Annotated in this window: 123 protein-coding genes and 4 tRNA genes (2 of these 127 running past the window's edge); 63 read left to right on the top strand and 64 right to left on the bottom strand. The window is 58.4% G+C overall.

The annotated features are described in order from the left end of the window. From BW974_RS14220 to BW974_RS14200, 5 genes are all read left to right on the top strand, one after another. On the top strand, positions 1–663 hold the 3' portion of the coding sequence (locus tag BW974_RS14220) for an ABC transporter permease (RefSeq protein ID WP_076430906.1). The gene continues 543 nt to the left of window position 1, outside the view; 663 of the gene's 1,206 nt are visible here — the last part of the coding sequence; its start codon lies off the left edge, out of view; it ends in the stop codon at positions 661–663. Continuing rightward, positions 660–1,721, top strand: a complete 1,062-nt coding sequence (locus BW974_RS14215; RefSeq protein ID WP_076430905.1) for an ABC transporter ATP-binding protein — start codon at positions 660–662, stop codon at positions 1,719–1,721. The genes BW974_RS14220 and BW974_RS14215 overlap by 4 nt, the downstream gene beginning before the upstream one ends. Then, positions 1,718–3,079, top strand: a complete 1,362-nt coding sequence (locus BW974_RS14210) for an ABC transporter ATP-binding protein (RefSeq protein ID WP_084186281.1) — start codon at positions 1,718–1,720, stop codon at positions 3,077–3,079. Before BW974_RS14215 ends, BW974_RS14210 begins: the two co-directional genes overlap by 4 nt. A gap of 80 nt (positions 3,080–3,159) precedes the next feature. Continuing rightward, on the top strand, positions 3,160–3,390 hold the full coding sequence (locus BW974_RS14205; RefSeq protein WP_076430904.1) for an Lrp/AsnC family transcriptional regulator: 231 nt from the start codon (positions 3,160–3,162) through the stop codon (positions 3,388–3,390). A 95-nt stretch (positions 3,391–3,485) separates the two neighbouring features. Then, positions 3,486–3,689, top strand: coding sequence for a hypothetical protein (locus BW974_RS14200; protein ID WP_076430903.1), 204 nt, complete (start codon positions 3,486–3,488; stop codon positions 3,687–3,689). Between the two features lie 70 nt (positions 3,690–3,759). Here the strand turns inward: BW974_RS14200 and BW974_RS14195 are convergent. The 5 genes from BW974_RS14195 to leuS all read right to left on the bottom strand — a co-directional run bounded on the left by BW974_RS14195 (position 3,760) and on the right by leuS (position 8,771). Next, a tRNA-Ser gene (locus BW974_RS14195) sits at positions 3,760–3,841 on the bottom strand. A gap of 42 nt (positions 3,842–3,883) precedes the next feature. Further along, positions 3,884–4,072, bottom strand: coding sequence for a DUF7981 family protein (locus BW974_RS14190; RefSeq protein ID WP_076430902.1), 189 nt, complete (start codon positions 4,070–4,072; stop codon positions 3,884–3,886). Positions 4,073–4,075: 3 nt separating this feature from the next. Then, positions 4,076–4,456, bottom strand: coding sequence for a Rid family detoxifying hydrolase (locus tag BW974_RS14185; RefSeq protein WP_076430901.1), 381 nt, complete (start codon positions 4,454–4,456; stop codon positions 4,076–4,078). Between the two features lie 120 nt (positions 4,457–4,576). After that, a complete protein-coding gene (gene ilvA, locus BW974_RS14180; RefSeq protein WP_076430900.1) occupies positions 4,577–5,788 on the bottom strand; it encodes a threonine ammonia-lyase in 1,212 nt (403 codons plus the stop codon). 133 nt (positions 5,789–5,921) lie between these two features. Further along, a complete protein-coding gene (leuS, locus tag BW974_RS14175; RefSeq protein WP_076430899.1) occupies positions 5,922–8,771 on the bottom strand; it encodes a leucine--tRNA ligase in 2,850 nt (949 codons plus the stop codon). 118 nt (positions 8,772–8,889) lie between these two features. Here leuS and BW974_RS26495 point away from each other — a divergent pair, with 118 nt between their 5' ends. Both BW974_RS26495 and BW974_RS14170 read left to right on the top strand, forming a co-directional pair. Continuing rightward, on the top strand, positions 8,890–9,051 hold the full coding sequence (locus BW974_RS26495; protein WP_245800084.1) for a hypothetical protein: 162 nt from the start codon (positions 8,890–8,892) through the stop codon (positions 9,049–9,051). Beyond that, positions 9,008–9,370: a hypothetical protein gene (locus BW974_RS14170; protein ID WP_245800083.1), complete on the top strand. Its 363-nt coding sequence runs from the start codon at positions 9,008–9,010 to the stop codon at positions 9,368–9,370. The genes BW974_RS26495 and BW974_RS14170 overlap by 44 nt, the downstream gene beginning before the upstream one ends. 143 nt (positions 9,371–9,513) lie before the next feature. On the opposite strand, the gene BW974_RS24690 is transcribed toward BW974_RS14170, so the two are convergent. The 6 genes from BW974_RS24690 to BW974_RS14145 form a co-directional block, all read right to left on the bottom strand. After that, a complete protein-coding gene (locus BW974_RS24690; RefSeq protein ID WP_139328880.1) occupies positions 9,514–9,762 on the bottom strand; it encodes a hypothetical protein in 249 nt (82 codons plus the stop codon). Between the two features lie 2 nt (positions 9,763–9,764). Continuing rightward, on the bottom strand, positions 9,765–10,034 hold the full coding sequence (locus BW974_RS14165; protein WP_139328879.1) for a hypothetical protein: 270 nt from the start codon (positions 10,032–10,034) through the stop codon (positions 9,765–9,767). Positions 10,035–10,257: 223 nt separating this feature from the next. Continuing rightward, the gene (locus BW974_RS14160) at positions 10,258–10,710 is read right to left on the bottom strand and encodes a peroxiredoxin (RefSeq protein ID WP_076430897.1); all 453 of its coding nucleotides are present in this window, start codon (positions 10,708–10,710) and stop codon (positions 10,258–10,260) included. Between the two features lie 51 nt (positions 10,711–10,761). Beyond that, complete coding sequence (locus BW974_RS14155; protein WP_076430896.1) at positions 10,762–11,196, bottom strand: Hsp20/alpha crystallin family protein; 435 nt, start codon at positions 11,194–11,196, stop codon at positions 10,762–10,764. A 77-nt stretch (positions 11,197–11,273) separates the two neighbouring features. Further along, positions 11,274–12,086 carry a prephenate dehydratase gene (pheA, locus tag BW974_RS14150; RefSeq protein WP_076430895.1) on the bottom strand — a complete coding sequence of 271 codons (813 nt, stop codon included), beginning with the start codon at positions 12,084–12,086 and terminating at the stop codon, positions 11,274–11,276. Between the two features lie 48 nt (positions 12,087–12,134). Continuing rightward, positions 12,135–12,479: a hypothetical protein gene (locus BW974_RS14145; RefSeq protein ID WP_076430894.1), complete on the bottom strand. Its 345-nt coding sequence runs from the start codon at positions 12,477–12,479 to the stop codon at positions 12,135–12,137. A 225-nt stretch (positions 12,480–12,704) separates the two neighbouring features. Between BW974_RS14145 and BW974_RS14140 the strand changes: the two genes are divergently transcribed. Then, positions 12,705–13,028, top strand: coding sequence for a TFIIB-type zinc ribbon-containing protein (locus BW974_RS14140; RefSeq protein ID WP_076430893.1), 324 nt, complete (start codon positions 12,705–12,707; stop codon positions 13,026–13,028). Positions 13,029–13,083: 55 nt separating this feature from the next. Then, positions 13,084–13,977 carry a ketopantoate reductase family protein gene (locus BW974_RS14135; RefSeq protein WP_076430892.1) on the top strand — a complete coding sequence of 298 codons (894 nt, stop codon included), beginning with the start codon at positions 13,084–13,086 and terminating at the stop codon, positions 13,975–13,977. 18 nt (positions 13,978–13,995) lie between these two features. On the opposite strand, the gene BW974_RS14130 is transcribed toward BW974_RS14135, so the two are convergent. The 5 genes from BW974_RS14130 to BW974_RS14110 form a co-directional block, all read right to left on the bottom strand. Beyond that, positions 13,996–15,042 (bottom strand): lysylphosphatidylglycerol synthase transmembrane domain-containing protein, encoded by a 1,047-nt coding sequence (locus tag BW974_RS14130; protein ID WP_076430891.1) that lies wholly within the window; start codon positions 15,040–15,042, stop codon positions 13,996–13,998. A gap of 1 nt (position 15,043) precedes the next feature. Continuing rightward, entirely contained in the window at positions 15,044–16,546 is a 1,503-nt protein-coding gene (locus tag BW974_RS14125) for a sulfatase (RefSeq protein WP_076430890.1), read from the bottom strand. 81 nt (positions 16,547–16,627) lie between these two features. Further along, entirely contained in the window at positions 16,628–16,978 is a 351-nt protein-coding gene (locus BW974_RS14120; RefSeq protein ID WP_076430889.1) for a NifU family protein, read from the bottom strand. A 108-nt stretch (positions 16,979–17,086) separates the two neighbouring features. Continuing rightward, on the bottom strand, positions 17,087–17,413 hold the full coding sequence (locus BW974_RS14115) for a DUF5783 family protein (protein ID WP_076430888.1): 327 nt from the start codon (positions 17,411–17,413) through the stop codon (positions 17,087–17,089). A gap of 48 nt (positions 17,414–17,461) precedes the next feature. After that, positions 17,462–17,818, bottom strand: a complete 357-nt coding sequence (locus BW974_RS14110; protein WP_076430887.1) for a hypothetical protein — start codon at positions 17,816–17,818, stop codon at positions 17,462–17,464. Positions 17,819–17,953: 135 nt separating this feature from the next. On the opposite strand from BW974_RS14110, the gene BW974_RS26980 reads away from it, so the two are divergent. Both BW974_RS26980 and BW974_RS14105 read left to right on the top strand, forming a co-directional pair. Beyond that, on the top strand, positions 17,954–18,076 hold the full coding sequence (locus tag BW974_RS26980; protein WP_281247695.1) for a hypothetical protein: 123 nt from the start codon (positions 17,954–17,956) through the stop codon (positions 18,074–18,076). 4 nt (positions 18,077–18,080) lie between these two features. Next, complete coding sequence (locus BW974_RS14105) at positions 18,081–19,076, top strand: YeiH family protein (protein WP_076430886.1); 996 nt, start codon at positions 18,081–18,083, stop codon at positions 19,074–19,076. 27 nt (positions 19,077–19,103) lie between these two features. Here the strand turns inward: BW974_RS14105 and BW974_RS14100 are convergent, their stop codons facing one another. The 7 genes from BW974_RS14100 to hemL all read right to left on the bottom strand — a co-directional run bounded on the left by BW974_RS14100 (position 19,104) and on the right by hemL (position 25,735). Beyond that, a complete protein-coding gene (locus BW974_RS14100; protein ID WP_076430885.1) occupies positions 19,104–20,525 on the bottom strand; it encodes a RecJ family nuclease in 1,422 nt (473 codons plus the stop codon). Between the two features lie 27 nt (positions 20,526–20,552). Next, a complete protein-coding gene (locus tag BW974_RS14095) occupies positions 20,553–21,293 on the bottom strand; it encodes a uroporphyrinogen-III synthase (RefSeq protein ID WP_076430884.1) in 741 nt (246 codons plus the stop codon). Continuing rightward, positions 21,290–22,402, bottom strand: coding sequence for a hydroxymethylbilane synthase (gene hemC, locus BW974_RS14090; protein WP_076430883.1), 1,113 nt, complete (start codon positions 22,400–22,402; stop codon positions 21,290–21,292). Before hemC ends, BW974_RS14095 begins: the two co-directional genes overlap by 4 nt. A gap of 251 nt (positions 22,403–22,653) precedes the next feature. Then, complete coding sequence (locus tag BW974_RS24685) at positions 22,654–22,863, bottom strand: hypothetical protein (RefSeq protein WP_217694330.1); 210 nt, start codon at positions 22,861–22,863, stop codon at positions 22,654–22,656. Between the two features lie 120 nt (positions 22,864–22,983). After that, the gene (locus BW974_RS14085) at positions 22,984–23,439 is read right to left on the bottom strand and encodes a hypothetical protein (protein WP_076430882.1); all 456 of its coding nucleotides are present in this window, start codon (positions 23,437–23,439) and stop codon (positions 22,984–22,986) included. 54 nt (positions 23,440–23,493) lie between these two features. Further along, positions 23,494–24,306 carry a DUF7847 domain-containing protein gene (locus tag BW974_RS14080; protein ID WP_076430881.1) on the bottom strand — a complete coding sequence of 271 codons (813 nt, stop codon included), beginning with the start codon at positions 24,304–24,306 and terminating at the stop codon, positions 23,494–23,496. Positions 24,307–24,394: 88 nt separating this feature from the next. Further along, positions 24,395–25,735 carry a glutamate-1-semialdehyde 2,1-aminomutase gene (gene hemL / locus BW974_RS14075; RefSeq protein ID WP_076430880.1) on the bottom strand — a complete coding sequence of 447 codons (1,341 nt, stop codon included), beginning with the start codon at positions 25,733–25,735 and terminating at the stop codon, positions 24,395–24,397. A 111-nt stretch (positions 25,736–25,846) separates the two neighbouring features. Here hemL and BW974_RS14070 point away from each other — a divergent pair, with 111 nt between their 5' ends. Beyond that, positions 25,847–26,080 (top strand): hypothetical protein, encoded by a 234-nt coding sequence (locus BW974_RS14070; RefSeq protein ID WP_076430879.1) that lies wholly within the window; start codon positions 25,847–25,849, stop codon positions 26,078–26,080. A 38-nt stretch (positions 26,081–26,118) separates the two neighbouring features. Here BW974_RS14070 and BW974_RS14065 read toward each other — a convergent pair whose 3' ends face one another. Together BW974_RS14065 and BW974_RS14060 are read right to left on the bottom strand one after the other, a co-directional pair. After that, positions 26,119–27,303, bottom strand: coding sequence for an aspartate kinase (locus BW974_RS14065; RefSeq protein WP_076430968.1), 1,185 nt, complete (start codon positions 27,301–27,303; stop codon positions 26,119–26,121). 86 nt (positions 27,304–27,389) lie between these two features. Next, a complete protein-coding gene (locus tag BW974_RS14060; RefSeq protein ID WP_084186280.1) occupies positions 27,390–28,562 on the bottom strand; it encodes an ATPase domain-containing protein in 1,173 nt (390 codons plus the stop codon). A gap of 71 nt (positions 28,563–28,633) precedes the next feature. On the opposite strand from BW974_RS14060, the gene BW974_RS14055 reads away from it, so the two are divergent. Next, complete coding sequence (locus tag BW974_RS14055; protein WP_076430878.1) at positions 28,634–29,026, top strand: hypothetical protein; 393 nt, start codon at positions 28,634–28,636, stop codon at positions 29,024–29,026. Positions 29,027–29,112: 86 nt separating this feature from the next. Next, positions 29,113–29,185: transfer RNA gene (locus tag BW974_RS14050), tRNA-His, on the top strand. A gap of 109 nt (positions 29,186–29,294) precedes the next feature. On the opposite strand, the gene BW974_RS14045 is transcribed toward BW974_RS14050, so the two are convergent. The 4 genes from BW974_RS14045 to BW974_RS14030 all read right to left on the bottom strand — a co-directional run bounded on the left by BW974_RS14045 (position 29,295) and on the right by BW974_RS14030 (position 32,384). Next, positions 29,295–29,525, bottom strand: a complete 231-nt coding sequence (locus BW974_RS14045; RefSeq protein ID WP_076430877.1) for a DUF7120 family protein — start codon at positions 29,523–29,525, stop codon at positions 29,295–29,297. Between the two features lie 102 nt (positions 29,526–29,627). Beyond that, positions 29,628–30,317 (bottom strand): hypothetical protein, encoded by a 690-nt coding sequence (locus tag BW974_RS14040; RefSeq protein WP_076430876.1) that lies wholly within the window; start codon positions 30,315–30,317, stop codon positions 29,628–29,630. Positions 30,318–30,477: 160 nt separating this feature from the next. Continuing rightward, positions 30,478–31,158 (bottom strand): SOS response-associated peptidase, encoded by a 681-nt coding sequence (locus tag BW974_RS14035; RefSeq protein WP_076430875.1) that lies wholly within the window; start codon positions 31,156–31,158, stop codon positions 30,478–30,480. Between the two features lie 59 nt (positions 31,159–31,217). After that, a complete protein-coding gene (locus BW974_RS14030) occupies positions 31,218–32,384 on the bottom strand; it encodes a CBS domain-containing protein (RefSeq protein WP_076430874.1) in 1,167 nt (388 codons plus the stop codon). A 90-nt stretch (positions 32,385–32,474) separates the two neighbouring features. Between BW974_RS14030 and BW974_RS14025 the strand changes: the two genes are divergently transcribed. Then, complete coding sequence (locus BW974_RS14025; RefSeq protein WP_076430873.1) at positions 32,475–33,716, top strand: RNA-guided endonuclease InsQ/TnpB family protein; 1,242 nt, start codon at positions 32,475–32,477, stop codon at positions 33,714–33,716. 24 nt (positions 33,717–33,740) lie between these two features. After that, positions 33,741–34,103, top strand: a complete 363-nt coding sequence (locus BW974_RS14020) for a cupin domain-containing protein (RefSeq protein WP_076430872.1) — start codon at positions 33,741–33,743, stop codon at positions 34,101–34,103. Here BW974_RS14020 and BW974_RS25705 read toward each other — a convergent pair. Then, the gene (locus BW974_RS25705; protein ID WP_175609701.1) at positions 34,100–34,276 is read right to left on the bottom strand and encodes a hypothetical protein; all 177 of its coding nucleotides are present in this window, start codon (positions 34,274–34,276) and stop codon (positions 34,100–34,102) included. The genes BW974_RS14020 and BW974_RS25705 overlap by 4 nt on opposite strands. A gap of 260 nt (positions 34,277–34,536) precedes the next feature. On the opposite strand from BW974_RS25705, the gene BW974_RS14015 reads away from it, so the two are divergent. Both BW974_RS14015 and BW974_RS14010 read left to right on the top strand, forming a co-directional pair. Continuing rightward, on the top strand, positions 34,537–36,591 hold the full coding sequence (locus BW974_RS14015; RefSeq protein WP_076430871.1) for a DEAD/DEAH box helicase: 2,055 nt from the start codon (positions 34,537–34,539) through the stop codon (positions 36,589–36,591). Between the two features lie 56 nt (positions 36,592–36,647). Beyond that, positions 36,648–36,720 (top strand) — tRNA-Pro (locus BW974_RS14010). A gap of 341 nt (positions 36,721–37,061) precedes the next feature. Here the strand turns inward: BW974_RS14010 and BW974_RS14005 are convergent. Next, positions 37,062–37,271, bottom strand: coding sequence for a hypothetical protein (locus BW974_RS14005; protein WP_076430870.1), 210 nt, complete (start codon positions 37,269–37,271; stop codon positions 37,062–37,064). A gap of 205 nt (positions 37,272–37,476) precedes the next feature. Between BW974_RS14005 and BW974_RS14000 the strand changes: the two genes are divergently transcribed. From BW974_RS14000 to BW974_RS13965, 8 genes are all read left to right on the top strand, one after another. Beyond that, positions 37,477–37,917 (top strand): helix-turn-helix transcriptional regulator, encoded by a 441-nt coding sequence (locus BW974_RS14000; RefSeq protein ID WP_175609700.1) that lies wholly within the window; start codon positions 37,477–37,479, stop codon positions 37,915–37,917. 47 nt (positions 37,918–37,964) lie between these two features. After that, positions 37,965–40,061: a minichromosome maintenance protein MCM gene (locus tag BW974_RS13995; protein WP_076430868.1), complete on the top strand. Its 2,097-nt coding sequence runs from the start codon at positions 37,965–37,967 to the stop codon at positions 40,059–40,061. A 1-nt stretch (position 40,062) separates the two neighbouring features. Then, a complete protein-coding gene (locus BW974_RS13990) occupies positions 40,063–40,341 on the top strand; it encodes a DUF7854 family protein (RefSeq protein WP_076430867.1) in 279 nt (92 codons plus the stop codon). A 219-nt stretch (positions 40,342–40,560) separates the two neighbouring features. After that, positions 40,561–41,166, top strand: a complete 606-nt coding sequence (locus BW974_RS13985) for a DUF7504 family protein (RefSeq protein WP_076430866.1) — start codon at positions 40,561–40,563, stop codon at positions 41,164–41,166. A 46-nt stretch (positions 41,167–41,212) separates the two neighbouring features. Then, on the top strand, positions 41,213–41,551 hold the full coding sequence (locus tag BW974_RS13980; protein WP_076430865.1) for a DUF7855 family protein: 339 nt from the start codon (positions 41,213–41,215) through the stop codon (positions 41,549–41,551). 13 nt (positions 41,552–41,564) lie between these two features. Beyond that, positions 41,565–42,422: a DUF7856 family protein gene (locus BW974_RS13975; protein ID WP_076430864.1), complete on the top strand. Its 858-nt coding sequence runs from the start codon at positions 41,565–41,567 to the stop codon at positions 42,420–42,422. 26 nt (positions 42,423–42,448) lie between these two features. Then, a complete protein-coding gene (locus tag BW974_RS13970) occupies positions 42,449–43,066 on the top strand; it encodes a DUF7857 domain-containing protein (RefSeq protein WP_076430863.1) in 618 nt (205 codons plus the stop codon). Beyond that, a complete protein-coding gene (locus tag BW974_RS13965) occupies positions 43,063–43,725 on the top strand; it encodes a MinD/ParA family ATP-binding protein (RefSeq protein WP_076430862.1) in 663 nt (220 codons plus the stop codon). The genes BW974_RS13970 and BW974_RS13965 overlap by 4 nt, the downstream gene beginning before the upstream one ends. On the opposite strand, the gene BW974_RS13960 is transcribed toward BW974_RS13965, so the two are convergent. After that, on the bottom strand, positions 43,707–44,585 hold the full coding sequence (locus tag BW974_RS13960; protein WP_076430861.1) for a transcription initiation factor IIB: 879 nt from the start codon (positions 44,583–44,585) through the stop codon (positions 43,707–43,709). The two genes, BW974_RS13965 and BW974_RS13960, sit on opposite strands and share 19 nt — an antisense overlap. Positions 44,586–44,757: 172 nt before the next feature. Between BW974_RS13960 and BW974_RS13955 the strand changes: the two genes are divergently transcribed. Next, complete coding sequence (locus BW974_RS13955; RefSeq protein ID WP_076430860.1) at positions 44,758–45,273, top strand: DUF7858 family protein; 516 nt, start codon at positions 44,758–44,760, stop codon at positions 45,271–45,273. Between the two features lie 67 nt (positions 45,274–45,340). Here the strand turns inward: BW974_RS13955 and BW974_RS13950 are convergent, their stop codons facing one another. From BW974_RS13950 to BW974_RS13930, 5 genes are all read right to left on the bottom strand, one after another. Then, positions 45,341–46,123, bottom strand: a complete 783-nt coding sequence (locus BW974_RS13950) for a ParA family protein (protein WP_076430859.1) — start codon at positions 46,121–46,123, stop codon at positions 45,341–45,343. Positions 46,124–46,169: 46 nt separating this feature from the next. Next, the gene (locus BW974_RS13945) at positions 46,170–46,595 is read right to left on the bottom strand and encodes an HIT family protein (RefSeq protein WP_076430858.1); all 426 of its coding nucleotides are present in this window, start codon (positions 46,593–46,595) and stop codon (positions 46,170–46,172) included. Positions 46,596–46,671: 76 nt separating this feature from the next. Continuing rightward, the gene (locus BW974_RS13940) at positions 46,672–47,067 is read right to left on the bottom strand and encodes a DUF6276 family protein (protein ID WP_076430857.1); all 396 of its coding nucleotides are present in this window, start codon (positions 47,065–47,067) and stop codon (positions 46,672–46,674) included. Between the two features lie 52 nt (positions 47,068–47,119). Beyond that, on the bottom strand, positions 47,120–47,776 hold the full coding sequence (locus BW974_RS13935; protein ID WP_076430856.1) for a DUF502 domain-containing protein: 657 nt from the start codon (positions 47,774–47,776) through the stop codon (positions 47,120–47,122). Between the two features lie 50 nt (positions 47,777–47,826). Beyond that, positions 47,827–48,657 (bottom strand): proline dehydrogenase family protein, encoded by an 831-nt coding sequence (locus tag BW974_RS13930; protein WP_076430855.1) that lies wholly within the window; start codon positions 48,655–48,657, stop codon positions 47,827–47,829. Positions 48,658–48,746: 89 nt separating this feature from the next. On the opposite strand from BW974_RS13930, the gene BW974_RS13925 reads away from it, so the two are divergent. The 5 genes from BW974_RS13925 to BW974_RS13905 all read left to right on the top strand — a co-directional run bounded on the left by BW974_RS13925 (position 48,747) and on the right by BW974_RS13905 (position 54,803). Next, positions 48,747–49,313, top strand: a complete 567-nt coding sequence (locus BW974_RS13925) for a CDP-2,3-bis-(O-geranylgeranyl)-sn-glycerol synthase (protein ID WP_076430854.1) — start codon at positions 48,747–48,749, stop codon at positions 49,311–49,313. Between the two features lie 48 nt (positions 49,314–49,361). Further along, positions 49,362–49,886, top strand: coding sequence for an orotate phosphoribosyltransferase (gene pyrE / locus BW974_RS13920; protein WP_076430853.1), 525 nt, complete (start codon positions 49,362–49,364; stop codon positions 49,884–49,886). A gap of 552 nt (positions 49,887–50,438) precedes the next feature. Continuing rightward, positions 50,439–52,379, top strand: a complete 1,941-nt coding sequence (gene thrS / locus BW974_RS13915) for a threonine--tRNA ligase (protein WP_076430852.1) — start codon at positions 50,439–50,441, stop codon at positions 52,377–52,379. 106 nt (positions 52,380–52,485) lie between these two features. Beyond that, on the top strand, positions 52,486–53,199 hold the full coding sequence (locus BW974_RS13910; RefSeq protein ID WP_076430851.1) for a phosphoribosyltransferase family protein: 714 nt from the start codon (positions 52,486–52,488) through the stop codon (positions 53,197–53,199). Positions 53,200–53,399: 200 nt separating this feature from the next. After that, the gene (locus BW974_RS13905; protein WP_084186279.1) at positions 53,400–54,803 is read left to right on the top strand and encodes an NCS2 family permease; all 1,404 of its coding nucleotides are present in this window, start codon (positions 53,400–53,402) and stop codon (positions 54,801–54,803) included. A gap of 38 nt (positions 54,804–54,841) precedes the next feature. Here BW974_RS13905 and BW974_RS13900 read toward each other — a convergent pair whose 3' ends face one another. Next, positions 54,842–55,762, bottom strand: a complete 921-nt coding sequence (locus BW974_RS13900) for a thermonuclease family protein (protein ID WP_076430849.1) — start codon at positions 55,760–55,762, stop codon at positions 54,842–54,844. 336 nt (positions 55,763–56,098) lie between these two features. Between BW974_RS13900 and BW974_RS13895 the strand changes: the two genes are divergently transcribed. Next, positions 56,099–56,347: a glutathione S-transferase N-terminal domain-containing protein gene (locus BW974_RS13895; RefSeq protein WP_076430848.1), complete on the top strand. Its 249-nt coding sequence runs from the start codon at positions 56,099–56,101 to the stop codon at positions 56,345–56,347. A 215-nt stretch (positions 56,348–56,562) separates the two neighbouring features. Then, the gene (locus tag BW974_RS13890; RefSeq protein ID WP_076430847.1) at positions 56,563–56,751 is read left to right on the top strand and encodes a hypothetical protein; all 189 of its coding nucleotides are present in this window, start codon (positions 56,563–56,565) and stop codon (positions 56,749–56,751) included. Positions 56,752–56,754: 3 nt separating this feature from the next. On the opposite strand, the gene BW974_RS13885 is transcribed toward BW974_RS13890, so the two are convergent. Next, a complete protein-coding gene (locus BW974_RS13885; protein ID WP_076430846.1) occupies positions 56,755–57,702 on the bottom strand; it encodes a transcriptional regulator in 948 nt (315 codons plus the stop codon). Positions 57,703–57,848: 146 nt separating this feature from the next. Between BW974_RS13885 and BW974_RS13880 the strand changes: the two genes are divergently transcribed. Beyond that, entirely contained in the window at positions 57,849–59,144 is a 1,296-nt protein-coding gene (locus tag BW974_RS13880) for a tRNA(Ile)(2)-agmatinylcytidine synthase (protein ID WP_076430845.1), read from the top strand. Between the two features lie 26 nt (positions 59,145–59,170). Here the strand turns inward: BW974_RS13880 and BW974_RS13875 are convergent, their stop codons facing one another. Both BW974_RS13875 and BW974_RS13870 read right to left on the bottom strand, forming a co-directional pair. After that, positions 59,171–60,277, bottom strand: coding sequence for a threonine synthase (locus tag BW974_RS13875; RefSeq protein WP_076430844.1), 1,107 nt, complete (start codon positions 60,275–60,277; stop codon positions 59,171–59,173). 9 nt (positions 60,278–60,286) lie between these two features. Beyond that, positions 60,287–61,243, bottom strand: coding sequence for a succinylglutamate desuccinylase/aspartoacylase family protein (locus BW974_RS13870; protein ID WP_076430843.1), 957 nt, complete (start codon positions 61,241–61,243; stop codon positions 60,287–60,289). A 309-nt stretch (positions 61,244–61,552) separates the two neighbouring features. On the opposite strand from BW974_RS13870, the gene BW974_RS13865 reads away from it, so the two are divergent. Both BW974_RS13865 and BW974_RS13860 read left to right on the top strand, forming a co-directional pair. Then, complete coding sequence (locus tag BW974_RS13865) at positions 61,553–61,942, top strand: RidA family protein (RefSeq protein WP_076430842.1); 390 nt, start codon at positions 61,553–61,555, stop codon at positions 61,940–61,942. Positions 61,943–61,980: 38 nt separating this feature from the next. Further along, the gene (locus BW974_RS13860) at positions 61,981–62,256 is read left to right on the top strand and encodes a DUF7536 family protein (protein ID WP_076430841.1); all 276 of its coding nucleotides are present in this window, start codon (positions 61,981–61,983) and stop codon (positions 62,254–62,256) included. A 35-nt stretch (positions 62,257–62,291) separates the two neighbouring features. Here the strand turns inward: BW974_RS13860 and BW974_RS13855 are convergent, their stop codons facing one another. Next, complete coding sequence (locus tag BW974_RS13855) at positions 62,292–63,497, bottom strand: potassium channel family protein (RefSeq protein ID WP_076430840.1); 1,206 nt, start codon at positions 63,495–63,497, stop codon at positions 62,292–62,294. A 169-nt stretch (positions 63,498–63,666) separates the two neighbouring features. On the opposite strand from BW974_RS13855, the gene citZ reads away from it, so the two are divergent. Then, complete coding sequence (gene citZ, locus BW974_RS13850) at positions 63,667–64,806, top strand: citrate synthase (RefSeq protein ID WP_076430839.1); 1,140 nt, start codon at positions 63,667–63,669, stop codon at positions 64,804–64,806. 21 nt (positions 64,807–64,827) lie between these two features. Here citZ and BW974_RS13845 read toward each other — a convergent pair whose 3' ends face one another. The 3 genes from BW974_RS13845 to BW974_RS13835 form a co-directional block, all read right to left on the bottom strand. Continuing rightward, positions 64,828–65,217, bottom strand: coding sequence for a hypothetical protein (locus tag BW974_RS13845; RefSeq protein ID WP_076430838.1), 390 nt, complete (start codon positions 65,215–65,217; stop codon positions 64,828–64,830). A 124-nt stretch (positions 65,218–65,341) separates the two neighbouring features. Beyond that, complete coding sequence (locus BW974_RS13840) at positions 65,342–66,013, bottom strand: alpha/beta hydrolase (protein WP_076430837.1); 672 nt, start codon at positions 66,011–66,013, stop codon at positions 65,342–65,344. Positions 66,014–66,114: 101 nt separating this feature from the next. Further along, positions 66,115–67,425, bottom strand: a complete 1,311-nt coding sequence (locus BW974_RS13835; RefSeq protein ID WP_076430967.1) for an MATE family efflux transporter — start codon at positions 67,423–67,425, stop codon at positions 66,115–66,117. A gap of 197 nt (positions 67,426–67,622) precedes the next feature. Here BW974_RS13835 and BW974_RS13830 point away from each other — a divergent pair, with 197 nt between their 5' ends. Both BW974_RS13830 and BW974_RS13825 read left to right on the top strand, forming a co-directional pair. Beyond that, positions 67,623–68,048: a DUF6884 domain-containing protein gene (locus BW974_RS13830; RefSeq protein WP_076430836.1), complete on the top strand. Its 426-nt coding sequence runs from the start codon at positions 67,623–67,625 to the stop codon at positions 68,046–68,048. After that, on the top strand, positions 68,042–68,428 hold the full coding sequence (locus BW974_RS13825; RefSeq protein ID WP_076430835.1) for a gamma-glutamylcyclotransferase family protein: 387 nt from the start codon (positions 68,042–68,044) through the stop codon (positions 68,426–68,428). Before BW974_RS13830 ends, BW974_RS13825 begins: the two co-directional genes overlap by 7 nt. Positions 68,429–68,622: 194 nt before the next feature. On the opposite strand, the gene BW974_RS13820 is transcribed toward BW974_RS13825, so the two are convergent. Together BW974_RS13820 and BW974_RS13815 are read right to left on the bottom strand one after the other, a co-directional pair. Then, positions 68,623–70,026, bottom strand: a complete 1,404-nt coding sequence (locus BW974_RS13820; protein WP_076430834.1) for an MATE family efflux transporter — start codon at positions 70,024–70,026, stop codon at positions 68,623–68,625. Between the two features lie 114 nt (positions 70,027–70,140). Continuing rightward, positions 70,141–70,452 carry a DUF378 domain-containing protein gene (locus BW974_RS13815; RefSeq protein WP_076430833.1) on the bottom strand — a complete coding sequence of 104 codons (312 nt, stop codon included), beginning with the start codon at positions 70,450–70,452 and terminating at the stop codon, positions 70,141–70,143. Between the two features lie 176 nt (positions 70,453–70,628). On the opposite strand from BW974_RS13815, the gene lipA reads away from it, so the two are divergent. The 4 genes from lipA to BW974_RS13795 all read left to right on the top strand — a co-directional run bounded on the left by lipA (position 70,629) and on the right by BW974_RS13795 (position 75,494). Next, positions 70,629–71,567, top strand: coding sequence for a lipoyl synthase (lipA, locus tag BW974_RS13810; RefSeq protein ID WP_076430832.1), 939 nt, complete (start codon positions 70,629–70,631; stop codon positions 71,565–71,567). 308 nt (positions 71,568–71,875) lie between these two features. Then, the gene (gene pdhA / locus BW974_RS13805) at positions 71,876–72,997 is read left to right on the top strand and encodes a pyruvate dehydrogenase (acetyl-transferring) E1 component subunit alpha (RefSeq protein ID WP_394329566.1); all 1,122 of its coding nucleotides are present in this window, start codon (positions 71,876–71,878) and stop codon (positions 72,995–72,997) included. A gap of 3 nt (positions 72,998–73,000) precedes the next feature. After that, a complete protein-coding gene (locus BW974_RS13800; protein WP_076430831.1) occupies positions 73,001–73,996 on the top strand; it encodes an alpha-ketoacid dehydrogenase subunit beta in 996 nt (331 codons plus the stop codon). Position 73,997: 1 nt separating this feature from the next. Then, complete coding sequence (locus BW974_RS13795; protein ID WP_076430830.1) at positions 73,998–75,494, top strand: dihydrolipoamide acetyltransferase family protein; 1,497 nt, start codon at positions 73,998–74,000, stop codon at positions 75,492–75,494. A gap of 59 nt (positions 75,495–75,553) precedes the next feature. Here BW974_RS13795 and BW974_RS13790 read toward each other — a convergent pair whose 3' ends face one another. Both BW974_RS13790 and BW974_RS13785 read right to left on the bottom strand, forming a co-directional pair. Then, positions 75,554–76,084, bottom strand: coding sequence for a GNAT family N-acetyltransferase (locus BW974_RS13790; RefSeq protein WP_076430829.1), 531 nt, complete (start codon positions 76,082–76,084; stop codon positions 75,554–75,556). A gap of 72 nt (positions 76,085–76,156) precedes the next feature. After that, entirely contained in the window at positions 76,157–76,345 is a 189-nt protein-coding gene (locus BW974_RS13785) for a hypothetical protein (RefSeq protein WP_139328877.1), read from the bottom strand. A gap of 141 nt (positions 76,346–76,486) precedes the next feature. On the opposite strand from BW974_RS13785, the gene lpdA reads away from it, so the two are divergent. Further along, entirely contained in the window at positions 76,487–77,911 is a 1,425-nt protein-coding gene (gene lpdA, locus BW974_RS13780) for a dihydrolipoyl dehydrogenase (protein ID WP_076430827.1), read from the top strand. A 97-nt stretch (positions 77,912–78,008) separates the two neighbouring features. Here lpdA and BW974_RS13775 read toward each other — a convergent pair whose 3' ends face one another. Next, positions 78,009–79,583 (bottom strand): DNA-directed DNA polymerase II small subunit, encoded by a 1,575-nt coding sequence (locus BW974_RS13775; RefSeq protein WP_076430826.1) that lies wholly within the window; start codon positions 79,581–79,583, stop codon positions 78,009–78,011. A gap of 83 nt (positions 79,584–79,666) precedes the next feature. Between BW974_RS13775 and BW974_RS13770 the strand changes: the two genes are divergently transcribed. Both BW974_RS13770 and BW974_RS13765 read left to right on the top strand, forming a co-directional pair. Next, the gene (locus tag BW974_RS13770; RefSeq protein ID WP_076430825.1) at positions 79,667–80,428 is read left to right on the top strand and encodes a S24/S26 family peptidase; all 762 of its coding nucleotides are present in this window, start codon (positions 79,667–79,669) and stop codon (positions 80,426–80,428) included. A 61-nt stretch (positions 80,429–80,489) separates the two neighbouring features. Next, the gene (locus BW974_RS13765) at positions 80,490–80,705 is read left to right on the top strand and encodes a DUF7569 family protein (protein ID WP_076430824.1); all 216 of its coding nucleotides are present in this window, start codon (positions 80,490–80,492) and stop codon (positions 80,703–80,705) included. Positions 80,706–81,019: 314 nt separating this feature from the next. Here BW974_RS13765 and BW974_RS13760 read toward each other — a convergent pair whose 3' ends face one another. Continuing rightward, a complete protein-coding gene (locus tag BW974_RS13760; protein ID WP_076430823.1) occupies positions 81,020–83,062 on the bottom strand; it encodes a S9 family peptidase in 2,043 nt (680 codons plus the stop codon). A gap of 181 nt (positions 83,063–83,243) precedes the next feature. On the opposite strand from BW974_RS13760, the gene BW974_RS13755 reads away from it, so the two are divergent. The 3 genes from BW974_RS13755 to BW974_RS13745 are packed head-to-tail and all read left to right on the top strand — an operon-like array spanning position 83,244 to position 87,452. Beyond that, positions 83,244–84,284, top strand: a complete 1,041-nt coding sequence (locus BW974_RS13755; RefSeq protein WP_076430965.1) for a TAXI family TRAP transporter solute-binding subunit — start codon at positions 83,244–83,246, stop codon at positions 84,282–84,284. Further along, the gene (locus BW974_RS13750) at positions 84,256–84,771 is read left to right on the top strand and encodes a DUF1850 domain-containing protein (protein WP_076430822.1); all 516 of its coding nucleotides are present in this window, start codon (positions 84,256–84,258) and stop codon (positions 84,769–84,771) included. Before BW974_RS13755 ends, BW974_RS13750 begins: the two co-directional genes overlap by 29 nt. Continuing rightward, on the top strand, positions 84,768–87,452 hold the full coding sequence (locus tag BW974_RS13745; RefSeq protein ID WP_076430821.1) for a TRAP transporter permease: 2,685 nt from the start codon (positions 84,768–84,770) through the stop codon (positions 87,450–87,452). The genes BW974_RS13750 and BW974_RS13745 overlap by 4 nt, the downstream gene beginning before the upstream one ends. Before the next feature lie 366 nt (positions 87,453–87,818). Here BW974_RS13745 and BW974_RS13740 read toward each other — a convergent pair whose 3' ends face one another. Beyond that, the gene (locus tag BW974_RS13740) at positions 87,819–88,466 is read right to left on the bottom strand and encodes a DedA family protein (RefSeq protein ID WP_245800087.1); all 648 of its coding nucleotides are present in this window, start codon (positions 88,464–88,466) and stop codon (positions 87,819–87,821) included. 161 nt (positions 88,467–88,627) lie between these two features. Between BW974_RS13740 and hemB the strand changes: the two genes are divergently transcribed. Next, positions 88,628–89,611, top strand: coding sequence for a porphobilinogen synthase (gene hemB, locus BW974_RS13735; protein WP_076430819.1), 984 nt, complete (start codon positions 88,628–88,630; stop codon positions 89,609–89,611). A gap of 435 nt (positions 89,612–90,046) precedes the next feature. After that, positions 90,047–91,759, top strand: a complete 1,713-nt coding sequence (locus BW974_RS13725) for an ammonium transporter (protein WP_076430817.1) — start codon at positions 90,047–90,049, stop codon at positions 91,757–91,759. Positions 91,760–91,815: 56 nt separating this feature from the next. Here BW974_RS13725 and BW974_RS13720 read toward each other — a convergent pair whose 3' ends face one another. The 6 genes from BW974_RS13720 to BW974_RS13700 form a co-directional block, all read right to left on the bottom strand. Then, on the bottom strand, positions 91,816–92,592 hold the full coding sequence (locus tag BW974_RS13720) for a DUF7089 family protein (protein WP_076430816.1): 777 nt from the start codon (positions 92,590–92,592) through the stop codon (positions 91,816–91,818). A gap of 5 nt (positions 92,593–92,597) precedes the next feature. Beyond that, entirely contained in the window at positions 92,598–92,690 is a 93-nt protein-coding gene (locus tag BW974_RS27510; RefSeq protein WP_449267255.1) for a hypothetical protein, read from the bottom strand. Between the two features lie 88 nt (positions 92,691–92,778). Further along, positions 92,779–93,225: a hypothetical protein gene (locus BW974_RS13715; RefSeq protein WP_076430815.1), complete on the bottom strand. Its 447-nt coding sequence runs from the start codon at positions 93,223–93,225 to the stop codon at positions 92,779–92,781. 129 nt (positions 93,226–93,354) lie between these two features. Continuing rightward, entirely contained in the window at positions 93,355–94,212 is an 858-nt protein-coding gene (locus BW974_RS13710) for an OapC/ArvC family zinc-ribbon domain-containing protein (protein ID WP_076430814.1), read from the bottom strand. Further along, positions 94,212–94,598 (bottom strand): DUF2073 domain-containing protein, encoded by a 387-nt coding sequence (locus BW974_RS13705; RefSeq protein ID WP_049969192.1) that lies wholly within the window; start codon positions 94,596–94,598, stop codon positions 94,212–94,214. Before BW974_RS13705 ends, BW974_RS13710 begins: the two co-directional genes overlap by 1 nt. Positions 94,599–94,602: 4 nt before the next feature. Then, on the bottom strand, positions 94,603–95,244 hold the full coding sequence (locus BW974_RS13700) for an Era-like GTP-binding protein (RefSeq protein ID WP_049969193.1): 642 nt from the start codon (positions 95,242–95,244) through the stop codon (positions 94,603–94,605). 1,431 nt (positions 95,245–96,675) lie between these two features. Here BW974_RS13700 and BW974_RS13695 point away from each other — a divergent pair. Beyond that, positions 96,676–98,169, top strand: a complete 1,494-nt coding sequence (locus BW974_RS13695) for a Cdc6/Cdc18 family protein (protein ID WP_076430813.1) — start codon at positions 96,676–96,678, stop codon at positions 98,167–98,169. 208 nt (positions 98,170–98,377) lie between these two features. Here the strand turns inward: BW974_RS13695 and BW974_RS13690 are convergent, their stop codons facing one another. Next, entirely contained in the window at positions 98,378–98,620 is a 243-nt protein-coding gene (locus tag BW974_RS13690) for a ferredoxin (protein WP_076430812.1), read from the bottom strand. A gap of 79 nt (positions 98,621–98,699) precedes the next feature. Further along, positions 98,700–99,452, bottom strand: a complete 753-nt coding sequence (locus tag BW974_RS13685) for a nucleoside phosphorylase (protein ID WP_076430811.1) — start codon at positions 99,450–99,452, stop codon at positions 98,700–98,702. 122 nt (positions 99,453–99,574) lie between these two features. Between BW974_RS13685 and BW974_RS13680 the strand changes: the two genes are divergently transcribed. The 3 genes from BW974_RS13680 to BW974_RS13670 all read left to right on the top strand — a co-directional run bounded on the left by BW974_RS13680 (position 99,575) and on the right by BW974_RS13670 (position 102,784). Beyond that, complete coding sequence (locus BW974_RS13680; RefSeq protein WP_076430810.1) at positions 99,575–101,845, top strand: ATP-dependent DNA helicase; 2,271 nt, start codon at positions 99,575–99,577, stop codon at positions 101,843–101,845. Then, entirely contained in the window at positions 101,842–102,339 is a 498-nt protein-coding gene (gene cgi121 / locus BW974_RS13675) for a KEOPS complex subunit Cgi121 (protein WP_076430809.1), read from the top strand. The genes BW974_RS13680 and cgi121 overlap by 4 nt, the downstream gene beginning before the upstream one ends. A 64-nt stretch (positions 102,340–102,403) precedes the next feature. Further along, positions 102,404–102,784: a DUF5789 family protein gene (locus BW974_RS13670; RefSeq protein ID WP_076430808.1), complete on the top strand. Its 381-nt coding sequence runs from the start codon at positions 102,404–102,406 to the stop codon at positions 102,782–102,784. Between the two features lie 71 nt (positions 102,785–102,855). Here the strand turns inward: BW974_RS13670 and BW974_RS13665 are convergent. Continuing rightward, a tRNA-Gln gene (locus tag BW974_RS13665) sits at positions 102,856–102,928 on the bottom strand. 135 nt (positions 102,929–103,063) lie between these two features. Between BW974_RS13665 and BW974_RS13660 the strand changes: the two genes are divergently transcribed. Further along, complete coding sequence (locus BW974_RS13660; RefSeq protein WP_076430807.1) at positions 103,064–103,675, top strand: IMP cyclohydrolase; 612 nt, start codon at positions 103,064–103,066, stop codon at positions 103,673–103,675. Positions 103,676–103,700: 25 nt separating this feature from the next. After that, positions 103,701–104,360, top strand: coding sequence for a metallophosphoesterase family protein (locus BW974_RS13655; RefSeq protein WP_076430806.1), 660 nt, complete (start codon positions 103,701–103,703; stop codon positions 104,358–104,360). A gap of 682 nt (positions 104,361–105,042) precedes the next feature. On the opposite strand, the gene mdh is transcribed toward BW974_RS13655, so the two are convergent. Both mdh and BW974_RS13645 read right to left on the bottom strand, forming a co-directional pair. Further along, a complete protein-coding gene (mdh, locus tag BW974_RS13650) occupies positions 105,043–105,957 on the bottom strand; it encodes a malate dehydrogenase (RefSeq protein WP_076430805.1) in 915 nt (304 codons plus the stop codon). Positions 105,958–106,112: 155 nt separating this feature from the next. Further along, positions 106,113–106,793, bottom strand: coding sequence for a class I SAM-dependent methyltransferase (locus tag BW974_RS13645; protein ID WP_076430964.1), 681 nt, complete (start codon positions 106,791–106,793; stop codon positions 106,113–106,115). A gap of 131 nt (positions 106,794–106,924) precedes the next feature. Here BW974_RS13645 and BW974_RS13640 point away from each other — a divergent pair, with 131 nt between their 5' ends. The 4 genes from BW974_RS13640 (at position 106,925) to BW974_RS13625 (ending at position 110,186) form a co-directional block, all read left to right on the top strand. Further along, the gene (locus BW974_RS13640) at positions 106,925–107,365 is read left to right on the top strand and encodes a DUF2391 family protein (protein ID WP_076430804.1); all 441 of its coding nucleotides are present in this window, start codon (positions 106,925–106,927) and stop codon (positions 107,363–107,365) included. A 48-nt stretch (positions 107,366–107,413) separates the two neighbouring features. After that, a complete protein-coding gene (locus BW974_RS13635; protein WP_076430803.1) occupies positions 107,414–108,004 on the top strand; it encodes a DUF7090 family protein in 591 nt (196 codons plus the stop codon). 125 nt (positions 108,005–108,129) lie between these two features. Next, positions 108,130–108,987, top strand: a complete 858-nt coding sequence (locus BW974_RS13630) for a universal stress protein (protein WP_076430802.1) — start codon at positions 108,130–108,132, stop codon at positions 108,985–108,987. A gap of 50 nt (positions 108,988–109,037) precedes the next feature. Further along, the gene (locus BW974_RS13625) at positions 109,038–110,186 is read left to right on the top strand and encodes an inorganic phosphate transporter (protein WP_076430963.1); all 1,149 of its coding nucleotides are present in this window, start codon (positions 109,038–109,040) and stop codon (positions 110,184–110,186) included. 14 nt (positions 110,187–110,200) lie between these two features. On the opposite strand, the gene BW974_RS13620 is transcribed toward BW974_RS13625, so the two are convergent. Further along, complete coding sequence (locus BW974_RS13620) at positions 110,201–111,244, bottom strand: A24 family peptidase C-terminal domain-containing protein (RefSeq protein WP_139328876.1); 1,044 nt, start codon at positions 111,242–111,244, stop codon at positions 110,201–110,203. A gap of 102 nt (positions 111,245–111,346) precedes the next feature. On the opposite strand from BW974_RS13620, the gene BW974_RS13615 reads away from it, so the two are divergent. Next, positions 111,347–111,730, top strand: partial view of a DUF3238 domain-containing protein gene (locus BW974_RS13615; protein ID WP_076430801.1) — the 5' portion only. Its footprint extends 204 nt past the window's final position; 384 of the gene's 588 nt are visible here — the first part of the coding sequence; it begins with the start codon at positions 111,347–111,349; its stop codon lies beyond the right edge, outside the window.

Genomic DNA, 111,730 nt, shown 5'->3' with positions numbered 1-111,730 from the left:
TCCAGCGGAGAAGACCTCTTCCTCAAAATTCTACAAGGGATGCGAATCGCGCTTCAGGTGACGCTCATCACGGCGACGCTCATCGCACCCCTCGCAACCGGCGTCGGCATCGTGGCGGCGTACTTCGGCGGGTCGGTCGATGAAATGCTAATGCGCTACGTGGACATCCAGCAGGCGATTCCACCGCTGTTCGTCTTCCTGTTCCTCGAAGCGCTGTACGGCGGCAGTATCCTCCTCATGATAGGCGTATTTGGCTTGCTAAGTTGGGGCAGTACCGCGAGACTCGTCAGAAGTGAAGCGCTGCAAAAGCGCGAATTGGGGTACATTCGCGCCGCCCGAAACGCCGGAAGCAGTCGCCTGAAAATCATTCGACAGCACATCCTCCCGAACGTCTCAAGCACGGTTCTCGTCGCCATCACGCTCCAGATTCCGACGCTCCTACTCATCGAGGCGATGCTCGGCTACTTCCAACTGCACGGCCCGGGACAGAACTCGTGGGGGTATCTGATATACGCCGCGTTTTTGAGCGATTTCCACCCGACGCTCCTCTGGTGGGCCGAAGTCATTCCGGTCGTCTTCCTCATGCTCACTGTGGCCTCGTTCAACTTCCTCGGTGATGCGCTCCGAGAGATACTCGATCCGCGAACCCGGGAGGGGCTATGACTGGCCCACTGCTGTCCGTTTCGGGACTGCGGACGACGTTCGACACTCCCCGAGGCGTCATCACGGCAGTTGATGGCATCGATTTTGAAATCAATCGCGGCGAGACGGTCTGTCTCGTCGGCGAGTCCGGTTCTGGAAAAACCGTCGCCTGCGAATCCATCACGAGGCTAATCGCATCGCCGCCCGGCGAAATCACTGACGGGCGAGTCGTTTTCGACGGCCAGAACGTCCTCGACTGTTCGTCCCGCGAACTCCGCGAGATTCACGGCAACAAAATCGCCTACGTGTTCCAGAACCCGCAAAACGCCCTTGACCCAGTCTACACCGTCGGCGCGCAGGTCGCGGAGTCAGTGCAGTTCCATCAGGACGTGAGTGACGGGGTTGCGAAAGAACGGGCAATCGACCTTCTCGACCGCGTCGGGATTCCGAAAGCCGAGGTTCGCTCGAACGACTACCCACACGAGTTTTCGGGTGGAATGCGCCAGCGCGTCGTCATCGCCATGGCACTCGCCGGGGAACCCGACCTGCTCATCGCGGACGAACCGACGACAGCACTGGACGTGACCATCGAAGCCCAGATTTTAGACCTTCTGCGCGATTTGCAGGACGAACGCGACATGGCGATTCTGTTCGTCACGCACGACCTCGGTGTCGTCGCCGAAATCGCCGACAGAGTCGTCGTGATGTACGCTGGAAAGGTGATGGAGCGTGGCGACGTTCGGGCGATTTTCGACCAGCCTTCGCATCCCTACACGCAGGCGCTTCTCGCCTGTCTTCCGGGGCAAGGCAATGGTTTGCAACCGATCGGTGGGTCGATGGCCGACCCAATTTCGCCACCCGCTGGCTGTCGATTTCATCCGCGGTGTCCGCATGCAATCGACACGTGCGCTCGAAACGGACAACCGCCGCTACAGGGCGTCAGAAACGACCAGAAAGCATCGTGCATCTTCCATCGTTCGGACCGAGATTCGTCCGTCGTGCTGGACGAGACGGAGAGGGAATCGGGAGAGGCAGAAGAAGCGGGAGACGCGGAACGAACTCGGGGGAATGTACGATGACCGACCACAGTGAGGATTCGAAGATGAAATCGAAAGCGAGTCGCTCGGATGAAAAAGCCCTGCTCTCGGTTCGCGGACTGAAACAGCAGTATCCAGTCACGGAAGGGCCGCTCCGCCGGGAAGTCGGAACTATCCACGCGGTCGATGGCATCAACTTCGACGTGTATCGCGGTGAAACCCTCGGACTCATCGGCGAATCAGGAAGCGGCAAATCGACGGCCGCGACTGCTCTCTTACATCTCGAAGACCCAACCGCGGGAACCGTTCGCTTCGACGGCGACGAGATTGGGGAGTACGACCGAACCGAACGGAAGGCGTTCCGACGCCGGGCGCAGATGGTGTTCCAAGACCCGACGACGAGTTTCGACCCGCGAATGACCGTCGGCGAATCGGTGGCCGAACCGCTTTCGATTCACGGCATGACCGACGCCGACCGACGACGCGCGATTACGGAGGACATCCTCCCGCGGGTCGGTCTGTCCGCGGAACAGGCAGACCGCTATCCACACGAACTCTCCGGCGGGCAAAAACAACGAGCGGCGCTGGCGCGAGCGCTGATTCTCAATCCCGACCTGCTCGTGCTGGACGAACCGGTGTCGGCACTCGACGTGTCCGTACAAGCCGAAATCCTCACACTCCTGTCCGACCTGCAAGCAGAGTTCGACCTCTCGCTGCTGCTCATCACGCACGACATGGGCGTCGTGCGCGAAGTCGCCGACCGTGTGGCCGTGATGTACCTCGGCGAAATCGTCGAATGCGGGCCGACAGAAGATCTGTTCCGGAATCCACAGCATCCCTATACGCAGGCACTCGTCTCCGCGATTCCGACGCCCGACCCCGATGCGAAAAAACGTCGCGTGACGCTCCGCGGCGACGTGCCCGACGCGGCCTCGCCGCCGTCGGGCTGTCGATTCCATCCACGCTGTCCAGCCGTCATTCCACCCGAGAACTACGATTTCGAGCAAGACGAGTGGCGCTCGGTGATGGATTTGTGGGTCGCAGTTTCGGACGACGACGTAGATCTCGATTCGCTTCGAACCCTCGTGGTCGCACGGGAAGAGGCGGAAACTGCGGACGCAGTTTCCGCCGCACAGTTGCAGTCTGCGATTCGGGAAGAGTACGCGATTCCGGAGGGTTTGAGCGACGAAGACGCTGAAACGGTGCTGTCATCCGCGCTCTCGGACATCGTTTCGGGCGATGTGTCGGAGGCAGATGAGCGACTTCAGAGTGAGTTTTCGACGATTTGCGAGCGAGAGAATCCACAAGAGCAGTCTACTGATGCGGGCCATCCTGCGGCCTGTCATCTCCACGATAGTGAGGAAGCGGACGAGGAATGGAACTGGGTTTCGGTGGACTGAGTCAGCCGTAGAAACCTCCTTTCGTCCGTAGTCGCGAAGGATATGCTGGTCGCTAGCATCTAGTTACTAGGGGAAGTACGATGGTCACCGCATACGTTCTCATCAAAGCAAATGTTCCAGCAGTAGACCAGATACGCGATGCAATCACGGAACTCGACGGTGTCGTTGCCACCAACATCGTCGCCGGAGACGTCGATATTATCACAAAAATCGACGTCGAGACGCCCGCCGATGTGAGAGAAATCGTCACGTCCGGCGTTCTGACGATTACAGGTGTCGAAAACACGCACACCTACATGGCCATGGAGTAGTCCTCGTAGGCGTGAGTCGGTCAACGGCGGACGGTTGAGCGACGATTACCACTCAGGGTTCTAAGAGACAGGAAGCCGAACGTCGTCAGGGAGCAATGGCATCAGAACAAACGAAACGGGCAGTACTTTCGGAACTCGAACGGGCGTATCCGGGGGCGATGACGGGGCGCTCGCTGGTTTCGCTCGTGGAGGACGATTCGCGGGAAACGGTCGAAAATGCGCTGAGCGAGTTGGTGGTCGAACAGCGTGTGGAGCGACGGCGGGAGAAGGGAATGACGAAGTATCGCTTTAAAGAATAGCTTCGTTTCTCGTTCGCTGGTTTGGCGAGCATACGCTACGCGATGCTCACCGATTAGTTCACAGAGAATACGCCGGGACTGGGATTTGAACCCAGAATCCCATACGGGAACACGCTTTCCAGGCGTGCGCTTTGCCATTCGGCCATCCCGGCCTACCAATTTGTAACCGGGTGGAGCTTTTAAACCCTTCTGTTCTAATCGAGAACTCCGTCGGCGACGTAGGTCGAAACCGACGCGCCGACAGTGACGAGGAGCGCCATCCCGACCTTCAGTCCGATGGAGTACCGATACTCGGTGAAGAGTTCGTACCCCTGCAAAAGAACGAGAAACGAGAGGAGGCCGACGACGCCCCACAGGAGACTCGCCTTGACGCGGGGGTGCATGGCTTACTCCGTGCTGGCGATGGCTTCGATTTCGACGCCGACGCCTTTTGGCAGATTAGCGACTTCGACGGCGCTTCGTGCTGGCGGGTTGTCTTGGAAATACTCCTTGTAGGAGTCGTTCATCTCGTCGAAATCCTCGATGTCGTCCATGAAGACGGTTACCTTCAGCACGTTCTGCATCGTCAGCCCTTCCTCTTCGAGAATACCTTTGACGTTCTCCAAACTCTGTCGGGTCTGAACCGCGATGTCCTCGTCGTCGAGCAGGTCGCCGTCCGGCGTCATCGGAATCTGTCCAGCGGTGAACAGGATGTTGCCGTTCGTGGTTGCTTGACTGTACGCGCCGACCGCCTCGGGAGCGTCCTGCGTGCTAATAACGCGCTTCATGTCGGTGTGTTCGCCCCCCACAACTTAAACCTACGTCAAAAGGAGACGAAAGACAGACGAATTCACTCAGAAATCAGAGCGAACTGTAAACGAAAGAACAGAGTCAAAAAGCGATTCAGATTAGACGAGAACTTCCACGTCGAAGCCACTTTCCCGAAGCGATTCGAGCAACGCTTCGACGTGTGCCTCGCCGCGGGTTTCGAGGTCGAGTTCGACTTCGGTGGCGTTCATGGCGATGTCGCGGGAGGTGCGGTCGTGCTGGATGGCGTAGATGTTCGCCTGTGCCTCCGCGATAACGTCGAGCAGTTGGCGGAGCGACCCGGGGCGGTCTTTGAGAACGGTTTTGATTTTTAGGTAGCGCCCCGTTTCGACCAGTCCGCGCATGATGACCGTCGTGAGGACGTTCATGTCGATGTTGCCGCCGCTCAGAACTGGAACCACGACTTCGTCGTCCTCGAAGTCGAACTTCCCTTCGAGGACTGCGGCGAGGGTGACTGCACCTGCCCCTTCCACGAGCGTTTTTCCGCGTTCGAGCAAGTAGGCGAGTGCGACCGCGGTTTCAGAATCCGAGACGGTGACGACCTCGTCAACACGGGATTCAATGATGTCGAAGTTCTTGTAGCCGACGCTTCGAGTGGCGATTCCATCCGCGATGGTGTCCACGCTGTCGAGGGTCTGCACCGACCCCTTCTGGAGCGAGTCGGCGACGCTCGATGCACCTTCGGACTGCACCCCGACGATTCGTGCGTCCGGATTCTGGCCCTTGATTGCGGTTGCAATGCCGCTGATGAGGCCGCCGCCGCCGATGGGGACGACGACAGTGTCAACCTCAGGCAAATCGTCCACGATTTCCAAGCCGATGGTTCCCTGTCCGGCCATCACCATCTCGTCGTCGAAAGCGTGGACGTAGGTGCGTCCTTCTTCTTCCTCGATTTCGTGAGCGCGTTCCGCGGCCTCGTCGTAATCTTCTCCGTGGAGGACGGTTTCCGCGCCGTAGTTCTCGGTGGCCCGAACCTTCGAAATCGGGGCGTGTTCCGGCATCACGATTTTCGAATCGACGCCGCTTCGCGTGGCCGCGAGCGCGACCCCCTGTGCGTGGTTGCCCGCGCTGGCCGTGACGACGCCCGCTTCTTTCTCTTCCTGCGAGAGCGTCGTGATTCGGTTCGTCGCGCCGCGGATTTTGAACGACCCAGTTCGCTGGAACGTTTCCAGTTTCAGGTGGACTTCGGCGCCCGTCATCCGAGAGAAAGTGTGTGAGTAGTCGAGCGGTGTGTGCCGAGAGGTTTCGGCGACGCGCTCGCGCGCCTCTTGCACGTCCTCTAGTTCTAGCATGGTGGTCGGTAGTTTTCCGGTCGCTTTATCGTTTGGGAAGCACACCGGTCGAATCGGTCGTGACTGTGGGAGAGAATCCGATTTCGAGTGAATATCTTTGAAAACGAGGACTGGAGGCGGAGTCGTTGCGTGCCTACTCCAGATGAATCGCAGGCCGAAACGGAATCGCGTGCCGGGCCTTGTCGGCAGGGTAGGTGACATCCTCGCCCTCGCGATACAGTTCTATTTCTGCGTCAAATTCCCGTTCAAGGAACTCCTGAGCGTCCTCGTACACCGCCAGTTCGTCCACATCGGTCAGCACAGCGACTTCCTCGGCAGGTCGTTCGCGCACGTTTTCGACCAGTTTCTGGACGAGTCGATTTACCTCGTCACCTTTCTTGCGCAGTTCCGCGTCCTGCATGACGTTCCCCATCACGGCACCAACGTCCGGGCCGGTTTTCGTGACTTCGGCGAGTACTCTCCGTTTCCAGTCCGTGGCGACGTACACGCGAACGGTTTCCGGGTCGGTGTCCGTCACCGCGACGATGTCGCGGATGTCGTCGGTCAGGTTCTCGACCAGCGATTCCTCGATTTCGATGGTCGTACTCTCGAACTCGGGATTCGGTTCCGGCCACGACGACCCTTCGATTGAATCGCCGGTCAACTGCTCGTACAGTTCGGTCGCCATGAACGGGACGAACGGGGCCAGCAACCGCAGACGAGTGTCGAGAACCTCACGCAGGGTCCAGCGCGCTCCCGGACGTTCCACGTCGGTACGCTTGCGATACCATTTCAGATGTTCTTCGAATCCGTAGAAGACTGCCTGACTGGCGGTTCGCGTTTCGAATCCCTCCATCGCCTCGGTGGCTTCCCGTACCGTGGCTTGTAGGTTCGACAGCAACCAGCGGTCGATTCGGTGTAAGTCGGGGATGTCGTAGTCGCTGTCGTCGTCCTCGATTTCGTCAGACTCGATTACGTCCGTTGCACGGTTCCAGAACCGCCGTAGTTGATTCTGGGCACTCTCGACCTGCTCGCTCCGCCAGTCGTAATCCTGCCATGGTTCAGCGCTGTTCATCAGGAAAAAGCGCACCGTGTCCGCGCCGTACTTCTCGATTGCCTCCTCCGGCAGGACGACATGACCTTTCGAGGAGGACATCTTCTCGCCCTCCAGCAGACCCAGTCCCATCACCGTGATACCCTGCGGCCAGTTTTCCGGTTCGAACAACTCCGCGTGGTGGAACAGAAAGAACGTCAGGTGGTTGCTGACCAAATCGTTCGCCGAACAGCGATAATCGACGGGATACCAGTACTCCCATTCTTCGCGCAGGGAGCGGGCGGTTTGGTTGTCGCCGCTATTCAGGAACAGCGTGTCGAAAAACTCCTTGTCCATCTCCTCCGGCGGAACGTCCGACAGGCGATGGGCGAAGGTGTAGTACGCCATGTAGATGGTCGAATCCGACAGGGGCTCGATGACGAACCGGTCGTCCCACGGCAGTCGCGTGCCCAGTCCGTAGTTTCGGATGCAGGGCCACTCGTTCAGCCAATCGACGGTGTGGTCGTACTGCTCGCGGGTATTCGACGGAATCGCATCCAATCCGGCAACCGCGTCGTGGGCTTTCTCCTTCCATTCAGGGTCGTCATAGCGCAGGAACCACGTTTCCTGTTCCGCGACTTCGACAGCACCGCCACAGCGACAGACGACTTCCTCGGTGAACTCGTACATCGTGCCGAACGACCCCTGCTTCCGGAATTCGGCTTTCAGTTCGTCGCGGGCGTCTTCGACGAGTTCGCCAGCGAACTCGTCGTACATCTCGCGCAGCGTTCCGCTGTGAAACTCGCGGTTGTACACTTCCTGTGTCGCGTCTTCCAGCGCCGGGTCGGCGGAGCCTTCGATTCCGTGTTCTTCCACGGCATCCTTCGCGGGGAACTCGCCGTAGCCCCCCACGTCGATGATTGCCTTCGGTCCGATGGCATGGACTTCGGCGGGGTCGATGCCGTACCGTTCCATCCGAGCGTCGTCGGCCTTCGCCTCCTGCAAGGCCACCCAATCGTCGGGACTGTGCGCCGGAACGGACATCACGACGCCAGTGGCGTTGTCGGCGTCCACGAAATCCGCGGGCAAAACCAGAACCTCGTCGCCTGTAATCGGGTTCGTGACGGACTCGCCGACCAATCGCTCACCCGAAAAGTAGTCACGGATTTCCACGTCGTGGGCTTGCAGTTCCAGTTTTTCGACGGCGGATTCCGAGACGACCCAGCGGTCGCCATCCACGTCAGCCTCGACGTAATTCGCGTCCGGGTCGATGAAGGCGTTCGTCACGCCGTGAACCGTCTCCGGGCGCAGGGTCGCCATCGGAACCGTGAGTCCGTCCCAATCGAACTGCACGAGCGTGTACTCCTGAAACTCCGCATCTTCTCCTTCCAGCAAATCGTGAGTCGTGACTGGATTTTCTTCGTTCGTGCAGAATTTGACCGGGTGGAGGCCCTTCTCCAGCAGACCGCGCTCTCTCAGCGTCTCGTACTGCCACGTGATGAACTTCGAGTATCGTTCGTCGTTCGTCGTGAACTCGCGCCGCCAGTCCACGGAGAGACCCAACGACTGCATATTCTTCTTGTAGCTGTTTTCGATGAAATACCGAGCGTACCCCATCGGCGTCTCCAGTTCGGGCAACTCCTCGTCCGAGACGTTGAACGTGTCTTGCAGAACCGAGAGCTGTTTTTCCTCGCGGTTTTGCAGTCGCTCGACCGCGCCGACGATGGGCGTTCCGGTGACGTGCCATGCGATTGGAAACAACACGTTGTCGCCTTGCAGACGCCGGTAGCGCGCCCACACGTCGGGAACGGTGTAGGTTCGCGCGTGGCCGATATGCATCCCGCCGCTCGGATACGGATAGGGCACCGTGACGAAGGTAGCTTCTGAATCCGACGGTTCGGCCTCGTACTGGCCGGTTTCCGCCCATCGGGATTGCCACTTCGACTCGATTTCTCGTGGCTCGTAGTCCATACCTGTCGTTCGGGCTTGTGAAGGAAAGAGATAGCACACCTGACCGTTCTGACTGTTCTGTCTGTCAGGTTGTGGCAATTGTTACAAGTATTCGAAAGAATGATACAAGCAACACGAGTTGAGCCAGCTCGTGGGCGAGTTCTGCGAAACCGCGCGCGACCACATCCGCGACACTCTCGCCGAGCGTCTGCCGCGGTTCGTCTGGGAGACGGAACACCCGGATTCGGCGAACGCCAGTGGACGTTGTCGGACACGCCGACGAGCATTTCGTCGCAGTTGAACTGGAATGGCGCAGGGCCGACCCGGTGAACAACACCGCGAAACTACTCTACTACGTGGACGAAGGCGAACTGGACGACTACGACCGTATTTCCGTGTTTCAGGTTTTTACGGGGTACTACGATTTGGCGTCCGGCGGGATTTCCTCGAAGCGCGAAATCGCCGAATTCGTCGGCGACGTGGCCGCGGACTCTTTCTCGCAGGTTTCGTTTTCGCCAGTGACATTCGGCCTCGAACCGCCAAAGCGGGGCGGCGAGTGGCCCGAGGAGTGGGAAGCAGTTGCCGAGGAGACCGTCGAGAAGATTGTTCGGCGAGTTTGAGTTGGCGTGATGAGAGTTGTCAGTTGTTACTATCCAGATTTCCAGTGACTTGTTTTTTATGTAGCTAGCTATTTCCGACTCCAATGAGACCGCAACCGCACCACAACAGGCCACTCCCTCTCCAACCGACTCCTTCGCTTCGCTCAGTCGCCCCTCGCGCGGGCAAACCGTTGGTTCGCCTTCGCGCGCCACATGAAAACGTTGAGTTTCGGAATCCTCACAATCACTCTGGCGCGTGCGCCAGCAGACCCGAGGCGTTCACCGCCGAGGGTCTGCTCTGGGTTCGCGCGAGGGATGACCGAGTGAAATGAGGGAATCGGTTGGGGAGGCGTGTGGGCGGGTGCGGGGCGGTTCTCATTGGAGTCGTGAACTGCGGATAAAAACTCGGCCAAAGCTACTCAACAGAATCGGCTGACTTCGACAGAAAGAGGCGATAGTCGAGTCCATACACCACGCCGTAGGCGATGAGAAGCGTTGACCCATACGAAACGACAGGAATAAGCAAAAACGGGATTTCAACCATGGAAAGTCCGAAAAGGGCGAGAGTCGCATAGAATAGCATCGGCAGTACGAAACCGAGGACGAACAACCAGATGATGACCTCGATTCGCCTCCGATGTCCATCCGGATTTCGAGTCCCCCAAACGAAGCCCCCGAGTACCATGGCGATGAGGAATCCGACGGCGATTCCCGTTCCACTGAAGGAAGTGGATTTCTCGCGTTGTAGAAAGATACCAGACGAGGACAGCGAACCCGCCAAAAACGAGATGAAATCCAGTTATAAGCCCCTGAACAGCGCCGACGGCCCCTTCTCGAAAGTTCGAACGAAGTTCCATAGCCGAACTGCTCAGCCAGTGGACAAAAATATGGTAGTTCAGGCCGACCAATCAGTTCAGTGCAACTAGTTCGTCGTCAAGCATATCCGACAGCACTTCGCGGGCGTGGCCATCCGGGTCAACGCCGTCGTAAACCGCCTTCACCTCGCCATCCGCCAGTACGAACGTCGTCCTCGGGGTGTAATCGTTCTCCACTTCCACGCCGAAGGCGTCGGCAATCTCGCCGTCTGGGTCGGCCAGCAAGTCGAATCCGAGGTCAAACTTCTCGGCGAAGGCTTCGTGACTCTCCACGTCGTCGGTCGAGACGCCGTACACCGTCGCACCTGCATCGCGGTACGACTCCAGTTCCGCGTTGAACTGCTTCGCTTCGACGGTGCATCCCGGCGTGTCGTCACGGGGATAAAAGTACACGACTGTGGGGGCTTCGAACTCCGGCGAAACCGTCTCGCCGTGCTGATTGTTCGCCGTTACTGCGGGCGCGTCGTCACCTGCTTCGAGCGTCATGTCCGGCGATTACGCCTGAAGTGGCAAGCCGTTTGTGGTTGCTCTTCCGGATTAGCTGACTTCGATGTTGTGCGAATCGTCGCTTCCGTTAATTTTCGGGAGCGACACGGTCAACACGCCGTTTCGATACTCGGCGGAGACGCTCGATTCGTCTACTGGGTCGGGGAGCGAGACGGTACGGCTGACCGAGCGCTGACTTCGCTCCTGTCGGAGATACTCCTCGCCTTCCTCCTTGACTTCGGATTCGTGTTCCGCGGAGATTCGAAGGCGGTTTTCCTGAAGCGTGATGTCGAGGTCGTCCTTTTCGAATCCCGGCAAGTCGGCGGTGACGACGTACTCGTCGCCGTTATCGACTACATCGACCGAAATCCCGCCGGTCTGCCAGTCCATTCCACCGCCGAGCTGGCCGCCCATCTCGTCGAACTGCCTGCCCATGCGCTCGAACATCTCCTCTAGTTCATCGAATGGATTCTTTCGTCGTGACATGCTCTCACCTGTGAATCCGTTCAACGTGCTAACGCTTAAAAATTCATGCCGGTTTAAATACTGGGCCGAGCCAAATCTCAGTCAGAACCGAACAAAACGTGTTCCGTGTCGTAGGAGCCGAGTTTTCGAACCCAACCGTTTTCGGCGAGTGCTTCGACTTCCGCGAGCGCCTCTTCGGTTCGCTCTTCGTACAATCCGGCCTCGAAATCAACGTGGAAGACGTAATCCCCGAGGCGTTCGCCGCTCGGACGCGATTCGACCCGCGTGAGGTTGATATCACGTTGGGCAAACGGTTCGAGAAGCGAGAGTAGGAGTCCGGGATAGTTCGCACTGGGATAGACGACGAGCGACGTTTTGCCGCCAGCCCGCGAGCGTTCGTTTGCAGGTGCAACGACGAAAAACCGAGTCGCGTTCGAGGTTCGTTCCTGAATGTCTTCCGCGAGAACCGTCAGTTCCTCGGCGTTGTCGGGGTGAGCAATCGCCGCCACGGAAGAGTCTTCGCGGGCGCGTTCGACGCCGCGGGCGGTGCTTGCGACTGCCTCCCGATTCGCGTCGGGGTACTCCGATTCGAGGTAGGCCCGACACTGCGCGAGCGCCTGTGCGTGGCTGGCGACTGTCTCGAAGTCGCCGGTCTGAGAAATCAGGGCGTGGCGAATCGGCGTCACGAGTTCGCGGACGACGGCGACGTCGTTTTCCGCGAGAGCGTCGAGCGTGGTCGTAACGCTTCCTTCGATGCTGTTCTCTATTGGGACGACGCCGCGGTGATACTCGCCGTCGGCGACCGATTCCACGATGGACGTGACCGACTCGCGGAACGAAACGTCGTCCGCGACTGCACGGGCGGCACGATGCGAGTACGTTCCCGCCGGGCCGAGCGTAACTGCCTGCATGCGGAGAAATCTCTGTTCAGCGGGGAAAAACGCGTCGGGGACGGCAAATTAAGCGTGTTCTCTGGCGGTCGTTCTATCAACCAATTTGTAAAACCGCTCCGCATCGCCGTCGGCGGTTCGCTCCTGATAGGCGAACGCAAAATCACCGGCGTCGAACGCGTCGAACCACCGTTTCCACGAGATGGGAGATTTGTCGTTTTCGTCAGTTGCGTCATCGGCGGTTGTGTCGTCGTCCGAATGGTCATCCGAGAACAGAATCCGAGGGATGGTGATGCCTTTTCCACCCGCTTTTTCCACGGCAGGACTGCCACCGTTTTTTTCGACCCACTGTCTGATAGTCCGGTGGTCTGTCGTCACTCGACTGTGTTCCGTATCGAGATTGGCATCCGTCATACTCTTCTGAACAATATTCCGTTAGTGAAACGTGTGCCTGAGCCTGATGCTTGCGAATGCAGGGAGACGTGAACGAGTTCGGGCATCTGGTGTGATGTAAGCAGGTTCGGTCGAAAGAGCGTATATGTTACGTTTCGAGGACAAGAAAAACAGCGTTCCGAACACGAAGCGGCGAAATACAGCACGGCGGTCGGATTTAAGATGAAGAACGACGATTCATCTCGCATGGTGAGTGACTCTGGTGAGCGGCCGGACGAGGAAACCGACGTGGAAAAAGTCGAACTCGGACAGGAAATCTACGACGGCGACGGAACCAAACTCGGCACCATCCGCGGCTTCGACGAGTCGGGGTTTTACGTCACGATGCGGGAGGGGTACGAAGCCCTCTCCATTGGGCACGCCCGCGCAGGCCACGAGTTCGGCGAAGCGGAGTTGATGTGGCGCTGTTCGAACTGCGGCGAAATGGGTGATTTGGACGACGGCCTTCCGGATACCTGCCCGAACTGTGACAAGCCGAAAGAAGACCTCTACTACTGGACTGAAGATTAAAATCGCGTCCTGAACGGAAGACTGGGTTTTTCACCCCCCACTTCCTCGGTCGGATATGGACATCGTCGTGTTCGGTGCGGGAAGCCTCGGAAGCCTCGTCGGTGGCTTGCTCGCCCGAGAGCACAAGGTCACCCTCGTTGGCCGCGACCCCCACGCGACCGAAGTGCGCGAATCAGGTCTTCGCGTCGGTGGCGAGTTCGATTTTCGAGTCCATCCGAACGCGACCAGCGACGGGAACGAACTACGAGCAGACTGCGCCATCGTGACGGTCAAGGCGTTCCAAACGGAGGCCGCCGCCGAGCAGTTGGCGACCGGCGAGTTCGACGCCGTACTCTCGCTCCAGAACGGGATGGGAAACGAAGAGATTCTTGCAGAACACCTCGATAGTCCGATTCTCGCCGGAACCGCGAGTTACGGCGCGGTGCTGACCGACCCCGGAACGGTCGAATGCACCGGAATCGGGGAAATCGTCCTCGGGGCACGGAAGGGGGGCGGTTCCGAGGCGGCGCGCCGCCTCGGAACCGCGTTTACGAGCGCCGGAATCGAGACGGAAATCGCGGCCGACATGCCGCGACGACTGTGGGAAAAGCTCGCGGTGAACGCCGGAATCAATCCGACAACCGCGCTTTCTCGGGTGGAAAACGGTGCCGTGCTTTCCGGTGAAGCCAACGAAATCGCCGCAACTGCGGCCCGCGAAACCGCGCGAGTTGCTCGTGCGGACGGCGTCGAACTGACCGACGAGGATGCCGTTTCTGCCGTCGAGACGGTCGCAGATGCGACCGTCTCGAACGTCTCGTCAATGCGTCAAGACGTGGAATCGGAGCGGAAAACAGAAATCGACGCGATAAACGGATACGTCGTCGCTCGGGGGGGAAAGCACGGTATCGAAACGCCGGTAAACCGGACGCTGTCGGGACTCGTGAAAACGTGGGAGCGGGAAAACGAGTGAGACGGATAACAGTGGTTGTCACGACCGCATAATCACGAACAGCGCCGCCAGACCGCCGATGACGAGAACGAACCAGTAACTCGCAAATCGGTAGATGAGGGTCGCCGCAACCGCCGACCCCGTCGTAATCGGGGCGAGTCCGACGATGAGAACGACCAGCGCGGCCTCGACTCCTGCCAGTCCGCCAGGCGTCGGCGTCAATCCTGCCAGCGTGCTGGCCGGAACGATGAACAGCACGAGCAGGAGTCCCAGCGGCAGTCCGAGCGACCGTCCGGCGAAGTACAGCGGTAGGGCGAAGAAAATCCATCCGGTGTACGAAAAGACCAGCGCGAACAGCAGTTCGCGGGGTTCTGCCGCGATTCGTTCCAACGACGCATAGAACCGCTCGATTCGGGTTCGAATGCCGTCAACCGTGATTCGGTTCGTTCGACTGGTGAACGGACGAGCAAGCCCAAGGACGAGGTCTTGGACGCGTTCGCGGAATCGCCATCCTGCGTAGGCAAGTGCCGGAACACCGAACGCCAGCACGACGAGTCCCTGCGCGAGCGTCTTCGCGTTGTCCGGAAGCGACGCCTGCAACAGGAGATAGCTTAACCCGAGCGCCGCGAAGTTGAAAAACGGCAGGAGGTTGAGCAAGTCCGCCGTCACGACGCTGGCGAGGCTATCCTCGTAGCTCGCTTCCGTATCCCGCGACAGGATGTAGGCGATAAATGGCTCGCCACCCGCCTGTCCGAGCGGTGTGACGTAGTTGGCGAACGTCGCCGCGAAATACGTGACGACGAGGCGTTTGAACTCCACTTTGATGTCGAGCACCGCGAGGACGATTTGCCACGCTTTGCCCCACGCCGCCAACCCGACGATCGTGGAGGCACAGGCGATCCACACCCACGTGTAATCCGCCCCTTGCAATGCGGAAATCACGCGCCGCCACCCGGCGACGACCACGAGCAGATAGAGAAGGACGCCCGCAATCACGAACCCCAGCAGTAGCTTTCCGGTACTCAAGCGTTCCGAAAGCCCTTCGGACAGCGCTTCTCCGCCGTCCGGTGCCGACTCGTCTGTCACGTTAGTCGATGTAACCGAGGTCTTGCAATCGACCCTTTGCGTCGTCGCTCATGTCGCCCAACACATCGTCGTCGGAGATTTCCTTCCACTCGCCGCCGACGGTTTCCTCGAACTCCGAGAGTGCGGCTTCGAGTTCGACTTCCTCCTCGCTTCCTTCGCCACGGGCATTGTGGAGTTCGTCGGGGTCGTCGTCCAAGTGGTAGAACTCGTCCGGGATGCGTTCGTTGCGGATGTATTTGGCGTCCGGACGGCGAGCCGAACGCATTCGGGAGTAGAACCGCGAATCCTTGTCTAACTGAATGTTCGCGCGCTTCGCTTTCTCTTCGAGTTGTTTCAGTTCTACGACAGGGCGGTAGTACTCCACGAAGGCACACTCGCCGTCGCCTGGAACGTCGTCTGCGAAGGAGCGATAGTCTTGGTTGAGGAGTGACCGCGCTTCATCCAGCGGACGAGTCGAACGCGATGCAGAGACGCCCGCGTGGTCGAGGATGGTGTGGTAGAGGTCGATGAGTTCGACCTGTTCGTCGCTCACGTCGGCGTCTAGTTCCGGATGTTTGACCATCAGTGGAACGTTGATGAGCGGGTCGTAGATACAGAACTCGTGGCCGTACAGGTCGTGTTCGTCGTGGAGTTCGCCGTGGTCGGCGCAGATGACGACCATCGTGTCGTCCCACTCGTCGTTCGCCTGCATCCACGCGAACAGTCGCTGAAGTTGGTCGTCGATGTGACGGATTTCCGCGTCGTAGAGGCCGCGAATCGCGTCCCACTCTTTGTCGCTAATGTCGCGCGCACCGCAGTTGAACTCCTTCGAGTTCTGGCACACCTTGGTCGAATCGACGTTCGGCGCGAACTGCTGTCGGTACTCCTTCGGCGGATGATACGGCAGGTGAGCGTCCATCAGGTTGATGAACGAGAAGTACGGCCCATCCGAGTCTCTGATGAACTCGATTGTTTGGTCGATGACCTGCGGCGTCTTCGAGTCCGCACCCTCACCACTGGCGAGGTACTCGTGGGCGACGTTGCCGAGACTGACGAGTTTGTCCGCGACAGTGCGGAGGTTCTCGTTGTCGTTCATCATCTTCCACGCCTTCGCCATCGGCCCGGAGAGGAAATCGCCGGGCATCACTTCGAAGAAGTTGTCTTGGTCGTCGAAGCCATCGGTGAGATGGGTGTACGGCGTTATCCACGCATTCGAGGAGTAACAGGAGGTGTCGTATCCGGCGGCAGAGAGCGTTTCTGCGAGCGTCGTCGCACCCTCGAGATATGGGTTTTCCTGACTCGCACCGTGTTCGCTGGGATACATGCCAGTGAACAGCGAGGCGTGAACCGGCAGAGTCCAAGGGGCCGGAGCAACTGCTTGCTCGAAAACAGTTGCATCCTCTGCAAACCGTTCGAGGCCCGGCGTCGTCGGTTTGTCGTATCCGTAGACGGAGAGGTGGTCTTTACGCACCGTATCCATCACAACGAATACCACATTCTTCGCCGTGGCGTCGTCGTTCGTCATACTGTCGCCTGCTACAGCGTCCGGTGGGATAAATATCGTGATTCCGTGCGTGGAATCGGCCGAAAACTAAAAATACGGGTGTTAGAAGGGAGCTTGCGGCCCTTCGTCGTCGCCGTCGTCGTCGCTAGTTTCGCCGGGGAAGGATGGACTCATTCCGCCACCGCCGCCACCCATTCCGGTGTCGGCGTTGACTTTCTCGATTTCCGGGATCTCTTTGACCATTCGGCTCTTGATAGCCTGAATCGTCATCGGGGAGATGCCACAACCGCTGCACGCGCCACCGAGCATGATGGTTACTTCGCCGGTTTCACGGTCTAAGTGCTGGATTGCCGCACTGCCACCGTGCATCTGAATCTGCGGGAAGTTACGGCGCAGGAAGTTGCTGACCCGTTCTTCGAGGTCGTCGCCGTCTCCCTGAGTTTCGGTGCTCATATGGCCAGATATGGTTCCAGCCTCCTTAGGCCTTTCCACTGTCCACGAATCGAATTTGGCGAGCTTTGCCGATTATTTTCCTCGGATTCGCGTCGTTCGCCGAAAACGTTAGTTACTCGATTGGAGTCCAAACACACGCGCCAGTTCCGACTCGATTCGCTCGACGTAGGTATCGAGGAGTTCTTCCAATTTCTCGTCCTTGACGAGCACTCCCTGAACCCGGTCAACGGGATTCTCGGGGAGTTCGACGCGGAACTCGCCATCGCCCTCGTAGAACGGTTCGCTCTCGTTCAGCACTTGCTGGTCGATGGCGTGAATGACTTGTGAGTCGTACTCCTCGTTCATGTAGTTGAAAGCGTTCTTGTACGCTCGCTGGAGTTCGTTGAAGTAATGAACGTACTTGTCCTCGAACTTTTCGGGGTCGAACTCGGTCATGGACGAAACGTAGAGAGGGCCGGGTAAAAATGGGACTATTCGAGGCGTTCACCACACGACGACGAGACCGAGGAGGCCACCGATAACCAAACCGACGCCGACGAACAGAACTGAATCCACGACGTGAAATGCGTTGTCGGCGTTCAGATGCGCGTCTTTCGCAGTGTAGCCGATTTCGACGGCGGCGTGTGCAGTGTTACCCGGCGTGGCAGTCGTCGCCGCGAAGTAGCCGAGGAGTACGACTGCGCCGAGTCCGGTTCCGAGCAACGCGACTGGCCCGCCGAAGCCAACAGAGATGCCGAAAATGACGACACCAACTGTGAGGAGTGCTGTGATTCCGGCAGTTCCGACTGCCATACCGAGAAGCCGCCAGTCGATACCGCCAGCCGAACTGTTCGAATCCATGATACAGATACACAACCGTTCGCTATTAGTGTATGGGAGAGTGACACGACTGGTTGGCCGCCACGAAAGGGAATATATTCGTGGCGGGACGAACTGGATACACCATATCGGGCGAACCGTGAAAGTCGCAAATCCATGATTCGGGTGGTCAGGACACTACAACAGTGGGTCGGAAATCTCGACCGAGACTGGCAAGCAGTACTCGTCGGCCTCTGTCTTCTTTGTTTCGTGCTAGCAGGTGGGACGATTCCGTGGTAACACGATGAAAAACAGAAAGAATCTCCTTCTCGGTGTCCTCCTTCTCTTTGCAATCGGTCTGCTCGGGCGAGCGATTTCGCTCGCCCTGCCGTTTCTCGATTACCTCATCGCGACGATTCTCGTCGGCGTCCTCGTCGGAAACACGGTCGGAAAACCGGCGTGGGCGAAAGCAGGCGTCGAGACGCACAAACTCTGGCTGGAGGCGGGAATCGTCCTCCTCGGCGCAAGCGTCGCCTTCGACCGCATTGCCGACGCCGGGGCAACCCTCCTCCTGCTCATTCTGGGAACCGTCGTCATCGCAGTCCTCTCCGTCGAGTTACTCTCGCGCCACTGTTTTAGCATCACGGAAAAAACTGGGTCACTGCTCGCCGCCGGGTCGAGCATCTGCGGCGTGTCGGCGGTCGTCGCGGTTGCTGGCAGTATCGACGCCGACGAAAGCCAAATCGCCTACGCCGCCGGAACTGTCCTGCTGTTCGATACCCTGACGCTCATCGTCTATCCCATGTTCTGGCACGCGTTTTCCATCCCGGATAAGGTGTTCGGCATCTGGGCAGGATTGACGATGTTCAGCACTGGCCCGGCCACTGCGGTCGGCTTTTCGGTTTCGGACACGGCAGGGGAGTGGGCAGTGCTGGTCAAACTGGCCCGAAATGCGCTCATCGGCCTCACCGCCGCCGGATACGCGCTGTACTATCTCCGAAATACGAACGATTGCGAAAGGACACGAAAAACGGGTCATCTCTGGCAAACCTTTCCGAAATTCGTCTTCGGATTTCTACTCTTGATGCTTTTAGCAACCGTCGGCGTCATCGACGCGAATCACGTCACGTCGCTCGAACACGCCTCGAACTGGCTGTTCATGCTCGCCTTTGCCGGATTGGGTCTGGAACTCCAACTCGACGAACTGCGCGAAACAGGCTTCGAACCGATTGCGGTCGTACTGGTGAGTTTCGTCGTCGTGAGTGGAAGTGTGCTCGCAGTGCTCCACGTCGTTCTGTGACCTCGCATTGACGGAATTCAGACCCGTTTATTCCAACTGCTCGCCGACGATTTCGTCGGCGCGCTCGATAAATGTGGATTCCTCTCCTTTCGGCACCGTCGCTCCGGCGGCGACGTTGTGACCGCCACCGTCGCCGCCGACCGCGCGGGATGCCTCTTTCATCACCACCGAGAGGTCAAGTCCCTTGCGCGTGAGTCCGGGCGTCCCGCGCCCGGACACTTTCACCTCCTCTTCGTTTTTCTCGGCGAAGGCGAAGATTGGCGTTCCGCGGTCGATACCGTCCGCGCCGACCGCCATCCCGGCGACGATGCCGACGATGGTTTCGCGAACGCGGTCTTCGGCGTGGAACCACTGCACGTTCTCTTCTTTCGTAACTCCCTCGGTCTGCACCCAACTGATTGCCTCCGAAAGGTTGCGTCGGTGGTTCGTCAGCAGTGTTCGCGCGCGCTCCAGCGCATCGCCGCGGTCGCCGAGACAGACGGCGAGTCCGACATCCGCCCGTTCGTACCGCGCTGTTGCGTTGAGCAGGGTCGAAAATTCGCTCACGTCGCGGAGTTCAGCTCCCTCTTCCTCGGCCGCGAGAGTGTAGGATGTGCCGACGAGTCCTTCGATTTTCTTCGCAGGGACACCTTTTCGCATCGCACGTTTGACCAGCGCGCTGGCGACGGTTTGGCGTTCATCGTCGGTCAAATCGACCCAGCGCCGCCAGTCGCCGTCTTCCATCAGATCGATACCGACACCGTCGAGAAATCGGAGGACGCCGTTTTTGTTGTTCGAAATGCCGGGGATGTACACGTCGGTGGCGTATTCGAGCAGTTTCGGGAGCGGTCTGGTCTGTTTCCCGTACAGCGCGAGGTCGGTTCCGGTTTCGACGACACCAGCCTCGATTCCCTCCTCTACGATTCCGGTATTCGCACCCACGAGTTCGCCGTCCGAGATTTGCATGTCGCCGACGGCACCGACGACGGCGAGCGCGGCGAGGTCGCGGTTGTCGGACTGGTCAGCGTTCTCGGCTTCGAGCGCCCGCGCGAGGACGTAACTCGCCCCGGCACCGGAGAGTTCCGACGAGCCGTCAAGACCGAACAGTAGAGGATTGAGATGAAATTCGGTGTCTGCGTCGGCTGGCTGGTGGTGGTCGGCGATGACGGGCGTAAAATCACCAGCGGATTCGTGTTCCGCGATGATGTCGAGTTGTCCGCTTCCGAAGTCGGTGAACAGCACTGTGTCGTATTCTGTGGCCGCGATAGACGCGATTTCTTCGGCGTCGAGTTGCTTGCTGAACACCGTTTCGAACGGAATCCCAGCGCGGGAAAGTGCGGACGACGCAATCGCGGCGCTCGTCAGCCCGTCTGCGTCGATGTGCGAAGCGAGGAGAACTTCATCCGCGTCGCGTAATCTATCCGCACAGGTCATCGCACGCTCGCTCAGTTCCGGAACCGGAGCACTCATCGGTACATCCTTGATTCGTCTTCCCGTTTAAATCTCCGCCCTGTCGGTCGTATCGGTGATTCGTTCGACCGCTTCGCGTACCAGTTGGTCGAACGAGGCCGTTTGCGGGACGACATCGACGCGAATCCCGTGGTCGCGAGCGGTATCGTGAGTTGGCCCGCCAATCGCACCGACGGTCACGTCTTCGAGGTTGTCCAGCGTCTCGTCTCGAATTCCGCGCTCTTCCGCGGCCTCCAAGAAATGTTCGACCGTGAGCGGCGAGGTGAACAAAGCGGCGTCGAGGTCGCCCTCTGCGGCGAGTTCTGTGGACTCTCCCGAACCCTTCGGTCGAACGAGTTCGTAAAGCACAGTTTCGTGCACCTCCGCGCCAGCGTCTTCGAGGCCGTCGAGCAGCACGTCGCTTCCGTGGTCGCTGCGGGCGACTTCGACGCGTTTTCCGTCCACGTGGTCTGCGAGCACTGCGACGAGGCCGCGCGAGGAGAATTTGTCGGGAACGATATCGACCTCGTAGCCGTGCTCGCGGAGGCTCGCGGCGGTTCCCTCGCCGATGGCGCAAACGGTGGCCTCGCCGGGATTCCAACCCGCTTCGTATGCCAATTCGACGCCCGTCTTGCTCGTCAGGACGACGAAATCGGCGTGGTTCGGTTTCTTCCCCGTCGGATGAACCGCCAGCATCGGGTCTGGAACCGGGTCTGCGTCGAGTGATTCGAGGAGGGAGACTGCATCTTCCAGTCGCTCGTCATCCGGACGGAAGACGGCGATTTTCATTCAGCATCAGCCCCCGTTTCCTTTCGAGCCTCGGCGATGAGGTCGCGGGCACCCTTGTCCGCCAGTTCTGCCGCGACTTTCTTCGCGCCGGTAACGTGCGTTTGAATCGGAACATCGCGCTTCATCGAAACGGTTTCCGACCCGTCCTGACTGAACACTTGGACTTCGACGTGGACGTTCTCACCTTGAATGATGGCGTGGACGCCAATCGGGGCGATACAACCGCCGTTCAGTTCGCGGAGAATCGTCCGCTCGACGGTCGTTTCGACCCGCGTCCGTGGATGGTCGAGCACCGTGTTAATGTCCTGCGAAAGCTCGTTGTCGAGCGTCGTGACCGCCAGCGCACCTTGTCCGGGCGCGGGAACGAACTGGCTCTGTGGCAATCGGTCGTATTCGACTTGGTGAGCGAGTCCGCTTCGCTGGAGTCCCGCCTCGGCGAGAACGATTGCGTCGTACTCCGTCTCGACCTCGCGTTCGAGCGCTCGTCGTTTGATTTCGGAAAGGTCGTCGAACCACTCCTCGACGCGCTTGTCGTAAGGGAACTCGTAGCTGTCCTTCTTTCCAGAATGGGCCTTTCGCTCCTTTTCCTCCTCGGTGCGTTCTTCGTGTTCCGCTTGGAGTACCGGCGCGAGTAGTTTCTCGATTCGCGTATCGACGTTTCCGCGGAGCGGTTCGACCGTGAGGTCAGGTCGGTGGTTCAGCAGTTGTGCTTTCCGGCGTAGGCTGGACGTACCGACCACTGCACCCTCTCGGAGCGCGTCGATTGGCTTCCCATCCGGCGTAACGAGTACGTCGTTCGCGCTCGCGCGCTCGGGAACGCCCGCGACGATGAGTTCGCTTGGATGCTCTGTCGGCATGTCCTTCATCGAGTGAATCGCCCCATCCACTTCTTCGTCCAGCACTTTTCGATCCAAGTCCCGGACGAACGCGCCCGTCTTCCCGAGTTCCGTGATGAGTGCGTCGTCCAACTGGTCGCCCGTCGTTTCCACTTCGACCAGTTCCACCGAAAACCGGCGGTCTTCCAGCGCCGCCGTTACCTCCCCAGATTGTCGAATGGCGAGGTCTGACCCCCGCGTCGCCAATGTAATCTCCTTTCCGCGATTGCTCATATCACACTCTGCGCACCGGATGGTAAAACCATCTTCGAACACCACCTTTTGCTGTGTGAGCGCGGCAGTGCCGCGCTCACTGGCAAAATCTGGACCAAAAGCACCGGAAGACGTTCCTGCTCACTGCGTTCCGCGGGCGTGCGACTTCCGAGCCATTCGCTCGCTCCTCTCACGAAGACATTCCTCACCACCTCCGGGGGATTCGTCGGCCCGCTCGTTCGTCACTGCGTTCCTCACTCGCGGAGAAGCGGCTAGCCCGCTGCAGTCGTGTCATCGGCAATAGCGTAGCAGTTGGTTGGTCTGCTGATTTCAGGAAGCGTGGTTCGGACACCTGCGCCAGCGGTCGGCGCAGGTGTCCGAACGACCAGGAGGAAAGGAGAGTACGAGGCAAGCGTTCTGCCTCGACTGCGAGCGGGGAGGAACGACCCGCGAGCGAGGACAGTCGTGCCGACTGCTGGCACGACTGTCCGCATGCGGTTTTTTGGAGTCTGGAGTTCCTGCTGTGCTGTAAATCGGCCAGCTAGAGAGTACAGAACATCCGCAACAGGAGAAATATAGAACTCGTCATAAATCTCATATATTCACGGAACGCCGAGATTCAGGTGGCGTTCCCGAAGATAGTACAGCGCGAGGGGAACGCTCAGGGCGAATCCAGCGACGAGGGCGAGCGAGATGTCGATGGTGAGGATACCGACAACCACCGTGACGACGACTCCAAGCAGTCCTACGAGAGCGAAATTTTGACTCGATGGCTCCCACCCCGTTTCGGCGCGGTTGATGGCGACCGTATCCTGAAACACTGCCAGCGGGAGAATGACGATGAGGATAGCGAATGGAATCCCCATCGCGGCCATCGAAACGAGCAGCGCGTGTTCGAGTGGATTGTCCGGGCCGAACAGCAAATCCGGTTCCATCGAGATGGCGAACGCGACCCACGCGACGGTCACGAGCCAGAAGCCGAAGACGATGGGCACCGCCGCAATCCAGTACCACCAGCGCGACTGCACCCGGTCGCCGGAAAGCTGTGGGCGTCTCATTACCACGTTGTTGGGACGGGGGGATAAAACGAATGTCGCCTGCGGAACAGCAGACTATCCCGAAACGGGAACCCGGATTTCGCGGTAGAACGCGACCGAGTACGTCGCCATGAAGCCGCCGAAAACGCCGGAGAGGACGACGAACAGAGCTGCAATTGCGAGAAGAATCCCGAGCGAGGGGTCGGAAGCCGCAATCGGCATCTCAGCGGATTGCGACGTTGGATTCGTGAGAATGGACACAACCGCACCGAAGACGCCAAAGACGGAACCAGCGACGGTTGCGAGAATCACGTAGCCGAACGTGCCGAGGAGGTGGGAACGAACGCATCGGTAGCTGTGCTTCAATCCCGCGATGGCCCCAATGTTCTCGATGACGATGGCCTGTACGTAGAACTGAAGGAAGAAGAACGTGAGGAAGAACGCGCCGAACACGAGGATGGCGAGGAGGGCGAAGACGCCGAGCACCGCGAGACTCGGTTCTCCGTTGGTGGCGAATATCGTACCGATGCCGATGAAAGCCCCGAAGACGAACATGATACTAATCACGAATCCAACTGCGATGAGGAGCAGGTAGACGCCGAACACCGGGACGTAGTGGGATTTGCCTTCGGAAATGAACGTGCCGAAGCGTGTTTTTCCTTCGATTCCCTCGTTTGCCATGCCGATGAGTCCGTCTTGAACGAAGGGCGTGACGAATATCATCAGGAGGCTAAGAGCGAGCGACAGCAGGCCCGCGACAACGGGATTGATAGCCTGTGCGAGAAGTTGCGGGAGTTGAATCAGCCCAAAGAGGGCTGTAACGAGGATGATAACGGGGTTCCGGAGGACTGCTCCACCGGCGGTTCGGAGGGCACTAATGACGGCCATACATAATTATTCTCGAACCGAACTAATTAACCTTGTTACTTCTTTCGAAGTTTCAAAAATTTCGTATATTTGTGGCCAGTTACGGCATCTAGAGCGCTTTTTTGTACGCTTCCAGCGTTTCCTCGATGTCTTCCTCGGTGTGTGCGTAGCTGATGAACTGGGATTCGAACTGGTTCGCCGTGAGGAAGATTCCTTGGTCGAGCATGGCGGGCCAGAAGAGACGTTCCCAACGTTCGGTTTCCGCGCGATCAACGTCGGTTTTGTCCTTCGGACAGAAGTCGAATCGCGGACAGTCCGGATTCTGCTGGCATCCTGCCTCGCACTGGCCTTCCAAGTCGCGGGGGCCGTCACGCGTGAAGATGACTTTGAACATGCTGTCCTGTCCAACCACGGTGTACTCCGGCGCGCGGTCTGCGAGGATGTCGGTCAGCCCCGACCGAAGTTCGTCACCGAGGCTGTTGACGTGGTCGTACACGTCGTTTTTCGCGGCGAATCGAAGCATCTCCAATCCCGCAGTGAGCGAGAGCGGATGGCCGGAGTAAGTTCCTGCCTGAAACACGTTTCCGGTCGGTGCGAACTGTTCGATGATGTCCGCCCGCCCGCCGATTGCGCCGACCGGGAAGCCGCCGCCGATGATTTTGGCGAAGGTCGTCAGGTCTGGCGTAACACCGAACTTGCCCTGAGCGCACTGCAGGCCGCCGATTCGGAACCCGGTCATCACTTCGTCGAAGACGAGCAGTGACCCGTGCGCCTCGGTCAGTTCTCGCAACGTTTCCAGATAGCCGTCAACCGGGGGAACGCTGGCGTAGTTCCCGAGAATCGGTTCGGTCATCACGCACGCGATTTCGTCGCCGCGTTCCTCGAACAGTTCGCGCGCGGCCTCGGCGTCGTTGAACGGCAGTGTAATCGTTTCCTCCGCAAATGCCGCCGGAATGCCGCTGGAACTCGGTTCCGAGGTTCGGCCAGCCGCGCCCTGCACCAACGTCGATTCCTGCGCGCCGTGGTAGCCACCCTGCATGACCACGATTTTGTCGCGTCCGGTGTAGCCGCGGGCGAGGCGAACCGCGGACGCGGTCGCCTCCGTCCCGCTGTTGACGAACCGAATCATCTCGACGCTCGGGACGTGGCGAGTGACGAACTCCGCGAGTTCGACTTCAACCTCGGCAGGTGCACCGTACATCGGCCCGTCCGCGAGTTGGGACTGGAGCGCCGACTGAACGGACTGGGGCAAGTCGTGACCCAACAAAAGCGGCCCGTAGCCGCCCACGTAGTCGAGATAGCGGTTCCCGTCGGCGTCGATGACGTGCGCGCCGTCGCCGCGTTTCACGAAGAACGGATGCGGCCGAACTGCCCGGACTGGGGAGTTGACGCCACCCGGCGTCACGGATAGCGCGCGGTCGTACAGGTTTCGAGAGCGCTCGCGGTTCATAGTCGGCCGATTCGGACTGCCGGGTAAAGTTTGTGTCGAGAAAAGCGCGGACAGGGTGAAACAAATTGTCGGTTCGAAATAGGTATCTGTCGATTGTTTGAATTGAGATCCATGACGACGGTTTCTGCCCGCGATGCCCTCCTGTATGCGACTGGTGACGAGATGCTGAAACTCTACGGGAGTCTCATTGGGTCGTGGGTTTTGGCGTTTTTCACCCAGTTCGTGTTGCAAACATCGGTACAACCGATTATGCAGTTCGGGGCAGTCGTCGTCCTCCTCGCAAGCGGTATCGCATTCATCAGTAGTGTGGTCGCAATCGCGTACAAAGTGCTGGCAGAGAGTTGATCAAGAGAAATCGAAAGTCAGCCTCCAAACTAAATTGCTTACTGCTGAAAGTGGTCTTGCAGGATTTCAAGCGTCTTCTCGCGGTCATCCCAATCCACGAACAAAGCAACACTGGTTGCGCTGGTAATCAAGTCGTGGATGTTGATGTGAGCCTCTGCAACTGGCTGAACGAGTTCGTGGATGATACCCGGTTGGTTCGGGAGTTCGCCGCCAGTAACCCGAATCACGGCGATTGGGTCGTCCACGGTGACACTGGATAACGAAGGTTCGCCGATGACCTCCTGATGAAGGATGTTCTCGGCGCGTTCCGCGAGTTCGGTATCGACGTAGAACGTGATGCTGTCCATCCCGCTGGCTACGGCGTCGATGTTGATTTCGCTGTCACCGAGCGCGGTGGAGAGGTCGGCGAGGATACCGGGACGGTTTCGAATCGCGCGTCCGGCCAGCGTCATGCAGGCGAGAGGCGACTCTCGCATGTCGATGAGATTTTCGAACTTTCCGGTGACGCTCGTTCCGCCAGCGAGCAGGTCGCCGTGCTGGTAGTGAACGACGCGAACGTGTAGGTCGTCGTCCTTGTACGAAAGGGCCGACGGTGCGACGACTTCCGCCCCGCGGAAGGAAAGATTTCTGAGTTCGTCCACCGTGATTTCCCCGACGTTTCGCGCGCCCTCCACGACGCTCGGGTCGCCGGTCATGACGCCCTCCACGTCGGTCACGATGACGACTTCGTCGGCGTCCATGTAGGTGCCGAGCATCACGGCCGTCGTGTCGCTTCCACCGCGTCCGAGGGTGGTGACGCCGCCCTCTTCGTTTTCGGCGAGGAATCCCGTGATAACCGGAACCGTTCCGTTCAACTCGCTGGCGAGTTCGGCGGCGCGTTCTTTGGTTTTCTCGGCGTTCACTTCGCCGCGCGAGTCGGTGACGATGGGCCACTCGTCTCTGCCCGGTTCGACGAAGAGTGCATCCACTCCGCGTGCGGAGAGGGCGGCTTTGAGCATTCGAACGCTCGTTCGCTCGCCCATGCTGACGATTTCCGCGCGGTCGGGTTCGTCCGCGTCGAATTTGATTTCGTCCAGCAGTTCGTCGGTAGTGTTGCCCATCGCGCTGGCGACGACGGCGATTTCGTGTCCCGCCTCTACTGCGGCGGCAATGGAATCTGCGGCCCGGTTGATGCGGTCACCGCTTCCGAGGCTGGTGCCTCCGAATTTGGCGACTACACGCACCGAACCACCGTCCGTGGTCGGCAATTCATGCGCAGGCATAGCAACGGTGGCAAGATAACTGCTTTCATGTCCGGAATTTCTGCCAGTTAATTCTCAGCGTCCGCTTCCGACGGTTCACCCGGTGGAGACGGTTTCTCATCGGGGGATTCGGTCGGTTCGGATTCGTCGGGGTGAGAATCATCGGCTTTGTCTGTCGCGTCGGATGTTCGACCGGGCGACGATTTTTTCGAGGATGACTCGCCGAGGTGAGAGTCATCCTCGGATTTTGATGGCGAATCCAACAGCGCTTCCGATTTTTCGAGTTCTTCGAGGGGGTCGAACGAAACCAATCCATCTCCGGCCGTGTACTCGTAGGCGATCCATTCGGGAATCGTGAGGACGCCGTTCATCTTTCGGATTCGAATCCGTTTGACCAGCACGTCCTCGATGACCGAGCCGTTCAACTGCAAGTCGATGAGGCCGTCCATGACGTAGGCCATGTCGTGCGGGAAGACATCTCCTTCTCCGGCGAAGGTAGCCCCCGCAAACACCGGAACGAAGCGACCTTTGCACACGTCTGCCCGCACGTCCTTGACGAAATCGTAGGCTTGCACTGGTTGCACCAGCGTTCCGAACTCGGTCAACGAGTCGATGACGACGACGCCGGAGTCGCTCATCGACAGCGATTCGAGGCAGTTGTCGAGTTTGTTTTGGAGTTCGCTCGTATCGCTCGGGTCGCGCACGGTGGTCGTCGCGGAACTGGTGACGCGATGAAGAAATTGGTTCCAGTCGTCCATTCTGGCGAACATCCGTTTTCGGTCGCTAACTCGGTAGGTAAAGCAGTCGATGACGTGCAGTTGCCCCGTTTCGAGGTACGGCAGAACGTTCCACTCCAAGGAGAGGAACTGTTCGACCACGGAGACGGGCGGTTCGGTGAAACTGAGAACAATCGCAGGTTCGTCGCGTTCGAGTGCTCGCCAGACGAGTTCGGACTGAATCGCACTGTCCCGCGTGCCGCCTTCCCCCGACACGAGGACGAAGGAGTTGCGCGGCAACCCCTGCGGAAGATGGTCATCTAATCCAGAAACGCCTGTAGCAATCTGTCGAAATCCGTGATATTCGGTGAACACCCGGTCGTTTTCCGCCATTTCGTCCCGGCACGTCTCCGAGCAAAATTCGTAGGTGTCGGCCTCGTACTGTGACAGAACAGGCTCTTCGGGACAGGGAAGGCGACAGAAATCACACCGATTTCGCTCATTTCCGCCGGGTATGTCACTCATGAACAAACGTTGGCACGCGAACGAAATGAAGCTACTCCCACTTTTAATGCGTGAGAGTGAGAACACCACCTATGCGCGTTCGAGATGCAGTGGAAGCGGACGGGGGACGCCTCGCGGCACTCGCCGACGTTCCAACCGAAGTGATGGCCGACGTGGTACACGACCGAACCGTCTCCGTGGCCGAATCCGACGAGAAAATAGAGGGATTCGTCGGCTTCGAAGCCGACGAGGAGACGGTTCACGTCACGCACCTATTCGGCGCGAAAACGGCCTGCGAGCGCCTCATCGACGAACCGATTCGGTTCGCCGAACGTGAATCGATGCCGGTCGAAATTCTCCTCCCAGAACCGGAAGAAGACATCGCGGAGGTTGCAGAGAACGCCGGGTTCGAGGAATCCGAATCCGGCCCGTGGTTCGACGGCCAGCGAACCCGTCGGTTTCGACTGGAGAATCCGGAGAGGTGAGTCGCGTTCGCACGGTAGAGATAACCACAGTACACGCCCACTTTCGAAACGTATTTTAATCTCACCGGGTAACCACGATATGCGTGTCCGGGTTGGGGTAGTGGACTATCCTCCAGCCTTGTGGAGGCTGGGACGCGGGTTCGATTCTCGCACCTGGACCTTTCTTCCGTACACAAATCCGCGAGCACCGCGTAGCGTGTGCTCGCGTTAGCGTCTGCGCTACCGTTCTACCAAAATTCACTGATGAAACGACAGGTGTCTCGAAACGTTAGAGCGGTTCGTCGCGCTGGCTGGCAGGGTCGTGCTGGTCATCGACAGCCTGGGTGAACAGGTCATCGTCCAGTTGGTCGTCAGTGTCGTCAACCGCTCCGTAGGACGAGATGCCGAGCGAGAGCAGGTCTTCGACCGCTTTCTCGCGGTTCAGGAAATCGCCTTGGTCGACGAGACGGTCGATGTCGCTGTCGATACGGTCGGGTATCGCCACTTCGAATTTTGCCATACATCCACTCCGTACCAGAGACGGATTAAATAGCCGGATTCGATACGAGCGTCAGCGACCGGTGAAAATATGTGAGTTCGAATCCGTCAGAACGCAGACCGCCTACTCCTCGGCGGAGTATTCGACGGTTATCCTGCTGACACCGTAGATGTCGTCCCAGTCTTTGTCCTCGTCCATCAGCAGAATCAGTAGCGTAACCTCACCGTCTGCTCCCGCTTCTTCGAGGCCACCAGGGCGAACGTCGATGACGTATTCACCGTTTTCGTCTTGGGAAACCTGTTGCGTTCGCTCGATGAGAGTGCCGTCGGTGCGAGTGAAGCGCGACTCGTTGCTGAGTTCTCCGTTAGCGTAGACGAGGAAGTACGGTTCACCCTGCACAGTACCGTGTTCCGCCGGGTCGATGTCGTCCATCACCGTGTCGGCGTTGATTTGCAGGCTGAAGTCCGAGTAGCCGCCACTGCTCGCCTCAGTCGTGTCCACGAGTTCGACGTTCTGGATTCGAGGTTCGTCCCGGTCTTCCTCGTCCATGTTGTTCTGGAGCGGTGTGTTCGGCGGCGTCGGTTCCGACCACGATTCCGACTCCGATTCGGTGGTCGTCGTGGTGGTCATCGTCATAGTCGTGGTAGTTGTTGTCGTGGAAGAGCCCGCTGTCTCCGTCGTGGTCTGTTCGGTCGGGGAAGCTCCCGTCGTCGTCGTTTCGGTGGTTGTCTCTCCGGACGAGCCGAAACCGCTACAGCCAGCCAATAAAACAGTGAAAACGACTGCTATCGTGAGAAGTCCGTTGCGTTTCATCCATTCTCGTCGTAACGCCCTGGTGGGATTATTATGGACCCCGTAACCTGCGGGTTATGCGTCTCGTAAGTATCAGAGGAAAACATTTGAATCTGAGCAGTAAACGCGCAAAATCCAAGAACACAGTTACGTAGGTTTGTTCTCACTCCAGAAAAACCGCTTAGCTAAAATCTCCCAACCCTGTCTGTGCATCCTCCTCCGCCATCACTTCTGCCACCAACTCCGGCGAATCGTTTTTCGGACTGTTGACCCGCTTCGAGACGGGATAGGCTCGCATCTCGTTGCCGGGGAACGTATCCAACACCGATTCGAACTCCTCTTCGTCATCGTGAAGCCACCGTGATTCCTCGTCTTCCGCCAGAATCACGGGCATTCGATGATGAATCTCGCCGACGAGGTCGTTCGGTTCGGTCGTGACCACCGTAAACGAGGTTTTCTGTTCGCCGTTCTGCCACGGTTCCCACAGTCCGGCCATCGCAAACGGTTTTCCATCCGCTCTGGTCATCCGATATGGCTGTTTTCCGGTCGCCGTTTTCTTCCAGTCGTAGAAGCCATCCGCGAGGACGAGACAGCGGCGTTCGCGGTAAGCGTCCCGAAACGTCGGTTTCTCGGCCAGCGTCTCCGCGCGAGCGTTGATGTGGCCGCCGCCGAACTCGTCGGCCCAGTGGGGGACGAAACCCCACGTCGGAAAGTGCATTTCGTCGGGTGCGTCATTCCGGACAACTGGATGGTCTTGGCCCGGCGCGACGTTGTATCGGGGTCGGATCGGGCGGGTCGGGACTGCGTCGAATCGCTCCGTGAGGTCGGCTTCGGGAGCGAACAGTGAGAGACGACCGCACATGGAAGAACGTTCGCTCGGAACAGGGTTAAACACGACGTTAGGAGTCAACGGGAGGACAGTTAGGAAGGCTGTTCGCGGGGCGCCAGTTCTTCTTCGGAGCGACCGCTGCTTTTGATGATGTCGAACGCCGTCATCAGGTCGGTTCGGGAGATGATACCCGCAATCTCTCCCTCGGCGTCGATAACCGGCAAACGACCGATGCCGTGCTGTTGGATGGTTTCGAGGGCGTCCAAGGCATTGCTGTCGGCGGGAATCGTCTTCACGTCGGTGGACATCACTTCCCGAACTCTGTAGGCGTCGCGTTCGACAGGTCGAACGCTCCGCGCGTCGTCCAAGGTTATCATCCCGACGAGTTCGCCGTCGTCAACGACCGGATAGCCGGTGTGACGCTGTTGGAACATCATTTCCAGCAGGTCGGCGATGGAGGTGTCCGACGAGACGGTTTCTAAGTCCGTTTCGTCGGTCATCACGTCGCGGACGAGAACGCCGCTGAAAGCCGCCGAGAGGACGGTTTGCTGCGCTTCGCCGGTCGCCCCGATGTAGATGAAAAAGGCGATACCGATGAGGATGATGTTGCCAGCGAATAGGCCGAACAGGCCGAGGAGGATGGCGAACAGTTTTCCGACTTCGGCGGCGGTTTGCGTTGCTTCGGCAAACGGCCGCGTTCGTGCGAGCAGTGCGCGCAAGACTCTCCCGCCGTCCATCGGGAAACCGGGAAGGAGGTTGAACACGGCAAGCACGATGTTCATCAGCGCGAGGTAGGCGACGACGAACCGAACCGCGTCCATCTGCACCGGAATGGCGAACAGCGCGAGATAGGAACCGACGCCGAGGGCGATGCTGACGACCGGCCCTGCGATTGCGATGAGCAGTTCTTCGAGCCAGTCCTCCGGTTGGTCCGTGAGGCGGGCGATACCGCCGAAAATCCACAGTGTGATTGAGTCTATCGGGAAACCGAATCGCATTGCGACGACCGAGTGGCCGAGTTCGTGGAGGACGACGCCAACGAACAGACCGACTGCGGCGGCGGCTCCGAGAATCCACGGCATCATTCCGGTCGTCAGCGGTTCGGTTGTCAGTCCGAGTCCCAACAGCGGGTTCATTATTTCGACCCAGTCGCCGACCTGCGTCCCGATGAGCCACGCGAACACGGGCAGGATGAGCAGGAAGGTGAGGTCGAGTTTAATCGGGATGCCGAACGCACTCCCGATTTTGAAGCTACGCATGGGGGTATCTAGCGTCGGAAACGTCTTAAACTTCTTCGCGCTCAAATCGTCTCCGAAGTATTCAAGGGGGCGCTCCGGGGAGAAAATAGCGTGAGCGGTCCTGAATATTTCAAGCGGACAGCAGTAACTCGCCTCGCGGTCGATTCGACCGACCACGAGCACCTGCTGGCGATGGTGCGCGAATGGAAACGCGGGTGTCAAATAGCTGTTAACACAGCATGGGGGAACTGCCACACGCGCAGTGAGGTGCAAAAGCTCGCCTACGATGTCCTCCGCGAGCGAACCGACCTCGGCAGTCAGCACGCCGTCCTCGCAACCCATCGCGCCGCGGAAGCGATAAAAGGCGTTCTCGATAGAAACGACGGTACAACCGAAAACGCCGACAAGCCGACCTTCACCAGTCCGACGGTTGTCTACGACACGCGGACGATGACGCTGTTCGACGACAGGGCGGTCAGTTTGACGACGACCGAAGAGCGCGTTCACTGCGACCTCGTCTTTCCCGACGGGAGCTATCTGACGCAGTATTTGAACGATGACCGATGGGAAGCGGCAAAGAGTAACCTCTGCTATCGCGACGGCCAGTTCGATTTACATCTCGGCTTTCGAGCAGAGCGACCGGAAATCGGCGCGTCGGACGAAGTCGAATCGAGCGAAAACGACGCCACGGTTCTCGGGGTCGCACTCGGCGTCGAAAACGTGGCAGTAACCAGCACCGCTCGGTTCTTTTCCGGCGAGAAACTCGACCATCGTCACCGCGAATTTTCGGAACTCCGGACGGCCCTCCACGAAACAGACACCCGGAGCGCACTCCGAACCCTTCGGCAGGCAGGCGACAAAAACGACAATTTCGCGCGAGATACCCTCCACACCGTCGCGGGCGGAATTGTCGAGGAAGCCGAAAAACACGGCTGTTCAGTCATCGCGTTCGGTGAACTCGAAGCGGTACGAGAACTGCTTCCCGAAGCCGACGAGTTCCACGCGTGGGCGTTCGAGCGACTGTTCGATTTCGTCGCCTACCGGGCAGAAGAGCACGGAATCACGGTTGCACAGGTGAATCCGGAGTACACTAGCCAGCGATGTACGTCCTGCGGATTCACGCACCCGCAGAACCGCGACGCCGAACGAACTCATTTCGAATGTCTCAAATGCGGTAACGAGGCGAACGACCACTACAACGCGGCGAAAAACGTCGGGTTTCGATGCATTCGCCGCGGGCCACTCTCGTCGCGCGGCGTCGGCGCGAAATACTGTGCGCTCGGTTCGGGGCGAGTCACCCCGGACGGGGATTTCGTTCCGAACGAGGAACTCGCGGAAGTGCAAAAACCTTAGCCCCTGCCGCGTGAAAAGCGGCGTATGGCCGACCCAATCGTGCGGAACGGAGACGAGGTAGAGTACGAAGCAGTCGGAGCCGCAGAAGGAATGGCGAAAGGCGTCCTCATCGGCGACGAACAGGGCGCGCCGAACTTTGCGATTCGGCGGTTTACGCTGGAACCCGGAGCAGAAGTGCCGGAGCACACGAACGAAGTCGAACACGAACAGTACGTTTTAGAGGGCGAGTACACCGTCGGCATCGAAGGCGAAGAGTACGAAGTCAGTGCTGGCGACTCGCTGCTCATTCCTGCCGGTGCTGTTCACTGGTATCGAAACGAAAGCGACGAATCGGGTGCGTTCCTCTGTGCGGTGCCGAACGGGGACGACGAAATTAACCTCGTCTAGCGGTGCTCAGAGAGCGAAATCACGGTGTCGATGGATGCGGATACCCACGCTTTTTCTGCTCGCGTATCTCGCATTCGGATTAGCGGTCGTTCCTTATCCGAACCGTCCTCAATCTCTAAGATAATCTTGTCGTCGAACCGCCGTGGGAGTGTTTCTTCTTGCGTGCCGTCCATTACGTTCTGTCACCTGTGGAGCGCTACTGCGCGCTGACTGGCGCTAGCGGATGGACTGGCTTTGTTATGAGCCGGTTGCCAAAACGGTATTTCGGGAATAACGCCCGCGAGCGAGCGTTATTCTACCATTGACGGTTTTCAATGGCCGATTTCGATGGGAGTTGGTGCTGCCTAACACGGCGGAAAAACGGCATCGTTGAACGATGGGGCGATTCGGTCAGTCCGAATCGCTAAAATAGCTTCAGCGTGTAGCACTCGCCGTGTCGAAGCAGGCTCAGCAGGTGGAGACGCTCTTCTGCCACGAAACGGATCGCGGCTATCGAGTCGTCGCCCAGCAGGGCGGAAAGCGGCTGTTCCGAGCAATTCTCGAACTCAAGGAAACGAGCGCCGGGCCGCGTCCGGCGCGATTTATGCAGAAAGACGGGTCGAACGAAAAGCCACGCAGTCCGGGCGAGTTCATCGAACTCGCCCGGGGTGCAGACCGTATTCGGATTTCACAGCAGACCTCGCCTGATGGCCGAGCTGAGCTGAAAGAAATGTTGTCGGGGTATCAACTCGATGCAACGGCGGTTCGAACCTGCCGACTCTGTGCGAACAAAGGGGAGTATTCGCCAATCAGCAGTGAAACGGCGATCGATACGGGAGAAGAGTACATCTGTCCTGACTGCGCGACAGAGGAGTTGGAGCGCGAACTCTCCTTCAGGGGCAACCTAACTGGGTCTGCTCAAGACAGACTCGAAGACCTCCTGCTGGAGGTGCAGGATTTGCAGCGAATCACGAACCTGCTCAAGGGGCGACTCGACCCGGATTTGACGAAGTTCGACGAAATCAGCGCGAACGTGGAGGATGTAGACCTGAAACGAGTGGATTCACTGAATCTCCATCCCGGTGTTCAAAATCTACTCGAATCACGGTTCGATACCCTGCTTCCGGTGCAGAGCCTCGCGGTACAGAACGGACTACTCGATGGCGACGACCAACTCGTCGTCAGCGCGACCGCGACCGGAAAAACCCTCGTCGGAGAGATGACCGGCCTCGACCGGGTGCTGAACGGACAAGGCAAGATGCTCTTTCTGGTTCCCCTCGTCGCACTGGCGAACCAGAAACACGAGGATTTCAAGGACGAATACGGCGACCTCGCCAACGTCACCATCCGCGTCGGCGCGAGTCGCGTGCGCGATGACGGTAACAGATTCGACCCGAACGCGGACATCATCGTCGGAACCTACGAGGGAATCGACCACGCACTGCGAACCGGACGCGATTTGGGCGACATCGGAACCGTCGTCATCGACGAAGTTCACACCCTACAAGAACAGGAGCGCGGGCACCGACTCGACGGACTCATCTCGCGGTTGAAATACTACTGCGAGAAGCGCGCGAAGCAAAAACAGAACTACGGCGGCGCACAGTGGGTGTATCTCTCCGCGACAGTTGGCAATCCACGCGACCTCGCGCAGGCGCTCGAAGCGAATCTCGTGGAGTTCGAAGAACGACCGGTCGCGCTGGAGCGTCACGTCACCTTCGCCAGCGGGCAGGAAAAACCCAACATCGAGAACAAACTCGTCAAGCGCGAGTTCGACCGCGAATCCTCGAAGGGGTATCGCGGTCAGACGATCATCTTCACCAACTCGCGGCGGCGCTGTCACGAGATTTCCCGAAAGTTGGAGTACAACGCCGCGCCCTACCACGCTGGACTGGATTACGGACGGCGGAAGAAGGTCGAGCGCATGTTCGCCGAGCAGGAACTGTCGGCGGTCGTGACGACCGCGGCACTCGCGGCGGGTGTCGATTTCCCTGCTTCACAGGTCATCTTCGACTCGCTTGCGATGGGTATCGAATGGCTCACCGTACAGGAGTTCCACCAGATGCTCGGACGCGCCGGTCGCCCGGACTACCACGACCGCGGGAAAGTGTACGTCCTCGTGGAACCCGACGGGAGCTATCACAACAGCATGGAGATGTCGGAAGACGAAGTGGCGTTTAAACTGCTGAAAGGCGAGATGGAAGACGTGCGCACGCTCTACGACGAGAGCGCCGCAATCGAGGAGACGCTGGCGAACGTCACGGTCGGCGGCAAGGCCGCAAAGCGCCTGAACGACCGCATGATTGGCGACGTGCCGACGAAGCACGCACTCGGCAAACTGCTCGAATACGAGTTCATCGACGGCTTTTCGCCAACCCACCTCGGGCGCGTCATCACGAGCCACTTCCTCGCGCCCGACGAAGCCTTCCGAATCGTGGACGGCATCAGGAAGGACAGACATCCGTTCGACATCGTCGCCGACCTCGAACTGTTCGATGATGACGAGTAACACTCCCGAGCGCGAAACGAAACGCTTTACAGTGCAAGTGCGCTACTCGTGAGTACGGGATCGTGGGGTAGCTTGGTATCCTTTCGGCCTTGGGTGCCGATAACCCCGGTTCAAATCCGGGCGATCCCATACAACCTTTTCCTGCGTTCAGAAGTGCCAGAGGCACTTCTTCACTGGCAAAGCGTTGATGAAAAACACTACGCTCCTCCCGATGGTCGTCACTTGGTCTGCTCGCTTCGCTCGCAGTAGAATAACGTGAAACGTAACCGCACAGCAATGTACGAGTCGCACGCTCGCGTGGTGAGTGATACGAGTGGTGAAACCACGAGTGAACGAACGAGCAGGAATGTTTTGACGTAGTTCAAATCCGGGCGATTCCATTCTTGATTTCTTAGTCCATGAGCGACGCTGACCGTCTGATTTTGGTCGGTCGGTTGCTTGAAAAAGTAAATGCGATGAAGTTGCGTCGCTTACTGGCTCTGTTCCGCCTGCGCTTCCGACTCCGCAGCATCTTCGTCGTCCGTCGTAGTCGAATCGCCACTCATCGCCGTCTTGATTTTTCGCTTGACGACGAAGTAGCCACCAACCGCGAGCGCGCCGAATGCAACCGCCCCGACTTTGCCGAATTTTCGGTATCCGAATTTTGCGGCCTTTTTACCGACCGTCAGTGGTCCAAGCATAGCGGATAGATTGGCGTACAGCGGAGAAGGTGATGGGGTTGCAATCGCAAGGGGATTATTACGTATCCCTAATCGCTGCTGGATTTATTGGTTGAGAAGCATGAATGTCAATGGTTCACTGTAACCGCAATCCTGTCTACGAAGAGCAGTATCAAAAAAGAGAGAATAGAATAACTTATGCCCTCGTAACACATAATTGATAATGATGATTTGGGCCGTGACACGAAAACTGGTGAGTGGTGAGGCTATCGAGAAGTGGATGAAACGCGCGGGGTTGGGGAACAACGCCGAAGCGGGAGCAAACGAACAACGAGTCGAAATCATCGAATCGAAGCCCGAACGAACAGCGGAATTCAAATCGGAACCAAAGCAGGTGTCGATGACTGATTTCGCATTCGAAAGCGGGCTAACACCCGGGGAATACATCGTGCAGTTGCTCGAAGGACACGACGGCAAACGACGCCAGCAGGAACTCATCGCAGAAACCGGCTGGTCGCGTTCGACAGTCAGCAGATTGCTCGGGAAGATGGAAGCACGGGGCGAAATTGTTCGTGTTCGTCTCGGAAATGAAAACGTAGTTTATCTCCCCAATTTCGTGCCCACGTTTGCTCGCCGAATCGACCCTGTTCCAATCCCAGAACGCTGACGAATTTTGCGAAAGTTCTTACGTAATCGGCGACCAAGAGTTGATGAATGGCTCGCGCGGAAAATACGGAACTGGTTGACCGATTCGAGCAGTTCTACCGGCGATATTACGGCGACCAAGTCGGGGAACTCGCCCAGCAGTACCCGAACGAAAAGCGGTCGCTGTACATCGACTGGAACGACCTGTATCGGTTCGACGCGGACATCGCAGACGACTACCTCGCGCAACCACAGCAGTTGCAAGAGTACGCAGAGGAGGCACTTCGACTGTACGACCTCCCCGTGGACGTGAGCCTCGGACAGGCACACGTCCGCCTGCAAGACCTGCCGGAACACACGGACATCCGCGCGATTCGTGCCCGGCACGTCAACACGATGGTCAGCGTGCAGGGAATCATCCGCAAGGCGACGGGCGTCCGACCGAAGATTCAGGAGGCCGCCTTCGAATGCCAACGCTGTGGAACGCTGACGCTCATTCCGCAAGCAGGCGGCGATTTTCAGGAACCACACGAATGTCAGGGGTGTGAACGACAAGGCCCGTTCCGAATCAACTTCGACCAATCCGAGTTCATCGACTCGCAGAAACTTCGCGTGCAAGAGAGTCCGGAAGGACTCCGCGGCGGCGAGACGCCACAGAGTATCGACATCCACATCGAAGACGACATCACCGGCAACGTCTCTCCCGGCGACCACGTGACAGTAACCGGCATTCTCCACCTCGAACAGCAGGGAAGCGGACAGGAGAAGTCCGCCGTTTTCGACGTCTACATGGACGGCGTTTCGGTCGTCATCGAGGACGAAGAGTTCGAGGACATGGACATCACCGACGAGGACAAAGAGGAAATCGTCGAACTCTCGAACGAACCGGACATCTACGAGCAAATGGTCGCGTCCATTGCACCGGCCATCTACGGGTACGATGAGGAGAAGTTGGCGATGATTCTTCAACTGTTCTCCGGCGTGACCAAACATCTCCCCGACGGGTCGCGGATTCGCGGCGATTTACATATGCTCCTGATAGGTGACCCGGGTACGGGTAAATCGCAGATGCTATCATATATACAACATATTGCACCCCGTTCCGTCTATACTTCCGGTAAGGGTTCATCCTCAGCAGGGCTTACTGCCGCCGCAGTCCGCGACGACTTCGGCGACGGGCAACAGTGGACGCTGGAAGCAGGTGCGCTCGTTCTTGCAGACAAGGGAATCGCGGCGGTGGACGAACTGGACAAAATGAATCCGGACGACCGCTCCGCCATGCACGAGGGGTTGGAACAGCAGAAGATCAGCGTGAGCAAAGCCGGAATTAATGCAACGTTAAAGTCCCGCTGTTCGCTTCTCGGCGCAGCGAACCCGAAGTACGGACGATTCGACCAGTACGAACCCATCGGAGAGCAAATCGACCTCGAACCCGCGCTCATCTCGCGCTTCGACCTCATCTTCACGGTGACGGACAAACCCGACCCAGACCACGACGCACGGCTCGCAGAACACATCCTACAAACCAACTTCGCCGGGGAGTTGAACACCCAGCGGACGGAAATCAACGCTCCGAACATCAGCGAAGAACAAGTACAAAGTCAGACGGAAGAGGTCGCTCCGGCCATCGACGCGGAACTCCTCCGAAAGTACATCGCTTACGCAAAATCGAACATTTATCCGACGATGAAACCGGAGGCCCGCGAGGCGATTCGGGATTTCTACGTCGATTTGCGTTCGAAGGGTGCCGACGAGGACGCGCCGGTTCCAGTGACGGCCCGGAAACTGGAGGCACTGGTTCGACTGGCAGAGGCCAGCGCCCGAGTTCGGCTGTCGGATACGGTCGAACAACAGGACGCAAACCGCGTCATCGAAATCGTTCGGTCGTGTCTACAGGACATCGGTGTTGACCCGGAAACGGGGCAGTTCGACGCCGACGTGGTCGAAACGGGAACGTCGAAAACTCAGCGCGACCGTATCAAAAATATCAAACAGCTCATTGCGAATATCGAGGAGGAGTACGACGAAGGTGCTCCTGTCGAAGTCGTCCTCGACAGGGCGGATGAAATCGGTTTAGACCCGTCCAAGGCGGAGCATGAAATTGACAAGCTAAAGCAGAAAGGCGAGGTGTACGAACCCTCCACCGACCACCTTCGAACGACCTAACATGGACAGAATCTCCGCACTCCGTAACATCGAGGATGCACTTTCCGCGTTCGAGTCCGGCGAGAACGACCTGCAGGCCACAGAGGAGCGAGTGCTGGCGGTACTCAGAACATACGCAACCGAGTTCGAGAGTGAGGGTGATTTGTCCGCATATCGGGCACGAGGAGACGACCGGGCCGACGGTGTCGTCGTCGTTGCGGAGTCAGCGGACTCCGCGCGAACGCGGGTTTACGAACTGCTCGGCGACCGTGATGTCGATTTTAGAATAGATATTATATAGTGACTGTCAAAATTTGAAATATGGAAAAATAAATAAACATGCTCCGGGAATAGGAGAGACATAGAACTGCGTTCGCAGGTGTATCAAATGGGACAGCATCGACAAAGATTTCGGGACTTATCCAGCCCATAATAATGCAGGTGGCCAAACGATACACACTGGATGGCACGGGACGGATCACACAAAGAGCGAACGCGGTATCGCCGAGGACAGCCTAGTATGAGCAGTGTTCCGGCGAGTTTGGACGGCGAATCCAGTATTTTAGTTCTCGCACCGTCGATGAGCACGGAGGCCGACGAAACGTGCATCGATTTGCTCACGCAAGCGCCATCGGAACAGGAAAACGTTCTCTGGGTCACGTTCACTCGGTCGCCGGACGGCTGTTTGCAGGATTGGCTCTCACACGCTGGTGGACGCCCGGCAAATCTCCGGTTTCTCAGCGTGGGAGAGACGGTTCGCTCCGTTGCCGCATCCTCGTCCATGCAGGAGACGCCGAACGAAGCGGTTATCGACACCCTCTCCAATCCCGGCGATTTGACCGGGCTCGGAATCAAAGTCAGCGAGATCCTCCAGCAGTGGCACGGAAACAGCTATGAGACTGTTGCGTGTTTCCATTCGCTCACCGCGCTGCTCCAGTACTCCGACGTACAAACCGTCTACAAGTTCCTTCACGTGCTTACGGGACGCTTCGCCACCGCGGGCGTGAGCGCTCACTTCCACCTCGACCCCGAAGCCCACGATTCGCAAACAATCAACACGCTGAAAACGCTGTTCGACGCCGTTGCAGAACTCGAAGATGGCGATTGGTCGGTTAGAACGCGGTGAGATAATTTTAAATCATATTAGCGGTGAACAACCCGATACGACTGACATGTTACTCGTGGCCACGTACTCCCAGTCCGCTCGGCAGACGCTTCGAAACGTCTGCACGACATACGAGGAGTGCGTCGTCCGCCGATTCGGGCGTGCCGTTCTACTGTGCGAGACGGAATTGAGTGCGTTTCTCGCGCTCCGTCTCCGCGAAAAACACGGTACGGACGTGCAAATCGAACGTACCACGCCGCTGAACGAGTTCCGAAAAGTGCCGAAATCGGTTCGAGACGCCGCATGCGCGTACGAAAACCGCGAACATCCGAGCACGTCGTACAGCAAGTTCGCGGTCGGAACTGACCATCCGTCTCCGGATAGTATGCGCGACGAAGAACTGTGAGGATGTACCGTCGATGAAAGTTAGAATCAACGGTGAAACCCAGACCGGACGCGCTATCGACCTACGGGGATGGTCGGTGACGCCGACCGAGGTTGTCGCCGCAGTTCGAGAGGATGGAGAATCGGACGACGAATCGCTCGCAGTTGATTGTCCCGAACCTAGACCGATACACAAACACGTCGGACTCATCGAACCGGAGTTGTCGCTCACCGTTCGGCCTGCGATGGCCAGCGCCGCACGCTCCAACGGTTTGAGCGCGCCACAGGACGAAGAGATAGCGATACTCACGAAAAAGCTGAACTCGTTCGATGTGCGGGACGTTTCACTTCGGTCAGAGCGACGGCGGGTTGCGGACGCCAGCGGGTCGGAAACGGAACTTCGGGAGCAAGTTGCGGCGCTTCGAGGACGAGTACAAACGCTCCGAGAAACGGACATGAACGCGGAATCGGCCGAGTCGAGACTTCGAGAGGCGACCCAAAAACTCTCGGAGATGGAAACAGAGCGAATTGCCGCCGAACAGGCGCTCGAACAGGCACAGAAACGACTGCACTCGATACGAGACGAACGAGTAGAACACTTGCGCCTCCGCGACCGGAAGGAAAATCTCGAACGAACCGCTCGAAAGTACCTCGGGCAGCAGATTCGAGAAGAGTTCGTCGCCGGGGTTTCGGCGGTTCCGAAAGATGAAAATGGAAATGAGCAGCTGTCGGATCCGACTCTTTTGGGGCCGTTAGAAAGTGACTCCGTAACTGTGGCGTTAGCGATAGCACGAATCGCAAATCTTCGGGCACCAATCGTCCTTTCGTGTGACCGATTCGAGACTGCAAACTCAGCGAGCGACTGTCTCGATACGCCCGTGCTACAGGTTTAAGAGCGAAGACGAACCCAACCCGGGGCATGGTGACGCTACGCTGGACCACGGACGAACGGTCGGACGGACGAAAAACAATCACGTTGGTCGAACTGGTAATCGAAAATTCGACCGAGACGCCAGTTCGGATACGCGTCGGCAATCGACTCGATGGACGGGTTTGGCCGCCCCACCGGGAGGGTGTTCCGGAAACCGGATGGGACGACGGTGGATTCGAAGGCGTCGTGGCTGCTGGCGAACGACGGTCGCTCGGCTATGCGAGCCCATCGGAACTGACCGGACCGGACGACGTTCCTGCCGAAATCGTCTGGACAGAACGGGCGGCCGAACCGCGAAGCGAGGAAACGCTCAGAAGAAGCGATTTCGACGGTGGGGATTCGTCCGAAGAGATTCAACCGACGGCAGAAAGCGTCGTTCGAGCCCTCGGAGATTCCCGACCTCCCGCGGATGCCGTTGCGATACCGACCAATCCCGAACTACCGGAGGCGGTCAAATCGTGGCTGTCGCGGGTCGAAGCGCGAATCGAGCGCCGCAAACGAACGGGACGTGCCGGGGAAGAACCGCTTTCAGAAGACAAACGGGTGCTTCGTGAAGTCGCAGAGCGAATTGACAATCTTCGAGAACAAGTCGGGGCAGACGGATGATTGTCGCAGTGACGGGCGGAAAAGGTGGGGTCGGGAAATCGACCGTCGCGCTGAATCTTGGGAGTGAACTCGATGCTGTCGTCGTGGATGCAGACCTCGCAATGGCAGACCTTCCGGCGACGCGTGGCCCAGACTTGCACGACGTGCTTGCAGGGCGTGCGGAACCACTCGAAGCGATTTCGACGGTCGGAACGGTTTCCTTGTTGTCCTGTGGTCGCACCCTCGCTGGCGCGCGAGGATGCGATTTGCTTGCATTCACGGAAACAATTGAGCAGGTTGCAAAAGAGTACGAACACATCGTCATCGACTGTCCGGCGGGAATGGCCGCGGATGCGGGACTACCGCTGGTCGCCGCGGATTCGTGTTTGCTCGTCACGGTTCCTCAGCGATTCGCGCTGGCGGATGCAGTTCGGACGAGAACGCTGGCGCGACAACTCGATACGGGTCTCTTACGGGTGGTATTGAACAGAACAGGAGACAATCCGCCGGTTGAAATCGTCGAACGAACGCTCGGGGCACCGGTAACCGCGATTCCGGAGTCGAAAACACTTGCGCAGGCACAGCGACACGGTCGGCCAGTTGCAACGACTGCATCGGAAAGCACGTCAGCGGAGCGATTCGCGGAACTCGGACGGGCGGTTCACCGCTGTAGGTCGTGATACGTCGAACGAAGCGTGACAGGAGTTACGTCTGCGACTTCTGCTGCGGCGCGCTGGGTGACCTTCTCGTTGCATTTGCGGGCGGCAGCGTAGAGACAGGCCGCGGCGACACCGCTCGGATTGCGACCGCTGACTAAATGTTTCGTTTCTGCCGCTTCGATAAATTCCGTTGCACATCGCTCGACTGCCATCGAGAGGTCGAGTTGGCTGGCGAATCGAGGAAGATACTCACGAGGGTCAATCGGCCCGGTGGGAAGTCCGAGTTCGCGATTCAGTGCATCGTAGGCGACAGTCAGTTCGTCCCGTTCGGCACGCGCTTTTTCGACGACTTCGTCCAGCGTCCGCGAGACGGTTGCGGTTCGGCAAGTCGCGTAGACGGCCGCCGCAGCGAATCCTTCCAGCGAGCGACCGCGAAGTAAGTCTTCGTTCTGTGCGGATTCGAACAGTACACAGGCTTGGTCGCGCACGTTCATGGGGAGTTGGAGCGCGCCGACGAGACGGCGTATTTCGGTAAATCCGTACACCTGATTCCGCTCGGATTTCGAAGAGATTCTGGCACGGTTGTGTTGCCGACGCATTCGCGTTATCTGCCGTCGCTTGCGACCGGTCAATCGAACCGAGCTGTCACGATAGCCGATTTCGGTGGACAGACCGCGGTCGTGTCGAGAACGCGTCAGCGGCGCACCGGTTCGTTTCTTATCCGTCTCGTCGTCGCTGAACGACCGCCACTCCGGGCCGCGGTCTAAGTTGTCCTCCGCGACGACGAGGCCGCATTCGGTGCAGACGGCTTCTGCGCCGTGTTCGCGGACTCGACTTCTACATTCTGGGCACGTTTCTTCGTGTGTCTGTGTCGTACTCATCTCAGTGAAAACTTCTCCCGAGATGGTATTTAAACGAGCGGAGAAATCGGGGTAGAAGAGTGATTCGGCGAAGCAGAGCGTACCGGTAGCCGGTACGCTCTCTCCGGCAGCCAATTACCAGATTTGATACCTGTCACAAACATTCAAGTCGGTGAGAAGACAAGAAAATCATATGGCACTGTCGGATATTGCGGAGGGTCTGGAGGTGACGACGGAACAGAGAAACCGCGGTGTCGCAACCGTAGACGACACTGGCCGAAACCTCCGCGAACGACTGGAAACGTTTGCCGACGACCTTCCGTGTGCTGCTGACACGGCGGAAACGATACTGGAAACCCACGCCTCCGGAACGTCTGTCGGCGAAAGTGCGCGCCAAAGTGGAGTCGCGCCGATTACCGCGGCAAAGACACTCCACCTACTCGGCGTGCACGGCGTTTCGCCACTTCCACCGATGGGGCACGAAATCATTCGAGATTGGCTCTCGGCCGACCTCTCGCGCTCGGAAGCGCGGGCGTTGACCGGCGCGAACGAAACCGAGTTCGCACTGGCGACGTTCATCGAAACGCACGAACCGATAGCGGGGGCGGCAGAAGTAGTCGAAGGCGCACTGACGTTCGGCGGCGATGCTGCGGTGAGAAAGCGGGATGCGCTGGCGGAGACGATGAGCGGCGTCGGCGACTTATTCTAATCGAAAGCGCGAAAAATCGTTTCGTTGGCACTCATTTCGTTGGTAATCGTCGATTGGCAATCGACGGTTACGAAAGCGACTCCGGCAGATAGTCGTTCGGGTCAATATCGAGGAGACTGTCCTCAGGAAACTCGATGTCGAGCGACGTGTCGAAGACGATTTCGGCGGCGAGCGCGACGGCGGGTGAGAACGACGTATCGAGGTTGGGAGCACTCGCCGGAGCGTTTTCGGCGGAAGTCGTTTCGCTCGACGGAATCGCCAGTTCGTCGGTGAGTTGATGGTCGCCGTCTGCTCCTGCACGATTGGCGATGACAGTGTCTGCACTCGTCCCGAGGTCGGCCAATCTGCCACGCATCGCTTGCACAGCGTCCGAACCGCAACGAGACGCGGGCGCAATCAGTGCAATGGAATCGGCGGCGTTGACCGCCGCAACGGCCTGATTCGCGGCGATTGGAGGTGTATCAATCAAAATGTAGTCGAAACGATTCGACGCGGTTTCGACGAGCGTTTCGAATCGCTTCGCCGCCTCAACTGTTTTCGCGCGTGCGAGTCGTTCGAACGGTGCGTACACCGGACAGAGCGCGAGTCGCCCGGGCGTTTCGACAGGATGGTCGATGAGCGCCTCGTTCAGTTTGTCCTCGTCAGAGTCGATTTCTCCATCGAGCAAAAGCGCGGTGAGGTCGGTGTCGATACGTCCGGGAATGTGGCGGGCCAAGCCTTGCGTGGCGAACGCGGCGTCGAGAATCGCCACGTCGCGGCCAGCGTGTGTGAGGATGGCCCCGAGTTCGATGCAGAGACGTGTCGTCCCTGCTCCGCCAGTTGCACCGACGAATGCGGTAGTTCGTTTCACGGGTCTATCGCGGAATAGATTCGTGCTGGTATAAAAAATCTGGGAGTTACCGGGCGTCGGCGATGTCACTCGCGATTTCGTCCAATTCCTCGTCGGAGAGGTCGGGCGTGTTTCCGGCAATGGCGTGAATCGGATTGCCGCCGTCGCCGTCGAATCGAGGGATGATGTGTGCGTGAACGTGTGAAACTTCCTGTCCAGCCGCCTCGCCATTGTTGAACGCGACGTTGCTCGCGTCGGCGTCAACCGCGTCCTCGACAACGGGCGTGAGTCGATGAAGCGCCGAAAACAGGTCGCTGGCGGTATCTTCGGGCACATCGGCGAGCGTTTCGTGATGGTCTTTCGGAATGACGAGCGTGTGGCCCGGCGCGAGGGGGTTCACGTCGAGAAAGGCGAACACGGTGTCGTCCTCGTAGACAGTCTTACTCGGGATGTCGCCTGCGACGATTTGGCAGAAGATGCAGTCGTTGACCATGCTCGTCTAGTTGTGAGACGGCATGATGAAAGTTGAGGCTTCGTGAGGACGAGAGACGGGAAAGGAAAGCGCTGATTTATTCTCGCAGTTGGAGCAGTTGCCGACGCCGCGATTCGATGTCGAAGTTAGGTTCGAGTTCCGGATCGTCCGCGAGTCTGTCGAGGACGAGCAGGGGGTCAACCCCGGCCGCTTCCACCCTGTCGAGCAGGGCGTCGATGCGTTGACGGTGGAGGGCCAGCGACGAAAGGAGCGCGGTAGCGAGCGTCATCGCGGCGGCCGCGTCCCTGTCTTCGGGAAGCACGTCGCTTATCGTGGTGAAATCGCTGAGTTCAGCATCTGGGTTTTCGACTGGTTCGAGTTGAAGGCAGTGCGGACAGAGAAGTACCGAAGACGGTTTGCCGGGAACATCCTCGCGGAGTGCAGACGGAACGGCGAACGGAAGTCGTTCCTCTCCGCAGTCAGGGCACGTCATGGATGAACGTAGAATCGCTTTGTTGAAAAACCTACTAGTTTTTGCTCTGATATTATCTGGTCGGCGGTGGTGTCTTGGTGCCGTCCTCTCCTTCGTCGGTTACGTTGATGGGGATTCCACTTTCGCTGTTTTCGCCGAATCCGGCACTGAGGACACGGGTCAAGGCATCCTCGACGGATTCGTCGGTTTCGGTAAACTGGTCAGGTTCGACTTCCACGACGAATCCAGTCGTGATGTTCGGTGCGGTGGGCAAAAACAGAAGTTCGCGTCCGTCGTCGGTTTTCTTGCCGGTTTTGAAGGCGGTCATCCGCATTCCTTCCCACGTCTCGATTTTGACGGGTTTCTGGAGTTGATTGGTGTCAGAAAGAGCGGTTTCTGCGGCCATCTTAGACGCATTGTAGACGATTCGGAGGCCCGGAAGTTGGTTCATTGCGCCGTCGATGGCGTTTTCGACGATGCCACCGACGGTCGTCCGCATGAGATATCCCATGCTCAGCACGAGCATAGCGAAGACGGTGAGGACGATTCCGACCCGAATGAGACTTCCGGGAATGGTCAGTATTCCTTCAATAACGGTGTAATCCGAAATGTTCTCCAAAAACGGCAAACCGGCAATTTTCAGGAACATCCATGCGACGATGTACGCAGTGACCAGTAACGGGGCGAGGACGATGAGACCACTTCCGGCGTCACGCTTCCACGAAGACATTTGTGTGTAGCATGCGAGTGCAGGAATATAAACCAGTTGCAACGTTTCCGTTATCGACCGAGCACCGCGCGAGCCGCGAACAGCAGGTTTTCTTTGCGTTCCATGACACGACGGTAGAAGTAGGACATCCATTTGCCACCGTAGGGAACGTACTGCCAGACTTCGTACTCCTCCGCGAGTTCGTACTGGGCGTCCTCACGCACGCCCATCAGCATCTGGATTTCGAAGTCCGTGCCGTACTCCTCGTGGAGTTCCTTCGCGTACTCTATCATCGCCGGGTCGTGACTGCCAACTGCGATACCGCCCTCGAACTCCTGAAACATGTATTCGAGGTATTCGCGGTACACTGCATCGACCTTCGCTTTGTCCTTGTACGCGATTTCCTTCGGTTCGTCGTAGGCACCCTTGACCAGTCGAACCTTGCCGGGGAGGGAAGCGAGTCGTTCGAGGTCGTCTTCCGTGCGCTTCAGATTCGCTTGGATGCAGACACCGACGCCACCGTCGTGTTCGCGCGTCAACTGCTCGAACACGTCGAGGGTCGCGTCCGTCGTCTCGTGGTCTTCCATATCTATCCAGACGAACGTGTCGTTCGCGGCGTCCGCGATGCGCTCCATATTTTCCCGAAAGACGTGTGTACCGATGTCGAGTCCAACCTGCGAGGGTTTGACCGAAACGCAGGCAGAAAGGCCGGAGCGTTCGATGTCTTCGAGTAGTCGAACGTACACTTCGGCGTCCTCGTCCGCCGGTTTTCGGTCGTGATAATGTTCGCCAAGAAGGTTGAGAATAACGTTGACGTTTCGCTGATTCAGTTTCTGTGTATGCTCAAGCGCCTCCGCCGGAGTTTCTCCCGCGACGAACCGACTGGCAATCGGAGGTATCATATCCCGGGATTTGCACCCCCGTGCCTTAGGGTTATATATGCCCGCGCCAGACCGTCGGTTCTTAAGACCCGGGGAGTTTCTGTCTCGATATGGATATACTCGGTGTGGATATTTTCGATTTCGGCGTCCTCATCGTCGCGGTGTGGGCGATGTTGCCCGCATACGTGCCGAACAATGTAGCAGTGGTTGCGGGCGGTGGCGCACCCATCGACGGCGGACGGACGTGGAACGGGGAACGACTCCTCGGCGACGGAAAAACGTGGCGCGGTACCATCGCCGGAGTCGCAGTCGGCGCACTGCTCGCCCTCGGATTGAACATCATAAATGGAACAGCGGCGGACGTTCTGAATGTCTCACTGCCGGAGTTCCCCGCGACCGTCATGGTCGCGATGCCACTCGGTGCGATGCTCGGCGATATGGGGGCGTCCTTCCTGAAGCGTCGAACCGGGCGACAGCGCGGCGCGGCGTTCCCGGGCGTTGACCAGTTGGATTTCGTCGTGATGGCACTCTTGCTCACGTCGATTGCCGCGCCCGAGTGGACGTTGGAGACGTTTACCCTTCCAGTGCTCACCGTGGTCGTCGTGGTGACGCCGTTCTTGCATCTGACGACGAACATGCTCGCGTACATGCTCGGATTGAAGAACGAACCGTGGTAACGACCGCAAAAAACTACTTTTAACCCACCTCCCCGCCCGTTGTCGCACATGGCGAATCAGGAACTCATCGCGGCCCTGCGCTCGGCGGACGCCGTCCAGTACGGCGAATTTGAACTCTCGCACGGCGGAACGAGCAGTTACTACGTGGACAAATACCTGTTCGAAACCGACCCGCACTGCCTCGAACTCATCGCGGAAGCCTTCGCGGAGCGACTCGGAGAGACGAAACTCGCGGGAGTCGCCCTCGGCGCAGTTCCGCTCGTGGCCGTCACGAGCGTCGAAACGGGCAATCCCTACGTCATCGCGCGAAAACAGAAAAAAGAATACGGCACGGCGAACCTCGTGGAAGGTCGATTGGAGGAAGGCGAGGAAGTCGTCGTCCTCGAAGACATCGTGACGACGGGCCAGAGCGCGGTGGACGCCGTGGAAGCCCTCCGGGATGCAGGTGCGGAGGTGAACAAAATTCTCGTCGTCGTGGACAGAGAAGAGGGTGGCAGGGAGAATCTGGAAGACGCAGGTGTGGAGATGGAAGCACTGCTTTCGGCCTCGGATTTGCTCGAACAGGAAGAGTAGCGAACCGGGAGTGAGAAGCGATTTACTTTAAAGACTGATTTTGATTCTTGGCGCGCGAAGGCGAACCGTCAGGTTCGCTCACACGAGGGATGAGGCTTGCGAGACGTGAAGCGACTCGCTGACCTGCGGCCGTGGCCCGCAGGTATCGCAACGAACGCAGTGAGTGAGAAACGCAATCGGTTGGAGAGGGCGTGGCTAATGCAGTTCGGTTGCGGTCTGATTGGAGTCGTGATTTGCTGGCAGCACCGGAAAATGACAGCAAACGACGAAACGCAACCATTACCAAACACACTCCAATTTCACACAAGGTATAAATACCATTCCAAGACTACTATCTCGATAAGCAACACGATGTTGGGTGACTGCTTTACACGCCGGGTTCTCGCCCGATAATCTAGTCACCACCATCGTCGTTTTCCCGCCCGCTTCTGACACGGAGAGCGATGCGTTTCTGCGCCAGTCTGTAGATGTGCGCTCGATTTCGTGTCCGGGTGTCTGTTGCGCACTCGAATGGAGAGCAGGGCAGTCAAAAAATCAACACCAGTCACAACCATGAGTCAACAAGAACAGTCAGCAGTCGTCGTATCGCTTCCAGATGGGTCGAACCGCGAGTTCGACAACCCGGTATCTGTCGAGAATGTCGCCTACGACATCGGGCCGGGACTCGGGGAGGATTGCGTCGCCGGAATCGTAGACAGCGACCTCGTTGCGCCCGAATATCGAATCGAATCCGACGCGAACCTGCGAATCGTAACGCCGGATTCCGACGAGTACGTTCGCGTCCTTCGCCACTCCGCGGCGCACGTTCTCGCGCAGGCAGTTCTCCGGCAGTTCCCGAACGCGAAACTCGCCATCGGACCGCCGACGGACGAGGGATTTTACTACGATTTCGACGGCGTCGAACTCGACAGCGACGACCTCGCGGAAATCGAGGACGAGATGCGGAAAATCGTGGCCGAGGATTACGACATCGTGCGCGAGGAGGTGCCGCCCGAAGAAGCACGGGAGCGACTGGCAGACCAACCCTACAAACTCGAACTGCTTTCGGAAATCGAGGAAGCAGGCGAATCGGTGACGTTCTACCGACAGGGTGAGTTCGAAGACCTCTGTGCTGGCCCGCACGTCGCATCGACGGGCAAAATCGGCGCGCTCTCACTGCTGGAAATCGCGGGCGCGTACTGGCGCGGCGACGAGGACGAAGCCATGCTGACGCGAGTGTACGGCACGGCATTCGACCGCGAATCCGAGTTGGAAGCGTTCCTCGAACGAAAGGAGGAAGCGGAAAAACGCGACCACCGCAAAATCGGGTCGGCGATGGAGTTGTTTTCGGTTCCCGACCACTCGCCGGGGTGCGTGCATTTCCATCCGAACGGGATGGCGATACGCCGGGAGTTAGAGGAGTTCGTGCGCGAGAAGAACCGCGAATTGGGCTACGAAGAGGTGAAGACGCCGGAACTCAACCGCGCCGAACTGTGGAAGAAGTCGGGCCACTACGAGCATTTCAAGGAGGAAGGTGAGATGTTCGCGTGGGAGCAGAATGGGCACGAATACGGCCTGAAACCGATGAACTGTGCGAATCACGCCTATCTCTACGACCACGACAGACGGTCGTATCGTGACCTGCCTCTGCGGTTTTCGGAGTTCGGAATGTGCTACCGGAACGAGCAATCGGGGGAGCTTTCGGGTATGTTGCGAGTGCGCGGGTTCACGCAGGACGACGGGCACGCCTTCGTTCGCCCCGACCAAATTCGGGACGAAATCGCTCGAACGCTGGCCGTCATCCGCGAAATGTACGCCGTCTTTGGGCTTGACGTACTGCTAAAACTGGAGACGAAACCCGACGATGCCATCGGCGATGATGCGCTCTGGGAGCGTGCGCACGACGCCCTCCGAAACGCGCTTTCGGACGAGGAGTTAGAGTACGAAGTCGCCGAGGGAGAAGGCGCGTTCTACGGACCGAAAATCGCGATTAATGCGGAGGATGCAATCGGACGCGAGTGGACGATTGGAACGGTACAGTTGGATTTCGTCCAGCCCGAACGAATCGGTATCAGTTACGTCGGCGAGGACAACGAGGAACACCGCCCGGTGATGATTCATCGCGCGCTTCTCGGCTCGCTGGAACGGTTTATGGGCGTGTGTATCGAGCATTTCGCGGGCGATTTCCCGCTTTGGCTCGCACCTGAGCAGGTTCGTGTGCTTCCGATTACGGACGACGATGCGGGATATGCCGCGGAAATCGCCGAGGAATTCGGCGATTTCCGCGTCGAAGTGGATAATCGAGACTGGACGCTCGGCAAGAAAATCCGTGCAGGACACGACGAAAACGTTCCGTACATGGTCATCGTCGGCAGTGACGAAGCAGAGTCGGGGACGATTTCGGTTCGAGATAGAAACGAACGCCAGCAGGGGGACATCGAACGTTCGACGTTTCGCGCACATCTCGAAGCGGAATACGAGGAAAAGCGTCGGAAAGCCGATTTCCTCGACTGAGTCAAAAAAACAAGAACAGGTGCGTGGATAAATAGCACGGGTGTGCCCAGACACACTACATTCTCCATCGAAGTGTTCAAGGTTGCACGATGGTGAGTACAGAGGTATGAATCGAGCAGAGAAGGCCACTCTCCAACTACAGGCAGTCTCAGTTCTGCGGATGTTAAAAGAGACCCGAACCTACGACGAACTCGCCGAAGTAACCGAACTTCCGGCAGGCGATTTGAACCGCTACGTGAACGGCCACGTCCTGCCGAGCACCGACCGCGCGGAGGCGGTCGTCGAGGGCGTCGGAAAGAAAGAACTCGCGGAGGAACTGCAAGCCCGCACTCGACTCGACACCGAGGGCTACGTGGACAACTCCGACGTCGTTTTCGACCAGTCGTTTCTCGACCTCGTCGCGCCCGTCGCCGCCGAGACGTTCGATTTCGAACACCCAGACGTGGTGTTGACCGCAGCAACCGACGGCATCACGCTCGCCGCCGCGATGGCGAGTTACTTCGGGGCGCGCTGTGCCTACGCGAAGAAATCCAAGGAAACCGCCGTCGAGGAGTTCATCGAGGCCCGTCAGCGACTCGCCTCGGGTATCGAACTCACCTACTATCTCCCTTCCTCCGCCATCGGGTCGGGCGAAACCGTCCTCGTCGTGGACGACCTGATTCGCTCCGGCGAAACCCAAGAACTGCTTTTGGAAATCGCCAGTGACGCGGACGCGGATGTCGGCGGCGTCTTCGCGCTCATCGCGGCGGGCGACGAAGGTATCGAGCGTGCGAAAGCGCGCACCGACGCACCCGTCGGTGCGCTGGCGTCGTTCGACTGAGGATACGTCGTCCGTCGATTCGAAATTGTAGGCACATCTATGCGAAATTAGACGACTAAAATCCACTATTCCGATAAATTATACACGATTGCGTATAGCTGCCCAGAATCAATGGGAACTGTTAAGTATGCTATCACGGATATGCTCACTCGTGCATTATGGGGACGAGTGATACTACAGACACTACCGCCAGTTCGGGAATGGCCGGTGTCCTCGCAAACTACTTCGGTTTCGAAGAACACGGCACAGATTTACGAACGGAAGTCGTCGCGGGGATAACGACGTTTTTGACGATGAGCTACATCGTCGTCGTCAATCCAAGCATCCTCGCAGACAGCCCGGATATTCCGATTCAAGACGGCATCCAACTGGCCGGATACTCCTACGGCCAGACGGTTTCGATGCTCGCCGTCGTGACCATCATCGCGGCCGCGGTCGCAACGCTCACGATGGCCTTCTACGCGAACAGACCGTTCGCGCAGGCACCCGGCCTCGGCCTGAACGCCTTCTTCGCGTTCACGGTCGTCGGCGCACTCGGAATTTCGTGGCAGACCGCGCTGGCCGCGGTGTTCGTGGAAGGACTCATTTTCATCGCACTGACCGCAATCGGCGCACGAAAATACGTCATCCGTCTGTTTCCAGAACCGGTGAAGTTCGCCGTCGGAACCGGTATCGGACTGTTCCTCGCCATCATCGGCTTGCAGGCGATGAACGTCGTCGTTCCCGACGAAGCGACCTACGTCACGCTCGGCCCTGTCGCGTCCGACCCCGTGGCGATTCTCTCCGTGTTCGGCCTCTTCCTCACCTTCGCGCTATACGCCCGCGGCACGCCGGGTTCCATCATCATCGGCATCGGCCTGACGACGCTCGTCGGCTACGCCGCAGAATGGTTCGGCCTCGTCGCGCCCAACACGCTCACGCCGCAGATGGTGGGCGCGACCTACGACATCACCCCGGTCGCCGGAGCGTTCATTTCGGGACTCAATGGCATCGAGGCCTTCTCGTTCGCGCTCGTCGTGTTCACGTTCTTCTTCGTGGACTTCTTCGACACCGCCGGAACCCTCGTCGGCGTCGGACAGGTCGGCGGCTTCCTCAACGACAAAGGAAACCTTCCGGACATCGACAAACCGCTCATGGCCGACGCAGTCGGAACGACGGTTGGCGGCATGCTCGGCACTTCGACCGTGACGACCTACATCGAATCCGCCTCGGGTGTCGAAGAGGGCGGTCGAACCGGAATGACGGCGCTCGTCGTCGGACTCCTGTTCATACTGTCGCTGGCCTTCGTTCCCGTGGCCGCCGCGATTCCGCAGTACGCCTCCCACATCGCGCTAGTCGTCATCGGTGTCGTGATGCTCGGAAACGTCGTTGACATCGCGTGGGACGACATCACCAATACGGTTCCGGCAGGCATGACCATCCTCATTATGCCCTTCACGTTCTCCATCGCCTACGGCATCGCCGCGGGCATCGTCTCCTACCCAATCGTCAAACTCGCGGCAGGCGAACTGGAGGACACCCGACCCGGCCACTGGGCGCTCGCAGTCGCCTTCGTCCTCTACTTCTTCGTCCGGACGAGTGGAATGTTGCAAGGCAACGTCTGAACGGTTCTTCTCATTCTCCCGGCCTACTCTCTTCCAGTCTACTCACTCCTCGCTGACGGCGGTTCGTCCGTAATCTGGTCGATTGCGGTGACCACGATTTCCGGTTTTTCTTCGTACAGTTTCAGTTCACCCTGCACGTAGGCGTAGCTTCGGTGTGGCTTCGTCACCGTCACCCCGTCGTCTTCGGCGACGTATCGCGTATCGAGAAGTGACAGGAGTCTCTGGCCCGCTTCCGTCGTTCTGACGTTGGGGAGAAACAACTGAAACGGCTGTGCCTGTGACCCGATACCGACCACGACGTGTTCAGCGCCGGCGCGCCAGTAGTCGTTGAGTTCGGTGAAAACCACGACTTCCTCGCCGATTCGACTCGTGATTTTCTCGTAATCGAGACGGCTGTCGAAAAGCGACGGATGGGACGCTCGTCTGAACCCCTGGATAACTTCAGCGCGGAGTTCCCACCACGCGCACATCGAACTGTAGTCGCGCATCACAGCACCGTTCACGGCCAGTTGATTCCACACGCCGATATGCTCGGCCTGCGCCTCTCGTTCGGCGTCGCGGTACCGACGGTGATACTCCTCGAAATGCGCATAGCCGTACTTCGTGAAATACGGACTGTAGCCAGCCCGAATCATGTGTTCCTGAAAGTCGGTGTCGTTTTTGTGGACGTACACCAGCGGTCGTCCGTAGTTGTCTCGATAGCGTTTCAGGCAGTCGTCCAGTTCCTCGTCGCCGGGGAACTCGACGGTGATGGATTCGCCTTCCGGAAAGAACGACTTCGCTTCCTCCTTCGCCTGTTTTCCCCACGGCGTTACAGGTTTTCCCCCGCCACCACTCGATTCTTCAGTGTCGAGGGCGAGAATTCGAAGATTCTCACGTTCGCCCTGCAAATCGACTTTGACGGTGTCGCCATCGACCGCTTCGATGACTTCCACCGTCGTCGTCGTTCCGAATGGCATCTCACACCACCGACTGCAAGGAGGTGGTGTGAGATGCAGAATAGTCGGTGCTGATTCGCTTTGCCACGAATGATTGCTTGCTCATGATTGCCCCATTCCACGAACCTCGCCGCCAGAATCGACAGGACGAGATTCGAAGAAAAGACGACTACGAGACAGATAGCCGTTTCGGGTGTTGGGATTCTTCGCGAAAATGGTCGAACCGCGTCTCCCAACCTTCACAAATCCGGTGATTTGCTCACTACCGAAAGGCAAACCGCGCCTTTCGTCGTTCGAAAACCGGTCGGTTTTCTCACTTCCACCACACTCTTATTTCAGTCGCCCCTATCCGCGCCCATGTCCACCCTCGAACTGTACGAACTCCAAGGATGCCCGTTCTGCGCCAAAGTAACGTCAAAGCTCGACGAACTCGGACTCGACTACGAATCCCACTTCGTCCCGCGTGCACACAGCGAGCGAACCGAAGTGAAAGAAATCAGCGGCCAGACTGGTGTTCCGGTGCTGGTCGATGAAGAACACGGCGTCGAAGGAATGCCGGAAAGCGACGACATCGTGGAGTATCTCGAAAAAACATACGGTGCATAAAACCGCTTCAGATTATAAGCCGGAGAACTATCCGAAACATCGCCATCGACACAGCCACGACGAACCGTCGGCAGGAGACGAAACAGTAGCGGCGTATCGAGCGACAATCAACGAACCTCAGAGAATAGTCTGGTGCCATCAGTTCCCTCACGGGAGCACAATTATTGCACCAAATGGCCATTTGATTTACTTCTCAGCGATGCCTTTGGGGCGGTATGACGACGAGAAGAAAACTGCTGACCGCAGGTGGACTGCTCATCGCCGGATTTGCGGGATGCACAGGGCCGGGCGAGGACGGCGGCGATGAAGGTGACAATGGTGGCGAAGACGGCGGGGATGGCGGCGATGGAGAAGATGGTGGTGGAATGGGAGACGGTGAAGGCGACGACGAAAACGAGGACTGAAATCTACGCTTCCGCCCGTTCCCGAATCAGTTTTCTAAGTTCGTCGGCGTCGTCGATTCCTTCGACTTCCTCGCGTTCGACCAGTGCAGTGTCTTCGACGGTTTCGCGCCGTGCTTCGTCAACGAAGTACACCGACCGAGTGCGCGCGACTTGACTGATAGAACTCATGATTCGAGCGCGTTTCTCGGCGGTTCGGGTGAATGCCGAGTGACTCGTCAGCACGCGCTCTTCGTAATCGTCCTCGCTCACCGTCTTGAACGGCGCGCGAGTCGTTGGATGGACGGTGAAACCGACCCGGGTCAGCGTGGTGAACATATGTTCGTCCTCCGGTTCGGTTTCGGATTCGTCCAGTTCGTCTTCCTCGGTGAGTTCGTCCGCGCCGCCGAACACCTCAACGGCACTCGTTAGTTCGCCCTCGAACAGCTCTTCGAGTTCGATTGCCACCTCGACGCTTGCGTTCATGCCGTCTTCGTACTTCGAGACAGTTCGTCGAGAGACACCGAGTTCGGAAGCCAGTTGGCCGAGGCTCCAGCCGCGACCCTTGCGCTCGTCTTTCAGCACGTCGCCGTCGATGTTGACGTACAGGCCGCCGGGCGCGGCGTAGACGAGTGGTGGCACTCCCTCTACGAACAAATCGACGGCAGTGTCGGGGTTGAACACCGGAACACCGTGCCGGAAGTACACCACGCCGGGTTCGAGGTCTTGATTTCTCGTCCGCAGACCGATGACCATCGGTGTCGCATCGAGATACGTTCCGAGTCGCCGCATCTCCATGCCGGTTTGCGCATCGAACGCGTCGATGTTACCAAGAATTTTCAACAGTAGCAGGTCTGATCCGCGTCGTGCCGCTACATCGAAACTCTTTGGTCGGATTGCACATCGGTCACTAACCACGAATCCCGCGTCTTCGAGCATCGCGGTTACGTTACCGACCAGTGCAGACCGGGACATGGTGGGAGGTAAGTGAGTCCGATATAAATACGTTTTGGCTGAATAACGTACCGCCGTCTTGCGATTTCCCTACTTATCAGCGATAGATTCATATAGTACAAGGTGGCTTCGAAACCCGTTAGTTCGACACGCGACAAGGGTCTCGTGTGACGGTTATCGGGCTGGACGACACCGACTCCCGAGAACGCGGGATGTGTACGACCTACCTCGCCGCGCGCATCGCGGACGGAGTTCGAGATGCGGGCGGGGACGTGGAGCGACTGCTTCTGATTCGTCTCAATCCCGCAGTAAAGCACAAAACACGGGGCAACGCCGCCCTCGCGATTCACACCGACCTCGACCCGGAATCAGCGTTCGAACTCGCGCGAAAGGAACTCGAAACCACCGCGGAGACGGACGACCCGAACACGAATCCTGGCCTCGTGATCGCGCCGCATACACCGGAAAACACGCCGAGCGAAATTTCAGATTTCGCTCGGCGTGCGGTTCGAACCCTCCTGTCCCGCGAGGAGGCCGAACGACGAATCGAATCGGCGGGCTACCGCCATGCCGGATGGAAAAACGCCCGCGGAAAAATCGGCGCGCTCGCGGCGGTCGGAAGTTGGAACGCCTTCTCGGCGTGGACGCACGAACACATTTCTTATCGCGAATCGGAACAATGGGGAACGCCCCGCGACGTGGATGTCGATTCGGTGTTCGAGGCCTCGAACGTGGAGTATCCGACGGTCTGGGACACGGTAGACCGCGGAACCGGCGAAGCGGTTTGTATCCCACATACACCCTGTCCAATTCTGTACGGGATTCGCGGCGACGACCCGGACGCAGTCCGGCGAGTCGCCACCAAAATCGAGGGGGAACCAGTCACCCGAACCGCGCTGTTCGTGACGAATCAGGGCACGGACGCCCACCTTCGAGATGGAACTCTCGGCGAGGTCGAACAGAATCGCGCCTATAGAATCACCGGGACTGTCGTCTCGAAACCCGAGACGAGACGAGGGGGACACGTCTTTTTCACGCTCGCTTCGGAGTCAGATACCGAATCGGAATCGAAATCAACTGACAACCTCCCTTGTGCCGCATTCGAACCGACCAAACGCTTCCGCGACCACGTCAGAAATCTCCGTCCCGGCGACGAAATCACGGTTTGCGGGGAAGTTTCCCGCGGGACGTTGAAACTCGAAAAGTTCGCGGTTAGAAGCCTCAAAATCACGGAACTCGTGACGCCAAACTGTCCCGAATGTCGTCGGTCGATGAAAAGCGCAGGAGCAGGGCAGGGCTATCGCTGTCGAGGTTGTAAAACGCAGGCAGATGGAAAGGTCGAGCAGGAAATCGAACGAGAATTGGAGTCGGGGTGGTACGAAGTTCCACCGGAAGCGCGGCGACATATCGCCAAACCGCTCGTTCGCGGTGGATTCGATGGAGAAACGCATCCGGAACGGTAACGGGTGAAAATACCGCTCGAAAACCGCTACGACGATTTCAGGCCGCTTCCGGTGAGCGGAACGACCACATCTGCGTCCTCCGCGAGCGTTCCCCGTTCACGATATGCCGACAATCCGGCGACAGCGACCGCACTCGTGGGTTCGACGTAAAATCCGGTTCGGTGGAGTTTGTCGAGCGCCTCCTGTGTCGTCTCTGCATCGAGTGCAATCGCGTCACCGCCCGTTTTTTCGATGGCGTCAACGATCTGATTGCTTCGAACCGGTTGGGTGATTTGGATGCCGTCCGCGACGTCGTTTTTCTCGTCGCTGTCTGTATCGCCATCTCCTTGCAATTCGCTCGCAATCGGCGCGACACCTTCGGCCTGCACGCCGAGCAGTCGAGGCATCTCGTCCGTCCACCCGGCGTCAAGTAAGGCTTTGAATCCGCGATACATGCCGAGGAAGAGCGTTCCGTGGCCGAGTGGCGAGACGACCGCATCCGGCATCGACCAATCGCGCTGGGCGGCCAGTTCCAGCGCGAACGTCATCGTTCCCGCGAAGAAGGCCGGATTCCACGCGTGGCTTGCGTACCAGCCATCGCCTGCCTCGACTGCGTCGATGCAGGCGTCAGTCACATCTTGCCTAGTTCCTTCGACGCGAACCGGGGTCGCGCCAGCGCGCTCGATGGCCGTCAGTTTCGACTTCTTCACGTCCGCCGGAACGTAGATTTCGGCGTCGATTCCTGCACGGGCCGCGTACTGCGCGATTGCCGCACCCGCGTTGCCCGAGGAATCTTCGAGGACGGTTTCGACCCCGAGTTCCGCCGCACGGGAGAGGGTCGCGGTCGCACCGCGGTCTTTGAAACTTCCCGAAGGAAACACACAGTCGAGTTTGAACTGGGTATTCCACTCGTCCGCGTCCGTGAGCGGCGTGAAGCCTTCGCCGAGCGAAACGACCCGTCGAACGGGAAGGAACTCCTCGAACGCCCACAACCCATCTCTGGTGTCGATTTCGCAAAAATCGGGCGGTTGGTCGGCATCAGGAAGCGGTTGCTCTGCGAAATCGAGCGGCTGGCCGCAGTCACAGCGCCATGGCTCGTCCGGCCCGGCAGAATACTCACGGTCGCACGCGGAACAGATGAGGTCAGTTTTCATCAGTGTTTGTCAATATTCGTCGATGTTGATGCCGACTGAACAGACGTATTCGCCAGTGGCAACCTGTGGCAGTCTGCGCGAGCGCCAGAAGATGCCGGAACGGTCGGCGGTCACCTCGGCCTTCAACGTGCCGAACACGTCGGTGACCTCAAACAGCGTTTCGCCCGGGGAAACTTCTTCGCCGAGTTCCTTTTTGAACGTCACGATACCGCCGTTCGGCGCGCCGTAGCGGTCGAATCCAGTTGCCCGGGTCTGCGGTTCGAACTCGGCTTCACCGTCGAGGAATCCGTAGTATCGGAGGACGTTGAACACGCCATCGACGCCGTACTGGATGCTTGCTTCGTCCCAACCGACACAGCCGCCGAGTTCCGGGTCGATGGTCGGAATTCCTTCGTCCGGGGCAGCACGGGCGAGTTGCCCGTCCGGCCCTTTCTGGTCGAGGATGTGTCCACATCCAAACACCTTAGCAAGTTCCAAACACTCGTCGTGCATTCGGTGGCGTTTACCACAGCGCACGCGAGTTTCGTTTATCATCCGGCTGGTCGAACCCTGATGCAGGTCGAGGATGAGGTCGGCCCGCGATGCCGCCTCGAAAACGGCCGCCGCAATTCGCTCGCTGGACGTGCCTGACTCGTTGCCGGGGAACGCTCGGTTCATCTTCGTGTCGTCGATGGGATTGCGGTGCTCCGCCACTTGGAAGGCGTGATAGTTGACCAGACCGACGACGAGAATCGTGCCCGAAATCTCCTCCGGCGCGAGTTGTGGGACGACTCGCTTGATGACTCCGAGTCCGTTGAGTTCGTCACCGTCGCTTACGGCCTGTATGTACAGCGTCTTTCCCTCGTTCGCACCGTTTATCACGGCGACGGGGAGACCGAACTGGCTCCCATCGCGAGTCTCTCCCACCGCGAGTCGGCCCGTGTCTATTTCTCCGGGGGCCGCGCTCGCCGTACCGAGCGTTGTCATTACAGGTACACCGTTTCCGAACTCCCTTAGCAGTTCGGTATTTCCACCGGCTAACAGTCCGATATTGAACTGTCACATCGCACAGTTCGATAGTCACGTTGCCACATCCAGTGAAACTATAAGCAGTCGGTCGAATACTGGCGTTCGGATTGGCAACTGTCGTCGGTATCGACGGAACGGTCTATTTCCTCACCTTCGAGTAGGAACTCGACGCCTACGCCTGATGTGAGGTGAGGGTAGGTGGAGATGAAAAATAGAGGTGAGGATGGGTGGAGGTGGATTTTTGCGCTCGTCCGTCGTGGCTTGACCATGAACCGTGAAACCGTATCGAGCGGAACCGAGTGGGAAGACCGCGTCGGTTACTCGCGCGCAGTTCGGGTCGGAAACGAAGTCCGTGTGTCCGGAACGACGGCTACCGACGAGAACGGAGAAATCGTCGGCGTGAACGACCCCTACGCACAAACAAAGCAGACGCTCGAAAACGTGGAATCAGCGCTCGAATCCGCAGGTGCAAGCCTCGAAGATGTGGTTCGAACGCGAATGTACGTGACGAATATCGAAAAGTGGGAAGCCGTCGGTGACGCTCACGCAGAATTCTTCGAAGATATTCGACCCGCAACGAGTATGGTCGAAGTGAGCAAGCTAGTTGCTCCGGAAATGCTGGTCGAAATCGAAGCCGACGCGATAATCGACGGCTGACCGACGACTCTTTTATCCGCGCGTTCCAACCGGCGAGCGTGCAAGAGGAGATTCCTGACCGCCCCGGAGTGGCGAACCTCATCGAGGCGCTGAACCTCCGCCGGAACGCCATCATCGGTTTCGCGCTGAGCGCGCTCTTCACCACACTCGTGTACGCCTACCGCGTCGTGTTCATCGGCGAAGTGCAGGGACAGGCCGGGACGCCGGTTTCGTTTCTCGCGCTCGCCGTCGTGCTGGCGCTCACGCTCGGCGCGCTCATCACCGCGGTGTTGACGTTCGTGTCAGCACGCAATCTCGCACGCGACCTCGACTGAGCTATTGAGTTCGGATGCCGGTGTCGATGTCGATGCTACTCCGGTTCGACCACTCCTGCGAGTTCTGCGAGTCGTTCTGCACCTGACCGAGTACCCTTGGCCAGTAGGACATCGCCAGCCTGAATTTCTGTTTCTGGGCCGGGCGAGATGACCCAGTCGTCGTGCGGCCTACGAACCGCGATAACTCGCATTCCGGTTTCCGTTTCGACCCGTTCGTGGCCGAGCGTGGTTCCGTCGAAATCGCTTGCGTCCGTAACTGTCACCCGGACGATGACCTCGTCGCTTTCCTGCACGGCATGTTCGACGACAGGGTGGGTTCCGAGTCCGTGGAGCACCCCCTCGCTGATTTCGACCGCGGCGTCGCTGATGACCTCAGTGCTGTTTGCGAGGTGAACGAGTCCGCGCAGGGAAACCGGATCGTCCGCGCGGCTTGCGGCCTGCAACACCCACGCTTCGAACCGTGATTGGAGGGCATCGACTTCCGCTTCGAGTTCCACGACTTCCTCCGCCACGTCCGCACTGTCGAAGAGAACGCTCCCGTAGGCGAGGTCAACGGCGAGTTCGCTCATATTTTTCATCAACACGATGGAATCGACCGCGCGTTCGAGGTCGGTGTCGTCGTCCTTCGGCGGTTCCGGCGGTTCGTACTCTGTACCGGTTGCTTGCTCGTACACCGACCCGATTCCTTCGTCAGGACCGCGCAGAAGGAGTCTGTCGTCTACCCGGAGGTCGGTGTCTTTGTCGGGGTTCAGAATCCAGTCCCCACCGCGATGGATAGCGATGACCCGAACGCCGGTTTCTGTTTCGAGATTCAACCGCCCGAGCGTCTGCCCCGCGAGGGGTGAGGAATCCGCAATCGAAACGCGGACGAGCGTTTCGATTGCCTCCGGAAGCGCCGCGCGCATGGTCTGTGGCAGGCCGATGTCCTCCAAGACGACTTTGGCGATGTCGCCCGCGGCGTCGCTGATTTTCTCGGCGGCCCCGACGACGCCGAAAACCGGCGCGAGTTCCTCCGCGTCCTCCGGACTTCTGGCAGCCATGAGCAGACTCATTCGAGCTTGTAGTTCCAGCACGTCCATCTTCCCTTCGAGGGCGAGCACCTCGGACGCGATGTCGTCGCTTCCGTGGAACACGGCAGAAAAGGAGAGGTCGATGAGCAGTTCGGCAGTGTCTTTCATCTCCGCTAAAACCTCCTTGACGCTCCGTGGTTCGTACTCCACCTCGCCGCTCGCGGGTTCCATAGTTCGGGGTTGGTCGTTCTCCCGTAAAAACGTTCGTAGGAACTGGAACAATGGCCTACAATCCAGTCTGAAGCGTCAAGCACCTCGTGAAAAGGCATCAGAGAACAAGTCCCGGCAGAACGACCACGAAAGATAATCCTTTTGCGGGTACCCCGTGAATTGTCGTGGTATGGCAGACGAGGTCAAAAAAGGCTTAGAGGGCGTGGTCGTTGCGGAATCAGCACTCAGCCACATCGATGGAGACGCGGGAAAACTCGTTTATCGAGGATATACGATAGAAGACCTCGCGAGGGATGCGAGTTACGAAGAAGTGCTGTATCTCCTTTGGCACGGTAATCTTCCGAATCGTGAGGAACTGGAATCGTTCAGCGAATCGATGGCGGAAGACCGCGCAGTTGACAACGGCGTCATGGACACCGTGCGCGAACTCGCCGAATCGGACTCGAACCCGATGGCAGCGCTCCGAACCGCGGTTTCGATGCTCGCAACCTACGACCCGGACGATTCCGAGTCCGACCCAGCAGACCGCGAGGCAAACCTCCGGAAGGGCCGACGAATCACCGCGAAGATGCCGACCATTCTCGCGGCGTTCACACGCATCCGAAACGGTGACGAACCGGTGGAACCGCGAACCGACCTCGGGCACGCCGAGAACTTCCTCTACATGCTCAACGACGAGGAGCCCGACGACGTGCTCGCGGACGTGTTCGACCAAGCACTCGTCCTGCACGCAGACCACGGCCTGAACGCTTCGACGTTCTCCGCGATGGTCACGGCGAGCACGCTCGCCGACCTCCACAGCGCCGTGACGAGCGCAATCGGCACGCTGTCCGGTTCGCTCCACGGCGGCGCGAACGCCAACGTCATGCGGATGTTGAAGGAAGTGGACGACGCGAACCAAGACCCAGTCGAATGGGTTCAGGATGCACTCGACGAGGGTCGCCGCGTCGCCGGATTCGGCCACCGCGTCTACAACGTGAAAGACCCGCGCGCGAAGATTCTCGGCGAGCAGAGCGAGGAACTCGGCGAGGCCGCAGGCGACACCAAATGGTACGAGATGTCCGTCGCCATCGAGGACTACATCAAAGAGGAGAAAGGCCTCGCGCCGAACGTGGACTTCTACTCGGCTTCGACGTACTACCAGATGGGTATCCCAATCGACATCTACACGCCGATTTTCGCCGTCTCGCGTGTTGGTGGCTGGATTGCCCACGTTCTGGAGCAGTACGACGACAACCGCCTGATTCGACCGCGTGCGAAATACATCGGCGAGGAAGACGCCGACTTCGTCCCGCTCGACGAGCGATAACGAACTCGTCCGGCAGTCGGTTTACGCACCGGACGCTTTCTTTTCGAGATACGTTATTTCGACCATCAAATCCGGACGGTCGGCGTCCGAGAACTGGAACCGCCACGAACGGTCGAACGCTACTCGACCGTCCTGTGCCTTCATCAGTAGCTCTCTGAGCATGGAATCGAATTGAGGTAGTGAAGTGGATGCGTCACCTACCGACGCGGGAGATGTTTTCCTCGGCTCGGGAGGAAGAAGACGCGTGGTTTCGACCATCAAGTCACGATAGTGACTGTCGGGATACCGAAACGTCCACGCCCGGTCGAACAGCATTGAGGAGTCGTGATGAAGACCGAGTAGCAACTTCAACGTGGACCGAAACTCTTCCGGCGAAGCGACCCGCGAAGAGAAGCCGTGAGGATTGCTCATACACCGTGATTTTCTACAGGCTACATAATCCGAGTCAACGCTCCCCCTCCGTTCCACTAATTCTTCCGTCGGTGAACAGTTCGAAACGTAGTGAACGATTCTAAACGGTCGAATTTGATGTGATTCAGTCGTTCAGCAGTTCGTCCAACATTCCACCGACGTGGTCGATTTCCTCCGGAATCACACCGTGGCCCATTCCTTCGAAGATTTGCTCGGTCACGTCGCCGTCGAGTTCGCGGAGCACGTCCCTCGTCTTGTGAACCCGCTCGACCGGAATATGTGGGTCGCGGTCGCTGCAGCCGAGATAGACCGGTGTTCTATCGAGTGACCCATCGTACTCTCGGGGTGTCCCCTCCGGACCGATAAGACCGCCACTGAATCCGACGACGCCGCCGTATCGCTCCGCGTTTCGTGCGACGAACTCGGTCGTCAGACAGGCACCTTGTGAGAAGCCAAGGATGAAGATTCGTTCCGGAGGGATACCCACAGATTCGAGGTCTGAAAAAATCGTTTCGAGGAGGGACAGTGCGGAGGAGAGATACGGCTGATTCGACTCCATCGGCGCGAGAAACGATTGTGGGTACCACGTGTTTCTGGACGCTTGCGGTGCGAGATAGGCGATTTCCGGCTGTTGGAACTCGTGGGACAGTTCGAGAATGCTTTCGGCGGTCGCACCGCGCCCATGGACCAGAAGCATCGCGGTGTCGGCGTCGTTTACATTCGTCCCTGCGGTTGCGACCGGTTGTCCCGAATGTGGGCCGTCGATGTCGCTCGTAGTGAACTGGAAGTCCGTCATGCTATTTGTAGAATGGGCCTCCTCTATCCTACCGTTTTCTGCACCCGAGTTTTCTGCCGTTAGGTGCCGGTTCGTACCAGTTCGTTTCGGTTCGTCCCGCGTCAGGTCTCTCCCGCACTTCCGCGTTCTTCCATCATGGCCGCGGCGCGAGAGGCCCAACCACCCCAGTAAAACCCGGCTCCGACGATTCCCATCGCCCAGACGTAGTGAAGCAAAATTCCGGCGTACACGCCCATCACGCCGTAGTCCATCCGCACACCGACCAACCACGAAAAGCCGACCATGAACAAGAACATTCCCGACGTGCGCGCGAAGAAGGGTGTTTTCGTGTCGCTTCCGCCCTGTAGTGACCCCGCGAGGACGACGAACGAGACGAGGAACGGCGCGGCCAGTCCGTACACGCGGGCGAAATCCGCAGCGTATTCGAGGGTCGGCGGGTCGGAGGTGAAAAGCCGAACCAACGGTTCGGCGACGAGAAAGAGCACGCCACCGATTCCGCCGACCGTCACGAGTCCAAGGGCAACAGTCGCCCAACCTTCGAACCGCGCTCTTTCGGGGTCGCCACTTCCGAGGGCTTGGCCGACGACGACGCTCGAAGCAACGCTGTAGCCTCTGGAAAGCGGCCCGGTCACCTGCTGGTACACTCGACGACCGATTTGGTAGGCGGCGTTGACTTCCGTACCGAAGGCGAGCAAAATCGCGTTGAACGGAAATTCGGCAATCGTCGCGGCGATTCCTTCACCGATTCGTGGCGCGCTGACGACGAGGAGTTGCTTCGTAATGGTTTGATTTTGCGGCCGGACGAACGATGCTTGCGTCCAGTTCGTGCGAATCGCAAGCAAGAGTGCGGTCGCAGTGAACAGATTACCGACGGCGGTAGCGATTCCGACGCCGACGATTTCCAAGTTCGGGAACGGCCCGAGTCCAAGTCCGAGCGCCACGGTTCCGCCGATGTTGAGCAGATTGGAAACGACGTTTATGTACATCGGCGTTTTCGTGTCGCCAGTGCCCTGTAAGGAGCGCGCGGCAACCAGCGCGACGTGTCGCGCTGGTGCCGTGAGGAAGATGATGAGGAGATAGGTTCCGCCCATCCGCGCGACGTTTTCCGGCGCGCCGAGGATAGCGATTGCGGGTTCCGCGAACAACAAACCGAATAGCACGAACGGAATCCCGGCGACCACACCGACCAAAATTGCTTGTGTGATGGCTTCGTCGCGGTTCGCGGTTGCGTCCCGCCCGGTATCCTGACTGGAGAGGGCAATCGCCCCGCCACCGAGTCCGAGACCGATTCTGAGTGGCAGGCGCGCATAGAGGTCTGCAAGACCGATTGCCGCGACCGCGGCAGGCGAGAACAAGGCAGTAACGATGATGTCGGTCGTCCGCATCAGCGTTCGGAGCACCTGCTCGGCCATCACTGGCCACGAGAGCGAAAGCACTCGCCGCCAGACGGCAATCGTTCGCGCGCGAAGCGTCACTGGGACGTGATTCCCTCCGGCGGGGTTTGGCTGTACCGAAACGGGCAACCGATGCGAAATAGGCGAAATGGGCGAAATGCGATTAACCGGCCCATAACTATCCCCTCTATCGGGGTACGTACCACCAATCAACGATGAGGACGCTGGCAATCGTCAACGGCAGCGAGGAGCAGTACGGTGGATGGCGACCCGCGCGTGAACAGTACGCTTCGCCACAGTTCAGGTCGAAAGCGAAATACGCGGAGACGTGTGACGATTGGCGAATCGTCTCCGAAAAGCACGGACTGTTCTCTCCCGACGCCAGAATCGGGCTGGACGAAACCACGCTCGATTCGTTGACGCCGTCCGAGCGAAGCGACTGGGCGCGAGAGGTGCGCGTTAAAATCAAGCGACTGGTCGTAGAGGAAGACAGCTACGACGAACTGGTTGCGCTTCTCGACTCGGAGTACGTCCGCTATCTGTCCCCGCTCTGGGAGGAGTTAGAGAGAAGTGATATTCAGGTGCGTATCGAGCAGACGCCGAACGAAGGGGCGAAGGAGACGAACGAAACCACATGTTAGTGTTCGTCTACGGAACGCTCACCGACCCGAATCGGGTCGATAGTGTCGTTGAGACGTTCGACTTCGTCGGCGATGCAGTCCTCTCGGGGCTACATCGCGTCGACGGAGAATACCCGACGCTGGCACCGGGTGGCGAGACAAAAGGGCGACTGGTCGAAACACCAGATATGGCCATGTTGGACGCATACGAAGGTGTCGGTCGCGGGCTGTACGTCAGAGTTGCAGTCCCGATGGAGGAAACGGAAGTCGCGGTGTACGTCGGCGACCCGACTCGATTAGGCGTAAAAAAGCCGGTTTCGTGGCCGGACGGTGAAACGTTCGAACAGCGCGTTCGTCGGTACGTTCGTGAGGAGGGGGTTCAGATAGCAGCGGCCACATGATTTATGCGTGACGCTCGTCAGACAGCGATGTCTGCCTTCCGTCAGACACACAGCTTTCTCCGGTGCTTGCTTGTGATTTCACTTTCACTCTACCCCCCGTGGCTTTATATACTCGGGAGTTCACTCTCCGGACGCGGTTACACGCTCCGCGCTCTCCATTCTTTCCCCCCTTTCCCCACCGAACCAGTGCCGACTCAGTCCGAGGGACTCGACGCGACTTCGGCTGCCCGTTCGAGCATCCCGTTATGAGTCGTATAATAATAGTACAGACCGGCACCGACCGCCGCGACACAGTTGGAAATCGTGACGGCCCAGAACACGGCAGATACACCGTAGTCAAGCCAGAGGACGCCAATTGCCGCGATAGGAAGTCGGAGTCCCCAGTATTTTACCAAGTCGGCTACCAAACTCACTTTCGTCCGACGTGCGCCGTTGAAACCCGCGTTGAACAGATACATCGCACCGATGGCCCAGTAGCCGTACACCAGAATCCGGAGATATTCGATCGCCAAGTCGAATCCTTGTGAGGTCATATCCGGAACGAACGTTCTGACCAGCAGTTCGGGAGCAACCCACTGGACGACGCCGATGAGCGTCAAACCGACGGCGGCGATGCCCGCGCCCACCCACGTAGCGCGGCGTGCGCGCGCTGGTTTTTTTGCACCGATATTCTGCCCGACAACGCTCTGTGCGGCCTGTGAAAGACCGCTGGCAGGAATGAATGCGACGCTGGCAACGCGGGCACCGACGGTGTAGGCTGCGAGAGCAGCAGACCCGCCGGCGGCGGCGACAACTCCGACGATGAGTAGTCGAACCGATTGTCCAGCGGCGCGTTGACCGCAGATGGGAAGGCCAATATCGACGATTTCACGGTAGTCGTTCATTTCGAACGTCATCGCCTCTTGTGTGAGCGAGAAGCCGTTTCGGCCGCGAAGCATCATTCCAAGACCAAACAGCGATGAAATACCGTATCCGAGGATAGTTGCGAGTGCAGCACCCGCGATTTCGAACCCCGAGAATCCCGGAATCCCGTAACCAAAGATGAGAATCGGGTCGAGGACGATGTTGATAGCGACCGCAGCGACGTTGATGTAGAGGGCCGCGCGCGTATCACCCCATCCGATGAACCCCATCTCGATGGTGTCACCCATTCCCATGAGTGGCAGACCGAGCGAAAACGTCGTGAAGTAAATCACGGTCAGTGACGTGACATTCGGTTCGGCACCGAACAGAGAAATTATGTCCGCGCCGAAAATCAGCACGAGGACGGTAAGCACCAAACCGAGAACGAACGCGAGCGTGATACCGTGAAACACCGCGCGGCGCGCGAGCGAGTCCTCTTCTGCTCCGGCGCGCTGGGAGACGAGAACCTGTGTTCCGACAGTTGTTATCAGGAGAACGGCGAACAGAAGCGCAGTCAATGGGAAACTTAGGCCCACCGCGGCAACCGCATCTTCCCCGAGTCGGCCGACCCAGAACGTATCGACGACCTGCTGGGCAACCTGTACGAAATTCTGCATGACGAGAGGGGCTGCAAGAAGCAGAAGAGATCGTATCAATGAACCATCAGTTATTTCCTCACGTGATACATCGACCATGGTTTTGCTGTTATACAGATTATAAAATCTTGATAGTATTTATAAGTACCCCAGTGAAAATATGATGGTAGTTATTTTGTAACTCAGAATTTCGCTGACGAATCGAAAAATCGACTATTCTGTTTGCTGTACCGGCTGGCGAGTCGTCTGACGACTCGCGCGCCTGATTTTGTAGCTGGTGTAGATGAAGTACAGTCCTGCTAATCCGACGAGGACGTAAACGAGATTCGTGAGAATTTGTGCAACATCGGGGAGAAACAGCATCCCCATCCCTTGCCGCACGACGTTTACCTGTCCACCGATGAGACTCGTTATACCGACGATTCCCCAATTGAGCGCGCCAATGACGACGAGGAGGATACTGAACCAATCCAGCCCGTTGGTTTCCATCGCTCCACTCGCCCTCACGGTACTGTCGGTAGCCATGACCTGTGAGTAGACGAAGGAGCGGTATTGTTATTTGGCAGTTGTACACCATCTCCCGGGAGTATTTCGGCATTTCCAGTCGGCAACGTGGAACTATGCACCGATTGTGAATGAAATGACGGAACCGCTTCGCCAATACCCTACCCTTTTGTCGTACCGGCCCCAAGCCGTGAGCAATGAGTGGGCGGCGCAAACCCGATTGGTTGAAGATGCGGCCCCCGTCGGGTCAGGAGTTTACGGGAATCAAACAGACGCTCCGCGAACACGACTTGAACACCGTCTGTGAAGAAGCGAACTGTCCAAACCTCGGGGAATGTTGGAGCGGCCGGGGTTCGGACGGCGGCGGAACGGCCACGTTCATGCTGATGGGTCACAAATGCACTCGAAGTTGCGGATTCTGCGACGTGGATACGGGCGGCGGCGAACCGCTCGACCCGGACGAACCGGTGAACGTGGCGAGTGCCATCGCGGAAATCGGCCTCGATTACGTGGTACTCACCTCGGTTGACCGGGACGACCTCGAAGGACAGGGTGCGGAACACTTCGCGCAGACGATTCGGGAAATCAAAAAGCGCCATCCCGGCATCCTCGTGGAAGTGCTGATTCCGGATTTCCAAGGCGACAAAAAGCTCGTTCGAAAAATCATCGACGCCGAACCGGACGTGATTGCGCACAACGTCGAGACGGTCGAACGGCTGCAGCGGCCGGTTCGTGACCCGCGTGCGGGATACGAACAGAGTTTGAGCGTTCTCGAACAGGTCAAACGCGAATCCGACATCTACACGAAAACGAGTCTGATGCTCGGCCTCGGTGAGTACGACCACGAAGTGTATCAGGCGCTTTCGGACTTGCGGGAGACGGACGTGGACATCGTCACGCTCGGGCAGTATCTCCAACCGTCGCGAACGCATCTGGACGTGGAGGAGTACGTCCATCCATCGAAGTTCGAGACGTGGCGACGGGTCGCAGAAGACGAATTGTCCTTCCTCTACTGCGCTAGCGGTGCGATGGTTCGTTCGTCGTACAAGGCGGGCGAACTGTTCGTGGACGCCATCCTCCGAGATGGAAAGAGCGTGGAGCAGGCGAGGAAAGAGGCTCGAAGAGCCTCCGTCTGAGAGCGGTGTACTCATAAGACGGGAAGGGTAGAGAATTCCTGTGCAGAGGTTAGGAAAGAAAGAACGCACAGATATTGAAACCGGCAGTAAATTCGGTCGAGGCGACACAAATCACGGGGAACGGAAACTTCGTCAGGGAAGGTAATCTGTCCATCATTCGACTTACAATCGGCCAGAAATTTTAAATAGAGAAATTAATTCGGTTCTCGAAGAACAATCCCATGGAAATGGCAGACTGAGCAATCTCTATGGGAAGTTAATTACGAAAACCCTATAACGTGCGCCAGAGTTCTTTCGTACATGTCAGGATGGGTTCGACCGTGAGCATCGTACACCAAGACCCCCAGGAACGAGTACAGATACTGGACGAAGACGGAACGGTGTTGGACGGTGCGGAAGTGCCGGACCTCTCCGATGAGGAACTGGTGGATATGTACCACCAGATGAAACTCGCCCGTCATTTCGACGAACGTGCAGTCAGCCTCCAACGTCAGGGGCGGATGGGAACCTACCCACCGCTCTCGGGACAGGAAGGTGCCCAAATCGGCAGTGTCTACGCACTTGCAGATGACGACTGGATGTACCCGAGTTACCGCGAACACGGGGCCGCACTCGTCCGCGGTCTCTCGCTGACCCAGACCATGCTCTACTGGATGGGCCACGAGAAGGGCAACGAGATTGCGGAGGATTCCAATATCTTCACCGTCTCGGTGCCGATTGCGACGCAAATCCTTCACGCGACGGGAGGAGCGTGGGCATCCCGCTTGAAAGACGAAAGTAAGGCGTTCATGTGTTACTTCGGTGACGGTGCAACCAGCGAGGGCGACTTCCACGAGGGACTCAACTTCGCGGGCGTCTTCGACGCGCCTGCCGTTTTCTTCTGTAACAACAACCAGTGGGCAATTTCGGTGCCACGAGAGCGCCAGACCGCCTCGAAGACCATCGCGCAGAAAGCCACCGCATACGGCTTCGAAGGCGTGCAGGTCGATGGAATGGATCCACTCGCAGTGTACCAAGTGACGAAAGAGGCCGTCGAGAAGGCCAAAAACCCCGGCGAGGACGAACTTCGTCCAACGCTCATCGAGGCGGTTCAGTACCGCTTCGGCGCGCACACGACCGCCGACGACCCGACCGTCTACCGTGACGACGAGGAAGTCCAAAAGTGGAAGAAAAAGGATCCAATTCCACGGATGGAGAAATTCCTGCTCAACACGGGGCGATTGGACGAGGAAGGCGTCGAGGAAATCGAGGCCGACATCAAAGAGCAAGTCGCAGACGCCATCGACGAGGCCGAAGCAGTTGAGCGACCGGAACCCGAGGAAATCTTCAACCACGTGTACGCGGACATGCCACGGCGACTCCGAGAACAGATGGAGTCGTTCGAGCAAATCCGAGAAAAGTACGGAGACGAAGCGCTTCTGGAGGATTAAAACATGAGTCAGGCAACTACCGAATCCGAGAATCTTACGCTCGTGCAGGCAGTCCGCGACGGACTGTACACTGAAATGCAACAAGACGACGACGTCATCGTCATGGGCGAGGACGTCGGCAAGAACGGCGGCGTGTTCCGCGCCACGGAAGGACTCTACGAGGAGTTCGGCGACGACCGCGTCATCGACACCCCGCTGGCCGAGTCCGGTATCGTCGGGACGGCTATCGGCATGGCCGCCTACGGTCTGAAGCCCGTTCCGGAGATGCAATTCTCCGGCTTCATGTACCCGGCATTCGACCAAATCGTCTCCCACGCGGCGCGACTTCGCACGCGAAGTCGCGGCCGGTTCACCTGTCCGATGGTCGTTCGCGCACCATACGGTGGCGGAATCCGTGCGCCGGAACACCACTCCGAGTCGATGGAAGCGTTCTACGTACATCAACCCGGCCTCAAGGTCGTCATGCCGAGCACGCCCTACGACACCAAAGGACTGCTCACGTCGGCAATCCGCGACCCCGACCCGGTTATCTTCCTCGAACCGAAACTTATCTACCGCGCGTTCCGCGGTGAAGTACCGACGGAATCCTACGAAGTCCCGCTCGGCGAAGCCGCAGTCCGCCGCGAAGGGTCTGACATCTCGGTGTTCACGTGGGGTGCGATGACCCGACCGACGATGAAGGCCGCAGAGGAACTGGAAGGCGAAATCGACGTGGAAGTCGTTGACCTCAGAACGGTGTCGCCACTCGACGAAGACACCATCATCGAATCGTTCAAGAAGACCGGACGCGCGGCAGTCGTCCACGAGGCTCCGAAAACCGGCGGTCTAGCTGGAGAAATTGCGGCGACGATTCAGGAAGAAGCCCTGCTGTATCAGGAGGCACCGGTCGAGCGAATCACCGGCTTCGACACGCCGTTCCCGCTCTACAGTCTCGAAGACTACTACCTGCCCGAACCGACCCGCATCAAGGAAGGCATCCGCGACGCGGTGAACTTCTAACATGGTACGCGAATTCAAACTCCCCGACGTCGGCGAAGGTGTCGCCGAAGGTGAACTCGTCAGTTGGCTCGTCGAAGAAGGCGACGAGGTTAGCGAAGACCAACCCGTCGCGGAAGTCGAGACGGACAAGGCAATCGTGGAGGTTCCCTCCCCGGTTAACGGGAGCGTCCGCGAACTCCGCGCGGAAGAGGGCGAAGTCGTCCCCGTCGGCAACGTCATCATCACGTTCAACGTGGAGGGTGAAGACGACGAGGACACGGCCACCGAGAGCGCCGAATCCGAAGAGCCGACGGAATCACAAGAGGAAGTCGCCGAGGAGCCCGAAGTTTCGGAGGAAACCGAGACTCCAGAAGGTCGCGTCTTCGCGGCCCCAAGCGCGCGACGACTCGCGCGCGAACTCGGTGTGGATATTGCAACCGTCGAAGGAACCGGGCCGAGCGGTCGCGTGACGGAACACGACGTTCGCACGGCGGCCGAAAGCACGACAGACGAAGTCGAGCAGGAAACCGACGAAGTCCAACCGGACGACGACCTCGACATTCAGCCCGAGAACGGTGGTATATCCGGCGGCGGACCGGCACCGGATTCGGTCGAACCCGCCGACCGCGAACGAACACTCGCCGCACCCGCAACGCGACGACTCGCCGACGAGCAGGGTGTCAACCTCAATGCCGTACCCGCGGTCGAGGAACGCGACGGACAAGCGTTCGTAACGCCGGAAGCCGTGCGAGAGTACGCTGAGGCACAGCAACAAGCGCAGGCTGAAGACGCCGCTGAACTCGCAACGGGCGAAACTGGCCCGCGTGAAGAGCGGATTCCGTACCGCGGCATTCGGCGAACCATCGGCAAGCAGATGCAGAAGTCGAAGTTCACCGCGCCGCACGTCACTCACCACGACACGACGGAAGTGTCGGAACTGGTCGAGACGCGCGAGGAACTGCGCGGCATCGCCGACGAACAGGGTATCAAGCTCACCTACATGCCGTTCGTGCTGAAGGCAGTCGTCGCCGCGCTCAAAGACTACCCGTACCTCAACTCCGCACTGGACGAAGAGAACGGGGAAATCGTCGTCAAAAACTACTACAACATCGGTATTGCAGTCGCAACCGACGACGGCCTGATGGTTCCGGTCATCAAGAACGTAGACCAGAAGGATATGCTCCAACTCGCCTCGGAGATGAACGAACTGGTCGAGAAAGCCCGCGACCGTACCATCTCCCGCGAGGAGATGCAGGGCGGGACGTTCACCATCACCAACTTCGGCGCGATTGGCGGGAAACACGCGACGCCTATCATCAACTACCCCGAAGTCGGTATTCTCGGACTGGGGTCGCTGAAAAAGCGCCCGGTCGTCGTGGACGACGAAGTGGAAGCGCGACCGGTGCTCCCGATTTCGATGTCCATCGACCATCGCATCATCGACGGTGCAATCGTCGCGCAGTTCGCCAACCAGTTGTTGGAGTACCTGCACAATCCGAAACTGCTCCTGCTTGAGTAAACAGGAAATCAGAACCTGCCGATTTTTGATTTTTGTTTTGTTCGACTAGCACACTGTAATCAGTCGTCTATCCACTCGTCGGCGAGCAAGCCGTACATGTGTGCATCCTTCCAGTCACCGTCCACGAAGTTTTCCTGCCGACGAATACCTTCGCGTTCGAATCCGAGTTTCTCCAACACCGCAGCGGACGCGGCGTTCGACGCGTCAACTTCGGCGTTGACTTTGTGAAAGCCACGTTCTCGAAACGCATAGTTCAAAAATAGCGTCGCCGCCTCCGTGGCGTAGCCGTTTCCGTGGTGTTCGGGCACGACCCAGTACATCAGGCTCCCTACTTTCGTTTCGTCCCATACCCACGCGAAGGCGATCACACCAACAGGTTCCGGGTCACCATCCTTCGACCGACAGATGAGAAATCGATACTCTGAATCGTTGAGCATCTCGGCAACATCGTCGCTTGTCTGGATGGTGGTTGCAAAGAGTGGTACCCGAATCTCGGGATGGTTGCGTCCGTACTGCACGAACTCGTGGTCTTCTTCTTCGATAGGGTGGAGAGAAACGTGGTCACCAGTCGTGAAAATCGGCCCCGGCATACTCACATCGAGTTTCACGGAAACCTTATAAGTTCGACTTTTCGATTATGTATTTGAATATTGAACGGACAATTACGACGAATCGGTGTTTCGGAGAATCGACTCGTATCGGAGTGCAATCACGGTTCCGACGATGTACACTTGGGCAATGCCAACGAGAAGGATCAATGATTCACCTCTGGGTGGTTCGAAGTAAGCAACAGTACCTGTCACGACAGCACCGACGATGAGCGCGATGAAATAGCGAAAAAGGCAGTTCATGAGCATTTGTTGTAATAGAAGTTTCATGATGATGTCCGTGATAGCAATCGAGGGAGAAAATCGTGCCCATTGCCAACAGTTGTCCACTTACCGGTTCGTAATCCACCTGATTTTTTACCCGGTAGCGCATCCGTCCACCTAATGGTCGTCGGAGATATCTCGACAGGAACGGACGTGCTGGTTATCGGCGCAGGACCGGGTGGCTACGTCGCCGCCATTCGCGCCGGGCAACTGGGTCTGGACGTAACGCTCGTCGAAAAGGACGCCTACGGCGGAACCTGCCTGAACTACGGGTGCATCCCGTCGAAGGCAATGATTACGGCGTCCGACTTGGCCTACGACGCGAACAACGCCGAGGACATGGGCATCTATACCAAACTCGACGTGAACTACGGCGAGATGGTCGAATGGAAGGACGGCGTCGTCTCGCAGTTGACCGGTGGCGTCGAAAAGCTCTGCAAGGCAAACGGCGTCTCCTTGATGGAAGGCCGCGCCGAGTTCGCGGACGACAAATCGGTTCGCGTCGTCCACGGCGGCGAGGGGCAGGGTTCGGAAACCGTCGAATTCGAGCAGGCCATCATTTCGACCGGAAGCCGAGCAATCGAAGTTCCCGGCTTCGAGTTCGACGGCGAGCACATCCTTAGCTCGCGGGAGGCACTCGCGCTGGACGACGTTCCGGAGAGCATCGTCATCGTCGGCGCAGGCTACATCGGCATGGAACTGGCGGGCGTCTTCGCCAAAATCGGCTCCGACGTAACCGTAATCGAGATGCTCGATTCGGTGCTTCCCGGCTACGAGGACGACCTTGCACGCCCGGTCAAGAAGAAGGCCGACGAGTTGGGAATCGACTTCCACTTCGGACAGGCCGCAAAGGAATGGGAAGAATCCGGCGACGGCATCACCGTCATGACCGAGAACGAGGACGGCGAAGTCTCGGAGTTCGGTGCCGAGAAGGCGCTGGTCGCGGTTGGTCGCCAACCCGTGACGGACACGCTCGAACTCGAAAACGCGGGCATCGAAACCGACGAGAAGGGCTTCATCCAGACGGACGACCGCGCGCGAACCGAAAAGGAGCACATCTTCGCAATCGGCGACGTGGCGGGCGAACCGATGCTCGCGCACAAAGCCAGCAAGGAAGGTCAGGTCGCCGCGGAGGTCATCGCGGGCGAACCCTCGGCCCTCGATTATCAAGCTATGCCCGCCGCGGTGTTCACCGACCCCGAAATCGGCACGGTCGGCATGACGGAAGAGGAAGCCGAGTCCCAAGGCTTCGAACCGGTCGTCGGTAAGTTCCCGTTCCAAGCCAGCGGTCGCGCGCTGACCACGGGCCACGCCGAGGGATTCGTTCGAATCGTCGCCGACGAACCGAGTGGGTTCGTCCTCGGCGCGCAGATTGTCGGGCCGGAAGCCTCCGAACTCATCGCTGAACTCGGACTGGCAATCGAGATGGGTGCAACACTCGAAGACCTCGCCGCGACGGTTCACACCCACCCGACGCTCTCGGAGGCCGTGATGGAGTGTGCCGAGAACGCGCTTGGACACGCGATTCACACGTTGAATCGGTAGAGTCGAACGGTTTGGTTTTTCGCGCGATTTGAGTACAGCTTTCAGTGATATCATCGAGAAACCAACCCCCTCATTTCAACTGGAGGAAACGACCAAATCAGGCGAACTTCCGAACCGTCACGTCGAGGGTGTCTAAATCCACGATTGGGGCAAATCCTGAGTCGGGGTCGATGTTCACGCTTTTCTGGAAATCCGTCTGGGCCTGCCAGCAACCGGAGTTCATAGCGAGGACGTTGTGGTACTTGCCGAATCCGAGTTTGTGGACGTGGCCGGTGTGGAAGATGTCTGGAACCTCGTCGATGACGAGGTAGTCCTTCTCCTCCGGCGCGACGCGGGTGTGGCCACCGTACTGCGGCGCGACGTGGCGCTTTTTCAGGAGTTGGTACATCGCCTTGTGCGGTTCCTCGTAACTCGCTTTCTCCTCCGGCATCTCCGCGATGACCTCGTCCAGCGAAACGCCGTGGTACATCAGCACCGAGACGCCTTCGACCGTGACCGTAGAGGGATTGCCCGTAATTCGGGCATCGTGAACGTCCATGATGTCACGGAGTTCCTCGTCGAATCCGGGTTGCGGTTCGGCGAGTCGAACCGCGTCGTGGTTGCCGGGAATCATGACGATTTCCATGTCGCCGGGGACTTCTTTCAGATACTCCGAGAACTTTTCGTACTGCTCGAAGATGTCGATGATGTCGAGTTCCTCGTCCTGATTCGGATAGATACCGACGCCCTCCACCATGTCGCCTGCGATGAGGAGATATTCGACGTGTTCTGCCTCCTCGGTGTGCAACCAACTGGTGAACCGCGACCACGCGTCAGCCATGAACTCCTGACTGCCAACGTGAACGTCGCTGATGAGTGCGGCCTGCACGTGGCGGTCGGCGGTCGATGGTTTGTAGGTTCGCGGAACGTCAGGGAAGTGAAGCGAGTCAACGAACAGGATACCGGCATCACTCGAAAGCGTTCCTTCGACGGCAATCGTCTCGTCCAATAGCAGTTCGTTCACGACGCTGGCGAACTCCTTGTCCTTCATGATGAGACACGGGAACGTTCCGTTCGTGTCTTCGAGTTCGACAAGCCAGTGTCCGCTCGCCGTCGAGCGAATGTCGCTTATCATTCCGACCATGGCGGCGTCGCTTCCGCCCGGCATGCTGGCGACTGCGTTCGTCGGGCGTGCGTTGACACGACCACGAAGTTGTCCCGAAAGCCGTTGGAAACGGTCGCGGAACACCGTAACGAAATCGTCGTACTCGCCGGTTCCGGTGCTCTGTCCGGTTACGTCGCCCTCGATACCGACCGACTGAAGGGCTTCGTTCCGTGATACAGACCCCCCCGTTTCAACTGGAGAGGTGACCTCCTGCACGGAGGACTTGGTATTTTCAGTTCCAGTTGAAACGGAGCTGTTTCCGCGCGCGGAAACAGCTCCGTTCTTCGATTGGGACGACGCCGATGAAGCTGACTTCGATGAGGCTGACTCCGATGAAGCCGAGTCGAGAACGTTCCTGACGTGTTCGACGGAGATTTTTAGCGCGTGTTCGGGGGCGGACTCGACTACCTCGTTGAGCGCGCCGTTTGGGTCTGGCGCGTTTGCGAGAAGCGTTACAGCCTCCCGGTCGGCGTTGTACCCGCGACTCGTGAGTTCTCTAACAATTCGAGCCGGGGTTTCTAATGGCACGAGTCAGTAAAGACGCGGATGAGCAAAAAATATAGCGAACTAACCCAGAAGGTTGACAACCCGTGGTAGTTTAGAGAACCGTAATGAGTCCCCCAGACGAGTCGTCGTCAGACGACGTACGGGACACTGGCCCGGAGGGGTCAGGGGTCGTCTCGTGGCTTCGTTGGTTCCGACACACCGATAACGGGACGGTGGTGTTCGTTCGAGAGATGTTGGAGAGCGCCGCCGTCGTCGCCGCAATCGGCCTCGTTCTCTTTGCTATCAGCGGCGTCTGGCCGCCGATGGTCGCCGTCGAAAGCGGGAGCATGGAGCCACAGATGGAGCGCGGTGACCTCATCTTCATCATGGACGAGAGTCGCTTCGTTCCGGACGCAGCACAGGAAGGAACGGGAATCGTCACGTACCAGCAGGGACAACAAAGCGGCTACAACAGTTTCAACCAAGCCGGAGACGTGATAATCTACCGTCCGGATGGAAGCGCATACCGAACGCCGATTATTCATCGGGCACGATTCTGGGTTGACGAAGGCGAAAACTGGTACGACAAAGGCAATCCACAGTACATGGGCGGGGCGGACAGTTGTCAAGAACTGCCGAACTGCCCTGCACCATACGCCGGATTCATCACGAAGGGTGATGCGAACGATGCTTACGACCAAGTTTCCGCCATTAGCGACCCCGTCAAGCCGAGTTGGATTCGCGGCACCGCCGAAGTGAAAATCCCATGGCTCGGTCACGTTCGCCTGTTCTTCGCCAGTACGGGCGTCCCCGTGGACGTGCAGTATCAATCGCAACAACCAGCACAGGTATCACCGAACGGAACTCAGTACGCGCCACCTGCGTAACCGTCGTTGCGCTGCCCGATGCCCAACGAGTTTTATATATCCTGCGTCACATTGACCGCGCATGAGCGACGAAGATGAACCGGAGCTGTGTGACGACTGTCAAGAGCCGCTGACGGACGCTCTCGCCAGAACGATTCGATTGACGGTTGACCGTTCGCAAATCGACAGTCAACGACTCTGCCCCGAATGTTTTGCCGACTGGATAGACCGCTACGAAAACGAGATGCAACCGACGCACGAATCCGAGAACAGCGGTTCGGAAATCATCGTAGACTGAACCCCCTTCTTTCGAGTCGAAAACGGACGCAGGCACCGGGAAGAAGTAGATTTCGATGCTAGTGAAACCGACCACCGAACAGTACAGAGTGCTCGGTACTGCCGTAGAGAAACAGTTACTGCGGAATAGAACACCGAGAACACTAGTAGACGGTATAATATTGGTTTTCTAACTGTCCGATAGAAGAAATCGAATGCCAATCGAACCCCTTCGTTTCGGGTGAAAAATCGCTCGCAAGCGGGCGATTTTTCGGTATCGGAACCGCGGACGAAACGTACCACCCTATGCCAACAGTTATCGCTGTTCGTCTTCGGTCACTGTTCGTCTTCGCTCTCCGTTTCTTCGTCTTCGTCCGCTTCCGCCGCGGATAGTCCGTCGTCGCCGCGCTCTAACGCCGTTGGCACTTCGTGGTAATCGGAGTAGCCGTCGAACCAGCGGACGATGCGCTCCAATCGGTCAACGACGTGGCCGGGTTCGCCGCTCCGGGAGAGTTCGTGGCCCTCACGCGGATAGCGCACGAGTCGGGTTTCCACGTCGTTTTTCTTGAGGAGCAAGTAGAGCATCTCCGCGTTGTTCACCGGGACGCGGAAGTCGTTGTCACTGTGAACGACGAGCGTCGGCGTAGTTACGTTCTGGACGTGCGCCATCGGCGAGCGTTCCCACAGGAACTCCGGCTCCTCCCACGGCGTCGTGTCGAAATCCCACTCGATGAGTTTGAACGCGTCCGTCGAACCGTAGAAACTGTTGAGTTCGTACACGCCGCGTTGCGTGACCGCCCCTTTGAATCGGTCGGTCTGCCCGATAATCCACGAAGTGAGATAGCCACCGTAACTGCCACCCGTGACGAACATATTGTCCGTGTCCACGTAGTCGCGCTCCGCGATGGCGTCGGTTCCTGCCATCACGTCGTCGTAATCGACGGTTCCCCAACCGCGTTCGATGGCCGCCATGTGTTCTTCGCCGTAACCGGTGGAACCGCGCGGATTGCACCAGAACACGACGTAGCCCCGTGCGGCGAGCGTCTGGAACTCGTGCCACATCGTGCCGGTGGTAGACCACATCGAGTGTGGCCCGCCGTGAATCTCCACGACGAGGGGGTAGTTCTCGTCCGAATCGAAATCCGGCGGGGTCAGCACCCAGCCCTGAACCTCGGTTCCATCGTCCGATTCGAACCACAGTTCCTCCGGTTGCCCAACCGCCCGCTCGTTCAAATAGTCGGCGTTGAGACGGGTGAGTCGGTGGGTTTCTGCTCCACCGGGTGTCGAGACGAACACGTCGCCGGGATGGTCCCACTCGGATTTCGTGTAGGCGATGGCGTCGGTGCCGACGGAGAAATCGGTGATGTGTCCGTCGCCGACGACCTGCTGGGGTTCGTCGCTTCCGTCGCCAGCGACTCGCCAGATGACGTAGTCGCCCTCGTCGGGCGTCCCGAAGTAGACGCGCTCCTCGCTCGCATCCCACTGCGGCGGATTCGAGAGCGTCCTGTCTATCGACTCGGTGAGGGTGACCGTTTCCTCGGTTGTGCGGTCGAACACCTTGATTTCGTTTTGACGGAGCGTCGCGTTCTCCTCCGGACTGTAGACGTAGGCGATTCGTCCGTCTTCTGTTGCCGCCATGGACGCACCCCACGCGCTCGTCTGAAAGAGCGTTTCCTCTTCACCGGAGTCCGTGTCGTAGGCCGCAATGTCCACGACGATGTTGTCGTCCGGGTCGTCGGTTCGTTTGACGCCGTAGTAGAGCGTCGTCTCGTCGCCCCATTCCGGCGCGGAGAAGTCGAAATCGCCGTCGGTAAGCCGAGAGACCGAATCGTCTTCGAGATCTACGAGATGGATATGGCTTCGTTTGCCGTCGAAGTACCGCTGGCCCGCCCGGTACACTTTCCGGTCGATGACGCGTGGGTCGGGGGTTTCCGGTTCGTACTCCTCACCATCGAGAGAGATGTCGCGTTCTTCGTCGCGGTCATCTTCGGTGCTTTGCTGAACGAATGCGATTCGTGTTCCATCGGGCGACCATGCGAGTTGTGAGACGCCGCCAGCAACGTCGGTAACTTGTCGGGCCTCACCGCCTGCGGTCGGGAGTACCCACAATTGCGGGCGGTCGTCGTCTGCACCGCGGGTGCTTACGAAGGCGAGTCGGTCGCCGCTCGGACTCCACCGCGGATTGCTGTCCGCGCCTTCGCTGATGGTGAACTGCGTCGGTTCGCCGCCGCCGAGTGGAACGACGTAGATGGTCGATTCGTACCCCTCGTCGTCCTCCGGAACCGACCGGACGAACGCTACTCGCTCGCCATCGGGGGCAACCTGCGGGTCGCTTGCTTTGACGATATCGTGATATTCGTTGGCATGTATCGTTTCCATACACTGCCTCTCGGAACGGGCGCAAAATATACTTTCGATTCGAAATACCTCTGGTAAGCAATCGTTGCTCATCTGAATTCTGCATTACCACCCGGTATCGTGGGGTTTCGGCCCGATAGCGTGGGATTGCGATTGCGAAGCGTCGATTGGCTATATGAACACTCACGGAGAGGTCAGAATCATGGTGGGGGAACTCAACCGACGTAGATTCGTGAAAACCGTGGGAGCAGCGGGGCTTCTCGGATTTTCGGGGACTGCACTGGCACAACAACGATTAACGTGGTTCGCGGGTGGAACCGGCGGGACGTACTTCCCGCTTTCGAACCAGTTCAAGACGATTATCGAGAATAACACCGACTACACCATACAGGTGCAGTCAACGGGTGCGAGCGTCGAAAACGTCGGCGGACTCGCACAAGGAAACGCCGATTTCGCGCTCATCCAGAACGACGTCGCCTTCTTCGCGTACAACGGGACTGGCATCGAGGAGTTCCAAGGAACCCAAATCAGGAGTTTGCGAGGCGTGGCGACGCTGTATCCCGAAACGATTCACGTCGTGACGCTTCAGGGGAACAACATCGAGACGCTCCAAGACCTCCAAGGAGCGACAATCAACACGGGTGACCTCGGAAGCGGAACGCAAATCAACGCGCTTCAGATTTTAGAGTCGGTCGGCATCCAGCAAAACGACTTCACCGAACAGAACACCGGATTTTCACAGGCCGCAGACCAACTTAGAAACGGCGACATCGACGCCGCATTCGTCGTCGGCGGCTGGCCCGTCGGCGCAATCGAAGAACTTGCGACGACGAACAACATCGCATTCGTGAATATTTCCGGACAGACACAGCAGAACATTCTTCAACAGGCCGAATGGTTCGCGGAGGACACGATTCCGCCGGAAACGTACACCGGACAGAACGAACCGGTTCAAACCGTCGCGGTGCAGGCGATGATTGCGACGACCCAAGACCAACCGAACGCTGCGGTGAGAGGCGTGACGGAATCTATCTTCAACAACACCGGCCAGTTGAGCCTGAAACAGCAGTTTATCAACCGAGAGAGTGCGCTGGATGGAATGTCCATTCCGCTCCATCCCGCCGCACGAGAAATCTTCGGCCCGGCCACGACGCAGGGCGGAGGTGGAAATCAAACCGGCGGCAATCAAACTGGCGGAAACCAGTCGGGAGGCAATGACGCAGGTGGGAACAACAGTTCGTAACACTGCGCGACTGTCGCTCGCCCTGTGTGCACTCCTCCTGCTCGCGGTTCCGGCGGGTGCTGTTGCGGGCAGCAGCGCACAGAGTGGCGACGAACAGGGCGACAAAGTCCTCGTCGTCGCGGACGCCGAGACGGGCGAACCGATACTCGTCACACCGGTCAAAAACGGAACGCAGGTTACGCTCGCGTACACGCACAGCGTCGAGAAAACGCCGGTTCGGGACGTGTACGCCGTGGACGGAATCGAGTTAGAGATGACCGAAATGCGATTTCAATCCTACGGCGCTGGACTTCCGGCTAACGCGGACGTAACGACTGAAAACGGTTGGTTCGTCTTCGACCCACCGGGCCGCTACGCACAGATTTCCGTCGCACCGGGCGATGTGGCGAATCACGAACTGCGAGTCGGAGACGAGCGGTACGACCTCGCGGCACTCTCGGGCGGTGAATCGGTCGAACTGTTCGTCATCGAACGGTGTCCAACATGAGCGACACGCTAAGCGAGCAAGAGCAAGAAGAACTCGTTCAGGAACTTGAACACAGACGTGACCTTCGCGGGGTGATTGCCGTCGTCGCCTCGGCAATCGCCATCACCTTCTCGGCGTTTCAGATATGGCTCGCGGCGCGCGGGTTCGTGTTTCAACTGACGCTTCCTGCCATCGGGAACGTGCAACTCGCCGCGCTTCAACTGTTACAGGTGAACGCAATTCACGTCACCTTTGCCCTGCTGCTATCGTTTCTGCTGTTTCCGACCACGACTGGACGTGGATTTCTTTCGCGTCGTCTCGGCCAAATCGTTCCCGCAGTGCAGGAACGATTTGGCGAGGATAATCCGGTCACTCGGGTCGCCGCGGGTGTACGACGGGGTGTCCGATGGCTGATGGTTGACCCTGAAAGGAAACGGGTGACGCCGGTCGATTTCGTGATGATGGGGATAGCGTTGTTATCCGTCTGGTACATGCTGACGGATTTCGACGAAATTCGCGGAATGCGGGCGCTCGGACTCGGGTTCGGACGAACGATTTCGGAGGTGTATCCGTTTCTTTCGCCGGTCACGGACGCACTCTCTGCAATTGGAATCCCATTAAACGAGGTGTCCTACGCGTTCGTCCTCGGGGCGCTCGGCGTTTTACTCGTGCTCGAAGCGACTCGACGAGTTCTCGGCCTGTATCTCATGATTATCGTCGCGTCGTTCATCGTCTACGCGCGATGGGGCTACCTGATTCCCATCGACGCACCCATTATCGGCGTCCTCTCGATTCCGCCGCTCGACTGGAGTTCCATCGTCCAGAACCTCTGGTACAACACCGAAAACGGCGTGTTCGGAATTCCCGTTACGGTGAGCGTCCGATTCATTTTCATCTTCATCCTGTTCGGCGCATTTCTGGAGATGAGCGGCGCAGGCCAGTGGTTCATCGAACTCGCATACTCCGCGACGGGACAGCGAAAAGGCGGCCCCGCCAAAGCCTCGATTCTGGCCTCGGGATTCATGGGCACCATCAGCGGGTCGTCGATTGCGAACACGGTGACGACCGGAGCCTTCACGATTCCGCTGATGAAACGCTCCGGTTATCGACCGGAGTTCGCAGGGGCCGTCGAAGCCTCGGCCTCGTCCGGCGGGCAGATTCTTCCGCCCGTCATGGGTGCCGCGGCGTTCCTCATCGTAGAGTACACGCTGACGCCCTTCCGCGACGTGATTATCGCGGCGGCGATTCCGGCTATCGTCTTCTTCTTCGGCGTCTGGGTGATGGTGCATCTGGAAGCCTCGAAGGAGAACATCGGCGGCTTAGCCGATTCGGAAATCGTCGGATTTCAGCCCCACCTCCTTCGCGGTTGGTTCTACCTCGTCCCGCTAATCCTGCTTCTTCACTACCTCATCATCGAACGACTCTCGATCGAGCGAGCGGCGTGGTACACCCTCGTCGCCATCGCTGCACTCATCGCACTCATTGCGGCCTACAACCGAACTTCGAGAGTGCCGCTGGTCGGAACGATTGTCGGAATTTCCGCGCTCCAGTTCGCCTCCTTCGTGACCGCAGGCGTCGGTATCGTTTCCCTGCTCGCGGGCGGAGGCGGTGCAGAGACGGGACTCGCACCAATCGCCGCGCTCAATGTGGTGGCAGGGCAACTCGGCTGGATAATTCTCGCCGTGAGTCTCGTCACGCTGTTGCTTCGCCCGCACGCGGACGCACCACTGCTCGACTTCGACGGACAGGTCGATGACGCGGTTGCGAAGGGGGCAAACGTCCTTCGGCGACCCAAACTCGCGGACAATCGCGGATTCCAGTACGGTGGGTTCGTCCTCACCTCGATGGATTCGGGTGCACGAACCGCGACGACGGTCGTCATCGCGGTTGCGGCGGCGGGCGTCATTCCCGGCGTCATCAGCGTCAGCGGACTCGGACCGAATCTAACCGCGCTCATCCAGACGGTCAGCGGCGGGTCAATCGTCGCGCTGTTGGTTCTCACCGCGATTTCGTCCATCATACTCGGAATGGGAATGCCGACGACGGTGACCTACATCATTCTCGTCTCGATGCTCGGTGACGCCATCGCCGGATTCGGGATTCCGATTCTGTCGGCACACCTCTTTATCCTCTATTTCGGCGTCATCGCCGACATCACGCCGCCGGTGGCGGTCGCTGCCTACGCAGCCTCGGGAATCGCGAAATCCGACCAGTTCCAGACGGGCGTCGAGGCATTTTCGCTCTCGCTGAACAAAGCAATCGTCCCGTTCGCGTTCGTGCTGACGCCCGGAATCTTGCTCCTTCGCGGTGTCGGAACCGGACAGGAGGTTCGCGTCATCGGCGTGAACGACGTGACCAATCTCGGCTACTTCGTCCCCGACGTGCTGATTCCAGTGGCGGGAGTGTTCGTCGGCGTCGTCGCACTCGGTGCGACCGTCATCGGCTACCTATACGCCGACGTAAGCAGGGCAGACCGGGTGTGGTTTGCACTCGCCGCCCTCTTGCTCATGGCTCCCCTCTTGCTGTTCAACACCGTGACGAGCCTGTTCGGATTGGTCGGCCTACCGACCGTCGAACCGGGGTCGTTCGACCTCCTGCTTCGAGCAGTCGGTGCAGTCGCTTTCGGCGCGCTGGCGCTCAAAAACCGGCGGCGGGCGGACAGAGAGGCCGCCGAAGAGCGCGGAACGACGGAAGCGGCCTGAGGCTGACTACACTCTCCGAGGCAGGTTTCGACGCGGATTTCATCGCCAGTGGCGGTGAAATCCCCTTTGGGTCGTTCAGAATTTGTTGAATTTTTCCGAATACCCTCGGCTATCAAGGTAGTTTTCGAAAGGGTGCGTCCGCGCGGCGCTCATGGCATGGCACGCGACAAACGGCACGCGGACGCACCCGAAGGTACGCATTCAGGAGTGTTAGGTCTATCGCTATGGTAAAACCAAGTCGATTTCAATCTTGACTCGATTACGTCGGGGATTTTCCGACAGAACCCCGATTGTCAGCGAAAAGTGAAGACGGTGTCAGAATGTGGGAAGAAAATTCAGAGCGAGAAAAATCATAATGGGTGGCAATCAAAACGGAAGGAAATCTAACAGACCGAGTTCGATGGTGTAAATCGCGAAGGCGGCGAGCCACGACTGGAAAATCAGCGTTCCAATCGCGGAGAGGACGATGAACTCCCAATCCTTCATCTCCGCGAATCCGGCGGGAACGGTGAGCATTCCGCGGGTGAACAGGAGGGCGTTGCTGACCGGGACGACGATGCGACCCCAGCGGTCGAACCAGCCGTCGAATCGGTCGAGCGAGTCCTCGCTGATGCGGAACCACGGTTTTTCGAGCAGATACTCCCGACCGCCGCGCTTCGCCAGCGAAAACAGCGCGTACTGACCAATCGTCGCGCCGATGACGGCGACGAAGATGATGACGGCGATAGCTTGAATGTTGTCCGGGGACGCGAGAACGGTCACCGAGAACGGAACGAGACTCTCGCTCGGTGCGAAATACAGCAACATCGCGCCCTCCAAGATGAGGATGAGGAAGAGTGCGATGAGTCCGTACTGGTCGAGCCACTGTTTTGCGAGTTCTTCGTCCCCAGTCAGGAAGAGGTAGATACCGATAACCGCGGCAACCGCGACACCGGCCACGAGGAAGATAATTCCGTAATCCGAGAGGAACTTCCGGAGGGAGTTCGAACCGGAACCGAACGAGAGGAGCGCCAAACCGAACATCGAAAGGGCGAACAGACCGACGAAGGGAGTCGTCTCGACTGCGACGAGCGAGGCGATTTGCATCTGGTACGGCTATTGACGTGATATACTAAATGCGTTGTGACCTGCGCCCGGAACGACGCGGTTTTGACCGTTCCGCCGATAGCACCGGTATGAACCCAATCGAGCGCCCGCGTCGGCTCCGCCGGGACGGACTTCGCCAACTGGTCAGCGAGAACGAACTGGCGGCCAGCGACCTCATTGCACCCGTTTTCGTGGACGCAACCACGGACGAGCGCGTCGAGATAGAAACCATGCCGGGTCACGAGCGCGTCCCAATCGAAGAGAGCGTAGCCCGCGTTGAGGAAGTGCTGGAAACCGGTGTAGAGGCCGTGATGCTGTTCGGAATTCCCGAGTCGAAGGACGAACACGGCAGTCGCGCGTGGGCTGAAGATGGGGTGGTACAGGAAGCAACGCGTCGAATCACGAGCGAGACGGATGCCACAGTCATCACAGACGTATGCCTCTGTGAGTACACCGAACACGGCCACTGTGGCGTACTCGAAGACGATGCCGCGGACGACCCGCGACTCACGGTGAAAAACGACGAAACGTTAGACCTCCTTCGGAAGATTTCGGTTTCGCACGCCGAAGCAGGGGCGGAGATGGTCGCCCCCAGCGGCATGATGGATGGCATGGTCGGCGCGATTCGCGAAGCGCTGGACGACGCGGGCTACGCCGACGTTCCCATCATGAGTTACGCCGCCAAGTACGAAAGCGCGTTTTACGGGCCGTTCCGCGACGCCGCGGACGGCGCACCATCGTTCGGAAACCGACGCCACTACCAAATGGATCCGGCCAACTCGCGCGAAGCCCTGCGCGAAGTTGAACTCGACGTGGAACAGGGTGCTGACGTGCTGATGGTGAAACCCGCACTGCCGTATCTGGACATCGTCCGCGACATCCGTGAGGAGTTCGACCACCCCGTCGCGGCCTACAACGTTTCCGGCGAGTACGCGATGCTCCACGCCGCGAGCGAGAAGGGGTGGCTCGATTTGCAGGAAACCGCACTCGAATCGTTGTTGTCGATTAAGCGGGCCGGAGCAGACCTCATTCTCACCTACTTCGCGGAAGATATCGCCGACGAACTCGCTTGAGCGAGTTCGTCGGCCCTCGTAATCGGGCGAAATCAAACGAAGATTACGGTAATCGAACGAAATACCGATTCGAATTTCGGTCGAATCGGCGGGTATACACCGGTTTGCGAGTGAATCTCGTGCGCACCGAGTTCAGCGCATCGAGTACCGTCAGCCGACGATACCCGATTTTTCGGTGGACAAGCGTCCAGAAGCGAGTTTCCGGATGGTCGTTTTCCGACCACATTACAACCTTAAGGAGATAGTATCCGATAATAAACTGGTCGTTCGGCCACCCAACCGGCGATGAAAATGAGTATTTCAACGATTAAGGTTATAAGCAAGAACCCTGTTGCGTCGTACCGTGATGCAGAAAACAAACCAACCAGAATACTCGGTATTCGTGGACAGTCGTCCAGATGATATCGTCGTAATAGACACGAAGGGGGACGACGAATGAGCGAGTTGACCCTCCTCGCGCAGGGTGCGAGCGACCTCGAAGTGCTTGCGGAGGGCGTCAACCTGCTGTGGGTGTTGGTCGTAACCTTCCTCATCTTCTTCATGCACGCCGGGTTCGCCATGCTGGAGGCCGGACAGGTGCGCTCGAAAAACGTCGCCAACCAGTTGACGAAGAACCTGCTGACGTGGAGCGTCGGCGTCCTCGCCTTCTTCCTCGTGGGTGCGGCGCTGTCGAGCATCGTCGGCTACCTGACTGGCGCAACGGGGGCATGGTCGGTCGCCGGAGAGTTCACTGCAATCCTCGAACCCAGCGGCGTGAACAGTTGGGTCGATTGGCTCTTCGGCGCGGTGTTCGCTATGACTGCCGCAACCATCGTCAGCGGGGCCGTCGCGGGGCGCTGTAAACTCCGCACCTACGTGAGCTACACTGTCCTGCTCGCGGCGGTCATCTACCCCGTCGTCGTCGGCTTTACGTGGGGCGGCGGCATCCTCGCGACGATTGGTTTCCACGACTTCGCGGGCGGCATGGTCGTTCACGGAATGGGCGGCATCGCCGGATTGACCGCCGCGTGGGTCATCGGGCCGCGTCTCGGTCGCTTCGACGAGAACGGCGGTGCGAACGTCATCCCCGGCCACTCCGTGACCTTCGCCGTCCTCGGGACGCTCATCCTCGCCTTTGGTTGGTACGGATTCAACGTCGGCACTGCGGCCACGGTGTTCGCGTCCGAGGGCGAGGCGCTCTCACTGGCCGCATTCGCAACGGTCGGTCGAGTCGCCCTCGTCACGACGCTCGGAATGGCTACGGGCGCAATCGGTGCAAGCATCGTTTCGCTGGTTCGCACCGGCAAGGTTGACACCTTGTACGTCGCCAACGGCTTGCTCGCCGGATTGGTCGGCGTTACCGGAATCGCCGACGACATCGTCTGGCCCGGCGCGCTCGCGGTCGGTCTGCTGGCAGGCGCACAACTCCCGTTCGTCTTCGAGTTCGTGGAAAAACGCCTCAACATCGACGACGTGTGTGCCGTGTTCCCAGTCCACGGCTCGGCCGGGATTCTCGGAGCGCTGGCGTACCCGTTCGTCGCAGTTGGAACGTGGCAAGGATTCAGCCTCGGTTCCGTGCTCTCGGGACTTGCAGTGCAGACTACGGGCGTCCTGCTCATCGGGCTGTGGACAGTTGTCGCAACTGGGACGGTGTTCGGCGTCGCTCGTGCACTCGGACAGGCCCGCGTCTCGCCCGCGCACGAGCGCGAAGGACTCGACGTGGCGGAACACGGCGTCGAAACCTACCCCGAGTTCGGCGTCGGCGACACCGCGGAGATTCCCGCCGAACACCTGCGCGCCGATGGCGGTTCTCTGCCCAACGACGGCGGCATCAAACTCGTCACTGCAATCGTGCGTCCGGATAGACTGACCAACGTGAAGCGAGCGCTGGCAGACATTGGCGCGCCGAGTCTCACCGTGACGAATGTGAGTGGCCGCGGCAGTCAACCCGCAAAACTCGGTCAATGGCGCGGCGAGGAGTACGTCGTGGATTTACATCAGAAAGTGAAAGTCGAGTGCGTCGTCGCGGACATCCCCGCAGACGACGTCATTGAGGCGATTCGCGAGGCCGCAAACACCGGGGAACCCGGCGACGGAAAGATATTCGTTGTCCCCGTTGAGGAAGCCTGTCAGGTGAGAACGGGCAAAAAAGGAACGGAGGCGGTCTGAAACGAGAACAAGAGCAGCAAAATTCGACCTTCTTTCTTTTCGCAACCTTCGCCCTACTATTCGGTATTCAGCGTCTTTTCGGCCCATTTAATCGCGTAATCGACACCGTGGTGTCGATACGCTTGCGTGTCCAGCGCGGAAAATGGAGCAGGTGGTTCGATACCGTGTTTGATGGCGCTACAGGCGAGTTCCGTTGCGTCGGAAAAATCCGTGCGACCGCTGGCAACTTCCCGGGTGATTCCTTCTACTCTGGGTTCAATTCGTTCACCAGCGTCCTGCCACGCGTCGAACAAACGGGGATACGATTCGCGCCACTCCGCGAATACTTCGCGGGTGTGAAGTCCGTTATAGGCGTCACAGAGCGCGACGGCGAGTTGATACGTACTTCCGGAGTCGAGCGGAACCACGTCGGCGAACTCCCGGTATCTCTCGCCGAAAAATTCGAGAAACTGTTCGGGCAAATCGAGTCCGATTTCGACCAGTGCTTCCGCGAGCAGAAAGTCGATGAACTCCGCTGGCGACCCCTCTACTCGTGCTTTGACGAAGACGACAGGTGGAGACGTTTGGTGCGTCCACGCTACGCTTCCGTCGCCCGGCATGCCGACCACGAGGTCGGTTCCGGCGAACCGCCGCAACAGTTCGGGCGCGTCGTCGGGTAGCCACTCGTCGGATGCGGAGAACGGACGAATTTCGTCCGTCAGAAGCGCGAGGTCGTCGCGCGCGGGAACCGGAAGTGTCTCGAAATCCCGATTGCAGTCGAGGACGAGCGTATCAGGTGCGTGTTCGTCTCGAACCGCCGCCACGTCCTCGGGGAGCGTTCGTTGATTAAACATCGCGCTCAGGCGACGAACCAGAGGTTGAGGATGACTGCAACTGCGGCCAGCGCCGTCAGTCCAACAGTGCCGATCACGATTTTCGTCGGAGTGCTCATACCCGACCGTTTCCACTCGAACGCTTAAAACCTGCCGAGTCCGGGTGAAACCCCTTCGTTTCCACTCCAGAACCGTGAGCTGACACTCTTACGAACTTACACTGACAGCATCGACCCGGGCTGTGACGAAGCGGGCAACGCCATCCTCCAAGAGCAACAACAGATTGTAGACGAGTGTCCCTTGAAATCCGATGGCGAGAAACGCCCAATTTGCTGGAAATCCGGGATTGAAAGTCGCGATAATGCCATAACTCAACAGGAGATTGCCGAACGTAGCGGCGATGTGAACCATGGATGCCGCGATGAGTCTCCCGCTGGGATTTGAATCGATGTCCTCGAACAGGTCATCGAATGCGATGCTCGCCATCGCCCCAAACACGACCAACGCACCGACGACGTAGAGGAAAATTTCGAGAATGCGTGGCGACCCGTATTGGTTCATCAGTATCGCACCACTACCCCAAATCGTCAGTGTGTAGCCGTATGCCTTCGACTCCGAAAGCAAGTTTTGTGCGAGTTCTTCGATGGGATTCATACAGTTGCGTGGGCTATCGAGCGACAAAGGTCACGTCCCTGCTATCGCGTGCTATTTGAGTGGCTATCGAAGGGAAATAGTATTGACAGTGGAGAAGGCTGTCGAGGAAAGAGAAGTGACAGGAATAGATTAGCTGTCGACGGAACCAGTCCACGAATCAGGAACTTGGATAACGTATCGACCGTTCTCCTTGAGGGCGATGATATACTCGTCGCGTTCGTACAGTTCCATCAGATTGAGTTCGTACTGGCCGGGTTCTACCACTTTGATGCTCTCGAACTGGCTGTTGAGTTCCTCTCGGAGTTCGTTGAGGCTCGGTTGGTTGTCGTCGGGTGCCTCGACGACGGTTCCAGTTCCCTCCTGAACCGGCGTTTCCGGAAGCTCGTCCTCGGGGACGATTTCCGCGCGCGCATTTGCCTGCGCGCTGTCTTCTCCCGACTGAACCCGACCCGAATCGGCAGGAACGTCAGGGTTTGGCTTGACGGGAGACGTTGTCCCGGCACTTCCGGCCGTTTGCGGTGCAGATGAATCGCTCTGCGATTCATCTGCTGGCGTTCGTGTGCGGGTCGAATTTCGATTGCCAGTTGGTTTTTGCCGGTCGTCTGTGGGCTTTGCTCCGCCCGCTGATGTCGATTTTCCTGCTGATTTCGCTGATTTCGTTCGTTGCTTGCGTTCGCGTGCAGGTGCTTCCGTCTGTTCGTCCCGCGAGCCACCGGCTTGGGTATCTTTCGTGCGGTCGTCCGAACCGACCCACCCCCGGACGGTCGAGGCGGCGCGGCCAACCGCGCCGGAACTCGACGCGGCGTCGGGGGCCTCGTTTTTCGTCTCCGCAGTCGCGTTCGCCGAACCAGTGGCCGTTGTTTCGTCTGGAGACGACCCGGACGGACGGAACTGGAACTTATTGCCGCCGCAGTCCGGACATCCCGAAAGCATCTCCTTCGACCCGTCGGCGAATGCGCGCCCACAGTTCGTACACTTGTGCGGCATTATTTACGGGATATGAGGGCGCTGATGAGGTTCTCGTCCTTGTGGAGCGTTTCGATTTGGTTTGCGGGACCGATGACTGTGAGTTTCGAACTGTCCGACTCACGACCCATCAACCGACCCAACAGTCCACTATCGGAGGTCTTCGAGCGCGGGTAGGTTTCGATTTCGATGCCGCTGAATTCGTCTGGACTGATTTCGGCCATCGTCACCTCGATGAGTTTGCTCTCCTCGTCCGGCGAAAGCCCTTCTTCCAAGATGACGATATTTCCATCGTGGACGCCGTCCAGTATCATCCGAATCTTTTCCATGCTGGTCTTGCCAGCCATTCGCTCGCCACCGATGAGGTCGATTTGGACGCCGTCGTCTGATTTTTTCACTTCTGGCATGGAATCACCCGAAGTACTCCGCGATTTTCGTGTACACTTCGTCCATGTTCTCCCCTTCGAGCGCCGAAAGCGGAATCGTCTCGTGCTGTGGGTAGGCGTTTCGAATCCGCTGGACACTCGAATCTTCGAGGTCGGTTTTGTTGGCAAGAATCAGGACGGGGAGGTCTTGACTCTCGATGATGCCGATGAGCATCGTGTTGACCTGCGTAAACGGGTCGGTCGAACTGTCGAGTACGTAGATAACGCCATCTACGTCTTCGCGAAGCCAGTGCATCGCTTCCGCGACACCTTCGGTGGCCTCGCGGGAACGACGAACCGCATCTTCCTTTTCCATGTCGTGGTCGAGAAACTCCTCGTAATCGACTTTCGTCGTCACACCCGGCGTGTCCACGATGTCGATAGTGACGGTTCTCCCGTCTCGCTCGATTTCGACGTTCTCTTTTCTCCGTGCGCGCCGTGTTTCGTGTGGAACGTGGCTTTCGGGACCGATGGCGTCGCCAGTCCAATCACGGGCGATTCGATTGGCGAGCGTCGTTTTGCCAGCGTTCGGCGGGCCGTAGATTCCGATTCGTTTCGGCTCTTCGGATGTGAAGAGCTTATCTGTAACTCTTTTAACACTTTGCTTGAGACCTGTAAACAATCCCATCCTATTTCCTCCCAGACCCCGGCTGTCGGCACCCTCACTAGACAGATCTGCTATCGAATGGTTGCCCATCGTCGAGCAATTACCCACCGTTGAGTGACTGCCCGTCAGTGAGCAACCGAGTGATTGTACCCGGACACGCGGGGCTGTTGCGCGTACAACTTTACGCCACTCACTTAAACCTACGTCAGACAACTGTTGACACAAATCATCGACTTGCTTGCAGAAGAGGGGCAGTTGTTTGCAATAGAGGAAGAGAGAAATGAAAAGTGAGAGACGACGAAGCGGAAGACACGAAATGACGAAAGGAAAGGCATGAAATGGTTTCTGTAAATCGGTGGAGAACCGTGTGAAGTAGTCTTCATAAACTCGAAGTACCGTTTCTCAAAACAGCATGTGAACGTTCCACTCGAAATAGAGGGGTTGGCGCAAGTTCAGGGTGGACGTAAGTCGAGTAGAGAAGTACAAGGAGAGAGTCGGAAGTGGGAGTCGAAGGCCGGAGACGAGAGGAGAACTGAAGAGAGGGCACGGAAGATGAGGGCACGGAAGAAGCGGACCTCCGGTGTCGGTCGCTGTTAGAGAACACGTACCATAGGACGGTTCCCACCCCCACCCCTTTGTTTCAGGTGGAACCGCGAAAAGATGGGGTGGGGGTGTCGGTGACCGATAACTTACAGACAACAACCGCTTCTAGAAAACAGATTACTCTAGTTTGCGGATACTGTTTCAATTGTGTTGTAATAAAGGTTCGTGTTTTAGATACCGCCGATACCCCCTCCCTCCCTTTCTCGCGTTCCACCCGAAACAAAGGGGTGGGGGGCACCAACGTCTATCGATACCACATGTCATGGACGATTTTCCGCAACCTTACGGGCAAGTCTCTGTTACTCTGTCTCACGTCAGTTTTCTCTCAGACACGCCAATTTTTCTCAGTGCAGTTTCGTGTTCCACTCGAAATGAGGGGGTTTCACAAACGGGCGCGTCTCGAAATCGTCGTTGCCTCAACTCCACCCGAAATGTACGGACTGTGAACCGATTGTTGCGGGACGGTTCGGTGGACTGATGCTGTGAACTAAAACGACCGGCAAATACCGAAGTAGTCGATAAAGATAATATTAATTATATATTTTAATTAATAATCATAAAATAATTTTTGACACGATGTTCGGCAGTAGTCTGTTTTCGAGTCGTGTTCGAACTCGACTTGAAACGATGCTGTCTCCGACGAATACCGCCGAAAAACCCGTATTTCACCCGTCATGCCACCAATAAGAAAGATTTTAATACTGTGCTGTACCTCTTGTTCATCTGCATCAACTGGACGCGCTGTCGTTTCTGTGGGAAACGAATCCGGGTGTTATTCCCGGTTTCTTCCCGTCTCTCTCCACGCAGCGCGACAATTCCAGTGGAAACGAAGGGGTCTGTAGCCGACGCATGTCAGACGAGAATACCAACCCATCGGACGAACGAACCGGCCACGGGAGTCGTGGCTTCGAGGGCGTCGATTTGGACGAGGTCGTGCTGGACGACACAGCCGAAGGTAACCAAGGACTGTTCGACGACCTGCTTAGTGGCGAACCGATTTTCGAGAACAAAGAAGTTCTTCGACCCTCGTACACGCCGCACGAACTCCCGCACAGAAAAGAGCAAATCAACCGGATGGCGACTATCCTCGTCGCCGCACTCCGGGGCGAGACACCGTCGAATATCCTCATTTATGGAAAGACGGGAACCGGAAAAACTGCGAGCGCGAAATTCGTCAGTCAAGAACTCGAACGCACATCGCTGAAATACGAAGTTCCCTGCGAGGTCGAGTACATCAACTGCGAAGTGACCGACACACAGTATCGCGTGCTCGCACAACTCGCCAACAAGTTCATCGAAAACAACCAAATCGAGATAGGAGAACGAATCTCCGAACTCCAAGATATTCGCGACGGCGTCGCCGCCGAATCCGACCAACTCGAAAACACGGAATTTTCTTCACTCAACGCAATCGAAGACCGCATCTCCGAACTCGAAGCCGACGCAGACGAAATGGAGGCCGTCCCGATGACCGGGTGGCCGACCGACCGCGTGTACAACACCTTTTTCGAGGCTGTCGATTATCAAGAACGGGTCGTCGTCATCATGCTGGACGAAATCGACAAACTGGTTGAAAAGTCCGGTGACGACACACTCTACAACCTCTCGCGAATGAACTCCGAACTCGAAAACTCGCGGGTGTCCATCATGGGTATCAGCAACGACCTGAAGTTCACAGACTTCCTCGACCCCCGCGTCAAATCCAGTCTCGGCGAGGAAGAAATCGTTTTCCCGCCATACGACGCGAACCAACTTCGAGACATCCTTCAGCACCGAGCAGACGTGGCGTTCAAAGCCGACGCCCTCTCGGACGACGTGATTCCGCTCTGTGCCGCATTCGCCGCGCAGGAACACGGTGACGCGCGCCGCGCACTCGATTTGCTTCGAACCGCGGGCGAACTCGCAGAGCGCGACCAGAAAGAGCGCGTGGAGGAAGGCCACGTCCGCAAGGCGCAGGACAAAATCGAACTCGACCGCGTTGTGGAGGTCGTCAGAACCCTTCCGACACAGTCGAAACTCGTCCTCTTTTCGACCATCTCGCTCGAAAAGAACGGCGTCCACAATATCAATACGGGCGAGGTGTACAACGTCTACAAACACCTCTGTGAAGAAATCGACGCCGACATCCTCACGCAACGCCGTGTCACCGACCTCATCAGCGAACTCGACATGCTCGGCATCGTCAACGCCGTCGTCGTCTCGAAAGGGCGCTACGGGCGCACGAAAGAAATCAGTATTTCGGTCCCGATTGACGAAACTGAGGCGGTTCTCCAGTCGGATTCACGACTGAGCGACATCGACGACATCCAGCCGTTCATGCAACAGGCGCGGTTCGACAGCTAAATCCTTTCGCTCACTTCGTCGCTTCCGGTCGATACTGAACCCTAGCATTTGGCAATCGGTTTTTCGACCCATCGCGGTTCACTCCGGCGTTTTCCACTCGAAATCATGCCCCTTCGAACACAGTCGAAACGGTACCCTTTCCAGCCCAATCGAAACTACCCTATTCGAGTCGGTCAAACCCGTTTCCAAACCGTGGAGAAGAAATTATTCAGACGATTTGTTCGCCATCGTCGTCGTACACCTTGATGGCGTCAACAGGGCAGACACGGGCCGCCATCTCGGCGTCGAACTCCTCGCCTTCTGGCACTTCGCGCACGAAGATTCCCTCTTCGGCTTCCTCGCTCTCCAGTAAGTCGGCCTTACCTTCTTGGCGATTTTCCACGAACTCGTCCCACTCGGCGGTGCACTGGTACATTCCCGTACAGGTGTTTCGGTCGTATTCGATTTTCATATCTACCACTCCGATATGTGTCTTCAAATCAGTGGCGGAGATGATGCAGTTGGTAACCGAAATCGAACTACGATGAAGTCTATGAAACGTAGGTTCGAAGCGCCTCGATAGTTGGGTCGAGCATCGCCGGAAGCGAACACGATTCGTCCGCGTTTGGCTCCCATTCGTCCGTCGTGAGATAGTCCCCAACCTCGTGAACGACCGCGGAATCGACGCCACGGTAGGCCGCAACCGCGAGCATGGCCGATTCGGCCATGCCGAGCGAGAGAACACCTTCGTTCGCGTAATGTTCTATTTCGGGAATCGTCTCACGGTACATCGCGCCCATCGACCACGTCGGCCCGCGATGCGTCTCGATTCCAGCCTCAACAAGGCTGGAATCGAGACAATCTACCAGTTCTGGAGTTGGTTCGACGTGCTCGTCCGCCGGAAGGTAATGATGCGAAACCCCTTCGTCGCGGATGGCGCGAGTCGGAAGAATAGCTTCGTCCAACCCGATGTCTTTCTGCAAACTGGCACAGCCACACAGGAGACAGACGACTTCCGCACCCGCCGCGATGACGTTTTCTGCAATTATTGCTGTGACTGTCGGCCCGATGCCGAAATCGCCGACGAATCCCACGTTCTCGTCCAGCAATTGCAACTCCTGATTTCGAACGTAGTTCACTGCGTCCGTCGCGCGCTCGTCCACCGCCTCGAACAGTTCGTCCTCGAAACCGAGGATGACTGCTGGCGGCATTTCGGGTAACTTCCCGCTGTGAGCCTCCACCGCATCCTCGGGCGAAAAGAGCGCGGGTGCATCGTATTTGTCCCCAAATTTCGGAATCGGCATATCCGTACCTATCGGCACGACGAAAAGAATCTTCTCCCGCGCTCACCCGACAGTTTAAACGGGAAGACGCGCCAATCGGTGGTAATGACCGGATTCGCACCGCGCACGCAGGGTGAGCGTGCGTGAAAGTCGCCGATTTGACGGGATTACCCGACGGCGTCCCCGAACACTTTCAATCACAGGGTATCGAGGAACTGTACCCGCCACAGGCCGAGGCAGTCGAAGCAGGCATCACGGACGGAGAAAGCATCGTTGCCAGCATCCCGACCGCCAGCGGAAAGACATTTATCGCGGAGTTGGCGATGCTTTCGAGCGTCGCCCGCGGCGGGAAAGCCCTCTACATCGTCCCGCTTCGCGCCCTCGCCAGCGAGAAAAAGGAGGAGTTCGAGGAGTTCGAACAGTACGGCGTGAGCATCGGCGTCTCGACCGGAAACTACGACAGCGACGGCGATTGGCTTGCGACGAAGGACATCATCGTCGCCACGAGCGAAAAGGTGGACTCGCTAGTCCGAAACGGCGCGAAGTGGGTTGATGACCTCTCATGCGTCGTCGCAGACGAAGTCCACCTCGTCAACGACGCCCATCGTGGCCCGACACTCGAAGTCACCCTCGCAAAACTCCGGCGTGTGAATCCGAACCTCCAGACCGTCGCCCTGTCGGCAACGGTCGGCAACGCCGACGAGATGGCGGACTGGCTCGATGCGACCTTGGTCGATTCGTCGTGGCGGCCAATCGACCTCCGAAAGGGCGTTCTCTACGGCCAAGCCCTCCATTTCGATGACGGCACGCAACAGGAACTCGCGCGCGGAAAGCAGAAAGAAACCGCCGCACTGGTTGAGGACACGCTGGGCGACGAGGGTTCGTCGCTCGTGTTCGTCAACTCGCGCCGGAATGCGGAGGCCGCCGCGAAACGACTCGCGGACGTGACGAAAAACCATCTCACGGACGAGGAACGAAGCAAACTCCGCGAAGTCGCCGACGAAATTCGGGACGTGAGCGATACGGAAACGAGCGACGACCTCGCAAACGCGGTGGAGAAAGGCTCCGCGTTTCATCACGCGGGACTCGCCAGCGAACACCGCTCAATCGTGGAAGACGTGTTCCGCGACAGACTCGTGAAAGTCATCAGCGCGACCCCGACGCTCGCAGCGGGGGTGAACACCCCAAGTCGGCGCGTCATCGTCCGCGACTGGCGGCGGTACGACGGCGACGTCGGTGGGATGCAACCTCTCGACGTGCTGGAGATTCACCAGATGTTCGGCCGGGCAGGAAGACCGGGACTCGACCCATACGGCGAAGCGGTACTCATCGCCAAAAGTCACGAGGAACTCCAAGAACTGTTCGACCAGTACGTCTGGGCCGACCCGGAAGCAGTGCATTCGAAACTCGCGGCGGAACCCGCACTGCGAACTCACATCCTCGCCACCGTAGCGTCCGGATTCGCGGGAACCGAAGACGAACTCCTCGATTTCCTCGAACGGACGCTGTACGCGACCCAGACCGACGAAACGGGCCGTCTCGAAACCGTCACCCAGCGAGTCCTCGACTATCTCGAACGAAATGGGTTCCTCGAACGCGACGACCGTCTGCGAGCAACTGGCCTGGGCCACCGCGTCTCACAATTGTATCTCGACCCGATGAGTGCCGCCGAAATCATCGACGGCTTGCGCGCCGCGGAGGACGACCCAACCGCACTTGGACTGTACCACCTCGTTTCGCGCACGCCGGACATGTATCAACTCTATCTTCGGTCGGGCGACCGCGAACGCTACACCGAAATCGCCTACGAGCGGGAACCGGAGTTCCTCGGCCACATGCCCTCGGAGTTCGAAGACCACGCTTTCGAGGACTGGCTTTCGGCGCTGAAAACGGCCCGACTTCTCGAAGATTGGGCCAGCGAACTGGACGAAGACCGGATTACTGAACGCTACGCAATCGGCCCCGGCGACATTCGCGGCAAAGTCGATACGGCGGAGTGGCTGCTGAACGCGGCGGAACGACTCGCCAGCGAACTCCAGCGAAGCGACGAGGAAAGTCTCCCGTCTGCCACTACAACCGCAGTCCGCGAAGCACGAAAACGAGTCCAATACGGTGTCGAGGAGGAACTGCTCGACCTTGCAGGTGTGAGGAATGTCGGTCGAAAACGCGCCCGCCGACTGTACGCTGCCGGAATCGAATCTCGAGCAGACCTCCGCGAGGCGGACAAATCAGTCGTTTTGGGCGCGCTCCGTGGGAGACGAAAAACGACCGAAACCATCCTCGAAAACGTGGGGCGAAAGGACCCATCGCTAGATGATGTCGAAGCCGACGCGGAGGCGAAAGCAACTGCAACGAAAACCGCGAACGAAGCGGCCGGGAATGGCGGCCAGCAGAGCCTCGGTGATTTCGAATGAAACTGGTCGAAGGTGTGGCGAACATCGACGACCTCGATACGTTTCTGGGCCAAATCGGAGACATCGCCGACGAATACAACTGCGCGATACAGGCGTTCGACGCGCGCTACATCGCCGGACGTGACCATCTCAAATCGGCGGTCGAACACGCGAATCGCGCGTTCGACCGCGGTGAAAACGTCGCCCGCGATCGAGCAGTCGAGATTTTGCTGTATGCCGCTGGCCGCCGCCAAATCAATCAGGCGCTCGAAATGGGTGTCTCGGAGGGAAAACAGCAGGTAATCGTCGTGGTCGATGGAAAGCAGGAAGCCGACGAAAACAAAGGTGTAGCGGCTATCTCCGACTTACTGAAACCTGCCGACACACTTGGAAATCCAGACCGAGAGATGATTTTTGACTTCTTCGACGTTTCTGACCGAGAACTAAATGCCACTAGTACAACCCTCTCAGACCTCGTCTGCGAGCGAGTTGCCCTGTTGGAAGTCGAGAAGTAGCGTCGAAATCCCGATTGCTGGTGGCCAGTACGAATTTTATCCATCCCGGTGTACGCCCGATACCATGCCAGAAGACGACCACGACCCGGGAGATGTGCAGGACAGCGCGCGCGAGCGTCAGCACGAACGTGCCGAAACCGTCGAAAATATGCTCGGTGAAGCGGGCCGGATGCTCGGCGAGCACAAATATCCGACGACGAGCGAAGAGTTGGCGGCGGAGTACGGCGACCAGCAACTCGATTTGCCGAACGAAACGGAAACGCTGGGGAGCGTCTTCGACCGACTCGTGGACGAACGGTTCGAATCCGCGGAGGAAGCGCGGGAAGCAGTGTACAACGAAGTTACCGGCGAGGCTGGCGGAATGGCCGAATACAACGACGAACGGGCGTTAGGCGAGATTGACGATGCGGAATCGGACGACGAGTCGAACACGAACTGGCAGTAATCTCCAGTTGAAACGAAGGGGTTCCGGTCGGCACTCTCGGCTCGGCACTGTTCAAAAATCGAATGAAAGGATAGTCCCACACGGATTCGAACCGCGGTCGAAGCCCCCAGAAGGCTTCAGGATTGGCCACTACCCCATGGGACTTGGCTTGCTGCAGAATACCGTACTGGCCGCTTGCTTGTAAGCGTTGCGCGTTTGGATTCCGCATGTTACTCGGACTCACTCCGTAACCATGCACAAACCACTACCTATTTCCACCATCGTTGCTCATCGTCGTGTATGTACATCGGACGCTTCATCGTAATTGGCCCCGAAATCGGTGCATACCGAGTTTCCTCACGGTCGTTCCCGAATCGAAAGGCGGTTGCGCGCGACGACGCCGTGACCATCGCACCGACCGAGGACGCGCCGGAGACGGACAACCCCTACATCTCCTACAACTGCGCGCGAACCGTCGGCGACACCGCGGTCATCGGAAACGGGTCGCAAGTAGACCCAATCGCGGAAAAACTCGAACTCGGCTATCCCGCGCGGGATGCACTCGCCGAAACTCTGCTCGCACTTGACTACGAGAAGGACGACTACGACACGCCCCGAATCGCGGGCACGATTGGCGAGGAGTCGTACATCGGCATCGTTCGCCGAGATGCCCTGCTGGTCGAACGAGTGACGGAATCCACACTCGTTGCGACCTACGAGAAGGATACGCCCGAGTCCTTTGCATTCAGGGTCGAGAACGCGGAAGAGGCGGCAGATGCGGCATACGGACTCGATTTCGAGCATCCGGTTTGTGCGGTCGGCGTGACGCGAAACGACGCGAAGACGGACGATACGAAGATGGATGATACGGACAGCAATGCGTTCTCCTTTGCAATCGAGAACGGGAATTAAGTCCTCCGCGAACGTATCGCTCCGCATGAAAGTCGGCATCATTTCGGACGTTCACGCAAATCGGGTCGCACTCGATGCCGTGCTGGACGACATGCCAGCGGTCGATGCCCTGCTCTGTGCAGGCGACGTGGTCGGCTACAACCCGTGGCCCGCCGAGTGCGTCGATATTCTCCGCGACCGGGTGTCGGCCAGCGTGATGGGCAACCACGACCGCGCGGTCGTTTCGGGAACGGCGTTCAAATTCAACAGCATGGCCAGTGCGGGCGTCGAGTACGCTCGCGACGAATTAAACGACCTCCAGCGCGAGTGGTTGTCGAACCGACCAACCAGCACGACGGCCTGTGATGGTCGAGTGCGAATCGTCCACGGCCATCCGGACGACCCCGACCACTACACCTATCCGGACGAGTTTTCGCCGGAGTTGCTGGGTGAAGAGGACGTTCTCGTGATGGGTCATACCCACGTCCAACATCACGAGGTGTACGACGAAGGTATCGTCATGAATCCGGGTAGTGTCGGCCAACCGAGGGACAGAGATTCTCGCTCTGCGTACGCGATTTTGGATTTGGAGGAGATGACAGTAGACGAGCGACGTGTCGAATATGATATTGAGGCAGTACAGGAGGCCGTTCGAGAGGTTGGATTGCCTGATAAGATTGGTTCTCGATTAGCAGACGGACGATAACGAGAAGTAGTTTGGTACGGATTTGTTTGTGGTTACTTCGTTCTTGGGTCGAGAGTTAATCCTGACCCGATAGGTTGCACCGACAACTGGAAGGCTGGTTTCTTCTGGTGTTGCTAGCTGTTGCCGACAACAATCGAAGCCTGCGAAAGACTCCGTCTTTCGCGGTACCGGAAAACCGCTGGTTTTCCGTAGCCCGCAAACGTTTTGCGTTCGCTCACCCGTGAAAATCTTCGATTTTCTCCGGCCCTCGCTCCCTGCGGTCGATCGCCCTTCATTCGCCGAGGAACAGCAACCGCCAGTATCCCCATTCCTCCCCGCCAGCGCGGAATTGCGCTCGGTGCTCGCTTTGCTCGCCCTCACGCGAACGCGCTGGCGCAACCATGTGGTTGGTCGATTAAGCGATGTGGCGTGCGGGAGCGGAGCGACTCGCGCGAGGGACGACTGAACGAAGTGAGGGAGTCGGTTGGGGACGATGTGGTTCATGTGGTGCGGAGGCGGGTGCGGTATGATTGGAGTCGGAAACAGCTAGCAACGATGCTTAAAAGCGAATAATGACTCGATACTGATTTCGTTGCAGGTGCGGTATTTGTTGTCGGCAACAGCTAGCCGCTCACCTTTCACCTCTAAGAGTCAATCACGCGAAAAAGAACGAACTCAAAAACTCACGTTCTCGAAACTCGCTTTACGCGATTTTATCGTACTGCTCGGCCAACTTATCCGCGGCCTCGCCGAGCTGTTCGCGCTCGAACTCGGTCAAATCCCATTCGACGACTTCCTCGATACCGTTCTTGCCGAGTTTGACGGGAACACCGAGCGCCACGTCGTCGTGGCCGTACTCGCCGTCGAGTTTGACCGAACCGGGGAGGACTTCGCCCGTATCGCGCAGGACTGCTTCGACCATGTGGCCGACGCCCGTCGCTGGTCCCCATTGGGTCGCGCCCTTCTTCTCGATGACGTTCATCGCGCTCTCTTTGAGTTCGCCGAGGATTTCTTCTTTCTCGTCGTCGGAAAACTCGGGGTCTGCGCCGTTGACGCGAACCTTAGAGAACGCAGGAACCTGTGCGTCGCCGTGCTCGCCGAGGATGGTCGCTTCGACGTTCTGCACCGGCGCGTCGAATCGCTGGCTCAGGACGTAGCGGAATCGCGCGCTGTCGAGGCGGCCACCGAAGCCGATGACTTTCTCCCGTGCGCGGTCGCCAACCTCGTAGAGGTGGCGGTTGAGCAGGTCAACTGGGTTCGAGGTCGTGATAGTTACGAAATCGTCGTTGTGCTCCGCGAGCGAGGAACCGATGTCCTCCATGATGGGTGCGTTGTCGCCCGCGAGGTCGATACGGGTCTGGCCCGGCTGACGTGGGATACCTGCCGTGATGACGACCACGTCGGAACCGGCGGTGTCCTCGTAGGTGCCCTGTCGGACGACCGTGTTGGAGTCGTAGGCGGCCCCGTGGTTCACGTCCGCGGCCTGCCCGACCGTCTTGTCTTCCATGTCCGGAATGTCCACGAAGACGAGTTCGTCCGCGATGCCACGTAGCGCGATGTTGTAGCCTGCGGCGGCCCCGACCGTGCCTGCCGCGCCGACTACGCTAACTTTCGCCATACTATGTAGAAGACGCCCTGCGATTTGGTTAAATCCTCCGGAAGAATGGGGGTGAGAGGCGTGGGATACGGCAATATCTGCCGAGAGAACGGGATCGAAACCCAGTTTGCCGCTATCTTCCACTCGAAACGAAGGGGTTCTGGGGGAGAAACGGGTCAAGGAGAGACGCCGACAGTGAGAAGCGTCCCGAACTCGCGGTAGCGTTCGACCATGGCGGTTCGAGTCTCCCAACTGTCGGTCGGGAACGCCGACGAATCCGGAATTTCCGTCTCTCTGTCCGGAATGTTGTCCTGTTCCGCGACGTACAGGCCAGCATCGCGGAACGCTTCGCAGTACTCCTCACCGCTCCAGCGCGTCATTTCGACCGAAATCGAATCTTGCCATTCGTGTGAATGGACGTTCTCTTCGTAGTAGTTCACCGCACAGAAGAAGGTTCCACCGGGCCGGAGAATGCGCCGGATTTCCCGAAGCGTCTCGTTCGGGTTGTTCGCGTAGTAAAACGCCTCCATCGTGAAGATGTGGTCGATGCTGTCGTCCTCGAACGGGAGATGGTCGAAGTCCCCGACGAGATACGAAACGGCAGAATCGTCGGTGTATCCCTGCGCGTTGCGAGCCATTTCCGGTGACCCATCGAGTCCGTAGACACGCCCCGCGTCTTTCGTGTCGCGGAGCGCACGTCCCGCATAGCCGCTTCCGCACCCCAAATCGAGAACCGTATCGCCTGCCTCTACCGGCATTCTGGCGAGGACGTACTTCGCCGTGTGCCAGTGACGCTCTTCCATTCCTTTGTCTCTGCCGTCTTCCGCCCATTCGTCGAACTCCTCGCGCACACTCATGGCCAGTGGAACGAACGCCGGGGACAAAACGGGTTCGGAAGCGTTCGAAACGTCAGTTTCTGCTCCCTGCATCGCACGACGGAATCGGAAATCGCGAGGGCTTTACATTCTCCCGGTTCATCACTCCGGCTATGGTCGGTTCAAAAAAGCGATTCGCTCTCGCCGACACGGCCCAACAGGTCGTCGGCGGATTCCTCCTCGCCGGGCCGTTCGTCGTCACCGAGGAGGTGTGGCGATTGGCGGAAAATATGTCGATATTTCACGGCGTCGTCACCGTCTGTATCGTCTTCGCTATCGGTTACGGTGCGTTGTACAAGGCAGACCACGACCGAAACCCAGACCGTGAAGCGGACGTTGCTGGAATTCCTGCACGATTTATCTCGCTGATGATCGTTGCTTTCGGGTCGGTCGCAATCCTCGCAATCGTCTTCGCCGCACCCGAAACGTTCTATCAAGATGGCCTTCTCGATGGGGCCGCCTCCCGAGGCGTGTTGGCGAACACGCTGAAAGCTATCAGCGTCGGCGCAATCTTCAGTGTCGTCGGGGCGGCCACCGCCGACAGCGTCTTCTGACCGAGATTCCCGTATATTTTAAGTCGATGCCACTGGTTACCGGACGATATGGATTACCAACTCGCTATCGAGAACACACCGGACACCGTCCCGGGCGGCACCGGAATCCTTCTCCTGCACCCGAGCACCGGTGAAACCGACCGAATCGACACCGATTTTCTGAAAACTGACACCGACAGATTCCTCGTCATTTCGACCCGCACAACCGCTCGCGAGGTGAAACAGAAACTCGACCATTACGACGTAGACGAGAGCAAAGCCGACATTCTCGACACACTATCCATCGAACGCGGCTACTCCCGCCGGAGTACGAACGACGTTCATTACGTCTCCGCGCCCGATAATCTCGAAGGAATCCTTTCGGTGACCGAGAAGTTCCTCGCGGAATCCGACGGAAAACGACGAATCAGCTTCGACTCCATCACCGAAATGGCGTACTACGCCGACGAACAACGCGCCTACGAGACGGTTTCACAGGTTCTTTCCCTCCTCTCCGAACACGACGCAGTCGGCCTGTTCCACCTCTCGAAGGGTGTCCACGACGAGGTTCAAATCGAGCGCTTCCTCGGCTTGTTCGAGGCCGTCGTCGATTTAGACCGGGACGGAAACGTCGATAGCGACTTCCCGGAAACGGAATAGTTGCCAGCGTTCGTCCGCTCGAAATCCGTCGTCCGGACTGGCGAGTATTTTCCACCGTGTGATTTTCAGACCGAAAAGATGTATGAGAGTCAATACTTTTGCTCGTTGACCTCGTACTACTGTTGATGGGGGAATCGAGCGACTACCGGGTCGCAGTCGCGATTGCTGACCCGGCCCATGCTCCGCAGTTGACCAGAACCGCGGTTGACATTGCCCGCGAGCGAGACGGAGACGTACTCGTCCTGAGCGTTCTCGTGACGGAACGAGACTCCCCGTTCTCGTTGTTTACAGACGACGTCATTATCCGCGAGTTCGGCGGGGAACAGCAGGAAATCCTCGACCGGGTGGTCGAAACCGCGAAGGGAACGGTTCCCGTCCGCGGACAACTGCTCGTTTCGTACGACATCGTCCGCGCACTCACGGACGCCGTGGTCGAGTTCGACTGCGATACGCTCATCATCGGGTGGCACGAGCGCGAACGGCCGAGTGAAATCGTTCTGGGAAGCAACGCCGACCGAATCGTCGCCCGCACTCCCTGCGACGTTCTCGTGGAGAAAATCGGCCCGGCGGACGGCGTGGATTCGATTCTCGTTCCCGTCGCGGAAGGCCCGCACGCGAAACTCGCGGCGGACGTCGCCCGCGCAATCGCGTTGACGAACGACGCTCGCGTGCATCTCCTTCGAGTCGTACACGACGGAAACATCGAAGCTGAAGGACTGATTCCGGAGATGGCAGACCGAGTTGAACCTGCGGAGGTTTGGACGGAGGTCCGAACCGGAAACGTTACCGAAACCGTCGTGGACGAAGCGTCGGAACACGACATTACCGTTCTCGGTTCGACCAGACGCGGAATGCTTCGCCGACAACTCGTCGGAACTGTGCCACAGGCGGTCGGTCGGCGGTCGGAGACGGCCGTCATCATCGCTCGTCGGCCTGTTGGCATCCGCCCGCGACTGAACCGACTGATTCGGGAAGCACTGTGACCGTCGGAACGATAGCCGTCGTCGTGGTTGCCATTCTGGCCAGTTTCTTCATGGCATGGTCGCTCGGTGCATCGAGCAACTCGCCGCCGTTCGCTCCCGCCGTCGGCGCGAACGCGATTCCGACGATGCGCGCGGCGTTTTTCATCGGTGTGTTCGCGGCACTCGGTGCAATCGCACAGGGTGGCAGCATCTCGGAAACCGTCGGCACCGGATTAATCGACGGCGTTTCGATTTCACCGCTCGGGGCCGCCGCCGGACTGTTTACGGCCGCGTTGTTCATCGCACTCGGCGTTTCGACTGGCTATCCGATTCCGGCGGCATTCGCAACCACCGGCGCGATGGTCGGCGTCGGATTGGCGCTCGGCGGCAATCCGGCGTGGGACACCTACCAACGAATCGGTACCTTCTGGGTGTCCGTCCCGTTCGTTTCGGCGACCATCGCGTACACCACTGCTTCGCTCCTGCGAAACGATTCGATTCCCGAAACGGCGGGCGTTCCGTTTCTCGGCGGGCTTGTTGGATTCGTGCTAGCGAACGTTGACATCGCGGTTTTTCCCGGTGAAATCGGCCAGCGAACCCTCTCTCGCTTCGTGTCGGCACAGGTCGGAACGACGCCGACACTGTTTGGAACCATCGACGTAGTGATGATTCTGACGAGTTTCGTCGTCGGTGCGGTGGTTTTCGCCGTTTTGCGGCGTTCGATGGAACGCTCCGTCGAGGGTGGAATCAGGCAGTTTCTCGTCGGACTCGGTGCAGTCGTCGCGTTCTCCAGCGGCGGCAGTCAGGTCGGGTTGGCCACCGGGCCGCTCGAACCCCTTTTCACCACGTTCGCCGTCCCCAGCATAACCCTCCTCGTTCTCGGCGCTGTCGGCATCCTGCTTGGAGCATGGATGGGGTCGCCACGACTGCTGCAAGCGGTTTCTCGCGAATATTCGAAACTCGGCGTTCGACGCTCGATTGCCGCGCTGGTACCCGGATTCCTCATCGCACAGGCGGCCATCGCGTTAGGAATTCCCATCTCGTTCAACAACATCATCATCTCCAGCGTCATCGGAAGTGGCCTCGTCGTCGGGTCTGGTGGCGTCTCCGGCCGGAAAATAGCATTCACGCTCAGCGCGTGGATCGTTTCGCTCGGCGGTGCGTTACTACTCGGCTACGGCATCTACACCGTACTCACGATGCTCACTGGAATCAGATAGCGTCGAAATACGAATCAGATTGCGGCGATACCCAACGCCCCGAGCAGTCCCGACAGCAAATCCCCGTAGCTGAATGCGACGACCAACCCGACGAACATCGGGACGATGAACGGGATACCGGGCGACACCCACACTTCATCTTCCGTGACCAGCACTTCTAATCCTTCTCTCAGTTGCGTCGGCGTCGTGCCATACGCACCGTGGTCGATGTCCTCCAAAAATCGGGCCGCACCCCACGGGTCTTCGTAACCCGAGTCGTCCGATTTTCGTGACTTTTCCACGATTTTGCCGCCGTCAGTCACGGTTTCGTTGCCCACGCTTCCGGCACCGACTGCGCCATCCGTCGGTGGATTCGGTTCCGCAGGCAAGGTTGCCGGGTCGCGCAGTTCGCTCGCGCGTTTGCGGAGGGTTGCTAGCGAAACCCCTCGCCAGCGCAGATACATCCGAATCGCGTCCAAATCCGCACCACTGCGACTGGTTCCGTCCGGTGTTTCGAGCAGTCGGCCGTGAGATGTTGGAATCTCGTTCCACGGGACGACTCGCCCGACGAACATCACCGAATCGAACCGACCTGCAATCAAATTTTGCACACATAGTGCGAGGGGATACAGCACCGCGACCAGTACCGTGTTCGTCAGAATCGTCAATGAAAACACGCCGAGGACGGTTCCTTGCACCGGGAATACCGTCTCTCCAAAGTGGTAGAACGGATACGCCGGTAGCAGTGCGGCGACGACGAGAAACGCCTTCGCATCCGCACCGCCGAACGCCCGAAACCACCAGAAGGCGAGAACCAGCGGGGCGACGAATCCGAGACTCACGGCGACGTAGAAAAAGTACCATTCGCTGACGGCGACCTGTAATCCCATCCACTCACGAGAAAAAGGTGGCCCGCTCCACGCCACCCAACTCTCGACAAGGAGGAGTACGACCGCGAGCGCGGCCAGCGGGTACCACAGTACGTTAGACACCCGGCGCGTCTGTACGTCGCGCCATGCGGCCCACGCGAACACGGGCAGTACGAGCAGTCGCAGGAGGTCAGGTATCGGAATATGCACCACGCGGAACCGCTCAGGGAGGGATGTTAGGTTTTGCGGTCTATGAAAAGTGAAAAATAATATGTACGCTAATTTTATCGCAGAGCAAATCGTATTATACGTATGCGTCAGCAGGAAGCCGAACTCGTGAAAATACGCGCCGCCACGTTCATTCCGTCGGCGTGGATTCCGAATACGCGGGAAACGAAACACACCGCGGAGTTCCGCGGCGACGACCGCGAATTTACGCCACACGCGGTCAACACGGGTCGTTCCCGGGTCGAACAGGAAGCGGTCGTGGATTTCACACGGAAAACGCTCACCGAGTACGGCGACACCGGAACCTCGGTCGAACGCAGGATTCGAGAGGACGGAACCGAGGATATTCGCACTGGAAAAGCATCGAATGATGGTATTTTCTGCACCGGCCCAGTATGGCACGACGGCATTGTCGAGTTCGAGATGCACGCCAGCGCGAGCAACCCGTTGGTTCCACACCCATCTCCC

The organism is Haladaptatus litoreus (assembly GCF_900156425.1).
In the GTDB taxonomy this organism is placed as follows: domain Archaea; phylum Halobacteriota; class Halobacteria; order Halobacteriales; family Haladaptataceae; genus Haladaptatus; species Haladaptatus litoreus.
This window is presented reverse-complemented; position numbering and strand designations above follow the sequence as displayed.

Coding starts and splice junctions, on each gene's coding strand:
- BW974_RS14215 (WP_076430905.1), top strand. CDS start 660: ATGACTGGCCCACTGCTGTCCGTTTCGGGACTGCGGACGACGTTCGAC.
- BW974_RS14210 (WP_084186281.1), top strand. CDS start 1,718: ATGACCGACCACAGTGAGGATTCGAAGATGAAATCGAAAGCGAGTCGC.
- BW974_RS14205 (WP_076430904.1), top strand. CDS start 3,160: ATGGTCACCGCATACGTTCTCATCAAAGCAAATGTTCCAGCAGTAGAC.
- BW974_RS14200 (WP_076430903.1), top strand. CDS start 3,486: ATGGCATCAGAACAAACGAAACGGGCAGTACTTTCGGAACTCGAACGG.
- BW974_RS14190 (WP_076430902.1), bottom strand. CDS start 4,072: ATGCACCCCCGCGTCAAGGCGAGTCTCCTGTGGGGCGTCGTCGGCCTC.
- BW974_RS14185 (WP_076430901.1), bottom strand. CDS start 4,456: ATGAAGCGCGTTATTAGCACGCAGGACGCTCCCGAGGCGGTCGGCGCG.
- ilvA (WP_076430900.1), bottom strand. CDS start 5,788: ATGCTAGAACTAGAGGACGTGCAAGAGGCGCGCGAGCGCGTCGCCGAA.
- leuS (WP_076430899.1), bottom strand. CDS start 8,771: ATGGACTACGAGCCACGAGAAATCGAGTCGAAGTGGCAATCCCGATGG.
- BW974_RS14165 (WP_139328879.1), bottom strand. CDS start 10,034: ATGGTACTCGGGGGCTTCGTTTGGGGGACTCGAAATCCGGATGGACAT.
- BW974_RS14160 (WP_076430897.1), bottom strand. CDS start 10,710: ATGACGCTCGAAGCAGGTGACGACGCGCCCGCAGTAACGGCGAACAAT.
- BW974_RS14155 (WP_076430896.1), bottom strand. CDS start 11,196: ATGTCACGACGAAAGAATCCATTCGATGAACTAGAGGAGATGTTCGAG.
- pheA (WP_076430895.1), bottom strand. CDS start 12,086: ATGCAGGCAGTTACGCTCGGCCCGGCGGGAACGTACTCGCATCGTGCC.
- BW974_RS14145 (WP_076430894.1), bottom strand. CDS start 12,479: ATGACGGATGCCAATCTCGATACGGAACACAGTCGAGTGACGACAGAC.
- BW974_RS14140 (WP_076430893.1), top strand. CDS start 12,705: ATGGTGAGTGACTCTGGTGAGCGGCCGGACGAGGAAACCGACGTGGAA.
- BW974_RS14135 (WP_076430892.1), top strand. CDS start 13,084: ATGGACATCGTCGTGTTCGGTGCGGGAAGCCTCGGAAGCCTCGTCGGT.
- BW974_RS14125 (WP_076430890.1), bottom strand. CDS start 16,546: ATGACGAACGACGACGCCACGGCGAAGAATGTGGTATTCGTTGTGATG.
- BW974_RS14120 (WP_076430889.1), bottom strand. CDS start 16,978: ATGAGCACCGAAACTCAGGGAGACGGCGACGACCTCGAAGAACGGGTC.
- BW974_RS14115 (WP_076430888.1), bottom strand. CDS start 17,413: ATGACCGAGTTCGACCCCGAAAAGTTCGAGGACAAGTACGTTCATTAC.
- BW974_RS14110 (WP_076430887.1), bottom strand. CDS start 17,818: ATGGATTCGAACAGTTCGGCTGGCGGTATCGACTGGCGGCTTCTCGGT.
- BW974_RS26980 (WP_281247695.1), top strand. CDS start 17,954: ATGATTCGGGTGGTCAGGACACTACAACAGTGGGTCGGAAATCTCGAC.
- BW974_RS14105 (WP_076430886.1), top strand. CDS start 18,081: ATGAAAAACAGAAAGAATCTCCTTCTCGGTGTCCTCCTTCTCTTTGCA.
- BW974_RS14100 (WP_076430885.1), bottom strand. CDS start 20,525: ATGAGTGCTCCGGTTCCGGAACTGAGCGAGCGTGCGATGACCTGTGCG.
- BW974_RS14095 (WP_076430884.1), bottom strand. CDS start 21,293: ATGAAAATCGCCGTCTTCCGTCCGGATGACGAGCGACTGGAAGATGCA.
- hemC (WP_076430883.1), bottom strand. CDS start 22,402: ATGAGCAATCGCGGAAAGGAGATTACATTGGCGACGCGGGGGTCAGAC.
- BW974_RS14085 (WP_076430882.1), bottom strand. CDS start 23,439: ATGAGACGCCCACAGCTTTCCGGCGACCGGGTGCAGTCGCGCTGGTGG.
- BW974_RS14080 (WP_076430881.1), bottom strand. CDS start 24,306: ATGGCCGTCATTAGTGCCCTCCGAACCGCCGGTGGAGCAGTCCTCCGG.
- hemL (WP_076430880.1), bottom strand. CDS start 25,735: ATGAACCGCGAGCGCTCTCGAAACCTGTACGACCGCGCGCTATCCGTG.
- BW974_RS14070 (WP_076430879.1), top strand. CDS start 25,847: ATGACGACGGTTTCTGCCCGCGATGCCCTCCTGTATGCGACTGGTGAC.
- BW974_RS14060 (WP_084186280.1), bottom strand. CDS start 28,562: ATGAGTGACATACCCGGCGGAAATGAGCGAAATCGGTGTGATTTCTGT.
- BW974_RS14055 (WP_076430878.1), top strand. CDS start 28,634: ATGCGCGTTCGAGATGCAGTGGAAGCGGACGGGGGACGCCTCGCGGCA.
- BW974_RS14045 (WP_076430877.1), bottom strand. CDS start 29,525: ATGGCAAAATTCGAAGTGGCGATACCCGACCGTATCGACAGCGACATC.
- BW974_RS14040 (WP_076430876.1), bottom strand. CDS start 30,317: ATGAAACGCAACGGACTTCTCACGATAGCAGTCGTTTTCACTGTTTTA.
- BW974_RS14035 (WP_076430875.1), bottom strand. CDS start 31,158: ATGTGCGGTCGTCTCTCACTGTTCGCTCCCGAAGCCGACCTCACGGAG.
- BW974_RS14030 (WP_076430874.1), bottom strand. CDS start 32,384: ATGCGTAGCTTCAAAATCGGGAGTGCGTTCGGCATCCCGATTAAACTC.
- BW974_RS14020 (WP_076430872.1), top strand. CDS start 33,741: ATGGCCGACCCAATCGTGCGGAACGGAGACGAGGTAGAGTACGAAGCA.
- BW974_RS25705 (WP_175609701.1), bottom strand. CDS start 34,276: ATGGACGGCACGCAAGAAGAAACACTCCCACGGCGGTTCGACGACAAG.
- BW974_RS14005 (WP_076430870.1), bottom strand. CDS start 37,271: ATGCTTGGACCACTGACGGTCGGTAAAAAGGCCGCAAAATTCGGATAC.
- BW974_RS14000 (WP_175609700.1), top strand. CDS start 37,477: ATGATTTGGGCCGTGACACGAAAACTGGTGAGTGGTGAGGCTATCGAG.
- BW974_RS13995 (WP_076430868.1), top strand. CDS start 37,965: ATGGCTCGCGCGGAAAATACGGAACTGGTTGACCGATTCGAGCAGTTC.
- BW974_RS13990 (WP_076430867.1), top strand. CDS start 40,063: ATGGACAGAATCTCCGCACTCCGTAACATCGAGGATGCACTTTCCGCG.
- BW974_RS13985 (WP_076430866.1), top strand. CDS start 40,561: ATGAGCAGTGTTCCGGCGAGTTTGGACGGCGAATCCAGTATTTTAGTT.
- BW974_RS13980 (WP_076430865.1), top strand. CDS start 41,213: ATGTTACTCGTGGCCACGTACTCCCAGTCCGCTCGGCAGACGCTTCGA.
- BW974_RS13975 (WP_076430864.1), top strand. CDS start 41,565: ATGAAAGTTAGAATCAACGGTGAAACCCAGACCGGACGCGCTATCGAC.
- BW974_RS13970 (WP_076430863.1), top strand. CDS start 42,449: ATGGTGACGCTACGCTGGACCACGGACGAACGGTCGGACGGACGAAAA.
- BW974_RS13965 (WP_076430862.1), top strand. CDS start 43,063: ATGATTGTCGCAGTGACGGGCGGAAAAGGTGGGGTCGGGAAATCGACC.
- BW974_RS13960 (WP_076430861.1), bottom strand. CDS start 44,585: ATGAGTACGACACAGACACACGAAGAAACGTGCCCAGAATGTAGAAGT.
- BW974_RS13955 (WP_076430860.1), top strand. CDS start 44,758: ATGGCACTGTCGGATATTGCGGAGGGTCTGGAGGTGACGACGGAACAG.
- BW974_RS13945 (WP_076430858.1), bottom strand. CDS start 46,595: ATGGTCAACGACTGCATCTTCTGCCAAATCGTCGCAGGCGACATCCCG.
- BW974_RS13940 (WP_076430857.1), bottom strand. CDS start 47,067: ATGACGTGCCCTGACTGCGGAGAGGAACGACTTCCGTTCGCCGTTCCG.
- BW974_RS13935 (WP_076430856.1), bottom strand. CDS start 47,776: ATGTCTTCGTGGAAGCGTGACGCCGGAAGTGGTCTCATCGTCCTCGCC.
- BW974_RS13930 (WP_076430855.1), bottom strand. CDS start 48,657: ATGATACCTCCGATTGCCAGTCGGTTCGTCGCGGGAGAAACTCCGGCG.
- BW974_RS13925 (WP_076430854.1), top strand. CDS start 48,747: ATGGATATACTCGGTGTGGATATTTTCGATTTCGGCGTCCTCATCGTC.
- pyrE (WP_076430853.1), top strand. CDS start 49,362: ATGGCGAATCAGGAACTCATCGCGGCCCTGCGCTCGGCGGACGCCGTC.
- thrS (WP_076430852.1), top strand. CDS start 50,439: ATGAGTCAACAAGAACAGTCAGCAGTCGTCGTATCGCTTCCAGATGGG.
- BW974_RS13910 (WP_076430851.1), top strand. CDS start 52,486: ATGAATCGAGCAGAGAAGGCCACTCTCCAACTACAGGCAGTCTCAGTT.
- BW974_RS13905 (WP_084186279.1), top strand. CDS start 53,400: ATGGCCGGTGTCCTCGCAAACTACTTCGGTTTCGAAGAACACGGCACA.
- BW974_RS13900 (WP_076430849.1), bottom strand. CDS start 55,762: ATGCCATTCGGAACGACGACGACGGTGGAAGTCATCGAAGCGGTCGAT.
- BW974_RS13895 (WP_076430848.1), top strand. CDS start 56,099: ATGTCCACCCTCGAACTGTACGAACTCCAAGGATGCCCGTTCTGCGCC.
- BW974_RS13890 (WP_076430847.1), top strand. CDS start 56,563: ATGACGACGAGAAGAAAACTGCTGACCGCAGGTGGACTGCTCATCGCC.
- BW974_RS13885 (WP_076430846.1), bottom strand. CDS start 57,702: ATGTCCCGGTCTGCACTGGTCGGTAACGTAACCGCGATGCTCGAAGAC.
- BW974_RS13875 (WP_076430844.1), bottom strand. CDS start 60,277: ATGAAAACTGACCTCATCTGTTCCGCGTGCGACCGTGAGTATTCTGCC.
- BW974_RS13870 (WP_076430843.1), bottom strand. CDS start 61,243: ATGACAACGCTCGGTACGGCGAGCGCGGCCCCCGGAGAAATAGACACG.
- BW974_RS13865 (WP_076430842.1), top strand. CDS start 61,553: ATGAACCGTGAAACCGTATCGAGCGGAACCGAGTGGGAAGACCGCGTC.
- BW974_RS13855 (WP_076430840.1), bottom strand. CDS start 63,497: ATGGAACCCGCGAGCGGCGAGGTGGAGTACGAACCACGGAGCGTCAAG.
- citZ (WP_076430839.1), top strand. CDS start 63,667: ATGGCAGACGAGGTCAAAAAAGGCTTAGAGGGCGTGGTCGTTGCGGAA.
- BW974_RS13845 (WP_076430838.1), bottom strand. CDS start 65,217: ATGAGCAATCCTCACGGCTTCTCTTCGCGGGTCGCTTCGCCGGAAGAG.
- BW974_RS13840 (WP_076430837.1), bottom strand. CDS start 66,013: ATGACGGACTTCCAGTTCACTACGAGCGACATCGACGGCCCACATTCG.
- BW974_RS13835 (WP_076430967.1), bottom strand. CDS start 67,425: ATGGCCGAGCAGGTGCTCCGAACGCTGATGCGGACGACCGACATCATC.
- BW974_RS13830 (WP_076430836.1), top strand. CDS start 67,623: ATGAGGACGCTGGCAATCGTCAACGGCAGCGAGGAGCAGTACGGTGGA.
- BW974_RS13825 (WP_076430835.1), top strand. CDS start 68,042: ATGTTAGTGTTCGTCTACGGAACGCTCACCGACCCGAATCGGGTCGAT.
- BW974_RS13820 (WP_076430834.1), bottom strand. CDS start 70,026: ATGGTCGATGTATCACGTGAGGAAATAACTGATGGTTCATTGATACGA.
- BW974_RS13815 (WP_076430833.1), bottom strand. CDS start 70,452: ATGGCTACCGACAGTACCGTGAGGGCGAGTGGAGCGATGGAAACCAAC.
- lipA (WP_076430832.1), top strand. CDS start 70,629: ATGAGTGGGCGGCGCAAACCCGATTGGTTGAAGATGCGGCCCCCGTCG.
- pdhA (WP_394329566.1), top strand. CDS start 71,876: ATGGGTTCGACCGTGAGCATCGTACACCAAGACCCCCAGGAACGAGTA.
- BW974_RS13800 (WP_076430831.1), top strand. CDS start 73,001: ATGAGTCAGGCAACTACCGAATCCGAGAATCTTACGCTCGTGCAGGCA.
- BW974_RS13795 (WP_076430830.1), top strand. CDS start 73,998: ATGGTACGCGAATTCAAACTCCCCGACGTCGGCGAAGGTGTCGCCGAA.
- BW974_RS13790 (WP_076430829.1), bottom strand. CDS start 76,084: ATGCCGGGGCCGATTTTCACGACTGGTGACCACGTTTCTCTCCACCCT.
- BW974_RS13785 (WP_139328877.1), bottom strand. CDS start 76,345: ATGAACTGCCTTTTTCGCTATTTCATCGCGCTCATCGTCGGTGCTGTC.
- lpdA (WP_076430827.1), top strand. CDS start 76,487: ATGGTCGTCGGAGATATCTCGACAGGAACGGACGTGCTGGTTATCGGC.
- BW974_RS13770 (WP_076430825.1), top strand. CDS start 79,667: ATGAGTCCCCCAGACGAGTCGTCGTCAGACGACGTACGGGACACTGGC.
- BW974_RS13765 (WP_076430824.1), top strand. CDS start 80,490: ATGAGCGACGAAGATGAACCGGAGCTGTGTGACGACTGTCAAGAGCCG.
- BW974_RS13760 (WP_076430823.1), bottom strand. CDS start 83,062: ATGGAAACGATACATGCCAACGAATATCACGATATCGTCAAAGCAAGC.
- BW974_RS13755 (WP_076430965.1), top strand. CDS start 83,244: ATGGTGGGGGAACTCAACCGACGTAGATTCGTGAAAACCGTGGGAGCA.
- BW974_RS13750 (WP_076430822.1), top strand. CDS start 84,256: ATGACGCAGGTGGGAACAACAGTTCGTAACACTGCGCGACTGTCGCTC.
- BW974_RS13745 (WP_076430821.1), top strand. CDS start 84,768: ATGAGCGACACGCTAAGCGAGCAAGAGCAAGAAGAACTCGTTCAGGAA.
- hemB (WP_076430819.1), top strand. CDS start 88,628: ATGAACCCAATCGAGCGCCCGCGTCGGCTCCGCCGGGACGGACTTCGC.
- BW974_RS13725 (WP_076430817.1), top strand. CDS start 90,047: ATGAGCGAGTTGACCCTCCTCGCGCAGGGTGCGAGCGACCTCGAAGTG.
- BW974_RS13720 (WP_076430816.1), bottom strand. CDS start 92,592: ATGTTTAATCAACGAACGCTCCCCGAGGACGTGGCGGCGGTTCGAGAC.
- BW974_RS27510 (WP_449267255.1), bottom strand. CDS start 92,690: ATGAGCACTCCGACGAAAATCGTGATCGGCACTGTTGGACTGACGGCG.
- BW974_RS13715 (WP_076430815.1), bottom strand. CDS start 93,225: ATGAATCCCATCGAAGAACTCGCACAAAACTTGCTTTCGGAGTCGAAG.
- BW974_RS13710 (WP_076430814.1), bottom strand. CDS start 94,212: ATGCCGCACAAGTGTACGAACTGTGGGCGCGCATTCGCCGACGGGTCG.
- BW974_RS13705 (WP_049969192.1), bottom strand. CDS start 94,598: ATGCCAGAAGTGAAAAAATCAGACGACGGCGTCCAAATCGACCTCATC.
- BW974_RS13700 (WP_049969193.1), bottom strand. CDS start 95,244: ATGGGATTGTTTACAGGTCTCAAGCAAAGTGTTAAAAGAGTTACAGAT.
- BW974_RS13695 (WP_076430813.1), top strand. CDS start 96,676: ATGTCAGACGAGAATACCAACCCATCGGACGAACGAACCGGCCACGGG.
- BW974_RS13690 (WP_076430812.1), bottom strand. CDS start 98,620: ATGAAAATCGAATACGACCGAAACACCTGTACGGGAATGTACCAGTGC.
- BW974_RS13685 (WP_076430811.1), bottom strand. CDS start 99,452: ATGCCGATTCCGAAATTTGGGGACAAATACGATGCACCCGCGCTCTTT.
- cgi121 (WP_076430809.1), top strand. CDS start 101,842: ATGAAACTGGTCGAAGGTGTGGCGAACATCGACGACCTCGATACGTTT.
- BW974_RS13670 (WP_076430808.1), top strand. CDS start 102,404: ATGCCAGAAGACGACCACGACCCGGGAGATGTGCAGGACAGCGCGCGC.
- BW974_RS13660 (WP_076430807.1), top strand. CDS start 103,064: ATGTACATCGGACGCTTCATCGTAATTGGCCCCGAAATCGGTGCATAC.
- BW974_RS13655 (WP_076430806.1), top strand. CDS start 103,701: ATGAAAGTCGGCATCATTTCGGACGTTCACGCAAATCGGGTCGCACTC.
- mdh (WP_076430805.1), bottom strand. CDS start 105,957: ATGGCGAAAGTTAGCGTAGTCGGCGCGGCAGGCACGGTCGGGGCCGCC.
- BW974_RS13645 (WP_076430964.1), bottom strand. CDS start 106,793: ATGAGTGTGCGCGAGGAGTTCGACGAATGGGCGGAAGACGGCAGAGAC.
- BW974_RS13640 (WP_076430804.1), top strand. CDS start 106,925: ATGGTCGGTTCAAAAAAGCGATTCGCTCTCGCCGACACGGCCCAACAG.
- BW974_RS13635 (WP_076430803.1), top strand. CDS start 107,414: ATGGATTACCAACTCGCTATCGAGAACACACCGGACACCGTCCCGGGC.
- BW974_RS13630 (WP_076430802.1), top strand. CDS start 108,130: ATGGGGGAATCGAGCGACTACCGGGTCGCAGTCGCGATTGCTGACCCG.
- BW974_RS13625 (WP_076430963.1), top strand. CDS start 109,038: ATGGCATGGTCGCTCGGTGCATCGAGCAACTCGCCGCCGTTCGCTCCC.